This is a genomic window from Aeromonas sp. SCS5, from assembly GCF_001887375.1.
GTDB classification, from domain to species: domain Bacteria; phylum Pseudomonadota; class Gammaproteobacteria; order Enterobacterales; family Aeromonadaceae; genus Aeromonas; species Aeromonas jandaei.
Genome location: NZ_LFCS01000009.1, coordinates 112648 through 212918, shown reverse-complemented (window position 1 = coordinate 212918; position 100271 = coordinate 112648). Strand labels below are relative to the sequence as shown.

General features: G+C 58.4%; 98 protein-coding genes, 1 other RNA gene and 1 riboswitch (1 of these 100 running past the window's edge). Of the genes, 23 read left to right on the top strand and 76 right to left on the bottom strand.

The annotated features are described in order from the left end of the window. Positions 1 to 76: 76 nt before the first annotated feature. On the bottom strand, positions 77 to 739 hold the full coding sequence (gene plsY / locus BS300_RS13855; RefSeq protein ID WP_042053596.1) for a glycerol-3-phosphate 1-O-acyltransferase PlsY: 663 nt from the start codon (positions 737 to 739) through the stop codon (positions 77 to 79). A gap of 157 nt (positions 740 to 896) precedes the next feature. On the opposite strand from plsY, the gene folB reads away from it, so the two are divergent. After that, positions 897 to 1268: a dihydroneopterin aldolase gene (gene folB / locus BS300_RS13850; protein WP_005356584.1), complete on the top strand. Its 372-nt coding sequence runs from the start codon at positions 897 to 899 to the stop codon at positions 1266 to 1268. Further along, positions 1268 to 1777: a 2-amino-4-hydroxy-6-hydroxymethyldihydropteridine diphosphokinase gene (gene folK, locus BS300_RS13845; RefSeq protein ID WP_071913434.1), complete on the top strand. Its 510-nt coding sequence runs from the start codon at positions 1268 to 1270 to the stop codon at positions 1775 to 1777. Before folB ends, folK begins: the two co-directional genes overlap by 1 nt. 59 nt (positions 1778 to 1836) lie before the next feature. Here the strand turns inward: folK and mdtD are convergent, their stop codons facing one another. The 6 genes from mdtD to BS300_RS13815 all read right to left on the bottom strand — a co-directional run bounded on the left by mdtD (position 1837) and on the right by BS300_RS13815 (position 12927). Next, positions 1837 to 3249, bottom strand: a complete 1413-nt coding sequence (gene mdtD / locus BS300_RS13840) for a multidrug transporter subunit MdtD (RefSeq protein WP_071913432.1) — start codon at positions 3247 to 3249, stop codon at positions 1837 to 1839. A gap of 68 nt (positions 3250 to 3317) precedes the next feature. After that, complete coding sequence (locus BS300_RS13835) at positions 3318 to 4445, bottom strand: GTP-binding protein (protein ID WP_071913431.1); 1128 nt, start codon at positions 4443 to 4445, stop codon at positions 3318 to 3320. A 9-nt stretch (positions 4446 to 4454) separates the two neighbouring features. Further along, on the bottom strand, positions 4455 to 5849 hold the full coding sequence (locus tag BS300_RS13830) for a D-arabinono-1,4-lactone oxidase (protein ID WP_071913428.1): 1395 nt from the start codon (positions 5847 to 5849) through the stop codon (positions 4455 to 4457). A 159-nt stretch (positions 5850 to 6008) separates the two neighbouring features. Further along, entirely contained in the window at positions 6009 to 7595 is a 1587-nt protein-coding gene (locus tag BS300_RS13825) for an EAL domain-containing protein (protein WP_071913426.1), read from the bottom strand. Positions 7596 to 7847: 252 nt separating this feature from the next. Continuing rightward, positions 7848 to 10445 carry a bifunctional aconitate hydratase 2/2-methylisocitrate dehydratase gene (gene acnB, locus BS300_RS13820; protein WP_071913424.1) on the bottom strand — a complete coding sequence of 866 codons (2598 nt, stop codon included), beginning with the start codon at positions 10443 to 10445 and terminating at the stop codon, positions 7848 to 7850. A 229-nt stretch (positions 10446 to 10674) separates the two neighbouring features. Then, the gene (locus tag BS300_RS13815) at positions 10675 to 12927 is read right to left on the bottom strand and encodes a patatin-like phospholipase family protein (RefSeq protein ID WP_071913449.1); all 2253 of its coding nucleotides are present in this window, start codon (positions 12925 to 12927) and stop codon (positions 10675 to 10677) included. A 233-nt stretch (positions 12928 to 13160) separates the two neighbouring features. On the opposite strand from BS300_RS13815, the gene BS300_RS13810 reads away from it, so the two are divergent. Next, positions 13161 to 15071, top strand: coding sequence for a methyl-accepting chemotaxis protein (locus tag BS300_RS13810; RefSeq protein ID WP_071913423.1), 1911 nt, complete (start codon positions 13161 to 13163; stop codon positions 15069 to 15071). Positions 15072 to 15380: 309 nt separating this feature from the next. On the opposite strand, the gene lpdA is transcribed toward BS300_RS13810, so the two are convergent. The 5 genes from lpdA to ampD form a co-directional block, all read right to left on the bottom strand. After that, positions 15381 to 16808: a dihydrolipoyl dehydrogenase gene (gene lpdA / locus BS300_RS13805; RefSeq protein ID WP_033115370.1), complete on the bottom strand. Its 1428-nt coding sequence runs from the start codon at positions 16806 to 16808 to the stop codon at positions 15381 to 15383. A 164-nt stretch (positions 16809 to 16972) separates the two neighbouring features. Continuing rightward, a complete protein-coding gene (gene aceF, locus BS300_RS13800; RefSeq protein WP_071913421.1) occupies positions 16973 to 18856 on the bottom strand; it encodes a pyruvate dehydrogenase complex dihydrolipoyllysine-residue acetyltransferase in 1884 nt (627 codons plus the stop codon). 119 nt (positions 18857 to 18975) lie between these two features. Then, on the bottom strand, positions 18976 to 21636 hold the full coding sequence (aceE, locus tag BS300_RS13795; protein ID WP_071913419.1) for a pyruvate dehydrogenase (acetyl-transferring), homodimeric type: 2661 nt from the start codon (positions 21634 to 21636) through the stop codon (positions 18976 to 18978). A 79-nt stretch (positions 21637 to 21715) separates the two neighbouring features. After that, positions 21716 to 22480 (bottom strand): pyruvate dehydrogenase complex transcriptional repressor PdhR, encoded by a 765-nt coding sequence (pdhR, locus tag BS300_RS13790; protein ID WP_033115373.1) that lies wholly within the window; start codon positions 22478 to 22480, stop codon positions 21716 to 21718. Between the two features lie 278 nt (positions 22481 to 22758). Next, positions 22759 to 23328 carry a 1,6-anhydro-N-acetylmuramyl-L-alanine amidase AmpD gene (gene ampD / locus BS300_RS13785; protein ID WP_071913417.1) on the bottom strand — a complete coding sequence of 190 codons (570 nt, stop codon included), beginning with the start codon at positions 23326 to 23328 and terminating at the stop codon, positions 22759 to 22761. Positions 23329 to 23451: 123 nt separating this feature from the next. Between ampD and BS300_RS13780 the strand changes: the two genes are divergently transcribed. The 9 genes from BS300_RS13780 to yacG all read left to right on the top strand — a co-directional run bounded on the left by BS300_RS13780 (position 23452) and on the right by yacG (position 31099). Next, positions 23452 to 23922 carry a retropepsin-like aspartic protease gene (locus BS300_RS13780; protein WP_071913415.1) on the top strand — a complete coding sequence of 157 codons (471 nt, stop codon included), beginning with the start codon at positions 23452 to 23454 and terminating at the stop codon, positions 23920 to 23922. A 3-nt stretch (positions 23923 to 23925) separates the two neighbouring features. Further along, positions 23926 to 24783: a carboxylating nicotinate-nucleotide diphosphorylase gene (gene nadC, locus BS300_RS13775; protein WP_071913413.1), complete on the top strand. Its 858-nt coding sequence runs from the start codon at positions 23926 to 23928 to the stop codon at positions 24781 to 24783. Positions 24784 to 25105: 322 nt separating this feature from the next. Beyond that, on the top strand, positions 25106 to 25507 hold the full coding sequence (locus tag BS300_RS21590) for a prepilin-type N-terminal cleavage/methylation domain-containing protein (RefSeq protein ID WP_071913411.1): 402 nt from the start codon (positions 25106 to 25108) through the stop codon (positions 25505 to 25507). A 3-nt stretch (positions 25508 to 25510) separates the two neighbouring features. Further along, positions 25511 to 27217 carry a PilB family type IVa pilus assembly ATPase TapB gene (gene tapB, locus BS300_RS13760; protein WP_041210692.1) on the top strand — a complete coding sequence of 569 codons (1707 nt, stop codon included), beginning with the start codon at positions 25511 to 25513 and terminating at the stop codon, positions 27215 to 27217. Between the two features lie 148 nt (positions 27218 to 27365). Further along, positions 27366 to 28607, top strand: coding sequence for a type II secretion system F family protein (locus BS300_RS13755; protein ID WP_071913409.1), 1242 nt, complete (start codon positions 27366 to 27368; stop codon positions 28605 to 28607). A gap of 22 nt (positions 28608 to 28629) precedes the next feature. After that, complete coding sequence (locus tag BS300_RS13750; RefSeq protein ID WP_071913406.1) at positions 28630 to 29502, top strand: A24 family peptidase; 873 nt, start codon at positions 28630 to 28632, stop codon at positions 29500 to 29502. Positions 29503 to 29519: 17 nt separating this feature from the next. Then, positions 29520 to 30128 (top strand): dephospho-CoA kinase, encoded by a 609-nt coding sequence (coaE, locus tag BS300_RS13745; protein WP_071913404.1) that lies wholly within the window; start codon positions 29520 to 29522, stop codon positions 30126 to 30128. Between the two features lie 44 nt (positions 30129 to 30172). Continuing rightward, entirely contained in the window at positions 30173 to 30895 is a 723-nt protein-coding gene (zapD, locus tag BS300_RS13740; protein ID WP_071913402.1) for a cell division protein ZapD, read from the top strand. Between the two features lie 9 nt (positions 30896 to 30904). Next, positions 30905 to 31099 (top strand): DNA gyrase inhibitor YacG, encoded by a 195-nt coding sequence (yacG, locus tag BS300_RS13735; RefSeq protein ID WP_071913400.1) that lies wholly within the window; start codon positions 30905 to 30907, stop codon positions 31097 to 31099. Positions 31100 to 31171: 72 nt separating this feature from the next. On the opposite strand, the gene mutT is transcribed toward yacG, so the two are convergent. The 19 genes from mutT to BS300_RS13640 form a co-directional block, all read right to left on the bottom strand. Further along, on the bottom strand, positions 31172 to 31576 hold the full coding sequence (mutT, locus tag BS300_RS13730; protein ID WP_041210679.1) for an 8-oxo-dGTP diphosphatase MutT: 405 nt from the start codon (positions 31574 to 31576) through the stop codon (positions 31172 to 31174). A gap of 74 nt (positions 31577 to 31650) precedes the next feature. Further along, positions 31651 to 34371, bottom strand: coding sequence for a preprotein translocase subunit SecA (secA, locus tag BS300_RS13725; RefSeq protein ID WP_071913397.1), 2721 nt, complete (start codon positions 34369 to 34371; stop codon positions 31651 to 31653). Between the two features lie 59 nt (positions 34372 to 34430). Next, positions 34431 to 35336: a M23 family metallopeptidase gene (locus BS300_RS13720; protein WP_033115384.1), complete on the bottom strand. Its 906-nt coding sequence runs from the start codon at positions 35334 to 35336 to the stop codon at positions 34431 to 34433. Positions 35337 to 35476: 140 nt separating this feature from the next. Then, a complete protein-coding gene (gene lpxC / locus BS300_RS13715; RefSeq protein ID WP_005336146.1) occupies positions 35477 to 36400 on the bottom strand; it encodes a UDP-3-O-acyl-N-acetylglucosamine deacetylase in 924 nt (307 codons plus the stop codon). A 99-nt stretch (positions 36401 to 36499) separates the two neighbouring features. Continuing rightward, a complete protein-coding gene (gene ftsZ / locus BS300_RS13710) occupies positions 36500 to 37651 on the bottom strand; it encodes a cell division protein FtsZ (protein WP_005336147.1) in 1152 nt (383 codons plus the stop codon). A gap of 39 nt (positions 37652 to 37690) precedes the next feature. Further along, positions 37691 to 38950 carry a cell division protein FtsA gene (ftsA, locus tag BS300_RS13705; protein ID WP_005336148.1) on the bottom strand — a complete coding sequence of 420 codons (1260 nt, stop codon included), beginning with the start codon at positions 38948 to 38950 and terminating at the stop codon, positions 37691 to 37693. Then, positions 38931 to 39683 carry a cell division protein FtsQ/DivIB gene (locus BS300_RS13700; protein WP_033115385.1) on the bottom strand — a complete coding sequence of 251 codons (753 nt, stop codon included), beginning with the start codon at positions 39681 to 39683 and terminating at the stop codon, positions 38931 to 38933. The genes ftsA and BS300_RS13700 overlap by 20 nt, the downstream gene beginning before the upstream one ends. A 98-nt stretch (positions 39684 to 39781) precedes the next feature. Beyond that, positions 39782 to 41236: a UDP-N-acetylmuramate--L-alanine ligase gene (gene murC / locus BS300_RS13695; protein WP_071913394.1), complete on the bottom strand. Its 1455-nt coding sequence runs from the start codon at positions 41234 to 41236 to the stop codon at positions 39782 to 39784. Between the two features lie 109 nt (positions 41237 to 41345). Beyond that, a complete protein-coding gene (gene murG / locus BS300_RS13690; RefSeq protein WP_043851605.1) occupies positions 41346 to 42428 on the bottom strand; it encodes an undecaprenyldiphospho-muramoylpentapeptide beta-N-acetylglucosaminyltransferase in 1083 nt (360 codons plus the stop codon). Beyond that, on the bottom strand, positions 42428 to 43609 hold the full coding sequence (gene ftsW, locus BS300_RS13685) for a cell division protein FtsW (RefSeq protein WP_041210684.1): 1182 nt from the start codon (positions 43607 to 43609) through the stop codon (positions 42428 to 42430). Before ftsW ends, murG begins: the two co-directional genes overlap by 1 nt. Beyond that, entirely contained in the window at positions 43606 to 44889 is a 1284-nt protein-coding gene (gene murD, locus BS300_RS13680; protein ID WP_071913392.1) for a UDP-N-acetylmuramoyl-L-alanine--D-glutamate ligase, read from the bottom strand. Before murD ends, ftsW begins: the two co-directional genes overlap by 4 nt. A gap of 4 nt (positions 44890 to 44893) precedes the next feature. Beyond that, the gene (gene mraY / locus BS300_RS13675; protein WP_071913390.1) at positions 44894 to 45976 is read right to left on the bottom strand and encodes a phospho-N-acetylmuramoyl-pentapeptide-transferase; all 1083 of its coding nucleotides are present in this window, start codon (positions 45974 to 45976) and stop codon (positions 44894 to 44896) included. Continuing rightward, the gene (murF, locus tag BS300_RS13670) at positions 45970 to 47325 is read right to left on the bottom strand and encodes a UDP-N-acetylmuramoyl-tripeptide--D-alanyl-D-alanine ligase (RefSeq protein WP_071913388.1); all 1356 of its coding nucleotides are present in this window, start codon (positions 47323 to 47325) and stop codon (positions 45970 to 45972) included. Before murF ends, mraY begins: the two co-directional genes overlap by 7 nt. Next, positions 47322 to 48806: a UDP-N-acetylmuramoyl-L-alanyl-D-glutamate--2,6-diaminopimelate ligase gene (murE, locus tag BS300_RS13665; protein ID WP_071913447.1), complete on the bottom strand. Its 1485-nt coding sequence runs from the start codon at positions 48804 to 48806 to the stop codon at positions 47322 to 47324. The genes murF and murE overlap by 4 nt, the downstream gene beginning before the upstream one ends. Beyond that, positions 48787 to 50541 carry a penicillin-binding transpeptidase domain-containing protein gene (locus BS300_RS13660; protein ID WP_033115391.1) on the bottom strand — a complete coding sequence of 585 codons (1755 nt, stop codon included), beginning with the start codon at positions 50539 to 50541 and terminating at the stop codon, positions 48787 to 48789. Before BS300_RS13660 ends, murE begins: the two co-directional genes overlap by 20 nt. Further along, positions 50538 to 50852, bottom strand: coding sequence for a cell division protein FtsL (gene ftsL, locus BS300_RS13655; RefSeq protein ID WP_005341708.1), 315 nt, complete (start codon positions 50850 to 50852; stop codon positions 50538 to 50540). Before ftsL ends, BS300_RS13660 begins: the two co-directional genes overlap by 4 nt. 3 nt (positions 50853 to 50855) lie before the next feature. Next, positions 50856 to 51794 carry a 16S rRNA (cytosine(1402)-N(4))-methyltransferase RsmH gene (rsmH, locus tag BS300_RS13650; protein WP_071913386.1) on the bottom strand — a complete coding sequence of 313 codons (939 nt, stop codon included), beginning with the start codon at positions 51792 to 51794 and terminating at the stop codon, positions 50856 to 50858. Beyond that, complete coding sequence (mraZ, locus tag BS300_RS13645) at positions 51795 to 52253, bottom strand: division/cell wall cluster transcriptional repressor MraZ (RefSeq protein WP_033115394.1); 459 nt, start codon at positions 52251 to 52253, stop codon at positions 51795 to 51797. 237 nt (positions 52254 to 52490) lie between these two features. Beyond that, the gene (locus BS300_RS13640) at positions 52491 to 52703 is read right to left on the bottom strand and encodes a hypothetical protein (protein ID WP_225628314.1); all 213 of its coding nucleotides are present in this window, start codon (positions 52701 to 52703) and stop codon (positions 52491 to 52493) included. A 194-nt stretch (positions 52704 to 52897) separates the two neighbouring features. On the opposite strand from BS300_RS13640, the gene BS300_RS13635 reads away from it, so the two are divergent. Then, the gene (locus BS300_RS13635) at positions 52898 to 53908 is read left to right on the top strand and encodes a lytic transglycosylase domain-containing protein (RefSeq protein ID WP_239693833.1); all 1011 of its coding nucleotides are present in this window, start codon (positions 52898 to 52900) and stop codon (positions 53906 to 53908) included. 380 nt (positions 53909 to 54288) lie between these two features. Here BS300_RS13635 and lafU read toward each other — a convergent pair whose 3' ends face one another. From lafU to lafA, 9 genes are all read right to left on the bottom strand, one after another. Next, complete coding sequence (gene lafU, locus BS300_RS13625; protein WP_071913382.1) at positions 54289 to 55236, bottom strand: lateral flagellar motor protein LafU; 948 nt, start codon at positions 55234 to 55236, stop codon at positions 54289 to 54291. After that, positions 55236 to 56093 (bottom strand): lateral flagellar motor stator protein LafT, encoded by an 858-nt coding sequence (gene lafT / locus BS300_RS13620; protein ID WP_033115397.1) that lies wholly within the window; start codon positions 56091 to 56093, stop codon positions 55236 to 55238. The genes lafU and lafT overlap by 1 nt, the downstream gene beginning before the upstream one ends. 47 nt (positions 56094 to 56140) lie before the next feature. Further along, entirely contained in the window at positions 56141 to 56851 is a 711-nt protein-coding gene (lafS, locus tag BS300_RS13615) for a lateral flagellar system RNA polymerase sigma factor LafS (protein WP_071913380.1), read from the bottom strand. Between the two features lie 7 nt (positions 56852 to 56858). Continuing rightward, entirely contained in the window at positions 56859 to 57317 is a 459-nt protein-coding gene (gene lafF / locus BS300_RS13610; protein ID WP_071913443.1) for a lateral flagellar basal body-associated protein LafF, read from the bottom strand. Between the two features lie 35 nt (positions 57318 to 57352). Continuing rightward, a complete protein-coding gene (locus tag BS300_RS13605; RefSeq protein ID WP_275654999.1) occupies positions 57353 to 58441 on the bottom strand; it encodes a flagellar hook-length control protein FliK in 1089 nt (362 codons plus the stop codon). Continuing rightward, on the bottom strand, positions 58438 to 58776 hold the full coding sequence (locus tag BS300_RS13600; protein WP_033115400.1) for a hypothetical protein: 339 nt from the start codon (positions 58774 to 58776) through the stop codon (positions 58438 to 58440). The genes BS300_RS13605 and BS300_RS13600 overlap by 4 nt, the downstream gene beginning before the upstream one ends. A gap of 122 nt (positions 58777 to 58898) precedes the next feature. Further along, positions 58899 to 59291: a lateral flagellar export chaperone LafC gene (gene lafC, locus BS300_RS13595; RefSeq protein WP_033115401.1), complete on the bottom strand. Its 393-nt coding sequence runs from the start codon at positions 59289 to 59291 to the stop codon at positions 58899 to 58901. 46 nt (positions 59292 to 59337) lie between these two features. Continuing rightward, positions 59338 to 60621, bottom strand: a complete 1284-nt coding sequence (gene lafB / locus BS300_RS13590) for a lateral flagellar capping protein LafB (RefSeq protein ID WP_071913441.1) — start codon at positions 60619 to 60621, stop codon at positions 59338 to 59340. 113 nt (positions 60622 to 60734) lie between these two features. Further along, positions 60735 to 61601 (bottom strand): lateral flagellin LafA, encoded by an 867-nt coding sequence (gene lafA, locus BS300_RS13585; RefSeq protein ID WP_071913369.1) that lies wholly within the window; start codon positions 61599 to 61601, stop codon positions 60735 to 60737. 156 nt (positions 61602 to 61757) lie between these two features. Here lafA and fliB point away from each other — a divergent pair, with 156 nt between their 5' ends. After that, positions 61758 to 62966, top strand: coding sequence for a flagellin lysine-N-methylase (fliB, locus tag BS300_RS13580; protein WP_338430059.1), 1209 nt, complete (start codon positions 61758 to 61760; stop codon positions 62964 to 62966). 70 nt (positions 62967 to 63036) lie between these two features. Here the strand turns inward: fliB and BS300_RS13575 are convergent, their stop codons facing one another. The 12 genes from BS300_RS13575 to lfgB form a co-directional block, all read right to left on the bottom strand. Continuing rightward, the gene (locus tag BS300_RS13575) at positions 63037 to 64038 is read right to left on the bottom strand and encodes a hypothetical protein (RefSeq protein ID WP_071913366.1); all 1002 of its coding nucleotides are present in this window, start codon (positions 64036 to 64038) and stop codon (positions 63037 to 63039) included. Positions 64039 to 64059: 21 nt separating this feature from the next. Beyond that, positions 64060 to 64959: a lateral flagellar hook-associated protein LfgL gene (lfgL, locus tag BS300_RS13570; protein WP_071913364.1), complete on the bottom strand. Its 900-nt coding sequence runs from the start codon at positions 64957 to 64959 to the stop codon at positions 64060 to 64062. A gap of 10 nt (positions 64960 to 64969) precedes the next feature. After that, a complete protein-coding gene (gene lfgK / locus BS300_RS13565) occupies positions 64970 to 66289 on the bottom strand; it encodes a lateral flagellar hook-associated protein LfgK (RefSeq protein WP_071913362.1) in 1320 nt (439 codons plus the stop codon). After that, positions 66289 to 66687, bottom strand: coding sequence for a rod-binding protein (locus tag BS300_RS13560; RefSeq protein WP_042030092.1), 399 nt, complete (start codon positions 66685 to 66687; stop codon positions 66289 to 66291). Before BS300_RS13560 ends, lfgK begins: the two co-directional genes overlap by 1 nt. Positions 66688 to 66695: 8 nt before the next feature. Then, the gene (fgIL, locus tag BS300_RS13555; RefSeq protein ID WP_071913361.1) at positions 66696 to 67802 is read right to left on the bottom strand and encodes a lateral flagellar basal body P-ring FlgIL; all 1107 of its coding nucleotides are present in this window, start codon (positions 67800 to 67802) and stop codon (positions 66696 to 66698) included. A gap of 8 nt (positions 67803 to 67810) precedes the next feature. Continuing rightward, the gene (flgH, locus tag BS300_RS13550; RefSeq protein WP_033115411.1) at positions 67811 to 68482 is read right to left on the bottom strand and encodes a flagellar basal body L-ring protein FlgH; all 672 of its coding nucleotides are present in this window, start codon (positions 68480 to 68482) and stop codon (positions 67811 to 67813) included. Then, positions 68482 to 69267 (bottom strand): lateral flagellar basal-body rod protein LfgG, encoded by a 786-nt coding sequence (gene lfgG, locus BS300_RS13545; protein ID WP_033115412.1) that lies wholly within the window; start codon positions 69265 to 69267, stop codon positions 68482 to 68484. The genes flgH and lfgG overlap by 1 nt, the downstream gene beginning before the upstream one ends. A gap of 82 nt (positions 69268 to 69349) precedes the next feature. Beyond that, entirely contained in the window at positions 69350 to 70084 is a 735-nt protein-coding gene (gene lfgF, locus BS300_RS13540) for a lateral flagellar basal-body rod protein LfgF (RefSeq protein WP_033115413.1), read from the bottom strand. A 10-nt stretch (positions 70085 to 70094) separates the two neighbouring features. After that, positions 70095 to 71303: a lateral flagellar hook protein FlgEL gene (gene flgEL, locus BS300_RS13535; protein WP_041210154.1), complete on the bottom strand. Its 1209-nt coding sequence runs from the start codon at positions 71301 to 71303 to the stop codon at positions 70095 to 70097. Positions 71304 to 71321: 18 nt separating this feature from the next. Continuing rightward, positions 71322 to 72029 (bottom strand): flagellar hook capping FlgD N-terminal domain-containing protein, encoded by a 708-nt coding sequence (locus BS300_RS13530; RefSeq protein WP_041210153.1) that lies wholly within the window; start codon positions 72027 to 72029, stop codon positions 71322 to 71324. Positions 72030 to 72032: 3 nt separating this feature from the next. Next, positions 72033 to 72458: a lateral flagellar basal body rod protein FlgCL gene (flgCL, locus tag BS300_RS13525; protein ID WP_033115416.1), complete on the bottom strand. Its 426-nt coding sequence runs from the start codon at positions 72456 to 72458 to the stop codon at positions 72033 to 72035. Positions 72459 to 72460: 2 nt separating this feature from the next. Then, positions 72461 to 72850 (bottom strand): lateral flagellar basal body rod protein LfgB, encoded by a 390-nt coding sequence (lfgB, locus tag BS300_RS13520; protein ID WP_041210152.1) that lies wholly within the window; start codon positions 72848 to 72850, stop codon positions 72461 to 72463. A 60-nt stretch (positions 72851 to 72910) separates the two neighbouring features. On the opposite strand from lfgB, the gene lfgA reads away from it, so the two are divergent. The 3 genes from lfgA to lfgN all read left to right on the top strand — a co-directional run bounded on the left by lfgA (position 72911) and on the right by lfgN (position 74495). Next, positions 72911 to 73702, top strand: coding sequence for a lateral flagellar basal body P-ring formation protein LfgA (gene lfgA / locus BS300_RS13515; protein WP_071913359.1), 792 nt, complete (start codon positions 72911 to 72913; stop codon positions 73700 to 73702). Positions 73703 to 73779: 77 nt separating this feature from the next. Next, positions 73780 to 74055, top strand: a complete 276-nt coding sequence (gene flgM, locus BS300_RS13510; RefSeq protein WP_033115419.1) for a flagellar biosynthesis anti-sigma factor FlgM — start codon at positions 73780 to 73782, stop codon at positions 74053 to 74055. Beyond that, a complete protein-coding gene (gene lfgN, locus BS300_RS13505; RefSeq protein WP_071913357.1) occupies positions 74052 to 74495 on the top strand; it encodes a lateral flagellar protein LfgN in 444 nt (147 codons plus the stop codon). The genes flgM and lfgN overlap by 4 nt, the downstream gene beginning before the upstream one ends. Here lfgN and lfiJ read toward each other — a convergent pair. From lfiJ to rsmI, 16 genes are all read right to left on the bottom strand, one after another. Next, a complete protein-coding gene (lfiJ, locus tag BS300_RS13500) occupies positions 74492 to 74911 on the bottom strand; it encodes a lateral flagellar protein LfiJ (protein WP_041210149.1) in 420 nt (139 codons plus the stop codon). The two genes, lfgN and lfiJ, sit on opposite strands and share 4 nt — an antisense overlap. Positions 74912 to 74923: 12 nt before the next feature. Continuing rightward, complete coding sequence (lfiI, locus tag BS300_RS13495; RefSeq protein WP_041210148.1) at positions 74924 to 76252, bottom strand: lateral flagellar FliI-like assembly ATPase LfiI; 1329 nt, start codon at positions 76250 to 76252, stop codon at positions 74924 to 74926. After that, positions 76245 to 76937, bottom strand: coding sequence for a lateral flagellar assembly protein FliH (lfiH, locus tag BS300_RS13490; RefSeq protein ID WP_071913355.1), 693 nt, complete (start codon positions 76935 to 76937; stop codon positions 76245 to 76247). Before lfiH ends, lfiI begins: the two co-directional genes overlap by 8 nt. A gap of 12 nt (positions 76938 to 76949) precedes the next feature. Next, a complete protein-coding gene (gene fliGL, locus BS300_RS13485; protein ID WP_033115424.1) occupies positions 76950 to 77978 on the bottom strand; it encodes a lateral flagellar motor switch protein FliGL in 1029 nt (342 codons plus the stop codon). Continuing rightward, entirely contained in the window at positions 77965 to 79713 is a 1749-nt protein-coding gene (gene fliFL / locus BS300_RS13480) for a lateral flagellar M-ring protein FliFL (protein WP_071913440.1), read from the bottom strand. The genes fliGL and fliFL overlap by 14 nt, the downstream gene beginning before the upstream one ends. A 17-nt stretch (positions 79714 to 79730) precedes the next feature. Beyond that, positions 79731 to 80057 carry a lateral flagellar hook-basal body complex protein LfiE gene (lfiE, locus tag BS300_RS13475; protein ID WP_082035417.1) on the bottom strand — a complete coding sequence of 109 codons (327 nt, stop codon included), beginning with the start codon at positions 80055 to 80057 and terminating at the stop codon, positions 79731 to 79733. Between the two features lie 11 nt (positions 80058 to 80068). Next, positions 80069 to 81331, bottom strand: a complete 1263-nt coding sequence (gene lafK, locus BS300_RS13470; protein WP_269747690.1) for a lateral flagellar response regulator transcription factor LafK — start codon at positions 81329 to 81331, stop codon at positions 80069 to 80071. A gap of 249 nt (positions 81332 to 81580) precedes the next feature. Next, positions 81581 to 81668: riboswitch (cyclic di-GMP riboswitch) on the bottom strand. A gap of 197 nt (positions 81669 to 81865) precedes the next feature. Further along, positions 81866 to 83941: a lateral flagellar biosynthesis protein LfhA gene (gene lfhA / locus BS300_RS13465; RefSeq protein WP_071913353.1), complete on the bottom strand. Its 2076-nt coding sequence runs from the start codon at positions 83939 to 83941 to the stop codon at positions 81866 to 81868. Positions 83942 to 83944: 3 nt separating this feature from the next. Then, the gene (flhB, locus tag BS300_RS13460; RefSeq protein WP_071913351.1) at positions 83945 to 85081 is read right to left on the bottom strand and encodes a flagellar biosynthesis protein FlhB; all 1137 of its coding nucleotides are present in this window, start codon (positions 85079 to 85081) and stop codon (positions 83945 to 83947) included. Then, the gene (lfiR, locus tag BS300_RS13455) at positions 85078 to 85860 is read right to left on the bottom strand and encodes a lateral flagellar biosynthetic protein LfiR (RefSeq protein WP_071913349.1); all 783 of its coding nucleotides are present in this window, start codon (positions 85858 to 85860) and stop codon (positions 85078 to 85080) included. Before lfiR ends, flhB begins: the two co-directional genes overlap by 4 nt. After that, positions 85857 to 86126: a lateral flagellar biosynthetic protein LfiQ gene (lfiQ, locus tag BS300_RS13450; protein ID WP_041210142.1), complete on the bottom strand. Its 270-nt coding sequence runs from the start codon at positions 86124 to 86126 to the stop codon at positions 85857 to 85859. Before lfiQ ends, lfiR begins: the two co-directional genes overlap by 4 nt. Position 86127: 1 nt before the next feature. Continuing rightward, positions 86128 to 86862, bottom strand: coding sequence for a flagellar type III secretion system pore protein FliP (gene fliP / locus BS300_RS13445; protein ID WP_033115431.1), 735 nt, complete (start codon positions 86860 to 86862; stop codon positions 86128 to 86130). Next, the gene (lfiN, locus tag BS300_RS13440; protein WP_033115432.1) at positions 86862 to 87239 is read right to left on the bottom strand and encodes a lateral flagellar motor switch protein LfiN; all 378 of its coding nucleotides are present in this window, start codon (positions 87237 to 87239) and stop codon (positions 86862 to 86864) included. Before lfiN ends, fliP begins: the two co-directional genes overlap by 1 nt. An 8-nt stretch (positions 87240 to 87247) precedes the next feature. Next, positions 87248 to 88120: a lateral flagellar motor switch protein LfiM gene (gene lfiM / locus BS300_RS13435; protein WP_192849747.1), complete on the bottom strand. Its 873-nt coding sequence runs from the start codon at positions 88118 to 88120 to the stop codon at positions 87248 to 87250. 225 nt (positions 88121 to 88345) lie between these two features. Then, an RNA gene (gene rnpB, locus BS300_RS13430) (RNase P RNA component class A) lies at positions 88346 to 88732 on the bottom strand. A gap of 62 nt (positions 88733 to 88794) precedes the next feature. Then, positions 88795 to 89628, bottom strand: a complete 834-nt coding sequence (rsmI, locus tag BS300_RS13425; RefSeq protein WP_071913347.1) for a 16S rRNA (cytidine(1402)-2'-O)-methyltransferase — start codon at positions 89626 to 89628, stop codon at positions 88795 to 88797. A 199-nt stretch (positions 89629 to 89827) separates the two neighbouring features. Between rsmI and BS300_RS13420 the strand changes: the two genes are divergently transcribed. The 4 genes from BS300_RS13420 to dolP are packed head-to-tail and all read left to right on the top strand — an operon-like array spanning position 89828 to position 93114. After that, complete coding sequence (locus BS300_RS13420; protein ID WP_071913345.1) at positions 89828 to 91618, top strand: penicillin-binding protein activator; 1791 nt, start codon at positions 89828 to 89830, stop codon at positions 91616 to 91618. Continuing rightward, positions 91560 to 91931, top strand: a complete 372-nt coding sequence (locus tag BS300_RS13415; protein ID WP_071913343.1) for a YraN family protein — start codon at positions 91560 to 91562, stop codon at positions 91929 to 91931. Before BS300_RS13420 ends, BS300_RS13415 begins: the two co-directional genes overlap by 59 nt. 9 nt (positions 91932 to 91940) lie before the next feature. Then, a complete protein-coding gene (locus BS300_RS13410) occupies positions 91941 to 92531 on the top strand; it encodes an SIS domain-containing protein (RefSeq protein ID WP_005336275.1) in 591 nt (196 codons plus the stop codon). Between the two features lie 4 nt (positions 92532 to 92535). Continuing rightward, a complete protein-coding gene (gene dolP / locus BS300_RS13405) occupies positions 92536 to 93114 on the top strand; it encodes a division/outer membrane stress-associated lipid-binding lipoprotein (protein ID WP_033115436.1) in 579 nt (192 codons plus the stop codon). A 46-nt stretch (positions 93115 to 93160) separates the two neighbouring features. On the opposite strand, the gene BS300_RS13400 is transcribed toward dolP, so the two are convergent. From BS300_RS13400 to zapE, 8 genes are all read right to left on the bottom strand, one after another. Further along, positions 93161 to 93586 (bottom strand): ClpXP protease specificity-enhancing factor, encoded by a 426-nt coding sequence (locus BS300_RS13400; RefSeq protein ID WP_033115437.1) that lies wholly within the window; start codon positions 93584 to 93586, stop codon positions 93161 to 93163. Beyond that, positions 93583 to 94212, bottom strand: a complete 630-nt coding sequence (sspA, locus tag BS300_RS13395; RefSeq protein WP_033115438.1) for a stringent starvation protein SspA — start codon at positions 94210 to 94212, stop codon at positions 93583 to 93585. Before sspA ends, BS300_RS13400 begins: the two co-directional genes overlap by 4 nt. 88 nt (positions 94213 to 94300) lie before the next feature. After that, positions 94301 to 95035: a cytochrome c1 gene (locus BS300_RS13390; protein ID WP_033115439.1), complete on the bottom strand. Its 735-nt coding sequence runs from the start codon at positions 95033 to 95035 to the stop codon at positions 94301 to 94303. Continuing rightward, entirely contained in the window at positions 95032 to 96249 is a 1218-nt protein-coding gene (locus BS300_RS13385; protein ID WP_041210137.1) for a cytochrome bc complex cytochrome b subunit, read from the bottom strand. Before BS300_RS13385 ends, BS300_RS13390 begins: the two co-directional genes overlap by 4 nt. A gap of 2 nt (positions 96250 to 96251) precedes the next feature. Beyond that, positions 96252 to 96842 carry a ubiquinol-cytochrome c reductase iron-sulfur subunit gene (petA, locus tag BS300_RS13380; protein ID WP_041210136.1) on the bottom strand — a complete coding sequence of 197 codons (591 nt, stop codon included), beginning with the start codon at positions 96840 to 96842 and terminating at the stop codon, positions 96252 to 96254. Positions 96843 to 97136: 294 nt separating this feature from the next. After that, positions 97137 to 97529, bottom strand: coding sequence for a 30S ribosomal protein S9 (gene rpsI / locus BS300_RS13375; protein ID WP_005336286.1), 393 nt, complete (start codon positions 97527 to 97529; stop codon positions 97137 to 97139). A gap of 15 nt (positions 97530 to 97544) precedes the next feature. Next, positions 97545 to 97973, bottom strand: coding sequence for a 50S ribosomal protein L13 (rplM, locus tag BS300_RS13370; protein WP_005341737.1), 429 nt, complete (start codon positions 97971 to 97973; stop codon positions 97545 to 97547). Between the two features lie 266 nt (positions 97974 to 98239). Beyond that, positions 98240 to 99334: a cell division protein ZapE gene (gene zapE / locus BS300_RS13365; protein WP_071913341.1), complete on the bottom strand. Its 1095-nt coding sequence runs from the start codon at positions 99332 to 99334 to the stop codon at positions 98240 to 98242. A 140-nt stretch (positions 99335 to 99474) separates the two neighbouring features. Here zapE and BS300_RS13360 point away from each other — a divergent pair, with 140 nt between their 5' ends. After that, positions 99475 to 99843 (top strand): YhcB family protein, encoded by a 369-nt coding sequence (locus BS300_RS13360; protein WP_071913339.1) that lies wholly within the window; start codon positions 99475 to 99477, stop codon positions 99841 to 99843. Positions 99844 to 99933: 90 nt separating this feature from the next. Next, positions 99934 to 100271 carry the 5' portion of a Do family serine endopeptidase gene (locus BS300_RS13355; RefSeq protein ID WP_041210133.1) on the top strand. The gene runs 1024 nt beyond the window's last position, so the window shows 338 of its 1362 coding nt (coding positions 1–338); its start codon is at positions 99934 to 99936; the stop codon falls past the right edge of the window.

The window sequence follows — 100271 nt, the reverse complement described above, 5'->3', positions numbered from 1 at the left end:
CCCTGCTCTACCGACTGAGCTATCTGGGCGTGGGCGCTATTAAACGGATTTTAAGGCGGATGGTCAACGGGAAATTTCACTTTTTGTCTCGTTCGTCTCTTTTTTGCGCAACATCGTCCATTTCTGCCACTTCTTCGGCACAGGCCGCGCCTTTTCGCCCCCAGACTCTGGGTTCCTCCCCCTTGAGCAGGCGGGAGATGTTCTCGTGATGGCGGATCAGGATAAGGCAGGAGAGCAACGAGACTGGCAGGGTGTATTCGGGTTTGAGCAGGTAGGTAAAGAGCGGCGTCAGCAGCACGGTAATGATGGAGGCCAGCGAGGAGTAGCCGCTCACCAGCAGCACCAGCAGCCAGGTGCCAATCACGGCGCCCCCCATGGTAAAGCCGATGGGCATCATGGTCCCCAGTGCCGTGGCGACTCCTTTGCCACCACGAAAATGAAAGAAGATGGGGTACATATGGCCGAGGCAGGCGGCGACCCCGATAAAGCCGAGGTAGACGGGTTTGATCTGCAGATACCAGGCGAGATAGACGGGCACAGTGCCCTTGAGTACATCGAGCAGCAGCACCACCAGCGCCGCCATCCGGCCACCGAGGCGCAGCACATTGGTTGCCCCCGGATTGTGGGAGCCATGATCCCGCGGGTCGGGCAGACCGGTGCAGCGAGAGACCAGCACAGCACTGGATAGTGAACCACCCAGGTAAGCCAGAATAATCATCAAAATCGTCAGGGCCGTCATCTTGGTCGTTTTTACCACGATATGAATGGGGTATGATGCGGGCCACATACGCTGGCATGGGCCCATGCCCACCCAGAGCGCCTCGGCAAGCCTGTTGCCCGGCCAGCATCCCTGCGCTGTCATCACAGCCCATCAAGAGTAAAGAAGAAGTACAGTCATGGACAAGGTGTTTATTCGCGGACTCGAAGTTTTGACCACCATCGGTGTATATGAGTGGGAGAAGGGCATTCGCCAAAAGCTCCGTTTTGACCTCGAGATGGGGTTCGACAACCGCCCCGCCGCCGCAACCGACGACATCAATCTGGCACTGGATTATGCCGACCTCTCCAACAAGATCTGCGAGCATGTCACCGGCAAGGTAGTCGAGCTGGTCGAGACCATGGCCGAGCAGGTCGCCATGCTGGTACTCGCCGACGAGCGGGTTCAGTGGGTCAAGGTCACCCTCACCAAGCCGGGCGCCGTACCCAATGCCGCCGGTGTCGGCGTCGAGATCCTGCGCCACCGCACCCCGGCGGCGAGCAGCAACTGATGACTACTATCTATATCAGCCTTGGTTCCAACATCGAGCGGGAGCGCCATATCCGCGCCGGGCTCGATGCATTGCACGCTGCCTTCGGCGAGCTGCGGGTCTCCCGGGTGTTCGAGAGTGAGGCGGTAGGCTTCAATGGCCGTCCTTTCTACAACCTTGTTGCCGCTGCCGAGACCGATCTGCCGCTGGTTACCGTCTGCCAGCTACTGCGCGAGATGGAGTTCGCCCACGGTCGCGAGCCGGATGCCAAGAAGTTCGCCCCGCGCACGCTGGATCTCGACCTGCTGCTCTATGGCGATCTGGTCTGCGAGACGCCGCTGGTGCTGCCGCGCGGCGAGATCCTCACCAACGCCTTCGTGCTCTGGCCGCTGGCCGAGCTGGCCCCCGGACTGCGCCACCCCATCGATGGCAGCACCATGGGCGAGCTGTGGGAGTGCTACGACAAGGCCTCCCAGCAACTCAACCCCATTCCCTTTCACTGGGAAGCGCGGGAGCTGCAGCACTACTGATCGACAAGGGCACCTCGCGGTGCCCTTCTCGTTGATGTGACTTCTTATCCTGTTCTTTCTTATCCTCTGGCCTGAGCCGAAGTCGTGCCCCCGTCTCGCGCCAGTTGGGCGAAGATCAGTGCCGCCAGCATGGAGAGCAGTCCGACACAGAGGTAGGTAAGGTGGAATCCTGCCAGCCACTGGCCGTTGGCGGCTGAGGTGCCCGCCGAGAAGAGCCCCAGCAGGCTGGCGGCAATCGCCACCCCCAAACTCATGGAGAGCTGCATCACCACCGAGAGCAGGCCGTTGCCGCTACTGGCCAGGGTCGGGCTGAGATCTTGCAGCGTGAGAGTGTTCATGGCGGAGAACTGCAGCGAGTTGATAGCGCCGAAGATCGCCAGCCAGCCCAGCAGCACGCCATAGGGAAGCTGGTTGTCGATAAAGTAGAAGCTGGCGATCATGGCGCCGAGCAAGAGGGTGTTGCCGATCAGGATGCGGCGATAGCCCACCCTGGGGATGAGTTTGTTCACCAGCGTCTTGGTCAGCATGGCGCCAAGCACCGTCGGGATCATGGTCATCCCCGCCTTGCTCGGGGAGAAGCCGAGCCCCAGTTGCAGAAAGAGCGGGGTGAGGAACGGCATGGCACCGCTGCCGAGGCGGGCAAACAGGTTGCCCCAGACACCGATGGCGAAGGTGGCGGTCTTGAACAGGTTCAGGCTGAAGAGCGGCTGCTCCGCACTGGCGGCATAAAGCCAGTAGCTCGCCATCGCCGCCAGCCCGAAGATCAACGCAAACAGCGCCCAGCCGGTGGAGATACTGTGCTCCCCCAACCCCTGCAAACCGACCGATACCAGCACCATGCCGAGGCTGAACAGCACGAAGCCCTGCCAGTCAAAACGGGCGGTCGCCTGACGCAGATCGGGCATGAAGTACCAGCTCGCCATAAAGCCGATCACCCCCACCGGCAGGTTAATCAGAAAGACCCAGTGCCAGCTCGCCACCTCGACCAGCCAGCCACCCAGCGCCGGTCCCATCAGCGGGCCAAGCAGCCCCGGAATGGTGACGAACGACATCACCCGCAGCAGCTCCCGCTTGTCATAGACCCGCAGTACCGCCAGTCGTCCCACCGGCATCAGCAGCGCGCCGCCAATCCCCTGCAGCACCCGGGCAGCCACCAGCATCGAGAGCGAACCGGAGGCGGCACAAGCCAGCGAACCGAGGGTGAACAGCGAGATCGCCGCCAGATAGATGCGACGGGTACCGAACCTGTCCGCCAGCCAGCCGGAGGCCGGGATAAGCAGGGCCACCGTCAGCATGTAGGCGATCACCACCGACTGCATCTGCAGCGGGCTCTCCCCCAGCGTCTCGGCCATGCTGGGCAGAGCGGTATTGAGAATGGTGCCATCCAGCGACTGCATGAAAAAACCGACAGCCGCCAGCATGGGCAGCCACTTGCGCTGGGCCGAGGTCACCCCGAGTGAAACTTCCGCCATAACAGACCACCTCCACTTCAGGAATAAAAAGACCCGCTCTCGTTGTTACGGGCGGGTCATGTCAGACATCAGGCATCCGGCTGGCCAAGCATGGCCTTGAGCTGCTCTTCGAGACTGGGCTCGGGAGCCTTGAGCGTATCAAGGAACAGCCGCTCTATCCCCGCCTTGTCCTGAGTTTTCACGATAAACACCAGTCGGGACTGGGCCTTGCCCTCCGGCCACTCACCCAGTGCCTGCAGCGGATAGAGCTGACCGTGGACGCCGTGGATCACCACCGGTTGGCTCTCCCCTTCCAGCTGCAAGATCCCCTTGAGCCGCAGCAGAGCATCGCCGTATTGGGCCTGCACCGCGTCGATGGCAGCCAGCAGGCGAGAGGGCTTGAGCGGCTCGCCGATGCGCAAAGAGAAACTCTCGATGTTGCCGTGCTCGAAGTGGGTGGGCGCAGCGGTGCCCACCTTGGCGGCGAACGGCTGCATCTTGGGTTGCATCGGTGACGCCAGCCCCTGCTTGGGGGATTCGGTGCGCAGCCAGGCCAGCAGCTGGCGCACATCGCGCCCGGCCGCTTCGTTGTAGGCACCCAGCTTATCCAGCACCTTGGGCGAGAGTTCGCCATTGGTCACCAGCTGGATCGGCGCCGCCGGATTGAGGGCCGCCAGCTGGGTTTCGACCCGCGCCAGCTGCTCGCCATCCACCAGATCGCCTTTGCTCACCACCAGCAGATCCGCCAGCGCCACCTGCTTCACCGCCTCATACTGGGCTGCCAACTGCTGCTCGATATGGCCGGCATCCACCACGGTGACGGTGCCGTCGAAGCGGTAACGCTGGGCGATAAAGCCCTCCTCCCTCAACGTGAACAGCACCGGGGCCGGATCGGCAAGGCCTGTGGTCTCGATGATGAGTCGCTTGAACGGTTTGATCTTGCGCTGAATGGCCTTCATAAAGAGCCCCTGCAGCGCCTCCACCAGAGAGCCCTGCACCGAGCAGCAGATGCAGCCGGAGTCGAGCAGCATTACCTGCTCATCCACCTGCTGCACCAGATGGTGATCCAGCCCCACCGAGCCGAACTCGTTGATCAGCACCGCGCACTCGCCGAGTTCCGGCTGCTTGACCCAGTGGTTGAGCAAGGTGGTCTTGCCGCTGCCGAGAAAGCCGGTCAGCAGGGTCACTGGGATGCGGGTATCTTGCATATCGGTCATGTCAGATCCTTACCGGTTGGCAAACAGGTCGCTGAGCCAGCGGTTTTCAAAGCGGCCGTGGGGGTCGAGTTCACGCTGCAAGGCCACGAAGTCGTTCCAGCGCGGCAGCAGAGCCGGGAAGTCGTAGAGATCCATCGCCAGATGCTTGCCGAAATGGGGAATGCCGCCGAGCGGCGCCAGCAGTTGCTGCAGCTCGCGCATCTGCTCCATGGAGCCGTTGACGAAGGTGCCGTCCGCAGCCAGATAGACCAGAAAACCGATCCAGCAGACCGGCTGGCCGTAAGCGGCACTGAGCCACGCCTCGGAAGAGCCGGTGCAGCGCAGGATAAAGGGGTAGTGCAACACGCCCGGATTGGCCTGCTGCCACACTTGCAGAGTCTCCAGCGCCTCGTTCATACGATGGAGCGGCACCGCCACTTCACAGTTGATCTGGGGGGCCGGAATCCCCTTGCAGAGGATCTGATAGACGTTGCCCACCAGATCGGAGGCATCCTTGAAGCGGCGCACCGTCTCGAAGTGCTCACCGGCCAGCGCCTCATCCTTGGTGTCTTTCGCCATCTTCTGCAGGGTGGCATCTATGGTGGCATTCATGCGGGCGTCGATATCGCCATCCAGCAGCAGCGGCTCGCTGCCACCGGCGCGGTAGCGGACCACCTCGTCATCGGAGGCGGGATCCACCAGCCAGATGTGGCTCTCGCCGGTCCAGGCAAACCACCAGCTCTTCACAAAGCCGTGCTCGCGGTTGAGCCGCTCGTTGTGCTCCAACAGGAAGGGATAGTCGGTGGTGAACTTGGTGCAGCGCATGATGCGGTTCGGCACGGTACGCAGGGTAACGTCGAGCAGGATGCCAAGCATCCCCATCCCCATCACGAAGGCGCCGAAACGCGGGTCGGATCGATCAACCCGGATGATGTCGCCATTGGCCAGCATCACAGTCATCGCCTCTACCGCATCGCACAGGGCTGACTGATGCAGCCCCTGACCGTGGGTGCCGGTGCTGAGGGCGCCGCCCAGAGTCTGGATGCCGATAACCCCGGGGGAAGCCGGCAGCATCCGCTCCATAGCGATCAGCTCGGCATAAACGATATCGAGGGGCGTCCCCGCCTGATAGGTCACGGTATCGGCAGTTTTCGCCAGCTGGCCGCGCAGGTGGTGCAAGTCCACCAGCAGCGCCTGAGTGCCCTCGGCATAGACGCTGTGAATGGGCTCAAAAGAGAGGCCGGAGCCGATAAGGCGCAGCTTGCGCCCGGGGTGTTCCCGCAGTAGTTGCTGCAGCTCGTCGCGGGTTTTCGGGCGCCACACCTGATCCAGCACCCCGAGGGGATTGGTTCTCGACCAGTTGAACAGCACCTCCCGATTACCAATCGCCTTGATGCTGTGAAATGCCTGGAACTGAACCGTCATACCGCGCCTCATCTCTTGCTGACGTCAAAATGAGCGACGATTCTACCGAAAAGCGGGCGCCAAGGCATGGAAAACAAGACCCTGCCAATCTGGTGGAATTGGCCTCATTCCCGCTATCGCCACATTGTCGGAATCATTTGGTACTGGTCGGCGAGTCTCTCAGACAGTACCCGGGATATCGCCCGCCAGCGCGGTGGCCGACTCTTCCTGTTCCTTTGGCAACAGCTCGTCGCAGAACTGGCGCAGCGGCATGGGACGGGCAAACAGGAAACCCTGCAGATAATCGACCCCCTTGCTTCTGAGGTAGTCAGCCTGCCTGCCGGTTTCTACCCCCTCAGCAACCAGCGCCAACCCGAGGCGAGTTGCCAGATCGATCACGTTGTCCACGATATGCTCCGAGAGCGACTCGGTGCCGATACGGGCGATAAAGGACTGGTCGATCTTGAGGTAGTCGACATGGAACTGCTGCAGATAGATCAGGCTGGAGTGGCCAGTCCCGAAATCGTCGATTGCCAGCTTGACCCCCATCTCGTCCAGCTGACGGAACAGGGAGAGGGTCTTGGGATCCGCCACCAGCAGCTCACGCTCGGTCAGCTCCAGCACCAGTACCACCTTGCCGGGGGCAAAGTGATCGAGGAACAGCCGGCACTCCTGTAGCAGGGCAAAGTCGTGACAGTGAGCGGCGCTGATATTGAAACTGATATGAAAACCATCGGGCAAAGAGCGTTGCACCCAGCTCAGCTGAGCCGCCACATTGCGCATCATCTGGCTGGTCATGGGGACGATCAGCCCCGACTCCTCCGCCTGTGGAATAAAGAGATCGGGGCGGATCACCCCTTCGGTGGCATGATTCCAGCGCATCAGCACCTCGGCTCCCATCATCCGCCGGGTATCGCTGGCCACCAGCGGCTGCAGATAGGGGACAAACTCCTTCGCCCGCAGTGCCCGGCGCAGCTCATCTGTCGGAGAGCCAGGTCGCCCCAGCACCCACCACACCAGCAGGGAGAGCAACAGGGATGCGCCAACCAGCGACAACAGCGCCGTCTGGCGAGCTTCCCACAGCGAACGCCAGTAGAGTGGCATGGTATAGCCGGCATAGATGGTGAAGGGGTAACGCTGGGAAGAGAGTTCAAGACTGGTGCTGTGGTGCAGTCTGGGCAGGCGTTCAAGATAGCGACCCGATTCGCTGAGCCAGGCCGAACCGACCTGCAGGAACAGCTCGCTCGGCTTGCCACTCAGGGAGAGCATGAAGCTGAGCTGGGTACTGTCGATGGCACTCAGGGCCGCATCAGAACCCTGTTCGAGACGCACCACCAGCAGCGGGTGATTCTTGCGTACCCGGTTGCCGCTCATCAAAAGCAGCTTGCGCCCGGTGTAGATAGTGCTGTCATCTGCATCATTGGCCTCGCCAAACAGGGAGGTACAGTTGATCACCCCGTCGCGCACCAGATTGACCGAACGCAGAAACGGTTCGAGCGCAACCGTCTTTCTCAGGATCAACAGGTTCTTGGCACAGGGAGCATTGACCAACGGCAACACCTCCCGGTTGGCCTCCTCGGCCCTGTCCAGCATCTCCTCCAGCAGCAGCTTCGCCTTGTGCGCCGAATCGCGAGAGTCAGACCTCAGATCCTGAACATAGATACTGTGAATGATCCAGCTACCCACCAGCAGCGGCAGGGAAAATACCAACAGAGCACTGCCAACACGCAGCCTGGTTCGGGAGAGATCGATCCGGAATAGAAACATAGAGAGCCACGCCACAGTTGGTCAGAGCCGCCCGCAGGCAGACATCCATATCATACCGACCAACGCAGGGATCTCCCGACTGGTCATAACCAAACAACATAACGCAAAGCACTTATAAAACGAACAGCGAAAACTGTGGTTGGATCACAGCCCGCAGCAACAAGCCTCGAAAGAGGCTCAAGAATAGAAAGCCGCAAAATAGAAATGCCGCGTATTACGCGGCATTTCTCGTTACAGCTGTGCAGTGAGGCGTTAGACCGCCTGCTGCAGGATCACCGCATCGGCCTTCTTGGTGTAGGAGGCGATCTCGTTGAAGTTGAGGTAGCGGTAGGTGTCAGCCGCCGTGGCATCGAGCGCCTTGGCGTATTGCAGGTACTCCGCCACGGTCGGGATCTTGCCGAGGATGGCGGCAACGGCTGCCAGCTCCGCAGAGGCCAGATAGACGTTGGCACCCTTGCCCAGACGGTTCGGGAAGTTACGGGTGGAGGTGGAGACCACCGAGGCACCCTCCGCTACCCGCGCCTGGTTGCCCATGCACAGGGAGCAGCCCGGGATCTCGATGCGGGCACCGACGCGACCAAAGATGCCGTAGTAGCCCTCTTCAGTCAGCTGATCCTTGTCCATCTTGGTGGGCGGCGCGATCCACATGCGGGTAGGCAGCTCGCCCTGATACTTCTCGAGCAGTTTGCCGGCGGCGCGGAAGTGGCCGATGTTGGTCATGCAGGAACCGATGAACACCTCGTCGATCTTGTCGCCAGCCACGTCGCTCAGCAGACGGGCATCGTCCGGATCGTTCGGCGCACACAGGATTGGCTCCTTGATGGTGGCCAGATCGATCTCGATGATTTCGGCGTACTCGGCATCCTTGTCCGCTTCCATCAGGGTCGGGTTGGCCAGCCACTCTTCCATCCCCTTGATGCGGCGGGTGATGGTGCGCGGGTCACCGTAGCCTTCGGAGAGCATCCATTTCAGCATCACGATGTTGGACTTCAGATACTCGATGATCGGCTCTTTATCCAGCTTGATGGTGCAACCGGCAGCGGAGCGCTCGGCACTGGCGTCAGCCAGCTCGAACGCCTGCTCTACCTTCAGGGTCGGCAGACCTTCGATCTCGAGAATCCGGCCGGAGAAGATGTTCTTCTTGCCCGCTTTCTCGACGGTCAGCAGCCCTTTCTGGATGGCGGCGTAGGGAATGGCATGGACCAGATCACGCAGGGTGATGCCCGGTTGCAGCTCGCCCTTGAAACGCACCAGCACAGATTCCGGCATGTCCAGCGGCATCACGCCGGTGGCGGCGGCGAAGGCCACCAGACCGGAGCCCGCCGGGAAGGAGATGCCGATGGGGAAACGGGTGTGGGAGTCACCACCGGTACCCACGGTATCCGGCAGCAGCATGCGGTTCAGCCAGGAGTGGATGACGCCGTCACCCGGACGCAGAGAGACACCGCCGCGGTTCATGATGAAGTCCGGCAGGGTGTGGTGGGTCTGTACGTCGATGGGCTTGGGATAGGCTGCAGTGTGGCAGAAGGACTGCATGGTCAGATCGGCAGAGAAGCCGAGGCAGGCCAGATCTTTGAGCTCGTCGCGGGTCATCGGGCCCGTGGTATCCTGGGAGCCGACCGTGGTCATCTTGGGCTCGCAGTAGGTGCCGGGGCGAATGCCCTTTACGCCGCACGCCTTGCCCACCATCTTCTGGGCCAGAGTGAAACCTTTGCCGGTATCGGCCACCGGCTGCGGGCGACGGAATACGGTGGAGAACGGCAGACCCAGCGCTTCGCGAGCCTTGTCGGTCAGGCCGCGGCCGATGATCAGCGGAATACGGCCACCGGCGCGCACTTCGTCGATCAGCACGTCGGTTTTCAGTTCAAACTGCGCCAGCACCTGTTCGGTGCCGTGCTTGCAGATCTTGCCGGCAAACGGGTAGATGTCGATGACGTCCCCCATTTCCAGCTTGGAAACGTCCACCTCGATGGGCAGGGCGCCGGCATCTTCCATAGTGTTGAAGAAGATCGGGGCAATCTTGCCACCCAGCACTACGCCACCGGCGCGCTTGTTCGGCACGAACGGAATATCGTCGCCCATAAACCAGAGCACTGAGTTGGTGGCGGATTTACGGGAAGAGCCGGTACCGACCACGTCGCCGACATAGGCCAGCGGGAAACCCTTCTCTTTAAGGGCATCGATGGTCTTGATGGGGCCAATCGCGCCATCCTTGTCGGGGGTGATGCCTGGACGAGCGTTTTTCAGCATCGCCAGGGCGTGCAGCGGAATATCGGGGCGGGACCAGGCGTCCGGCGCAGGAGAGAGGTCGTCAGTGTTGGTTTCGCCGGTCACCTTGAACACGGTGACGGTGATCTTCTCGGCCAGCTCCGGGCGTGAGAGGAACCACTCGGCATCGGCCCATGACTGCATCACCTGCTTGGCGTGGGCATTGCCCGCCTTGGCCTTCTCCTCCACGTCGTGGAAGGAGTCGAACATCAGCAGGGTGTGGGAGAGACCCTTGGCAGCAAGAGGAGCCAGGGTCGCATCATCCAGCAGGTCGATCAGCGGCTGAATGTTGTAACCACCCTGCATGGTGCCTAGCAGTTCAACGGCTTCGGCGGCAGTCAGGATGGGAGAGTGGGCTTCGCCCTTGGCGACGGCGGTGAGGAAACCGGCTTTGACATAGGCCGCTTCATCAACACCGGGGGGAATTCGGGAGGACAACAGCTCTTTCAGAAAGTCTTGTTCGCCGGCGGGCGGGTTCTTGAGCAGCTCGACCAGGGCGGCGACCTGCTCTGCGTCCAGAGGTTTGGCAACCACGCCCTCGGCAGCACGTTCTGCGACGTGTTTACGGTATGTTTCAAGCACGACTAATTCCTCTTTGGTCTTTTTTTGGGGTTCGCCCACGCTCGCGGCGATCGTCCTTGCGGGACACCCCGTAGGGTGCTCCCCACTATATAAGTTTTAACGACCAATTAAAATCCAAACCCTGTTAACCAATTCAACACAAAACCGTAACCAATTAAACAGGCTGGCATTTTTTGAAAATTAAATGCCAGCCCGGATGCAGAGTTAACAAATACGCATCATTTATCCATTATTGGAACGTAGTGCCCAATTGCAGATAGAAGACGCCATTCCCCTCCTCCGCCATGCCGTAGCCGAGGAACACCGGGCCAAGGAAGCTCTCGACCCCCACATAGACGGAGCCGGCGGTGAAGGAGCTGTCAAAGCTGATATCTTCACCCTTGTCCCACACCCCGCCCTGCTCGAGGGAGCCGCCCAGATAGAGCGGCATCTTGAGGGCACCGAAGTCGTTGTCTGCTACCCGGTAGATGTAGCGCAACCCGCCAAACAGGCTGTAGCGACCGCTCAGCTGATAACGCTGGAAGCCGGAAAGACGGAACAGCCCCCCCAAATCCTGGATATAGAGCGGCAGCGCCTCCTGACTGCTGGAACCACCGCCCTCAAACATCAGGTTGAGGCTGTGACGCCCCCATGACCAGGGCTTGATCATGGAAAAGTTGTAGTTCCACCCCTCGTCGCGGCTGCTCTGATCCTGCTCTCCGCCGGAGAGATTGACGTGGGAATAACCCAGCTTCATATCCCACTTCTCGCCCGAGTAGGGGAAATAGAGGCTATCCAGGGTATCGTGCTCAAAACGGATGAAGGGCCCCCATGCGGTGGCATCCACACTGGTATTCTTGAAGTTTTTCAGATCGATATTGCCCACCCTTCCCTCCAGCCCCGTGTAGATGCGGCTCCATGGCTGGCTGTTCCAGCCAACGGCCAGATCGGAACTGAAGAAGGAGTAGTCGCTGTCGAGGTAGTTGAATGTATCCGGCTCGGAGCTGAAGATACGGCGCTGGGTCTTGTCATAGGCCAGACTTGCCTCGCCAAAGAAGGTCTGGGAGGGCTCCAGCGGGGTATAGAAGTCGGTCTTGATATGTTTGGCCGTACCAAGCGACGCTTCGGTCAGCCACTCCCCGCCCCAGTTGTTAACGTTGGTGAGGGTGTAGGACATGCCGACGTTGTAGTTAGAGGTGTTCTCGAAATCGTCGGAAAAGCCGAACTGGAAGTTGAGGTAACCCGGCCCCCAGTTCTTCTCGCTGGCATCGACCACCAGTACGTTCTCACCATCGCGCTCATCCACCTCGTAGGTGATGCGGTCAAAGGACTCCAGCGCATAGAGGCGGCGAATGCCCGCCTCCAGACTCTCGTTGGTCTGGATCTTGTCCGGTCGCACATCCAGCATGGCGCGCACCGTCTCGTCGGAGAGGCGCGACTTGTTGATGATCTCCACCTTGTCGATGTAGTAGGCGGGCAGGCCGCTGCGTTCGGCACGGCGACTCAGCTTGCGGTTGCGGTACTCGTTGTAGCGCTCCTTGCTCAGGGAGAGCTTGTCGAGTTCCAGCGACACCTTCTCGGCCGCCGCCTCGCCTATCTTGATCCCCTCCGGCATCCGGGCGAAATCAGCGATCCCCATGTCGCCAAACTCGGGAGTGAGCAGGATATCCTTGGGCCCCAGCAGCGCCTTCTGCTTGTCGGTGCCGACCTGGGTCATGTAGGTAGTGAGCTGGTCGATCATGGCAAGGCCGGACTTGAGGGACTCGCGGGTGCGCAACTTGGCACTGATATCCACCGCGATCACCACATCGGCTCCCATCGCCTTGGCCACGTCCACTGGCATGTTGTTGACCGCACCGCCATCGGCCAGAATCCGGCCATCCCACTCCACCGGCTTGAGCGCCCCCGGAATAGACATGGAAGCCTGCATCGCCTTGGCCAGACTGCCGTGATCGAGCACGTAAGGGGTGACCGTCTCCATATCGGTTGCCATGGCACGATAAGGAATCGGCAGATCATCGAAGCTCTTCAGCGCCGGCAGGTTGGAGGTGGCAGTCCGCAGCAAGCTGGCCATGGATTGGCCCTGAAAGAAACCATCCGGCAGCTGAATGGTGTCGCCATTGACGCCGATATCGGTGCGCAGCTGATACTTCTCGGTCTGCTGCTTCTTGCGCAGGGAGAGCTCATCACGGCCCACCTTGTCCTGATAACCCTTGTTCCAGTCGATGGCCAGCGTCGTGCGCTCCACCTCCTCGGCGCTGAGCCCCATGGCGTACATGCCCGCCACATAGGAGCCCATGCTGGTGCCCACTATGATGTCGACCGGGATGCGCTTCTGCTCCAGTACCTTGAGGATACCGATATGGGCCGAGCCCTTGGCGCCACCACCACTGAGCACCAGTGCCACCTTGGGGCGGCCACCATCAGCGGCCTGCACCAGCAGCGGCATGGCCGCCAGCATAATCAAAAGCAGTCGGGTCCATCCCGCACGAACGCTGCGCATCATATTTTCCATCTTGTTCAGGAAGCCGGTCACCAGAGATGGCCTCTACTATAAGGGGCCGGAGCACAAGCGCAACCGGCATTCCGGCCAATTCAGCCTCTCCCGGATCTATTCGTCCGCCAGCCCCTTGTGAGCGCAAACGCAATCCATAAATAAAGGGCCGAAAGGCTCATGGGTGCCCCCTCTCTGCCGCTAATATGAGAGTCGTCAATCTCTACCTTTCGGGCACTTATATGCTGGCAACCCTGACCCTCAAACAGAAAATTCTGGCCACCGTCACCCTGGCCGTCGTTATCTCCTGCCTGCTGGTGGGCTACTTCAGCCAACGCGCGGCGCAACAGCTGATCGAAAAACGGATGTTCGAACAGGAGCTGCCCAACCTGACCCAACGTATCAGCAAGGAGATCGAACAGGATCTCAACGGTATCGCCCGTGCGGCACAGCAGCTGGCCACCGACCGCTTTATTCTCGACTGGGTGGATCGGGGCATGCCCAAGGAGCAGGAACCACTGCTCATCAACCAGCTCAAGGATGTGGCCAACCAGTACGGGCTGGTCACCGCCTCCTTTGCCGATCGCCAGACCGCGGCCTACTACAACCAGGATGGCTTTCTGCGCAACCTCACTCCGGCTCAGGATGCCTGGTTCTATGACTACACCAAGAGCCAGAAGGAGATGACTCTCAGCATCTTCCGCGAGAGCACCGGCGAGATGAAGCTGTTCGTCAACTTCCAGCAGCTCAATGGTCGCGGACTGGCCGGCTTTGCCAAATCTCTCGACTCCATGGTTGCCATGGTGTCCAACTTCCGGCTGGAAGATAGCGGCATCGTCTTTATGGTCGATGGCAGCGGCAAGGTGAAATTGCACCCCGATGCCAGCCGGATAGAGCGTGACAACCTGAGCCAGCTGGCAGGCAGCGACAGTGGCAACCTGCTGGCCAAGCGCCCCTTTGCCGTGATCAGCGCCGAAGTGAATGGCGAGCCCATGGTGCTGGCCAGCAGCTATATCCCGCTGCTCGACTGGTATCTGGTCGTCCAGGTACCAGAAGCAGAGATCTACGCCGAGCTGGATCAGAACCGCAACCAGATCCTGATGATCTCGCTGGTCATCGCACTCGCCATGGGGGCCATGGGTATGCTGCTGGCGGGCTCTGTCAGCCGCCCGCTCAACGAACTGGCACGTCTGTTCAAGGAGCTGGGCAGCGGTGATGGCGATCTGACCCAGCGCCTCAAAGTGGAGGGCCGTGACGAGCTGAGCCAGGTTGCGACTGGCTTCAACAACTTCGTCGCCAAGATCCACGGCTCCATCGAGCAGGTGGCAAGCAACTCCCGCCAGCTGGCCACAACGGCCAACGAGGTGGCTAGCAAGGCCCAGCTGACCCAGCACAACTGTACCGCCCAGCGTGACCGTACCGTACAGGTGGCTACCGCCATCCACGAGATGGGGGCCACCGTGGGCGAGATTGCCGGCAACGCCTCACTGGCGGCGGATGTCGCCAAGCAGGCCAATGATCAGGCGGATGCCGGTGCCCACGTCGTGGCACAGGCCCGCCACGGCATCGTCGGCCTCTCCGGGGAGATCGAGCAGGTCGCCGGTGTGATTGAGTCGCTGGCCAGCCAGACCGACTCCATCGGCAGCATCCTCGAGACCATCCGCAGTATCTCGGAGCAGACCAACCTGCTGGCGCTCAACGCCGCCATCGAAGCGGCTCGCGCTGGCGAACAGGGCCGCGGCTTCGCCGTGGTGGCCGACGAGGTGCGCAACCTCGCCAACCGCTCCGCCGCCTCTACCGCCGAGATCCAGGAGATGATCAACCGGCTGCAGGATCAGAGCGCCCGCGCCGTCAGTGCCATGGCCCAGGGCCGCAACCAGAGTCTGGAAGTGGTGGCACAGGCCGATGAAGCCAACGCCGCGCTCGGCCATATCACCGCCCACATCACCCAGATCAACGACATGAACATCCAGGTCGCCACCGCGACCGAGGAGCAGTCGAGCGTGGTCGGCGAGATCAACCGCAACGTGGAAGATATCAACCAGCTCACCATGGAGACGGCCGATATCGCCCACCAGCTCACCGAATCGAGCCGCAGCCTGCAGCAGCTCTCTGCCCAGCTGGACAAACTGGTTGGCAACTTCCGGCTATAAACAGGGCCATCAGGCACGATAAAAAGGGCGCTGCGGCGCCCTTTCTCATCTGCGCGCCATGTCGTGACGCACAGCCTTCGCCGCCTCTGCGCAGCCATAGAGCAATGAGCCAACAGCGGGAGGCATGATGGGCAAACAGGTAGTCGTGGGGTTGCTGATGAGCCTGCTCTGCGCCTGCAGCAGTGGTGGCAGTGGTACCTTCTGCCCACCGGGACAGGCCAAGAAGGGACGCTGCTAATTCCCTTTGCCCGGCGATCTAAAACAAAAAGCCGCTCGATTGAGCGGCTTTTTCATGAAGCGGACAGAAGATTACTTTTTCTTCTTGGCCTTGGCGTTCGGCAGGTCGGTGATGGAGCCTTCGAACACTTCGGCTGCCAGACCCACTGACTCGTGCAGAGTCGGGTGAGCGTGGATGGTCAGCGCGATGTCTTCGGCGTCGGCACCCATCTCGATGGCCAGACCGATTTCACCCAGCAGTTCACCACCGTTGGTACCGACGATGGCACCACCGATGACGCGGCCGCTCTCCTTGTCGAAGATCAGCTTGGTCATGCCGTCGGAGCAGTCGGACGCAATGGCGCGACCGGAAGCAGCCCACGGGAAGGTGGCGACTTCGAAGTTCAGGCCCTGTTGCTTGGCTTCCTTCTCGGTCAGACCAACCCATGCCATCTCTGGCTCGGTGTAGGCGATGGACGGGATCACTTTCGGGTCGAAGTAGTGCTTCTTGCCGGCGATCACTTCGGCGGCAACGTGACCTTCGTGCACACCTTTGTGGGCCAGCATCGGCTGACCAACGATGTCACCGATGGCGTGGATGTGGGCCACGTTGGTACGTAGCTGCTTGTCCACCTCGATGAAACCGCGCTCGTTGACGGCAACGCCAGCCTTCTCGGCATCCAGCATCTTGCCGTTAGGCACACGGCCTACGGCAACCAGCACGTTGTCGTAGCGAACCGGCTCGGCCGGAGCGTGCTTGCCTTCGTAGGAGACGTACAGGCCGTCTTCACGGGCTTCAACTGCGGTGACCTTGGTCTCCAGCATGATGTTGAACTTCTTGGCAACGCGCTTGGTGTAGATCTTGACGATATCTTTGTCGGCAGCCGGAACCAGCTGGTCGGCAAATTCCACCACGTCGATCTCGGAACCCAGAGAGGAGTATACGGTACCCATCTCCAGACCGATGATGCCGCCACCGATAACCAGCAGTTTGCCAGGAACGGTTTTCAGCTCCAGCGCATCGGTAGAGTCCCATACGCGGGGATCGTCGTGCGGAATGAACGGCAGCTTCACCGGACGGGAACCGGCCGCGATGATGGCGTTGTCGAAGGTCACAGTGGTCTTGCCATCAGCGCCTTCAACTTCGATGGTGTTCGGGCCGGTGAACTTGCCGAAGCCGTTCACAACCTGAACTTTACGCATCTTGGCCATGCCAGCCAGACCGCCGGTCAGCTGGTTGATAACCTTCTCTTTCCACAGACGGATCTTGTCGATGTCGGTCTGCGGTGCACCGAAGACGATGCCGTGCTCGGCCAGCGCCTTGGCTTCTTCAATCACTTTGGCTACGTGCAGCAGGGCCTTGGAGGGAATGCAACCCACGTTCAGGCAGACGCCACCCAGGGTGGAGTAACGCTCGACGATAATGGTATCCAGACCCAAATCGGCCGCACGGAAAGCAGCGGAATAACCGGCAGGGCCAGCACCCAGTACTACGACCTGGGTTTTGATTTCTTTACTCATCATGACCTCTTTGTCGTTCTTGTATCCCCGGACAGCGCAGTCTTATGCCTTCTTTTCCTTGCAAAACAAGAGGCCGCTGCAGCCGTGAAAAAAACGGGGCAAGTTTACGATCATGTTAATGAAATGAGAAGTAAAAAGGGCAGGCTCTGGGCCCGCCCTCTCACTTACAGGACCAGTCGACGAATGTCGGACAGCACGCCATTCATGGTGGTGATGAAGCGAGCTCCATCGGCACCATCGATCACGCGGTGGTCGTAGCTCAGAGCCAGCGGCAGCATCAGGCGCGGAGCGAACTCTTTGCCGTTCCACTTCGGCTTCATCTCGGACTTGGAGACTCCGAGGATGGCCACTTCCGGCGCGTTGACGATCGGGGTAAAGCTGGTACCGCCGATGCCACCCAGGCTGGAGATGGTGAAGCAACCGCCCTGCATGTCGGCAGCGGTCAGCTTGCCGGCACGGGCCTTCTTGGAGATCTCGGCCAGATCGCGAGACAGCTCCATGATGCCCTTCTTGTTAACATCGCGTACCACGGGGACAACCAGACCGTTGGGGGTATCAACCGCCACACCGATGTGGATGTACTTCTTCATGATCAGCTTGCTGCCATCTTCGGACAGGGAGCTGCAGAAGCGCGGGTGAGCTTCCAGCGCCTTGGCGGCGGCTTTCAGGATGAACACCAGCGGGGTGATCTTCACGTCGGCCTTCTGCTTCTCGAGCATCGCGTTCTGCTCTTTGCGGAACGCTTCCAGCTCGGTGGTATCGGCTTCGTCGAACTGGGTGACATGAGGGATCATGACCCAGTTGCGGTGCAGGTTCGGACCGGAGATCTTCTGGATGCGGGTCAGCTCGACCTCTTCCACATCACCGAACTTGCTGAAGTCTACTTTCGGCCACGGCAGTACGCCCAGACCGTTGCCACCGGCTACGCCGGCAGAGGCAGGAGCGGACTCGGCACGCTTGATGGCATCCTTCACGTAGGCTTGCACGTCTTCTTTGACGATACGGCCCTTGCGACCGGAGGCTTTCACCTTGGCCAGGTTGACACCGAACTCACGCGCCAAACGGCGTACCGCCGGAGAGGCGTGTACGTAAGCGTCGTTGGCAACGAAATCGGAAGAGGCAGCAGCCTGAGCAACCGGAGCCGGAGCCGCAGCAACAGGGGCAGCAGCGACCGGAGCGGCAGCTTGAGCAACCGGAGCGGCGACAGGCGCAGCGCCAGCCACTTCGAATACCATGATCAGGGAACCGGTGGAGACCTTGTCACCCGCCTTCACCTTGATCTCTTTGACCACACCGGCGAACGGCGCAGGCACTTCCATGGAGGCCTTGTCACCTTCCACAGCGATCAGGGACTGGTCGGCTTCAACCTTGTCACCCACGGCAACCATGATCTCGGTGACTTCGACTTCATCGCCACCGATATCCGGTACGTTGACATCTTTCGCGCCAGCAGCAACCGGGGCGGCGGCAGGAGCGGCAGACTGAGCCGGTGCAGCAGCAACGGCAGGAGCCGCGCCAGCCACTTCAAATACCATTACCAGAGAGCCGGTAGAAACCTTGGCGCCAGCGGCAACCTTGATCTCGACCACGCGACCGGCGAACGGCGCCGGCACTTCCATGGAGGCCTTGTCACCTTCCACGGCGATGATGGACTGGTCGGCTTCAACCATGTCGCCCACAGCAACCATGATCTCGGTGACTTCAACTTCGTCACCACCGATGTCCGGTACGTTGACATCTTTGCGAGCGGCAGTGACCGGTGCGGCGGCCGGAGCTACAGCAACAGGAGCGGCCACTTCTGCAGGAGCAGCAGCTCCTTCTGCTTCGAAGATCATGATCTGGGAACCGGTGGCGACCTTGTCGCCCACCTTGATCAGGATCTCTTTGACGATACCGGCAGACGGAGCCGGTACTTCCATGGAGGCCTTGTCGCCTTCTACCGCGATGATGGACTGGTCCAGCTCGACCTTGTCACCCACGGCCACCATGATCTCGGTGACTTCAACTTCATCGGCGCCGATATCCGGCACCATAATCTGTTTGGACATTGTGCTTTATCCTCTTGCGTCGATCCGCGTGACTGGCTGATGCCGCCACGCACATCTCGCGTTAACCGTTTTAAACCCTGGCAGGGTCGCACCGCATGACGGCGCGACCCTTGATCCACTTACGCGTACAGCGGGTTGACCTTGTCGGCATCGATGCCGTACTTGGCGATGGCATCGGCCACAACCTGCTTGTCGATCTCGCCGCGCTTGGCCAGTTCGGTCAGGGCAGCAACCACCACGTAGAACTCGTTCACTTCGAAGTGACGACGCAGGTTGGCACGGCTGTCGGAACGGCCGTAACCGTCGGTACCCAGCACGCGGTAGTTCTCGGTTGGAACGAAGGCGCGAACCTGGTCGGCGAAGGACTTCATGTAGTCGGTCGCAGCGATGGTGACTTCGGAACCCAGTACCTGAGCGATGTACGGTACGCGAGCTTCGGCTGTCGGATGCAGCATGTTCCAGCGATCCGCGTCCTGACCATCACGAGCCAGCTCGTTGAAGGAGGTGACGCTGAACACATCGGAGCCCACGCCATATTCGCTTGCCAGGATCTGGGCGGCAGTGCGCACGTGACCCAGGATGGAACCACAACCCAGCAGCTGCACTTTCGCCTTGGCACCGGCTACGGATTCCAGCTTGTAGATACCCTTACGGATGCCTTCCTCGGCGCCTTCCGGCATGGCCGGCATGGCGTAGTTCTCGTTCAGGGTGGTGATGTAGTAGAACACGTTCTCCGGGTTCTCACCGTACATGCGGCGCAGGCCGTCCTGTACGATCACCGCCACTTCATAGGCGTAGGACGGGTCGTAGGAGATGCAGTTCGGGATGGTGCCGGCCAGGATATGGCTGTGACCATCTTCGTGCTGCAGACCTTCGCCGTTCAGGGTAGTACGACCGGAGGTTGCACCCAGCAGGAAGCCACGGGCTTGCTGGTCACCGGCTGCCCACGCCATGTCGCCGATCCGCTGGAAGCCGAACATGGAGTAGTAGATGTAGAACGGGATCATCGGGCAGTCGTTGGTGCTGTAAGAGGTCGCAGCAGCCAGCCAGGAGGACATGGCGCCCAGCTCGTTGATGCCGTCTTGCAGAACCTGACCCTGCTTGTCTTCCTTGTAGTAGGAGACGATGTCGCGGTCTTGCGGGGTGTACTGCTGACCGTGCGGGCTGTAGATACCGATCTGGCGGAACAGACCTTCCATACCGAAGGTACGGGCTTCGTCAGCCAGGATCGGAACGATGCGCTTGCCGATGGACTTGTCTTTCAGCATCACATTCAGGGAACGCACGAACGCCATGGTGGTGGAGATTTCGCGCGCCTGTTCACCCAGCAGCGGAGCGAAGGCATCCAGCGCCGGGATTTCCAGCTTGTCGGTGCTCTCGCGCAGACGGGTCGGCAGGTAGCCTTTCAGGGCCGCACGACGAGCGTGCAGGTATTTGTGCTCTTCGCTGCCGGCTTCGATCTTCAGGTAAGGCAGGTCGGCCAGCTGCTCGTCGGCCACCGGCAGGTTGAAGCGGTCACGCAGGTGACGCACGGAGTCCAGCTCCATCTTCTTGACCTGGTGAGCGATGTTCTTGCCTTCGGCCGCTTCGCCCATGCCGTACCCCTTGATGGTCTTGGCCAGGATAACAGTCGGCTTGCCCTTGGTCTGGGTCGCTTTGTTGAAGGCAGCGAACAGTTTGCGAGGATCGTGACCACCACGGTTCAGGGCGAAGATCTCCTCGTCGGTCATGTCTTTGACCAGCGCGGCAGTTTCCGGGTAACGGTTGAAGAAGTTCTCGCGGATGTAGGCACCGTCGCGGGACTTCATGGTCTGGTAGTCACCGTCCACGGTCTCGTTCATCAGCTGGATCAGCTTGCCAGAGGTATCCTTGCGCAGCAGCTCATCCCACTTGCGACCCCAGATAACCTTGGTAACGTCCCAGCCGGCGCCGGCGAACAGGCCTTCCAGCTCGTTGATAACCTTGCCGTTACCAACAACCGGGCCATCCAGACGCTGCAGGTTGCAGTTGACCACGAACACCAGGTTGTCGAGCTTTTCACGCACGGCAACAGTCAGGGCACCTTTGGCTTCCGGCTCGTCCATCTCGCCGTCACCCAGGAAGGCGTAAACGGTCTGCTCGGAGCAATCCTTGATGCCACGGTCGGTCAGGTACTTCAGGAAGCGAGCCTGATAGATGGCAGCGATGGGGCCCAGCCCCATGGATACGGTCGGGAACTGCCAGAAGTCCGGCATCAGTTTCGGGTGCGGGTAGGAAGGGATACCCTTGCCATCCACTTCCTGACGGAAGTTGTCCAGCTGCTCTTCGGTCAGACGACCTTCGGCGAAGGCACGGGCATAGATACCCGGGGAGATGTGACCCTGGAAGTAAACCAGGTCACCACCATCCTTCTCGTTGCGAGCACGGAAGAAGTGGTTGAAGCAGACATCATAGATGGTCGCAGAAGAAGCGAAGGAAGACATGTGACCGCCCAGGTCCAGGTCTTTCTTGGAGGCGCGCAGCACGATCATCATGGCATTCCAGCGGATGATGGCGCGAATGCGACGCTCCATCTCCAGATCGCCCGGGTAGTCCGGCTCTTCGCTGGACGGAATGGTGTTGATGTAATCGCGGTTTGCCTTGGCAGCCACGTCCACACCGCTTGCGCGGGCTTTCTCGGCCAACTGTTCAAGGATGAACTGAGCGCGTTGGGGACCCTCTTCACGCAGCAGGGATTCCAGAGAGGCAAGCCACTCCAGCGTTTCTATCGGGTCCACATCGTTCTTCAGGATATCAGACATGGCTGGTTCCTATTTTGTTGTGATTGCACGGCATTGCACGGCGAAGGGCGCAAGCATTCGACAATAAAGCCTTGTGGGATTAGTTTTCCTGCTGACGGATCCGACGCATGGATCGCTGGATCCGGCTGTCTTCCCTCTGCATATCCAACAAGGTGTCCTCGATAAAGGCCAGATGCTCATGACAAGCTGTTCTGGCCCGCTCCGGAGCCCCCGACAGGATGGCTTCGATCAGATTCGCACGATGGCGTCTGATCTTGGCTACCACTCCCGGGCGGCGATTCAAAATCTCGTTATTTCTCAGAATGTTCTGCTCAAGCATCGGGCTCATGGCCCGCAGCAGATGCAGCAGCACCACGTTGTGGGACGCCTCGGCCACCGCCAGATAGAACTGGGTAACGGCTGCCGATTCAGCCACCAGCGAACCTAACTGGCCCGCCTCTTCGATGGTGGTCTGCACCTGACGAATGCGTTCGAAATCAGCACCGGTACCCCGCAACGCAGCATAGTAGGCGCAGATGCCTTCCAGTGCGTGACGAAACTCCAGCAGGTCATACTGGGCTTCCGGGTGAGTGCTGAGCAGTTCGAACAGAGGATCGGCGATCCCCTTGCTCAGGGCATTCTGCACATAAGTGCCACCGCCCTGACGGCGATAGAGCAACCCGCGAGCTTCAAGTCGCTGGATGGCTTCGCGCAGGGATGGGCGCGATACCTGAAACTGGATGGCGAGTTCGCGTTCGGGAGGCAATTTCTGCCCCGGCTGCAAACTTCCTTCCAGAATCATCTGTTCCAGCTCGGCGACAATGGAGTCGGCCAACTTGGGTTGCGTAATCTTGCGATAGGGCATGAGGCTACTTTGTTAAATTGGTATTACCAATTTCATGAATGGGGCGAAAATTAGCAGAGGCCTTGTCAAAAGTCCACTCAAAAGATGATCTGAATCAAGAATCACCACCACCCAATAAGAGGTAAAGCGGGGTAAACATGATTTGGCTCATAGAAATTGGTCTTACCAATATTCTTGAGCAAGCTCACAAATAACATTTGTGCAACCACAAACAAAAATGGCCTGCCATAGAGGCAAGCCATTGATTTTAAAACCCAAACTAAATTTGATTATTTACTTTAACTATTGAGCATCTCACGGAAGCGTGACCACTGAAAACTCTCCCCCGGATCCGTTTTACGCCCTGGTGCGATATCGCAATGGCCGACAATTTTTTCCATGGTGACCGCCGGGTAACGGGCGGAGATGGCTCGGGTGAGCCCCGCCAGTGCGAAATATTGCGCATCTGTATAGGGGATTTCGTCCGTCCCCTCCAGCTCGATGCCGATGGAGAAGTCATTGCAGGCCTCCCTCCCCTGCCAGCTCGATACTCCGGCGTGCCAGGCGCGCGCGCCAAATGGCACATATTGCACCAGCTCGCCATCGCGGCGGATCAGGCAGTGAGCCGAGACCCGCAGCTGATGGATACCGGCAAAATAGGGATGGGCTGCGGGCTCGAGGCGTCCCATAAAAAGGTCGTCGATAAAGGGGCCGCCAAACTCCCCTGGCGGCAGGCTGATGCCATGCACCACCAGCAGGGAGATATCTTCCGGCGCTGCCCGCTCATTGTGGTGGGGAGAAGGAACCCGGCGAGCCTGCTGGCACCAGCCGGCATCATCGATGGAGAAAATGGGGTCAGAATGGGTCATCGGCTACTCGATACGGGTTGAACAGAAAAGCGCGATCCGGGCTGGCATCTTGTCACCAAGCCGCTGAATCAGTGGAAAATTGTGTGTTAGGCTGAGTCATCTTCCGCTCGCAATGGATGGGATATGCAGCACACGGCACGCTGGATGTGGTTACTGGCCTGGCTCTCTCTGATGGGTCTGCTGACCCTCTATTTTCACTCCCGCAGCCAACCCAGCGTCACCGCCAGCGGCGAACTGTTGCTGCAAGCCGACCAGAGCGGCCACTATCGTCTGGAGGGTGCCATCAACGGCTACCCGGTGCAACTGCTGCTCGATACCGGTGCCACTCGTGTCACCATCCCGCAGCAGGTTGCCAAGCGGCTGGGTCTGACAGCCCGCGGCAGCAGTCAGGTCAATACGGCTGCGGGTCAGATCCGGGTCGGCAACGGCACCATCGAAACGCTGGCGATGGGGCCATTGACCTTGTACGATTTGGCCATCTTTATCAATCCGGCGGCTGAGGGCGACGAGGTGCTGGTTGGCATGAACGTCCTGGGTCGGCTGGAGCTGGTTCAAAAAGAGCGGCAACTGCTGCTCAGACCCTTGCAGGAATAAGGCATGTTTCAACAGGATGTCAGCCGCGCCGTACGCGCCGCACTACTCGAAGATCTGGGCGATGCCCTCACTACGCTCGACCAACCGGACGCCAGCGCCGATATCACGGCCCAGCTGATCCCGGCCGACCGGATGGCCAGTGCCCGGGTCATCACCCGTGAGGCCGGTGTATTCTGCGGCCAGCCATGGGTCGACGAGGTGTTCGTACAACTCGGCGGCGAGGTGAAGGTGGAGTGGAAGGTGCAAGATGGCGAGATAATATCCCCCAATCAGGAGCTGTTCCGCCTCCATGGTCCAGCCCGCTTGCTGCTGACTGGCGAGCGCAATGCGCTGAACTTCGTCCAGACCCTCTCCGGCGTTGCCACTCTCACCGCTCGCTATGTCGACGAGCTGGAGGAGACCGACTGTCGGCTGCTCGACACCCGCAAGACTATCCCGGGCCTGCGCACGGCCCAGAAGTACGCCGTCACCTGTGGCGGCGGCAAGAACCACCGCATCGGTCTCTACGACGCCTATCTCATCAAAGAGAACCATATCCTTGCCTGCGGCGGCATTGCCGAAGCGATTAATGAGGCTCGTCATCTCAATCCGGGCAAACCGGTAGAAGTGGAGGTCGAATCGCTGGCCGAGCTGGAACAGGCGCTGGCGGCCAACGCCGATATCGTGATGCTGGACAACTTCGATGTTGCCATGATGCGTGAGGCAGTCGCCATCAATCAGGGACGGGCCAAGCTGGAAGTATCCGGTAATGTCACCCTCGATACCCTGGCCGAATTTGCCGCCACCGGCGTCGATTTTATCTCGGTCGGGGCGCTGACCAAGCATGTGCGGGCGCTCGACCTCTCGATGCGTTTTATCTGACAGGAAGATGCACGCCATCCCGTCGTAAACGGGAAGATAGATAACAGATCATGGACTTGCAAAAGGCGCCTCCGGCGCCTTTTCTTTATGGCAGGAACCCTCTGCATAAGGAGTGTGATAGCGGGCCCTTTACAACCGGTAAAAAGAGTCGATAGAAACTGCTTGCTATATGATTTTCATCATGTTTTTAGCAAATGACAGAAAAGTGGTTAACAAAGGCAGCGATCTCTGTTGCCACCCTTGATAGCTCGGATAAGATACTGACGTGTGGATGATTTTCCATCGGCACTTCCCAGGAACCAAGGACAAAAGGATATTTGAAATGAAGAAACAATCAGGTTTTACCCTTATCGAACTGATGATCGTGGTCGCGATCGTGGCGATTCTGGCGGCGGTAGCCCTGCCGGCGTATCAAAGCTATACAAATAAAGCAAAATTTTCAGAGGTCATTTCTGCAACAGGCCCAGCAAAGACAGCAATAGAAGTGTGTTATCAAACAACTGACGGAAGTAATTGTGCTGCAGCTGCTGCTGCTGCTGTATCTGGCGCATTTAACACAGCAAAAGTCGCAAGTGTCACAGCCTCCGTTTCAGGCGGAGCACCAACTATTACAGCCGTTGGCACCTCCGCAGCAGCCGGAACTTACACAATGACAGGCACAGTCAATGCGACCACCAAGCAAGTAACATGGGCAGGGACCTGCACTCCTGCAGACCTCTGCTAACGCATGACATCTAGCCCCAATAGCGGCCTGGCATTAAGCCTGGCCGCCTCTTCACTGATAAGTGAGGAGGACTCCCAGCGCTATCTGAGCCAGGCCAAGGCCCAGCGTAAACCCTTTGTAACCTTCCTGATCGAAAACGAGATCCTTGAGAGCAAAGCTCTCGCCGATTTTTGCGAGCTGGAGTATGGGGTACCTCTGCTGGATCTTGCTGCCTTCGATTTGGCCGAGATCCCGCAGAAGTACCTCAATCAGAAGCTGATTGAGAAGCATCATGTGCTTCCCATATACACCCAAGGGCACACTCTCTATATCGCCATGTCGGATCCGACCAATGTGTCGGCACTGGAAGATTTCGGCTTCAGCTTTGGCCTGCATACCGAAGCGCTGCTGGTCGAAGAGAACAAGCTCACAGCGGCAATAGGAAAATTGCTGGAGAGCGAAAGCGATGCCCTCGGAATGGAGGATATCGATGAATCTGAAATCTCCGACCTCGAAGTATCCGATGAGAGCAGTCGACTGGATGAAAGCGTCAACACCGCTGATGATGATGCCCCAATAGTCAAATACATCAACAAGATCATGATGGATGCCATCAAGCGTGGCGCCTCCGACCTGCACTTTGAACCCTACGAGCAGAAATACCGCATTCGCTTTCGTATCGACGGCATCCTGCATGAAGTGGCAACCCCGCCAGTCAATCTGGCCAACCGCTTCTCGGCACGCCTAAAGGTCATGGCGCGACTCGATATCGCAGAGCGGCGGCTGCCTCAGGATGGCCGTATCAAGCTGAAGCTGTCTCGCAACAAGTCGATGGATATGCGGGTCAACACCCTGCCCACCATGTGGGGTGAGAAAATTGTTATTCGTCTGCTCGACTCTTCGGCAGCCCGCCTCAACATTGAACAGCTTGGTTTTGACGATCGCCAAAAGGCGCAATATCTGCGTGCACTCTCCAAGCCGCAGGGAATGATTCTGGTGACTGGGCCTACTGGCTCCGGTAAAACTGTGTCGCTCTATACCGGCCTAAATATTCTCAACACCACCGAGGTAAACATCTCCACCGCCGAAGATCCGGTGGAGATCAACTTGCCCGGCGTCAATCAGGTGCAGGTCAACCCCAAGGCTGGTCTCACCTTTGCCAGCGCCCTGCGCTCCTTCTTGCGGCAAGACCCGGATGTGGTGATGGTGGGGGAGATCCGCGATCTCGAAACCGCAGAAATCGCTATCAAGGCAGCGCAGACTGGCCATCTAGTACTCTCCACCCTGCACACAAACTCAGCCGCCGAAACCCTCACCCGGATGATGAACATGGGGGTACCGGCCTTTAATATCGCCTCCTCGGTGACCCTGATCATGGCCCAGCGGCTGGCACGCAAACTGTGTGACCACTGCAAGGCTCCCGAAGTAGTGCCGGAAGCTGAACTACTGGAGCTGGGTTTTACTCAGCAACAACTGGCGGCGGGGCTGCGACTGTTCAAACCGGTCGGCTGCAAGGAGTGCTCGGGCGGATACAAGGGGCGAGTCGGTATCTACGAGATCATGCTGATGTCGGAAAACATCGCAAAACTGATCATGCAAGGGGCCAACTCGCTACAAATAGCGGCTATAGCCCAGAAAGAGGGGATGCGTACCTTGCGTATGTCCGGATTGGAAAAAGCTCGCCTTGGCGTCACCAGTCTGGCAGAGGTCAACCGTGTGACAACGAATTGATTGCTCATCCCGATAGCAGGCATCAGAGTGCATAAACACGGGTAAAAGATATTGACCGGGTAACTGTCAGCCGCTTATTAGGCAAGACATCAAATCCGACGGTTCAGGGGTTATCCTCTTCCCTCCAGTCCATTTGCAGGATGCATCGATGGCAACGCTGACCAAGAAAACCAATGCCCCGAAAAAAGTCTTCGCCTTTCGCTGGCAAGGGGTAAACCGCAAAGGACAAAAAGTCTCTGGCGAGCTTCAGGCCGAGAACATAGCCACAGTGAAGGCAGAGCTGCGCAAGCAGGGCGTCAATGTCACCAAGGTTGCCAAGAAGAGTCAGGGGCTCTTCTCCAAGGGCGGCGCCAAGATCAAACCGATGGATATTGCCATCGTATCGCGCCAGATCACTACCATGCTCTCCGCTGGCGTTCCTCTGGTACAAAGCCTGCAAATCATCGCCCGCAGTCATGAAAAGGCATCTATGCGCGAACTGATGGGGGAAATTGCTGCCGATGTCGAAACCGGCACTCCCATGTCGGAAGCACTGCGCCGTCATCCTCTCTATTTCGATGACCTCTATTGCGATTTGGTTGAAGCTGGCGAGCAGTCCGGCGCACTGGAAACCATCTATGACCGCATCGCCACCTACCGCGAGAAATCAGAAGCTCTCAAGTCGAAGATCAAAAAGGCGATGTTCTACCCAACCATGGTTATCCTGGTTGCGATTGTCGTTACCTCCATCCTGTTGCTCTTCGTCATCCCGCAATTCGAAGATATCTTCAAAAGCTTCGGTGCAGAGCTGCCTGCATTTACGCAGTTTGTTATCGGCATCTCCCGCTTTATGCAGAACTGGTGGTATGTTTTCTTCGGCGGAATCGCGCTGGCCATCTTTCTCTATGTCCGTGCCTGGCGAGCCTCCCAGAAGGTAAAAGACAATACCGACAAGTTTGTGCTCACTATTCCGGTAGTCGGGATGATCCTGCACAAAGCTGCCATGGCCCGCTTTGCCCGAACCCTCTCCACCACCTTCTCGGCCGGTATCCCGCTGGTCGATGCCTTGGTTTCAGCTGCTGGTGCCTCCGGTAACTACGTCTATCGCTCCGCCGTGATCGCCATTCGCAACGAGGTGGTCGCCGGCATGCAGATCAACGTTGCTATGCGTACCGTGGATCTTTTCCCCGACATGGTGATCCAGATGGTGATGATCGGCGAGGAGTCCGGCGCCATCGATGATATGCTCTCCAAGGTCGCTACCATCTTTGAACAGGAGGTAGACGACCTGGTCGATGGCCTCACCAGCCTGCTGGAACCTCTTATCATGGTGGTACTGGGGGTGCTGGTTGGCGGTATGGTGGTTGCCATGTATCTGCCCATCTTTAAACTGGGGTCAGTTATCCACTGACCTCCAACCAATCCGAGACACCATGTTGTTGATCACTGATGTTTTCCATAGCCTCCCCTGGCTCTACTTCTCGCTGGTTTTTATCTTCTCCCTGATGATCGGCAGCTTTCTCAACGTGGTGATCCATCGGTTGCCCATTATGTTGGAACGAGAATGGCAGGCTGAATATCGAGGCTACTTCACCCCCGAGGAAGAGCAAGCAACCGAACCGCGCTACAACCTGATGGTGCCGCGCTCGGCCTGCCCCCATTGCGGCCATGCCATCACAGCACTGGAAAATATCCCGCTGTTGAGCTGGCTCTGGCTCAAGGGGCGCTGTGGTGAGTGCCAAGCCCCTATTTCGGCCCGCTATCCGCTGGTTGAACTATTTACAGCCCTCCTCTCGGTGGCCGTAGCCATGGTGATTTCACCGGGTTGGGGTACCCTTGCCGCCCTGCTACTGACCTGGGTACTGGTGGCCCTCACCTTTATCGATCTCGACAAGATGTTGCTGCCAGATCAGCTGACCCTGCCGCTGCTATGGGGCGGTTTGCTGTTCAACCTGAGCGGTGGTTTTGCACCGCTTGCTGATGCTGTGATCGGTGCCATGGCTGGATATCTGGTGCTCTGGAGCCTCTACTGGGCTTTCAAACTGCTGACCGGCAAGGAAGGGATGGGGTATGGCGACTTCAAGTTGCTGGCGGCACTGGGGGCCTGGCTCGGCTGGCAGGCACTGCCGATCATACTGCTGCTCTCATCTTTGGTTGGTGCCATCATCGGCATCTCGCTCATTGCCCTGCGCAAACACCATCAGGGTAACCCCATCCCCTTTGGCCCCTACCTCGCCATCGCGGGCTGGATTGCGCTGCTATGGGGCGATACCATCACCCGCTGGTATCTCACAACCATCCTCTGAAACAGGCGCTCTGACTCATGTATGTAGTTGCAATAACCGGCGGCATCGGCAGCGGCAAAACCACCATTGCCAACCAGTTTGCCGAGCTGGGCATCGACGTCGTGGATGCCGATGTGATTGCCCGCGAGGTCGTTGAGCCCGGCACCCCAGCTCTTGCAGCCATCGCCGACCACTTTGGCCCTGATGTCATTACCCCCGACGGTCAGCTGGATCGCCGCCGCCTGCGCGAACGGGTTTTCAGTGATCCGTCGGCCAAAGCATGGCTCAATGCCCTGCTCCACCCCCTCATTCGCAGCGAGATGCAGCGCCAGTGTGCCGCAGCCCGCTCCCCCTACTGTCTGCTGGTCGTGCCGCTACTGGTGGAAAACAAGCTCACCGGCCTTGCCAATCGGGTACTGGTGGTCGATGTGGACGAGGCGACCCAAATCGAGCGCACCTGCCGCCGGGATGGTGTTACCTCCGAGCAGGCCAAGGCCATCATCGCGGCACAGGCGAGCCGGTCGGAGCGCCTGGCAGCGGCGGATGATGTCATCGAGAACGCCAATGGCAGCGAAATGGCGATAAAAGCGCGGATTTTAGCGCTGCACGAAACATATCTGGCATTTGCCTCTCAACAAGCTGGTTAACAGTGAGTACACTAGGCCGGATTTATGGCTGGCCAGGATTAGGCATGATTTACGATTTCCCCCTCAATGAAAAAAGCCGGACCTATCTTCGTCTGGAATCCCTGTTTTCCCAGATCCGCGACAATCTGGAGAACGACCAGCCCTGGGCTCATATCGCCTTCTTCAAAGGGTTGTTCGATCTGCAGGAGCTGCTGGAGCGTGGTGACCTGCGTGCCGACCTGATCAAGGATCTCGAGCGTCTCGGCCAGCGCCTGAGCCACTGGGCCAGCCTGCCCGACGTCGATCTGGAGCAGATCAAGCAAATGCAGCACGAGAGCAGCCAGCTCTCCCGCAGCCTGCTCAACTCCCCGCGTCCCGGCGCGCGCCTGAAAGAGGATCGCCTGCTCGGCTCCATCCGTCAGCGCTTCTCCATCCCGGGTGGCCTGTGTGCCTTCGACGTACCGCAGTTGCACCACTGGCTCGGTACGCCAGCCATTACCCGCCATCAGCAGATGCAGCTGTGGCTGAGCGACATCACCCTGCTGATGAATGCCATCACCCTGTTGCTGCGCCTGTGGCGCGAATCAGGCAGTTTCAGCGAGCAGGTAGCGACCAATGGTTTCTTTCAGGACACCGCCGAGAGCGCCGAGCTGATCCGCATCAAGCTGCCGGGTAACCTCTGCTGCTACCCCACCCTGAGCGGCCACAAGAACCGCTTCGCGCTGCGCTTCCTGCCAACCGGCGAGCAGCAAATTGGCGATGTGCCATTCCAGCTAGCCTGCTGCTAGGGAGTGCTTATGATCACCAAGGTAAAGTGCCCGACCTGCCAGAGCGAAGTGGAATGGGGCCCGCAGAGCCCGTTTCGCCCCTTCTGCAGCAAGCGCTGCCAGCTGATCGATCTCGGCGAGTGGGCCGATGAGGAGAAGCGGATCCCCGGGGAGATCAACCCTGACCTGCTACCAGAGCCGGAAGAGGGTGACCAGTGGCTATAAGCCAGAGGTCGCTCGATTCTGCAAAGTAAAAAGGGCCATACGGCCCTTTTTTCATAGCTAGATAACGGCAGGTTACGCTTGAGCCGCCTGCAGGCGCGCCACTATCGGACCGTTGGCATCGGGGAAGTGGTAGTTGTGCAGTTCGGCGACCGGCACCCATAAACACTCCTGACCCTCTTTACCAAAGGGTTCACCGCTGAAACGGGTCACCTTCCAGATATCAAGCAGTACCTGCTTCTCCGGGTAGTCGTGATGCAGCTCCATGAAGGGAGCACAATCCTGCACCCGGATCCCGATCTCTTCCCACAGCTCCCGATCCAGCGCGGTCAGCAGATCCTCACCGGACTCCACCTTGCCACCGGGAAACTCCCAGCGATCGCCCTGATGGCGGTCGGAGGAACGCTTGGCAATGAAGATATCGCCTTGCTCGTTCTCGATGACGCCAACGGCCACCCAGATCCGTTTTTTCTGTTCCATCAATTACCTCTGTTCGCTTGTTGCCACCAATAACAAGGCGGGCACTGGGCCCGCCTTTTATGGCATCGGGTCGATCAGGTCAACTGACCGTGGCAATGCTTGTACTTCTTGCCGGAGCCGCACGGGCAGGGATCGTTGCGGCCGATCTTCTGCTCGTCACGCACGAAGGTGGTGTGACCCTCGGCAGCACTTTCCTCTTCGTCCGCCAGCTGGTTCTCGGCAGCCGCGTGGGTGTAGGTACGGGGGGCAGACTCGGCCTGCTGGCGCTGCTGCTCTTCCATCGCCTCCACATCGCGCTCCTGCACCTGAACACGGCTCAGGATGCTGACCACGTCGCGCTTGAGGGTTTCCAGCATCTGGGTGAACAGATCGAAGGATTCGCGCTTGTACTCCTGCTTGGGGTTCTTCTGGGCGTAGCCGCGCAGATGGATGCCCTGACGCAGGTGATCCATGGCTGCCAGGTGCTCTTTCCAGAGGCCATCCAGAGTCTGCAGCATCACCGCTTTCTCGAAGTTGCGCAGCACCTCTTTGCCGACCAGCTCCTCCTTGTGGGCGTAGAGCTTGGTGGCTTCGTCCAGAATGCGCTCGCGCAGCTTCTCTTCGTACAGCTTGTCATCTTCCGCCAGCCACTGTTGCAGCGGCAGGTCGAGGGCGAAGTCGGACTTCAGGCGAGCTTCCAGACCCGGTACATCCCACATCTCCTCCAGAGACTGGGGCGGAATGTACTCATCGATGATGGCGCCATAAACGTCATCGCGGATAACGTGAATGGTCTCGGAGATGTCGTTGGTATCCAGCAACTCGTTGCGCTGCTCGTAAACCACCTTGCGCTGGTCGTTGGCAACGTCATCAAACTCCAGCAGGCTCTTGCGGATATCGAAGTTGCGACCTTCCACCTTGCGCTGGGCGTTTTCGATCGCCTTGGTGACCCACGGGTGCTCGATGGCCTCACCCTCTTCCATGCCCAGCTTCTTCATCATGCCGGTCACGCGATCGGAGGCGAAGATCCGCATCAGGGTATCTTCCATGGAGAGATAGAAACGGGAGGAGCCCGGGTCCCCCTGACGACCGGAACGGCCGCGCAGCTGGTTGTCGATACGACGGGATTCGTGACGTTCGGTACCGATAATGTGCAGACCGCCGGCAGCCAGCACCGCATCGTGACGCACCTGCCATGCCGCTTTCAGCTCGGCAACCTGTGCCTCGGTCGGATTCTCCAGCTTGGCGATCTCCGCCTGCCAGTTACCGCCCAGCACTATATCGGTACCACGACCCGCCATGTTGGTCGCGATGGTGACCGCGCCAGTCTGGCCAGCCTGGGCAACGATCTCCGCTTCCATGGCGTGGAACTTGGCGTTCAGCACCTGGTGCGGGATCTTCTCCTTGTTGAGAATGCCAGAGAGCAGCTCGGAGTTTTCGATGGAAACGGTACCTACCAGTACTGGCTGGCCACGCTCCACGCACTCGCGAATGTCCTTGACGATGGCGGCATACTTCTCGTTGGCGGTCAGGTAGACCAGATCGCCCATGTCTTTGCGCACCATCGGCTTGTTGGTCGGGATAACCACGGTATCCAGGCCATAAATTTGCTGGAATTCAAAGGCTTCGGTATCAGCTGTACCGGTCATGCCCGCCAGCTTGTTGTACAGACGGAAGTAGTTCTGGAAGGTGATGGAAGCCAGAGTCTGGTTCTCGTTCTGGATCTTGACCCCTTCTTTCGCCTCGACCGCCTGATGCAGACCATCAGACCAGCGACGGCCCGGCATGGTACGGCCGGTATGCTCGTCGACGATGACGATCTCGTCCTTCTGCACGATGTAGTCGACGTTGCGCTCAAACAGGGTATGGGCGCGCAGACCGGCGTTGACGTGGTGCAGCAGGCTGATGTTGGTGGCGGAGAACAGAGAGTCGTTCTCATCGAGTAGCCCCTCTTTCTTGAGCAGCTCTTCCACGAAGATCTGGCCGTTTTCGGTCAGCAGCGCCTGACGGTTCTTCTCGTCTACCGTGTAGTGACCGTCGCCGGTGTACTCCTCGGTATCTTCCTTGTCCTGCTTGACCAGCAGCGGGATCAGCTTGTTGACGCGAATATAGAGCTCGGAGCTGTCTTCCGCCGGGCCGGAGATGATGAGCGGGGTACGGGCTTCGTCGATGAGCACCGAGTCCACCTCATCCACCAGCGCGTAGTTGAGCGGACGCTGGACGCGCTGCTCGGGCGAGAACGCCATGTTGTCGCGCAGGTAGTCGAAACCAAATTCGTTGTTGGTACCGTAGGTGATATCGGCCGCATAGGCATCACGCTTCTGGGACGCATCCATGCCCGGCACGTTGCACGCCACGGTCATGCCGAGGAAGGAGAACAGCGGGCGGTTTGCCTCGGCGTCACGCTTGGCCAGATAGTCGTTCACGGTCACGACGTGGACGCCGCGGCCGCTCAGGGCATTCAGATAAGCCGGCAGGGTCGCGGTCAGGGTCTTACCCTCACCGGTCTTCATTTCCGCGATGCGGTTGGAGTTCAACACCATGCCGCCGATCAGCTGCACGTCGAAGTGACGCATGCCAAATACCCGCTTGGAAGCTTCGCGCACAGTGGCGAACGCTTCCGGCAGCAGCTGCTCCAGGGTCTCGCCCTGCTCCAGACGCTGGCGGTACTCGGCCGTCTTGGCCTGCAGCTCGGCATCCGAGAGTGCCTCGAACTGCGGCTCCATGGCATTGATCTGTTTTACAATTTTGCGCAAAGCCTTGAGCGTTCTGTCGTTCCGGCTGCCGATAATCTTGGTAAGCAGTGTGCTAATCATGGGTACCAACTATTTCTGGTTATATAAAGCGTTCCGTCACTGGAACCTGAAGAAAAAACCTAACCCCGGCTGGCACTGAGAAAGCGTGCGGGGTTTACCTGACGACCATCTTTCAACACTTCGTAATGCAAATGGACCCCGGTCGCGCGACCGGTGCGTCCCATCAAGGCAATCTTCTGCCCCTGATCAACCAGGGTACCCACCTCGACCAGCAACTTGGAGTTGTGGGCATAGCGGGTGACCAGACCATTGCCGTGATTAATCTCCACCATGTTGCCAAATTCCGGATGACGGCCGGCCCAGCTGACAATGCCGGGTCCTGTGGCCAGAATGGGGGTCCCGGGTTTGCCACGGTAATCCACCCCTTTGTGCATCTTGGCACGCCCGTTGAACGGATCGACCCGTCCGCCAAAGCCGGACGAGACCCAGACTCGCTCCTGCTTGACCGGCGTGCCGGAAATAAAACCGGCATCGGTGATATGGTGATTCATGATGAAAGATTCAAGTACCGACAGCTGCTCTTCACGACTGCTGAGCTGTTGGCTGAGATGTTTCATGGAGGCTTGCAGCTCGTTGAGGCTCACTTCCAGATCTTCATCGTAAGAGGGGCCACCCATCGGGGGCAGCTCTTTGAAATTGAACTCTTCGGGATCGAGGTCGGCCTGCTCGGTCAGTCGTTCACCAAGGGCATTCAGGCGGCCAAGCTGGCCCTGCATGGTGCCCACCTGGGCTGCCAGCATCGCCAGCTGCTCGCGGGCCTCATCGCCACTCTGGTCTACGGAACGCTGTTCGGCCATTGCCAGCGCCACTTCCAGCGCATCCATCTTCTGCTGCCAGCTCTGCCAGAGCCAGCCGCCACCAAGGGCCAACAGGGAGAAAACAATACCGCCGACCCATGCCAGACGTTGTTTTGGTAAGTGCAACCTGCGTCGCTGCTTGCCGTGGAGGATCAGGGTAATGCTCATAGAAATCAGTCTGCTCGGTCAGGTGCGGCCATGGGCCTGCACGGGAAATAAAACCGGGAGATAGTCGGTATTAAAGGATGGAGTAAACAAATGACGGAACGTCGGTGCGGAGAGGGGACCGACGTTCCGTTGCACAGCTATCAGGCCAGAACCAGACCGTTATCGTAGTAAGCGATAGGCGCTTTGTCGCCCTCACCCTCGAAGGTCACCAGTTCCCAAGCCTCCTGCTCGGCCAGCAGGGCACGCAGCAGTTTGTTGTTCAGGGCATGCCCTGTCTTGTAAGCGCGGAACTCACCGATAATGCTGCGGTTGCACATATAGAGGTCACCGATTGCGTCCAGCATCTTGTGCTTGACGAACTCGTCCTCGTAACGCAGACCATCTTCGTTCAGCACCCGGTAGTCATCCAGTACCACGGCGTTTTCCAGGCTTCCGCCCAGCGCCAGATTCTGGGAACGCAGGTACTCGATATCACGCATGAACCCGAAAGTACGGGCGCGGCTGATCTCTTTCACGAAGGAGGCACCGGAGAAATCCAGTACACAACGCTGGTTGCGCCCTTCAAAGACCGGATGCTGGAAATCGATCTCGAGATCCATCTTGAAGCCGTTGCGATAAGGGTGGAATTCCGCCCACTTGTCGCCATCTTCAACCCGGATGCTCTTCTTGATCCGCACAAACTGCTTGGCAGCATTTTGCTCACGGATCCCGACTTCCTGCAGCAGGTAGATAAAGGGATGCGCACTGCCATCCATTACCGGGATCTCGGGCGCGTCAACCTCGACGTAGAGGTTGTCGATCCCCATCCCGGCCAACGCGGCGGAGAGGTGCTCAATGGTAGAGACACGCACGCCGGCTTCGTTGACCAGAGCGGTACAGAGCACGGTATCACGCACCTGATCGGCATTGGCTGGCAGCTCCACCACAGGATTCAGGTCGGTACGCAAGTAAACGATCCCTGTATTCACAGGAGCCGGACGGAATGTCATGGTGACTTTCCGGCCCGAATGCAGGCCGACGCCAGTCGCCTGAACACTCGTTTTCAAGGTTCTTTGTCTAATCATGGGTGTACCCTAAACAGCTTAAAATCCGGACCAGATGGTCGTTGGCAGGCCATCTTAGCACATTCCTTAAGCAACAGACAAACACGCCTCATAAGAGACTTAGTCTGCCTGCTTGCGCAGGAACGCCGGAATATCCAGATAATCCGGTTCACGACGGGCTTGCGGCTCGGCGTTAACCACCTTGGCCGGGGCTTCGTCCATCACGCGGCCCTGCATCATGTCGCTGACCAGCGGCTGACGTACCGGGCGCTCTTGCACCTGGCTGCTCTTGACCAGAGTGATGTCCGGCTTGCGCTCGGCACCGATACCGGTAGCAACCACTGTCACGCGCAGTTCGTCGTGCATTTCCGGATCGATTACGGTACCCACTACTACAGTGGCGTTCTCGGAAGCGAAGGCCTTGACCGCGTTACCGACGGTTTCGAACTCTTCGATGGTCATGTCCATACCGGCAGTGATGTTGACCAGGATGCCGCGGGCACCGGCCAGATCCACGTCTTCCAGCAGCGGGCTGGAGATGGCCTTCTCGGCCGCTTCTTCGGCACGGTCATCACCGGAAGCGGAACCGGTCCCCATCATGGCGGTACCCATTTCGCGCATAACGGTACGCACGTCCGCAAAGTCGACGTTGATCAGGCCCGGACGGGTGATCAGCTCGGCAATGCCCTGTACCGCGCCAAGCAGCACATCGTTGGCAGCCTTGAAGGCGTCCAGCAGGGAGATACCACGACCCAGCACCTTCAACAACTTGTCGTTGGGGATGGTGATCAGGGAGTCGACGTTCTTGGAGAGCTCTTCGATACCGTGCGCAGCGAAGCCCATCCGCTTCTTCCCTTCGAAGGAGAACGGCTTGGTCACCACAGCAACGGTCAGGATGCCCATTTCGCGGGCCACTTCGGCCACGATCGGCGCAGCACCGGTACCGGTACCACCACCCATACCGGCAGCGATGAACACCATGTCGGAGCCGGTCAGCAGCTCACGCAGCGCTTCGCGATCTTCCATGGCCGCATCACGACCCACTTCCGGGTTGGCGCCAGCACCCAGACCCTTGGTGATACCACCGCCGATCTGCAGAGTGGTGTTGGCACTGGAGTTGCGCAGTGCCTGAGCGTCGGTGTTGACGGTAATGAACTCGACACCTTCGATGTTTTGACGAACCATGTGTTCGACAGCGTTGCCGCCGCCGCCACCTACACCGATCACTTTAATGACGGCTTCGTCAGTGTGGCTATCCATAAATTCAAACATGTTGTCTCTCCGCTTTATTTGCCTGACTCAGCAAAATTCTTAAAACTCGCCACGCAGCCAGTTGCTGACCCGTTTGACCAGACCACCGACGCTTGCCTTGGCGGCATATTCTTTGTTGCTACCTGTTGCCTGATGTGTACGGCCGTACTGCAGCAACCCGACCGCAGTCGAGTACACCGGCGCCTGCACATAATCACTCAAGCCACGAATATTCATGGGCTCCCCTACCCGAACCTGGCTCTGGAAGATCTGCTCTGCACACTCCACAATGCCTTCGATCTGGGCAGCGCCGCCGGTCAAGACCACACCGGCTGCCAGCTGATGCTTGACCCCCTGCGCTTTCAATTCGCTTTGTACCCGCACCAGCTCATCATTCACCATGGAGAGCAACTCGGTGTAGCGGGGCTCGATTACTTCAGCCAGTGTCTGCCGCTGCAGGCTACGCGCCGGACGACCGCCGACACTGGGCACTTCAATATTGTCTTCCTTGCTGACCAGACGACCGAGGGCGCAGCCGTAGCGCACCTTGATCGCTTCTGCGTCGAGCGGCGGCGTGCCGAAGGCGTAGGCGATGTCGCTGGTCACAGTGCTGCCAGCGTACGGGATCACCTTGGTGTGGCGCAGGGCGCCGCCGGTAAACAGCGACATGTCCATGGTGCCACCACCGATGTCTACCACGCAGACACCCAGCTCTTTCTCGTCTTCAGTCAGCACCGCGTAGCTGGAGGCCAGCGCGGAGAAGATCAGCTGATCGACTCGCAGACCCACTTTTTCGACACACTTCTCGATGTTGCGAGCCATGTCGTTATGGCAGGTGATGAGATGCACCTTGGCCGCCATCCGTACACCGGAGAGACCAACCGGATTCTTGATCCCTTCCTGATAGTCGATGGCAAACTCCTGCGGCAGCACGTGCAGCACCCGCAGTTCATCCGAGAGGCGAACCGACTTGGCGGTGTGGATCACGTTGTCCACGTCTTCCTGAGTCACCTCTTCGTCAGAGATGGGTACCATGCCGGTCTCGTTGCGGCAGTCGATATGCTTGCCGGACAAGCCGAGGTAAACCGAGCTGATCTGGCAATCCGCCATCATCTCGGCCTCTTCCACCGCACGGCGCAGTGACTTGACCACGGAGTCGAGGTCGTTGACCCCGCCCTTCTCCATCCCGCGGGAAGCGTGACTGCCCATACCGATGACGTTCAGTTCACCGTCCGGCAATACTTCACCGACCAGAACCGCCACTTTGGTTGTGCCGATATCCAGTCCGACAATCAAATTCCTATCTGCGGTGTTGGTCATGCACTTTCTCTTCGCTCTTCTTCCAGCCAACTGCCACTCCGGTATCGTATCGAAGATCCACGTACGCAACCTGCGCACGGGGTTCGATAGCCGGGAAGGCATCGATAAACCGCTGCAACCGGAGTGCTATGTCGTTGCGCCCCAGAAACAGCTTGATATTGCCATCCAGGGTCAGTTCCCAGGCATGGCGGGGGGTCAGATTCACCCCCAGCAACTTGTATCCTTTGGCAGCCAGTTGCGCTTCGTACTGCCGACTCTCTTTCAACACCATGGCGGCCTGGTCATCCGGCCCCGACAGCTGCAACAGCGGTGTCTTGACCCGATCCGGTGCACTGAACACCTTGCCTTTGGTGTTGACGAAGCGGTTGCCGTTCCAACGCGCCGCCACGTCCTGTTCTGTCAGGTAGACCTTGATCTTGTTCGGCCACTTCTTGCGTACCGATACCGAGGCTACCCATGGCAAGGCATTAAGCCGTGCCTGCAATTCGTTAACATCCAACTCGAAGAAGTTGCGTGACTCTGCGCCATCCAGCACGGCCAGTCGCAGCTCTTCGGTTTCCAGATACTGGTGTTGCCCCTGCAGCAACAGCTCGCTCATGGGCAACCGGTTGGCATCCGTCAGCCAACCTTTAACATCCAGCGCAGTCCGGTAGCAGCCCCATATCACCAGCAGGAAAAACATCACGCCTGCGATGAAGCCGCCCTTGGTGCGCCCCTGTGCCCTTGCCTCCACCCGCTCGATCCCCGTGTAACGCGCTAAACCGGCCTTTTGACAGACCGGTTCGCCATTATATAGGCCCCGGCTTGGCGGTCAAAATACTCATTGGGCCCTCAGGCACCAGATTTCATGCTATCTATGCTCAATTTCATCTCGCCGAGACGACGGGCCAGTGCTCCGACGTTCCCCGCCCCCTGAGTCAGCACCAGATCCCCTTCGCCAACCAGGTCGGCCAGCACGGCCGGCACGTCATCGGGCGTGGCCACAAAGATGGGTTCCAGATTGCCGCGCGAACGGATGGAGCGGCACAGCGCACGACCGTCTGCCCCAGGGATCGGATCCTCGCCGGCAGCATAAACCTCCAGCATTACCAGCACGTCTACCTTGGAGAGCACGTCAGCGAAGTCTTCGTAAAGGTCGCGAGTGCGGGTGTAGCGATGCGGCTGGAACACCATGACCAGACGCTTCTCCGGCCAGCCGGCACGAGCGGCATTGATGGTCACCTTCACTTCGCTCGGATGGTGGCCATAATCGTCCACCAGCATCGCCTTGCCGCGACCGGTTTCGAACTCACCATACTGCTGGAAGCGGCGGCCTACCCCTTCAAACTTGGCCAGCGCACGGATGATGGCATCGTCGCTGACTCCGTCTTCCGTCGCGACAGCAATCGCCGCGGCAGCGTTCAAGGCGTTGTGGATCCCCGGCAAGTTGAGGGTTACCTGCAGCTCACCCGCATCTTTGCGGCGCACCCGGAAGCAGCTGTGGTTGGTGGTCTGGACAAAATCCAGTACCTGCACATCCGCATCGTCAGAGAGACCGTAGGTCAGGGTCGGGCGCGCAATCTCGGGCAACATGCCACGGATCACCGGATCATCGATGCAGACCACCGCCAGACCGTAGAAAGGCAGGTTGTGCAGAAACTCGATGAAGGTGGCCTTCAGCTTGGAGAAATCACCGCCGTAGGTGTCCATGTGATCCGCTTCGATGTTGGTCACGATAGAGACCATTGGCTGCAGATGCAGGAAGGAGGCGTCGCTCTCGTCCGCTTCGGCGATCAGATAACGGCTGCTGCCCAGGCGGGCATTGGTACCAGCGCTGTTGAGCAGGCCGCCGATAACGAAAGTCGGATCGCGGTCGGCTTCGGCATAGATGCTCGCCACCAGACTGGTAGTGGTGGTCTTGCCGTGAGTACCGGCGATGGCGATACCGTGCCGGAAACGCATCAGCTCGGCCAGCATCTCGGCACGGCGTACTACCGGGATCCGCAGTTCGCGGGCAGCCAGCAGCTCCGGGTTGTCCTGCTTGATAGCAGTGGAGACCACGACCACGCTGGCGCCGTTGACGTGCTCGGCGCTGTGGCCGGTAAAGATATGGGCGCCCAGAGCCTCAAGCCGCTCGGTAACCGCATTGCGAGCCAGATCAGAACCCGTTACCTGATACCCTTCGTTGGCAAGCACTTCGGCGATCCCGCCCATACCGGCACCACCGATGCCGATAAAATGGATGCGACGCACGCGGCGCATTTCGGGGATCACAGTACGCAGTTTTGCCAGTTCAACCTTGGTCATAATCGTCTCTTTAGTCTGCCGCAAGCCGTTTGCTCTCAAACGGCCTCATCTCACAGCATCAATCTACAAAGGGGTGAGGCTGCACGGCGTGGCCAGTGCAATCCCATCCTTACTCTTTATTTGTCTGCCCTGCTGCGAGTCGTTTGCACTCGTCAGCAACCCGCTCTGCCGCATCGGTAATGGCGACGCGACGGGCAGCCTTGGCCATGTTAAACAGCGTCTCCCTGCGCCCGGCGAGCCAGGAGAGACGCGCAGCCAGCGAGGCTGTGGTCAACTCGGACTGGGGCAGGAACTCGGCCGCCCCGCCATCGACCAGGGTCAAGGCGTTGCGGGTCTGGTGATCATCCACTGCATGGGGCAGCGGCACGAAGATGGCAGCCACACCAGCAGCAGCCACTTCGGAGACGGTCAGGGCTCCCGCCCGGCAGACCACCAGGTCGGCCCAGGCATAGGCTCCCGCCATATCCTTGATAAATTCGCTTACCTCGGCATTGATACCGTGCTGGGCATAGGCCGCGCTGACGGTGTCGCCATTGCCCTTGCCACACTGGTGACGCACCTCGATAGGCACACCGGCTGCAGCGACCGCTGCGGGCACCTGCTCGTTGAGCACGCGAGCCCCCAGACTTCCGCCCACGATCAGCAGATGCAACGGCTCACTGCTGCTTCGCAGTTGGGGATCCGGCAGTGCGACCACTTCGGGGCGAACCGGGTTACCCACCACGGCGGTGCGGCGGCTCGGCGCAAACGCCCCCGGGAATGCCATCAACACCCGCTTGGCGATACGCGCCAGCAGCTTGTTGGTCATACCGGCAGCTGCATTCTGTTCGTGCAGCAGCAACGGGATGCCGGAGAACCAGGCCGCCACGCCACCCGGGCCGGAGGCAAAGCCGCCCATGCCGAGCACTACATCCGGGCGAATGGTTTTGAGCACCTGACGCGCCTGCAGCACGGATTTCACGATGCGATAAGGGGCCGCCAGCAGCCGCTTGATGCCGTTGCCACGCACCCCCTGAATATCGATAAAGGAGATGGGATAGCCATGGGCAGGCACCAGCTCGGCTTCCATCCGGTCGGCGGTGCCCAGCCAGTGGACAGTCCAGCCCTGCTCCTTCAATCGATCGGCTACGGCCAGACCCGGGAAGACATGTCCCCCGGTACCACCTGCCATCACCAACAGCGTCTTGCTCACTAAACCTCCCGCACCCGCGCCTGGGCTGTCGCCTGACGCAACTCAAAATCGATTCGAATCAACATGCTCACTGCCACCGTCATGATGATGAGACTGGAGCCACCGTAACTCACGAGCGGCAAGGTCAACCCTTTGGTCGGCATCATGCCGCTGGCCGCGCCAACGTTAACGAAGGTCTGGAAACTGAACCAGATCCCGATACCGATGGCCAGATAACCGTCATAGAGGCGATCGGCAGCAAGAGCCTTGTGGCCCAGCTTCAACGCCTTGACCGCCAGTGCGAAGATCAGGAACAGGGCACCCAGCACACCGGCATAGCCGAGCTCTTCACCGAGGATCGCAAAGACGAAGTCGGTATGCGCTTCCGGCAGGTACTCCATCTTCTGGATGGAGTTGCCCAGCCCTTCGCCAAACCAGCTGCCGCGGCCAAACGCCATCAACGACTGGGTCAACTGGTAGCCGCTGCCAAACGGATCGGCCCAGGGATCCATAAAGGAGGTAACCCGCCGCATCCGGTAAGGCTCGACGATGATCAGCATCACCACGGCACCTACGCCAGCACCGATCAGGGTCAGGAACTGGCCGAGTCTGGCCCCCGCCAGAAAGAGCATGCCGAACGAGGTCACGAACATCACCACGGTAGAACCCAGGTCAGGCTGCAGCAGCAACAGGACGGCCAGCACCCCGAATACCGCCAGCGGCTTGAGGAAGCCAATCCAGGCTTCACGCACCTCGTTCTGGCGCCGCACCAGATAACCGGCCAGATAGACAAAGAGCGCCAGCTTGCCGAATTCGGCAGGCTGCAGGTTGAACGGGCCAAGCGGCAACCAGCGCACCGCACCGTTGACGTTGCGCCCCACCAGCAGCACCAGCACCAGCATCAGAATAGCCAGCAGCAGCATGGGGCCGTTGTGTTCCTGCCAGCGCGCCATCGGCACCTGCAGTACGAACCAGGAGATGCCGAGCGCCATCACCAGAAACATGGCGTGACGTTTCACGAACATGAAGGGATCGTCACCCAGAGAGATCCCCTCGGGGATCGAGGCGGATGCCACGATCACCACACCGAGCGCCATCAGCGCAAGCGCCAGCACGACCAGCTGCCGATCATAGAGACCGGCGGGACGCGCCGGTAACAACCAGCGCTGGAAAAGACCTGCTGCTGCGCGAAGGGCGTTCATAGCGCCATCACCATCTCGGTGAAGCGATCGCCGCGCACCTCGAACGACTTGAACTGATCCAGGCTGGCACAGGCGGGCGCCAGCAGCACCCAGTCACCGGGCCTGGCATCGGCAGCCGCCTTGGCAACGGCGGCAGCAAGGTCGGCAACCTGTTCGGTCTGCTCACCCAGCGCCAGCAGCACCTCGGCATCCTGGCCGAAGCAGTACATATGATCGATCTGGTTGCCCAGCAGCGCTTGAATGGGGCCAAAATCCTGCCCTTTGCCCTGACCACCGGCCAGCAGCAACAGACGACCCCTGACCGACTCGCGCACACCGGCCACGGCAGCCAGAGTCGCCCCCACGTTGGTCGCCTTGGAGTCATTGATCCAGCGCACCCCGTTCACCTCTCGTACGAAGCGGGCACGATGCGGCAGACCTTCAAAACGGCGTAGCACGGTAAGTTGCGCCGCGCGGGGAATGCCAACCGCATCGCACAGTGCCATGGCGGCAAGGGCGTTGGCCTGATTGTGGGCGCCGACAATCTTCATCTCGTCCACCGCGATCAGGGGCTCGCCATGCAGGGTCAGCCAGTAGCGGCCATCCAGCAAACAACGGCCATAACCATTGCAGTCGAGACCGAAGCTCTGCCACACCTGACCCACATCGGGCAGGGTCTGGGCATCGTCACGATTGACCAGAATATGTTTGGAGTTCTGATGGATCTCCATCTTGGCGGCGCGGTAATCGGCCATGCCCTGATAGCGATCCATATGATCTTCACTAAGGTTCAATACCACGGAGGCGGCAGCACGCAGGCTGTAGGTGGTCTCGAGCTGGAAGCTGGAGAGCTCCAGCACGCAGAGATCCATCGGCTGCTTGAGCAGATCGAGCGCCGGCGTACCGATATTGCCGCCTACTCCGACATTGAGTCCGGCTTCGGCAATCATCTCGCCCACCAGCGTGGTCACTGTGCTCTTGCCGTTGGAGCCGGTGATGGCGATGACCGGTGTCTGGGTCTCGCGCACAAACAGCTCGATATCCCCGATTATCTGCACACCACGCTCGGCAGCCGCTTTCAATTCGGGGGTCGCCAAGGCAATGCCCGGGCTCGCTACGATCATGTGTGCCTGCTTGAGCAGCTCTTCATCCAGCCCGTGGATAAGCTCCACTTCTGGCGGCAGCTGATCCTTGCCGGGCGGGTTGGCACGGGTATCCATCACCAGCGGCGTGACGCCACGGCCGAGGAAGTAGTCGACGCAGGAGAGTCCGGTTTTACCCAATCCGATGATGATGACCATGGCCTTACCTCACCTTCAGGGTGGCAAGACCCAGCAGCACCAGCACGAGGGTGATGATCCAGAAGCGCACGATAACGCGCGGCTCCGGCCAGCCCTTCTTCTCGTAGTGGTGATGGATCGGCGCCATGCGGAAAATCCGCACACCGCGCAGCTTGTATGAACCCACCTGCAGGATCACCGAGACGGTCTCCATCACGAAGACCCCGCCCATGATCACCAGCAGAAACTCCTGGCGCACCAGCACAGCGATGGTTCCGAGTGCACCGCCCAGCGCGAGTGAACCAACGTCGCCCATGAATACCTGTGCCGGATAGGTGTTGAACCAGAGGAAGCCCAGACCCGCACCGACGATGGCGGTACAGACGATCACCAGCTCGGAGGTATAGGGAACATAGGGAATATGCAGGTAACTGGCGAAGTTGACGTTGCCGGTCGCCCAGGCGATAAACGCAAAACCGCCCGCCACCATCACGGTCGGCATGATGGCCAAGCCATCCAGACCATCGGTCAGGTTGACCGCGTTGGAGGTACCGACGATGACAAAGTAGGTCAGCAGGATAAACATCAGGCCAAGCTGCGGCATCACATCCTTGAGGAAGGGCACCACCAGCTGGGTCTGACCATCGTGAGTGGCGGTAGCATAGAGGAATACAGCCACTCCCAGCGCGACGGCGGATTGCCAGAAGTACTTCCAGCGGGCGATCAGACCATCAGTGTTCTTGCGCACCACTTTGAGGTAATCATCGGCAAAACCGATGGCACCGTAGGCCCCCAGCACAAACAGCACCAGCCAGACATAGGGGTTGTCGAGGCGACACCAGAGCAACACAGAAGTGAAGATGGAGGCAATGATCATCAGGCCACCCATGGTCGGGGTACCCCGCTTGCTGAGGTGAGACTCGGGACCATCATTGCGGATCACCTGACCGAACTTCAGGATCTGCAGGCGACGAATGAGGCGAGGCCCCATCCAGAGCGCAACCCCCAGACCGGTAATGATCGACAGGATGGCGCGAAACGTCAGGTAGGAGAAGACGTTGAAGAAGGTGAAGTGCGGGGTGAGCAGTTCAGCCAGCCAGACTAGCATGCGGCTGACTCCTGATGGTCGACGACCATCTTGACGATATCTTCCATGCGGGAACCACGAGCCCCTTTGACCAGAATCGAAATTTCCTGATGTGTATTAATCATTTGCGCAAGCACTTCAAACAACGACGCCTTGTTATCGAAATGTCGGCCAGCCGCGGCATCTGCGGTATGGCGACTCTCTTCCCCCACTGTCAGCACGGCATCCAGACCGCACTCGCGGGCATGATGGCCAACCCGAGCATGTTGCTCGGCAGACTCCTCACCCAGTTCCCGCATGTCACCGAACACCAGCACCTTGAAGCCGCTCATGGCGGTCAGGGCATCGATGCCAGCCAGCACGGACTCCACGCTGGCATTGTAGGTATCGTCCACCAGGGTCAGACCGCCCCAGTGCTGAACACAGAAGCGTCCCTTGACCGGAGCCATCTGCTCCAGACCGGCTTTGACCGAGGCCAGAGAAGCACCGAGTGCCAGGGTACCGGCAGCAGCAGCCAGCGCATTGGCCGCGTTATGGCGGCCGGGGATCGCCAGAGTCAGGCTCACCTCGCCCTGCGGGGTTACCATGACGAACTCGGCACAACCCTGAGCGTTGAGAACTACATCGCGAGTATGGAACGGCTGGCTCTGATCTTCGATGGAAAAGGCGCAGCGAATGCCACGCTCGCGCCATTTCGGCCAGAATTCGTTGTCGGCGTTGACGATGGCGGTGCCGCCTTCGCTCAAGCCCTCAAAAATTTCGCTCTTGGCGTGGTAGATCCCCTCAAGAGAGCCGAAGCCCTCAAGATGGGCAGCTGCGACGTTGTTGATGATGGCGGCATCGGGCTTGGCCAGCGAGGTAGTCCAAGCGATTTCGCCCTTGTGGTTTGCTCCCAGCTCCATCACCGCAAACTTGTGTTGCGGCTCGAGGCGCAGCAGGGTGAGCGGCACCCCCACCTCATTGTTGAAGTTGCCGGCGGTGGCCAGCACCTCTCCTTCATGACGCAGGATGGCGGTCGCCATCTCCTTCACCGTGGTCTTGCCACAGCTGCCGGTGATAGCCAGCACTTTCGGGTTGATGCGCTCACGCACCAGTTTGCCGAGACGGCCCAGCCCCTTGAGGGTATCGGCAACCACCAGTTGGGGAATGGCCAGCGGCAGTTCGCGCTCGACCAGCAGGGCAGAGGCCCCTGCAGCCAGCGCCTGATCGCAAAAATCGTGGGCATCGAAGCGCTCGCCGCGCAGTGCAACGAACAGAGCGCCAGCACCCAAAGTACGGGTATCGGTGCTGACTGCAGTAATCTCGCCATCTTCACCAATCAGACGGGCATCGAGCACCTGCGCCAGGTCGGCAAGCCTGAGGGTCATCATTTGAATGACTCCATTAATGTGTGCAAAGCAGCAACGACGGTTTCCCGGTCGCTATAGTGCCGCTTGTCGGTTCCAATGATTTGATAATCCTCGTGGCCTTTGCCGGCCACCAGAATGATGTCCTGTTTGCTCGCCTGACGGATAGCCAGGCTGATCGCCTTGACCCGATCGTGCTCGACCTGCACCGCAGCAGGATCGCGAAGACCCGCCACCATGTCGGCCATGATCCGGGCCGGCTCCTCGGTACGGGGATTGTCGTCGGTCAGGATCACGCGATCCGCATACTGTTCAGCCATGGCTGCCATCATGGGGCGCTTGCCGCGATCCCGATCACCACCACAACCGACCAGACACCAGAGCTGGCCTTTGCAATGCACGCGCAGTGCCTGCAGCGCCTTGTCCAGCGCGTCCGGGGTGTGGGCATAATCGACCACGGCAAGGGGCGCATCACCGCCGCCAAAGCACTCCATGCGACCGGTCACCGGCTGCAATTTCGGGGCAGTTGCCAGCAGCTCGTCGAAGTCATAGCCGAGTACCAGCATGACCCCCATCGCCGCCAGCACATTGCTGACGTTGAAGCGCCCGAGCAAGGGGGCGGATAATACACCATTCCCCCAGCTGGAGTTAATCTGCGCACGAAAACCTTGCTGGTGAAAATCGAGTTGCTGCGCCGTTAACTGACGGCCGGCATGGTTTTCAATCGGACCATTAACGCTGAACGCCACCGCTGAGGAATATTTTTCGAGCCACTTGGCACCCAACTCGTCATCGCGGTTGATCACCGCATTCGGCTCATCGACCAGCTGCAGCAGCTGCTCCTTGGCGGCACCATAGGCCTCCATGGTGCCGTGGTAGTCGAGGTGATCCCGACTCAGGTTGGTGAAGACCGCGGCAGCAAACGGCAAGGCTGCAACCCTATGTTGCACCAGACCGTGGCTGGAGACCTCCATCGCCACCAGATCCGCCCCCTGCTCTTGCAGGGCAGCCAGATTGGCTTGCACCTGAACGGCGCTGCCAGTGGTGTTTTCGGCTTCGATCAGGTTGCCAAACAGACCGTTGCCGATGGTGCCCATCACGCCAGCCTTGCCACCCAGCAGGGTGCGCCAGTTGGCGACCAGCAGCGCAGTGGTACTCTTGCCATTGGTCCCCGTGATCCCCACCAACTCCAGTTTTTTGGCTGGCTGATCGTAGAAATAACCTGCGAGGGCAGAGAGATGAGCAGGCAAATCGCGCATTCCGATGCAGGGAACGGAAACCGCTGGCGCGATAAATTCACCGTCCTCCTCAAACACAACAGCGGTCGCCCCCTGAGCCACCGCCTGTTCGATAAACCGTCTGCCGTCCACCTGATGGCCGCGAATGGCCACGAAGAGAGAGCCGGGGCCGACCCGCCGGCTATCCAGCTGGATATCGGTCAGGGCAAGCGCCGGCGCCGTAATGCCGAAGGGGCGCAGTAATGAATCAAGTGCGCGGTGCAACAGGAGCCTCCGTACTGGCGAGTTTGGTGGGTACCGAAGGGGGTACCGCATCCGGACGAATATTGAAGAGTTGCAGCACCCCGCCCATGGCCTCTGCAAACGGCGGGGTCGCCACCGCGCCACCATAGTAGGCGCTGCCTTTTGGCTCGTTGATTACCACCACCATGACGAAACGGGGATCACTGGCCGGGGCGAAGCCGGCAAACCAGGCCATGTAATCCTTGCCATAGCCACCCGCGACGGCGACCTTGGCGGTACCACTCTTGCCACCCACCCGATAACCCGGGATCTTGGCCTTGGGAATGGCGTTGTCGACTACGTACTCCAGCGCCTGCAGCATGGCGGAGGCGTTGTTGTGGTCTATCACCTGCTCACCCTTGGGCGGCGTGGTGACCTTGACGATGGAGATGGGCACCCGCTTGCCCTTGTTGGCCAGGGTGGCGTAGGCGGAAGCCAGTTGCAGCGGGGTAACGCGCAGACCATAACCAAACGAAAGGGTCGCACGCTCGATATCGGACCAGCGGCGACGCTGGGGCAGCATGCCGCTGCTCTCGCCCATCAGGCCGCTACCGGTATCCATGCCGAAGCCAAACATGCTGAGGGTATTGATCATCTCCTGCGCCGGCATCCGCAGTGCGATGCGCGACATACCGATGTTGGAGGAGTAGCGCAGAATGTCGTAGAGGTTGGTCGCCCGGTGGATACTGACGTCCTTGATCTGCTTGGCGCCGATAAAGAGCGGCCCGCCCTGAATGAAGTCTTTCCAGCTGGTAACTCCTGCTTGCAAGGCACTGAGCAAAATCAATGGTTTGACAGTGGAGCCCGGCTCGTAGGTATCGGTGACCACCCGGTTGCGCACCCGGAAGCTCTGATACTGACCGCGGTTGTTCGGGTTGTAGGAGGGGGTGTTGACCATGGCGAGCACTTCGCCGGTCTTGATATCCAGCATCACCATGGAGCCGGATGTCGCCTTGTTCTCGTCGGTGGCCCGCTTGAGCGCACGATAAGCCAGCGCCTGTACCCGTTGATCGATACTGAGCTGCAGATCGTTGGCGTTCTTGCCCTCCTTGACGATGCCAAGGCGTTCGATGACCCGCCCCTGACGATCCTTGCGCACCCGCATCTCGCCCGGTGTTGCGGTCAGCCACTCGTCATAGCTGCGCTCGATACCTTCGATACCGTGGCCATCGATGTTGGTCACCCCAACCAGATGGGCACTGATCTCGCCAGTCGGATAGAAACGGCGAGACTCGGGACGCAGATAGACACCGCCCAGCTTGAGCCCCTTGATATATTCTGAAACGGCAGGGGTTACCTGACGCTGCAGATAGACAAAACGCTTGCTGGGATTGGCGATCCGTTGTTTGAGGGTATTTATGTCGATCTTGAGCACGGCAGAGAGCGCCATCCAGGCTCGCTCGTTGTGAATTGCGCCAGACTCGTGCACCGTCTTGGGGTCTGCCCAGACCGCTTCGACCGGTACAGATACCGCCAGCTGTTCACCGTTGCGATCGGTGATCATACCGCGTACCGCCTGGGTAGAGGTGGTACGAAGGGAGCGCATGTCCCCCTCCTGGCGCAGGCGGTCAGGGTTGATCACCTGGATCCAGGCCAGGCGCAGGATCAGCCCAACAAATGCGATGCCGATGAATACGACCAGCGTGCGAAAGCGCCACGGATAGATCGAGGGCGCTTTGACGTTCGCTTTGGCAGCTTTGGCTGTAGCCTTGCGTTTCATGGCAGGGTAATTACCTTCTCGGTGGTCACCAGAGGGCGACCCATTTGTAACTTGTCCATCGCCAGAGTGGCCACCCGGGAGTGTTCCGCCAGGGTGCCCTGCTCCAGCAGGAGGTGACGCCATTCGATATTGAGGCGATCCTCTTCGGCCATCAGGTCGTTCTGTTTGGCAGTCAGGCCGCGCGTCATGTTGGTCACCAGGATCACGGCAAATGCAGTCACCAGTACGGCGACCGACAACAGGATCTGCAGCTTGTGCCGCCAGAGATCCGCAACGATCTCCTTGGCAAGGTGGACACGCACTTCGCTCATCGCTTACTCCGCCAGACGCTCGGCGACCCGCAGCACAGAGCTGCGCGACCGGGTGTTTTCCGACACTTCATGATCAGAAGGCTTGAGCGCCTTGCCGACCGACTTCAATTTGCGACCGCCAGCCAGCTGGGCCTCGGTCAACGGAATGCCGTAGGGTACTTCCGGCCCCTTCTCGTGCTTGCGAATAAAATGCTTCACCAAGCGGTCTTCCAGCGAATGGAAGCTGATCACCGACAGACGACCGTGAGGAGCCAGCACCTCTAGCGCACCGTTGAGCGCGGTCTCGATCTCGTCCAGCTCACTGTTGATGTAGATGCGGATAGCCTGGAAGCTACGGGTCGCCGCGTGCTTGCCCTTCTCCTTGCTCGGATTGACCCGGGCAATCATCTCGGCCAACTGGCGGGTGCGCACGTAAGGCTCGGTAACCCGGTCGTGCACGATGGCGCGGGCAATCTTCTTGGCAAAACGCTCCTCACCGAAGGTCTTCAATACCCAGGCGATATCGTCCACATCGGCCTTGGCCAGCCACTCGGCGGCGCTCTGACCGGAAGTGGGGTCCATCCGCATATCAAGCGGACCGTCTTTCATAAAGCTGAAGCCACGCTCGGCGTCATCCAGCTGGGGAGATGAAACCCCCAGATCGAGCAGAAAACCATCCACCTTGCCCAGCAAACCACGCTCGCTCAGATAGCTGGTGATACCGGAGAAGGGGCCATGCACAATCTCGAAACGCGGATCCTGGATCTTGGCGGCCTCGGCGATCGCCTGCGGATCGCGATCGATGGCGATCAAACGGCCGTTAGGGCCAAGGTGTTGCAGGATCAGACGAGAATGACCACCACGGCCAAAAGTGCCATCGACATAGATACCGTCCGGCTTGATGGCCAGACCTTCGACGGCTTCGTGCAGCAGCACTGTGATGTGTTCAGCGGCTTGGGTCATTTATAAAGAGAAATCCTGTAGTCGTGGTGAGCTTGCCCAATCGTCCCCGGGCAGACCCAAGATGTCGTCATTGACCTGTTGCTGCCAGCGGGCTTCATCCCACAGCTCAAATTTGTTGAGCTGGCCCACCAGCATGATCTTCTTGTCCAGCCCCGCATGGTTGCGCAGTGGCTGGCTGAGCAGCAGACGGCCATTGCCATCCAGCTCGCATTCGGTTGCATGCCCGAGCAACAGCCGCTGCAAACGGCGTTCGGCGGGATTCATGCTGGAAAGGGTCTTGAGCTTGCGTTCGACCTCTTCCCACTCGTTCAGGGGGTAAAGCAGCAGACAGGGGTGGGCAATATCGATGGTGCAGACCAGCTGGCCGTCGCTTTCATCGCGCAGCCAGTCACGAAACTTGGTCGGAATCGCCAGTCGCCCTTTGCTGTCCAGGCTGATGGCGTGAGCGCCACGCAACAAATTTCTGTCCCTGAAGGTGAGTAAACGGGCGAATCGCCCCTTTTAAAACCACTTTGATCCACTTTTCCCCACCTTGAAGTTTAAGGACGTGGAGGGGGCTTTTCAAGCAAGGAGATCGGCCAGAGGGTACATATTGACGCAGCATTTGCGGGTTACGGATTGAGTGGGTTGATTTTCCACGAGTTATTTGTGGCGACAGAAAATACGATTAATAAAAAAGCTGTAGGTGAGCAGTTACTATCTGGGAGAGATGATGAAACGGAACAGCACAACGGCGCAGAGCAAAATACTGACGCAGATCACCGGATAGATGATATAGCCATCTTTGGAACGGCGGGCACGCAAAGAGACCAGATGACAAAGCAGCAGGTTGTAAATTATCAGCAGCGTAGTCAGCAGGATATTGACGGCAAAGGTCAGCTCGTGGGCAAACGCGATGTAAAGCCCCATGAGAATAAAATTGGCGAGGATCAGATATAGCAAAAACTTCTGGATTGCTTTACCTGCATTTGGGCTCTTTTTTACTCGTGTTATCATGCTTGCCACGTCCTGGATTACACATGATCAGACGACCCTAAATTCAGAAAACTGTTGAGATACATGATGTTTTTATTATTGTGCGATCCTTGTTCAACAAATTCACAATGACCAGGTTCATTTTCTTTTTACTAAGCGCGATGTTAATAACATCTACATCTTGTCACGCTTATAACAATTATCAATGGCAAACCGGCTTCCCTCCCCCGATACGTGGAGAGGGGGCCGAGCTGGTTAGTCAACAGCAAGCCTTTCTGCTTGCCCAGCGCCCCTATCTGCAACAACGTCTTGCCGAAACCCAACCCATCATCCGCTGGATCTCGGAACAGGTGCAGGAACGCAAACTTCCGCCCCTGCTGGCTTTTGTCCCTTTGCTGGAAAGCAGCTACCGCCTCGATGTTGTCTCTGCCGCTGGCGCAGCAGGCCCCTGGCAACTCATGCCCGATACGGCCAGGCGCTTTGCCGTGCCTATCAATAGTTCATTCGATGGCCGTTATTCACTGCCATTGGCAACCGACGCAGCTCTGACTTACCTTGGCTGGCTCTCTCGTTTCTTTGGCGGGGACTGGTTGCTGGCGCTGGCTGCTTATAACGCTGGAGAAGGGCGAGTGCTGAATGCGGTATTGAAAGCTGGCACCCGAAATATCTGGGCTCTGGATCTGCCGGCGGAAACCCGGGTTTACGTTGCCCGCTTTATTGCCCTTGCCAGAGTGCTCGACATGGCAAGCACCCACCATTTCCAGTTGCCGCCATGGAAAAGTGGCAACGACCTGAAGGTTTTTCGCAATCCGGAAGGCTGTTCGCTGCCTGCCTGGGCTCAGGCCAAAGGTGTATCCATGAATGACGCCAGCCGCTGGAATCCGGCATGGCAGCTCCCGGTACCGGCAGGAATAACCAATTGCCCGGTTGTTTACAGCAAAGCAAAAGCCCCGGTCACGACACCACAGCGGAGCAGCGGCAAGCTCATCTTCAAAGCTGTTTCACTCGAGAGCCTGCATGACCCGCTGCTGCTGAAGACAGCCAGAGGTCTTGATATGAGCCGTGGTGAGCTCAGGCTGGAACGTCAGCCAGATCCTCTTGGGATGACTCTGAAGCGGCCGTTGATTGCGGTACCCTGAAGCTGTGCCGCCAATGGCTCAATACCGGCGCAAGGTCAATTTGCTCCGGATGTGACCAGCGCGCCCCATAAAAACAGAGATGCTGGCCAATGGGACGGCGATGGGTGATGCGGCATGTCAGTGTAATGCGTGGCAACAGAGAAAGGGTTACTGTCTCGGGCAAAATGAATCGGGCAGGAGCAAGAAAGCCCACCCCACCCGGCCCGATATCCTTGATGACGGCCCGGCCAATGCTCTTGTCAAACAGCAAACCGGATATCAACAGGCGAGCTGCAATACCACAACTCTGCGATTCGAAGGGTGTAGCGCCATCATGGAGATACCAGCGAGGCACCTTTCTTCTCGGGTCATTGTGTGCGGTATGGAACAGAAACTCTGTTTCAGGGGCGTCCATTAACTGTCTTTTCCTTGGCTTGAGTGGCTGCTGCTTTGGTCTCGGCACTGAACAGCTGCTCCAGATTCTGTTCCGCTCTGGTCGTCATAATCAGCAACTCGATACGACGGTTCCGGCTACCCTGGGGATTTTCGCTATCTTCCAACATGGTGTCAGACATGGCCACTACCTGAGCAATACGCTCTGGCGGCATGCCCCCCGCCAGCAACACCCGTCTCGCCATCATGGCGCGATCCGATGAAAGCTCCCAGTTGCTGTAGTTTTCACCCGCGAAAGGGGTGCTGTCGGTATGACCCGAGATCATGACCCGGTTTTCCACCCGCTGAAAAATCGGGGCAAGCGCCATCAGCATATGACGAAAGAAGGGGCTAATACGGGCACTGCCGCGGCTATACATTTCGCGATCGGCGTCATCACGGATCAGGATGCGCAAACCTTGCGGCACAATCTGAATCTCCAGATTGTTCTTGGCCTGCATTTGCTCCGCAAGATTACCGATAAACCCGGCAAGCTGCTTCATCTGATGCTCACCTTCCAGCTTGCCGACCAGTAGCTGCTCGTACCCACCACCGGGCCCCTCAGAAAAGATGCTCTGATTGCGATCCATATGTCTGGGGGTCAGCTGTCCCTTCTGATTAAACTTGGGATTGAGCTCATCGATGACCGAAGGATTGCCGCCCAGATCGACCGGATAGGGGCTATTGCGGATATCAAACGGGTTGGCCTCATTATCCATGATGCTGTAATCGCGCAAGCGGCTGGCTACCATCTCCCGCTCCTCCTGGTTGGAGACTGCCAGGATCCAGAGCACCATGAAAAACGCCATCATGGCCAGAGTAAAGTCGGCAAATGCCACTTTCCACGCCCCTCCGCTTTTGGGGGAGCTGTTACGCCTCTGCTGGCGCTTGACGATGATCTGTTCGTGGTTGCGCATTACATCGCCCTGTTGGTCACCCAGTCTTCCAATTCCAGGAAGCTGGGTTTGACATCAGGTTCGAGAATTTTCCGGCCGGAATCGACCGCCAGCAGAGGCGTCTTGCCACGTAGCTGGGCAATCAGAATGGATTTGATGCACATCAGCAGACCGACCCGGCGTTTGACCATCTCTTCCATTGCGTTGCTGATGGGTTCGAGCAGACAGTAGCAGAGGAAAATACCGATAAAGGTACCCACTAGCGCCGCAGCTACATGCACGCCGATATTGCTCAGAGGACCATCGAGTTGCTGCATGGTGATAATGATCCCCATAACAGCCGCCAAAATACCGAAGCCGGGGCAGGCCTCGCCGGTTTTGTGAAGTGCATGGGCAGGCTTGAGCATATCCTCCTCAATCGCCATGATCTCCTGCTCCAGGATGGTATCGAGCTCATGAGGAGTGATCTTGCCCATCCCCAGCAGACGAAGGTTGTCGATGATAAAACCGAGCAACTGGGGATCTTCCGAAATTTGCGGGTACATCAGGAACACCGAGCTTTGCTGGGGGTTTTCAATGTGCTCGTCCAGCGCTTTCATCCCCTTGTTACGCGTCTCCTCCAGCAACTGGTGCATCAGCGTCAGCAACTCACGGTAGACCTCGCGCTCTTCCTTGTTGGGCTTGAAGCACATCTTCAACTGCGCCCACATCTCGTGCATCACCTCTTTCGAGTTGCCAAGAAACATGGAACCAGCAGCAGCACCCACAATAATGATCAGCTCGGCTGGCTGCCATAAAGCCGCAAGGTTGCCACCTGCCATCATGAAGCCACCCAGCACGCATATTAATATGACGCCGATGCCAATCTGTTTTTGCATGAATGCTCCCGAATTCTACAACCACCCCCACGAATCATGGGGCACTACTATATGGAGTCGACCAATCGCTGCTTGAGCTGAAGTACACATTGCTTGTGCAATTGGCAAACCCGGGACTCGGTCAGCCCCAGCACCAGCGCAATCTCTTTCATATTCAGCTCCTGCTGATAGTAGAGAGAGAGCAGCAGCTGTTCCCGCTTGTCGAGGAGAGTCAGCGCCTTGCTGATGGTCATGGCCATATCGACATCATCTGATTCGGTTGCTGGCGCCCTTCCACCATTTTCCAGCCACTCTTCAAGGCTCTGCAAAGCCTCAGCCTGACTGGCATATGCCAGCTGGCGTACCTCTTCGATGGTGCAGTTCAACGCAGCAGCAAGTTCTTGCTCGGTCGGCACCCGGCCCAACTGGTTATGCAGGTCTCGCTGGACTTGATTGTGGCTATGTACCTGCTGACGCAGTTGACGAGGCCGCCAGTCGAGCCGACGCAATTCATCGAGCATGGCGCCCCGGATCCGCTTGAAGGCATAGCTCTCAAACTGGACATCCGGTTCGCTACCGTAACGACGCCAGGCCTCCAGCAAGCCCATCATGCCGACCTGCTCCATATCCTCCTGATCAAAGCAGGCGGAAACCTGGCTGCGCAGGTGGCTGGCGGCTCGCTTAACCAGCGGCAGATAACGGGTCAGAATGGCCTGCTCGCCGGTACGGGGCGGAGAGGAAGTGAACTCATGAGGGGCATCCCAGTCGACATCGATCATATCTGTCTTATTGCACCAGAACCTTGGTGATCAGCACTTCGTCGAGGTAGGTCTTGTAACCGTAACCTTGCAAGGTGGCAACCAGTTTGGTGAGCAGGGAACTCTGCAAAGAGGTGATATTCTGCAGCTCTTTTTTCACATCATCGTGGGTACGGTGACTGAAATACTGCACCATGGCGTTCCGGATGAGTGGTGTCAGCTCGTTCAGCGTGTTCAGATGCGCCTTGTTGTGAGTCACCAGAGCCAGCTCAAGTACCAGATAGTGAGACTCAACCCCGCCATCCAGGCTGATGACGAAGCGCTCCATCGGCTTGAACAACGGAGTGGCACTCAACTCTGGCTTGGGTTCTTCAAGGCCGAGCCAGACCGCAATGGTATCGCGCTTGAGATAGGCACCATAGGCAAGCACAAGCAATAGGCAAAGAGCCATGACAACCAACATCAACCACTTCATGATACGGCGCATCATTTTGATTTCACTCTCGATTTAGCCGGTTTAGATCACACCAGGGTGTTGAGCCATGCACGCTCATCCTGCCCGGCAGCTTCAAATTCATCTTGCCATTGGCGACGGCCCGCCAGGATTTTCTCCTGTTGCCACTTTCCTTGCGCATCGCCTTGTCCACCGCCCTGCCCGACGTTGACTTCAACTCCACCGGCATGGTGAGGAGCCAAACTCATGCGCAACCGCTCCATCGACTGGATCAGCGCGTCCCGAACAGCGGGGTTGGTCACATTGAGTTGAACATTGAGCCGATCACCCTCGACCCGAACGGTCAGTTCGAGTCGACCCAGCTCAGGAGGGTCCAGGCGAATATGAGCCTGCTTGATCTGCTGGTTCACCTGCAGCTCGACCTTGTCCTTGAGCACATCGACCAGCTGCTGCCCCCACTGCACCTGGGTTTCAGGCAGTTTGACCGGAGCCCACTGATATTCGGCAACTTTCGGTGCAGGCGCTGATATCTGATTGCTCACAATACCTTTGAGGTCAAAAACACCGGACTCCCGTTCCCCTGCTCGCTCAACACCCAGCAGGCTCTGCAAGCTGGCTATCGTCTTCTCGCGTATGGCTGCGTCATCAGTGCGCGCCGAGGGACGAGCCAGCATAAAACTGGAAAAATCAGTAGCTGCGCGATCGACTCGCTCCTTGTTGCCAGAGACAGGCGTCTCCATGACAGGCTGACTCTTGTCCGTTTCCGGCTGCTTGTACGCAGATAGCGCCCGCAGGGCGGCTGAGACAGAGGGTGTGCTGCCCTGCACATCCTCGCCAGCCTCTACATTGCCAGCAGTGGCAGCAGCCACGCTGGAAGAGACGCTCGCAGCTCTCGTGCCGGCTTCATGCAAAAGGAATGGGGGAGGCATATTACTGAATGCGTCCAGCCGAGCCGCAACATTATCAGCGACCTCGTTCGGTTCATCCTGTTCAACCTCTTCATTTACTTCTTCGGTCGCAGGAGCAAGAGTGCCCTCTTCCAGCAACAGGTCAAGTGGTGGAAATAATCCCCCCTGATCCTCCGGCTGACGAGCAAGACGGGTAAAACCGCTCTGTTCTGGCATCGCCAATGCCTCGGGACAGGAAAACTGAATCATGCCCACTCCTGCACCTCTCCGTATGCTTGCAAACCTTCTCTCTTCCGGGACAGCTCATGCCATTCGCGCTCACGCAAGGTCACCTCTTGCCGGCACAGCTGTTGTGCCTCTTGATGCCAACTGCGAACCTGCGCTCGCGCAGCAGACAATGAGGCCCACAGCTCAGGCTCTTTGGCCATGAGCTCGGCAAATCTGGCCAGCTTGCTATCGGATAAACGAACGGCATCCCACTGACCGGCATGAGCCTGCTGCAAAATCAGGCGGCCCAAGCCAAGCAGTTGACGCTGGCGTTTATCCAACTCGGCTGGAAGGTGGGTGGACCCAATCAGTGGCATGCTATTGCTCCCAAAGAAAACAGCTCAGCCAACTAGCAAGGAGCAGGCCATATATGGAACTCGGGCATTTCGGAGCGCACAGGCGGTTTTCGCCTGTATAAGAGGAAGAGGGGCTTCCGCCTTTAGCGCGGATGACGCGCCATCGCTTCCCAGCCCTCTTTCAGCTCCAGCAGGATGCGGCGCACTTCGGCAAAACCGGCAATATCGTTGGAGACGCTGATCTCGAACAGACGCTGACCGCAGTAGTCATAGAGACGATGCAGATTGCTAGCGAGTTCACCGCCCTTCTCCATGTCCAGTGCGCTGTCGAGCCCCCCCAGGATCTGCAAACACTTGCTGATTGCCTGTCCTTTGCGTTCAAACTGACGGGCTTGAATATGCCCCTCTGCTCTGGCCATTTCGTCGAGCAGGCCATCCATCAGCATCAACACCAACTGATGTGGATCCGCACTCGCAGCCTTGGCCTGAGTTGCCGCAAACTGGTAGGCATCATAGCCATCTTGATGTTCAAACATGTAAAACTCGCTTGCTCCGGATGAGGCAGCCAAATAGCAAGACCCCTTACAGGTTGCCCATGGTCTGCATCATCTGATTCATGGTGGTAAATTGGTTGAGGTAGCGCTTATACGCGGAATTCATACGGCGATCCAGCGCTTCCATTCGCTCATTCACCCGCTTTTCACCGGCCTCCAAGCTGCTTTTGCGTCCTTTGAGAGCACCATCACGTTTGGTATAGGGATCCAGAGAATCACTCATCCGTTTGAGCAGACCGTTATCCCCCATCAATGCCTTGCCCAGCAGCTCGGGATCCTTCTCCAGCGCCTTGTTGAAGTCAGTCTCGCTGAAAGAGAGCTTGCCTGTTTTGTCAGTCTTTATGCCTAGGCTACCCAGACTAAGTCCGTTGGGCAGATCGCGCACACTGTTGGCAAGCGCGCTTTTGAGGCTGCGGACACCACTATCGGAAGATAGCGCCCCGGGAGCCTTGGGATCGCTGGACGTCATCTTGGCCAGTTCGTCGACCAGCTCGTTATAGCTGTCTACAAACTTCTTGAGAGAGCCGGTCACCGCCTCTTTATCCTGTTCGACAGTCACCTGCAGAGGAGCATCACCGCTTTTCTGGGCCTTGGTAAGTTGGAGGGTCAGGCCATCGACCACATTTTCAATCTTGTTACTGGCCGAGGTGATAGTTAAGGGATTGTCTCCCCCCATCTGCAACTCGGCATCCTGAGCTTTGGTTATCTCGCTCTTGTTGGTAACAGCGATACCCAAAGACGAGTTCAAATCACCGCTGTAATTCACAGTGATAGCATTCTCTTTACCACTATCCTTGCTGGTCAACACCATATTGACCTTGCCGTCGGTCCTAACCAGTGTGGCTTTAACACCAGGGTTATCCTTGGCATTATTGATATGGGAAACCAGATCCTTCACTGTCGACCCAGCAGGTAGGGTGGCCAGATCGATATCCACACTCTTGCCTTTGACCGTCAAAGAGAATACGCCATCTGCAGGCAGAGGAGTGGTTTCGCTATCCAAGCTCAGGCCAACCTGATGAGACTGAGCGAGTTGCTTAACGAAGAAGTTGTATTGACCGGAGCTGGCCTTGCCATTGCTCGTCACCGTCATGATCCCTTCCTGAGACATAACCGCCTTCTGGGCTTGCAGGTTGGATGCTTTGTTCAGATCCTTGAGCATGGTCTGAAAACTCGACAGCTTGGTCGTGAGCGTGCTGATTGCACTCTGTTGTCCCTTGATACTGTCCATCTGCTTTTTCAGCAGCTTGTCCATATTCTGGCGCTCGATAGCTACCAGTTGCATTGCCATGCTGGCCGGATCTACTTGCATCATTACACCCTTATTCTGTGGCATGCCTGTTGGAAAATACTTTATAAGCCCTTTCCAACCAACACGTATCGACTAAACAAAAGGCCGCCCGACAAGGGCGGCCAAACAACCTGTTAACGCAGCAGGGAAGTGACCATGCCGGTCATCTGGTTGGAGTTGGACAGCACAGACATGCCAGCCTGCATCAACATCTGGTTTTTGGTCATGTTGGTGCTCTCCTGAGCGAAGTCGGCATCCATGATTCGGCCGTTCGCCATGTCAGTGTTCTCTTTCATATTGGAGAGGTTGTTGACGGTGTGCTCCAGACGGTTGATGTTGGCACCGAAAGAAGAACGAGCTTGTCCAATATCTGCCAACAAATCGTCCATCTTCTTGATCTGACCCTGCATACCCGCTTGGCCCAAATCAGTCTTTTCTGCATCTTTCAAATCTGTATCTGCAGCATCGGTGATCTTTTTATTAACACCGTCTTTCACGATCTTGGACACGTCTACATCCAGCTTCTCTGCTGCAGTGCCGCCAATCTGGAATGTAACCTTGCCAGCACCAAACTTCCCTGCATCGGCGATAATTGCTTCGCCAGCAAAAGTAGTATTGTCCCGAATGTTTTTCAGCTCGGCTGACAGCTCTTTCATCTCGGCACCAATCGCAAGACGGTCTTTATCGTTAGTTGTACCGTTAGCCCCCTGAGTCGCCAAATCCTTCATACGCTGAACAATGTTGGTCATCTCGTCCATCGCACCTTCAGCAGTCTGCATCATGGAAACAGCATCCTGAGCATTGCGCATGCCAACCTTCTGGCCATTTGACTGTGCCTGAAGACGGGTAGCCATCTGCAGACCAGCTGCGTCATCGGCTGCAGAGTTAATGCGCAAACCGGTGCCCAGACGCTGCATGGCAGTGCCCAGCATCTTGTTGGTGGAGTTCAGTTGGTTTTGAGTGGTCAGAGAAGCAAAATTGGTATGAATGGACAAGCCCATGATCTATTCCTCGAGTTAAATGCTGCACAGCAGCTTGTTAGGTTGACATCAGATATAGACGACCTCTTTGCCGCTAAAATTTAATTCTATTGAGCATATTTCTATCTTTTGGCCGCTCTCATTACTGAATATCCTCGCCACATCCATTCATACGGCATGCGAATTGCTTCAAGTCGTCACCCTTCACTATCGGAAAGCGACATGACTGCATTTCTATATACCCCTCGGTTTGTCACGCAATTTCAATGCATTGGAGATGGCTGCAAAGACAACTGCTGTCATAGCTGGACCATCAGTATTGATAAAGCGACGTTCCGCAGTTACGAAAAACACCCGGATCCCGTAATACGGTCGTTGAGCAAACAACACATCCGCAAAGTTAAGAACAGCAGTGAACAATGGGGGGTCATAAAGCTTGACGAGCAGGATGCCTGCCCTTTTCTTGACGAAAAGCGATTGTGTCAGATCCACGGCAAGGCAGGGCCTGATGCACTGAGCCAGACTTGCAAGACCTACCCCAGAACCCAAACCCGGCTCGCCAACCAGCTCAAGAAATCGCTGGTTCTCTCCTGCCCCGAGGTTTGTCGGCACCTGTTGCTAGACCCAATGGCAATGCAGACTGAGGAGACCCAGCTCAGGCAGCCTCTCCCCTTTACCACCCCGCCATCCACTGCCATGGCAACCTTGCATAGTCTTAGCCTCCACGTCCTGACAGCCACCGATCTCCCGGTCGAACTGCGCCTATGGCTCATCGGATTACTGCTTCATCGGGATGCAACCTCCTTGTCGCACGAAGCATTTCTCGAACAGGTTGCGGTAATGGCCAAGCAGGGTGAGCTCTACGCCATGTTCGAACAACTGCCCTCCATACCCACATTGCAGTGGTGGGGGCTGAGAACAATTACCCATCAGCTGGTTGCATATTCACAGGGAAGACGTGGCCGCCAGACCATGCAATGCTGCCTCGACAAAATAAATCTGGTACTAGAGGGCGTTTATGACGAAGGCAAGCTGGCATTGTTGCAACAAACCTGGAACAACAAGGTAGCTCCCTTTCTGGCAACCAGGCCTCACATTCTCAACAACTACCTGCTCTATTACGTCTACAACAACAACTTCCCACTGCAGCAGACCACCCCGTTCCAGGCCTATCAGCTCCTGGTGATCGATTACTTCCTGCTGCGCAACTACCTCTGTCTGCTGGCCATGGACAAGGAGTTGGAAGAACAGGATGTCATCGATCTTTTCTACAGCTATCACACCATACGCCAGCACAACCGGAACTTTCTCAAGACTATAGAAGAGGGACTCAGTGCCTCCGGTTTTTCCTCCGATCTCACTCTGTACGCCTTGCTGAAACCCTGAAAAAAGAGACCGCCAGCATGTTGCTGGCGGTCTCTTTTTTCATCTTGGCGTTGATGTAGCGCGTCGCCCTTTACGTCAGAAGTGCTACCACATTCTGGCGCGATACATTGGCCTGAGCCAGCAGACCAGACATGGTTCCCATGAAACCGCCATCCTTTAGCTGTTCACTGAGCTTGCCCTGAAGCTGCTCAAGCTCCTGCTGCTTCATGTTCTGGCTACGCGCCTTGACCCGATCGAGCTGCTTGACCATCCGCTGGCGGAACTGCTTCAGCTCCCGTACGGATTGTTCGATTTCCCCAAGCAATCTTCTCAGGCGCTGTTGCTCCTGTCGCAACTCCCCCTTGTCGATACCTTCGCCCAGCTGGGTCAACTGCCCTGGTTTTGCCTTGAATTGTACCGGAACAGGGTTTCCGGCCGGAATGCGAATGCCTTCCCCACTAAGCAGAACAGGCTCGTCCAGTTTGCGCCGATGCAACTCCGGAACGCTCAGTTCCAGCTTGCCCAACTCGTTGAGACGCGCCTGAATGTGCTCTTTGCGCAGCGCCCGATCGAGCCTGGATGCGACATCTGCCTCATTGGCTCCTGCGGGCAGGGTCACCTCGACGGCACTGGCGGTTTGCGGGAAAGAGAACACCAGACGCTCGGCACTTGCCTTGGGACTTAGCAGATCGAGCCGATCGGCACTGTAATGAACCCGGCTCTCGGCGGCCGAGGTCAACAGGCGCGGCTTCAACTCCGAGGTCAGGGGGGCCTGTGGTCGGGTGAGCTTGTCTTCCAGCTGCTTGAGACGGGTCACCAGATCACCGCCGGCCTCACGATGCTGACCCAGCTGTTGTTCCAGCCGTTTCAACTCACCCCAAACCTGGCTCAATGCCAGCTCACCACCTTGAGCGTGGGCAATCCGCTGCTGGGCTGTCCCGATCAGTGCCCAGCGGTCGAGCCGGACAATATTGGGCTGGCGCTCAACTTTTTTTGCCGGTCTGGATGTGTCCTGAGCAGTCAAGCGTCCGTGCAGCCGGGGCTGAGCGGGCGTCTCGGCCACACCGCCCGGACGGGTTTGCTGAATCTGCATCATGACTCCTTGCGCCTGACGTTATGGCATGTTGTTGAAGAGGCTCAATCCGTTGACCTTGGCAAATGCCTGTTGCTGCACTTGCAAGGCCATCAGCACATGGGCCTGCTGGGTAACGGCACTGGCATAGTCGAGGGACTCTATCTGATTGCTCACTTCCTTGCTATAGGTCCCCTTCTCGGTATGCCCCTCATCGACCTGATCAAGCAGGTTCATGCGAGCGCCGATGGTACTCACCATCTGGCTGATATCGTCCTGCAGCACCTTGCTGCGATCCAGCATGCTGCGCGCCTGATCGGCTGCATCGGGTGTTCCGCTCTCTATCGCGGCAACCATGGTATCGAGCTGCTTGAAGAAATCGCCGTTGTCGATGAACAGCTTGTCTGCCGTCTGGTTGAGACCGACCGTGACCCCCTTGGCGATGCTGACCTCACGCACCAGAGCATCACCCTGATAGACGTAATCACCGCTGGCATTTTTCACGAGTGTAGTCTGATTGACCTGGCTACCCGCAAACAGGCTGGAACCACTCTCGTTGCGCGCATTGGCCAGATCGAACAGCCCCTCCTTGATGACTCCGACTTCAGTCGCGATGGCGCGACGATCATCTTCCGACAAGGAGCCGGTTGCTGCGGTCTGGGTCAGTTCGCGCAGCCGCATCAGCATATTGGTCATGGACTCCAGCTGGATTTCACCCTGAGAGAGCTGGCTTTTGGCGTTGGCGATGTTCTTCTGATACTGCTCCATCGCCACCTGCTCTTTCTTGAGTCCAAGCAGTTGCACGCTACCCACCGGATCATCCGAAGGCTGCAGAATGCGTTTGTTTGAGGAGATCTGGCGATCGAGGCGAGCATACTCGCCGAAACCGTATTGCAGGTTATCGAGCATGCTGAGCTGGATCTGGTTGGTACTGATGCGCATGGTCACTCCGTCAGAACATATTCAGGATGGAATTGAAGAGCTGATCCGAGGTGCTAATCACCTTAGCATTGGCCTGATAGACCTTGGTGTATGCCATGATTTTGACCCCCTCTTCATCGGTGTTGACCCCGCTGACACTGCTCAACTTGGTCGCCAGCTGCTTCTCCATATTGGCATCAGCCTGCATGGTCGCCTTGGCCTGTCCGCTCTGCACCGCTATCCGGCCAAGCAGGGCGCTGTAGGCGTCATACTGGCCATCTTTGATGGTGATGATCTCCTGCAGATTGCGGTTGTCGCCCTGCCCCCCCCCGGCCTTGGCAAAAGCGAGATGATCGCCGGTAAAGCCATCGGCAATCTTCAGGGTCCCGGAAGGGTTAAGCGGGTCGTAACTGAACAGGGGTTTGCCCGGGTCACCATTAAGGTCAACACCACCGGCCTGCTTGGCATTGAAGTCGTCGGCCAGTTTCTTTGCCATCTGGTTGAGTTCGTCGCGCAGCGGGCGCAGCACATTGGCACGGTAATCCATTACTCCGGCCAGAGTACCGCCATGCAGAGCGGGTACTTCGAAGGTCTGCGGGCCAAAACTGAGGCTGAGCTTGTCACCGGCCAGCGAGAGCGTACTGCTGCTGCCAGCCAGTACCAGCGGTTGCCCTTGAGGCAGGCTTAGCGAGAAGGAACCATCGCTCTGCCGGTTGACCCTCACTTCCATATAGGTGGAAAGCTCGCGCACGATCTGCTCACGACTGTCTTCCAGGGCCGATGTATTGACCCCCTTGGAGGCCTGCTCGCTGATCTGCGTATTGAGTTCGGCGACCTGCTTGAGATAGCTGTTGACCTGAGAAACCGTGCTGTTCAGCTGATCGTCGATCTGCTTCTCCTGAGTCATCATGCTCTCGTTCAGCTGACCATAGCGGTTCGCCAACGCGCCGGCAGAGCTCACTATCTGGCTACGCTGGGCCGGTGTTTCCGGGCTGTCGAGGGCCGCACTCAGTGAGGCGAAGAAGCTGTCCAGACCCTTGGCGATGTTCATCGACTCGCTACCCAGAAGCTGCTCGGTGGTATTGATGTACTGATGAAACGAGTAGGAGGCCCCGGTCGCAGAGCGGCTGCGCCAATGCTGGGAAACCAGATACTCATCCGTGATCCTGCGAACACCGGTTACCTCTACCCCCTGGCCATTATCCAGCCGGCCGAAACCCGACAGGCTGCCCATCATGGCCTCCTGACGGCTATAGCCGATGGTATTGACGTTGGCGATATTCTGGGCGGTCACATTCAACGCGATCTGTGCCGCGTTGAGTCCGCTAAAACCGATATTGAGCAGAGACATCAGTCACCTTTCCTCATTTTTGCCGTGTTCAGAGGCTGACTGAAGGCAGCCAGGGTCTGTGATTCTGAAGCGACCGCCTGGTCGGCATTCTTTAATGTCGGTGCCAACTGACTGACCATCTGCTCTTTAAGGCCGATCCCGCCGCGCTTGACCAGGCTCATCGCCAGCTGGCTGTCATACATATCGCGATAGAGATCCTGCCCCTTGATGAGCTTGTCATCCTCATCCTGCAGGGCATCACTGGCCGAGCGCATATGCTTGAGCACGGTCTGCAGAAAGCTCACTTCGAACTGACCGGCTACGGCATCGAGCGCGGCACGCTGATCCGGGTTGCTCTTGATCTGCTGAAGTTCATTGAGATCCTGATAGAAACCAGGTTCCGAAGTTATTCGGGTCATAGAGATCCTTAGATGACCACCAGCTCTCCCTCGAGGGCACCAGCCTCATCGAGCGCCTGCAAAATGGCCATAACATCATCGGGCGTAGCCCCAAGCGAGTTGACGGCCTTGACGATCACCTCAAGAGAAGTGCCATCAGGCCAGACAAACATGTTGTTTCGTTCGCGATCCACCTGGATCTTCGAGTTGGGGGTCGTGGTGGTCTGTCCGTTGGAGAAGGCATTGGGCTGGCTGACGGTCTGGCTCTCGCCAATGGTCACCGTCAGGCTGCCGTGGCTGACCGCCGCCTTGTGCACCTTGACCCCCTGCCCCATTACCACGGTACCAGTACGGCTGTTGAACACAACCTTGGGTCGCTCCTGCCCCATGTCGACCTGCACGTCCTGCAGCAATGCCATGAACGAGATGCGCTGGCTTTCGTCACGGGGGGCTGCAATCTGAATGCGTCCGGCACTGACCGCTTTGGCAACCGGCCCCAGCTGGTGATTGATGGCCCGCTCCACATTGCGGGCCGTCTTGAAGTTGGGCTGATGCAGATTGAGCGTCACTTCAGGTTTGTCGGCAAAATTGCTGGCCACTTCCCGCTCAATGATGGCGCCATTGGGAATGATCCCCGCCGTCGGTACGTTGATGGTCACCGAAGAGCCGGACTGCCCCTCGGCCTTGATCCCAGCCACCACCAGATTGCCCTGGGCCACCGCATACACTTCACCATCGATACCACGCAAGGGAGTCAACAACAGCGAGCCGCCACGCAGACTCTTGGCATCGCCAATCGAGGTGACGGTTACATCCACCAGCTGCCCCTTGCCAGCCAGTGCCGGCAGGGTTGCCTGCACAGATACCGCAGCGACGTTCTTGAGCTTGGGATCGATATCATCCGGCAGTTGCACGCCAAACTGCTTGAGCATGTTGGCCATCGACTGACCGGTAAACTTCACCTGGCTCTTGTCGCCGGTGCCGGACAAACCCACCACCAGACCGTAACCAACCAGCTGGTTGGTTCGCATCCCCTGCACGTCGGCAATATCAAGCAGTGACCGCTTGGCGGCAGGAGCGGCATTCGCCCACCATGGCAGGCAGAGGCAAAGCAGGGCGATAACCCATCTGTTCATGTAAGACCTCAAAACGGTGCAAATGCGGAGCTGAAGAAGCGCCCCAGCCAACCCATCTGGTTGCTGTCGGCAAGCGCACCACGGCCGGCATAAGTGATGCGGGCATCGGCGATGCGCTGGGACGAGATGCGGTTGCTCTGGTCGATATCCTCAACCCGCACCATGCCGCCCAGACGGATATACTCATCACCCTGATTGAGACGGATCCACTTCTCGCCACGGATACCGAGCACGCCGTTGGGCATCACTTCGGCCACCGTCACCGTGATGGAACCGGCCAGGGTATTCTGCTGGCTGGATGTCGCTCCACCATCAAAATCCCGGTCGGCACTGAGGGTTGCCCCCCAGTCAGGACGCAGTTTGCCACCGATGGAAGGGGCTGGCACATTCATGCTGCTGTTCTTGCTCATGCTGGTGTTGGCTTTCTTGCTCGACTGGGTACGCTCTTCCAGCACCACGGTCAGAATGTCACCGATACGATAGGCGCGACGATCCTGAAACAGGGTCATCATGTAGTCGCCACGATAGAGACTGCCATCTTCCCCCCGGGCCGAGGCAGACTGCATGGGCCGTGAAGGCGCCCACTTCTCCTCGCCCGGCTCCGGAGCCTTGAGCTCATAGGTCGCGCATCCACCCAGCAACAGCACGACCCACAGGTAACGCCACATCATCTTCATCATCACAGCGCTTGAGTGACAAACTTGAGCATCTGGTCGGCGGAAGAGACCACCTTGGCATTCATCTCGTAGGCTCGCTGGGTGGTGATCATGTCCACCATCTCCTCCACCACGTTGACGTTGGAGCTCTCCAGCGTGAACTGCTTGATGGCCCCCATCGCCTCTTCGCCGGGCACCCCTTCGATGGCTTCACCGGATGCACCGGTCGCGCGATAGAGGTTGCCACCGAGCGCCTCGAGACCGGCCGGGTTGGAGAAGTTGGTCAGGGTGATGCGTCCCAGCTCCACATTTTCCTGCTGACCCGGCAAGGTGGCACTCACGGTACCATCGGTACCGATAGAGATCTTGGTAGCGTTGTCCGGGATCTGGATCTGCGGCTGCATCGGCAGACCATCGGCATTGACCAGCATCCCTTCCGCATTGCGATGCCACTGACCATTGCGGGTGTAGGCGGTCTCGCCATCGGGGCGCTCGACACTGAAGAAGCCGGCGCCGACCACGGCCATATCCAGCTCCTGGTTGGTGTTCTGGAACTGACCCGGGGTAAAGACCTTCTGGGTACCGACCACACGCACACCGTTACCCATCTGGATGCCGATGGGCGAGAGGTTCTGCTGATCCTGTTGTGCCCCCGGCTGACGCTGCACCTGATAGAACAGATCTTCAAAGGCAACCCGATCACGCTTGAAACCAACCGTGTTGACGTTGGCCAGGTTGTTGGAAATGCTGGCCATCTTGGCATCTTGGGCCGACAGACCCGTTTTGCTTACCCAAAGTGCTGCATGCATCTTTGTCTCTCCACCTGATTCATTCGGATGCCGAAGCACCTCTCAGCGGGACGATGCACCAAACTGCTCGTCCCGTTCATGATTAACCCTGACCGGAAATCAGCCGGGCTCCTTGTCTGGCCTGCTCGTCCGCTGTCTTCATCAGCTTGACCTGCAGCTCGAAGTTGCGGGTCAGCGACATGCTGCTGATCAGCTCGTCAACCGCATTCACGTTCGCCCCCTCCAGAAAACCGGAAGCCAGTACGACCTGCTCGCTGGTCTCGGCATCCCCCCCCTGTCGCAGGCGGAAGAGGCCATCCTGCCCCTTGACCAGCTCGGCGGGATCCGGGTTGACCAGCTTGAGGCGTCCCACGTCGAGACGGGCACCGCCGCCGGGCGGCGTGATGCTGAGCGAACCATCCTTGCCAAAACTGAGATCCCGATAGGCAGGAAGTACCATTTCCCCACCATCGCCCAGCACGGGGCGACCGTTGAGGGTCAACAGCCCGTCTGCATCGCTCTCCAGATTGCCGGCCCGGGTGTAGGCCTCTTTGCCATCTGCGGTCTGCACCGTGATAAAGCCTTCACCGCGAATGGCCACGTCCAGCTTGCGCCCGGTCTGCATCAGCGCGCCCGGCTTGAAGTCGGTGCCGGCCATCTCTTCGCGAGCCATGACCCGGCTGGGGTAACCATCACCGCTCAGGGCATAGGCCGACACCCGCTCGAAGTCAGCACGAAAGCCGGCGGTGTTGACGTTGGCCAGGTTATTGGCCCGGATTTGCTGGGCCATCAGGGTATGTTGCGCCCCTGACATGGCGGTATAGATAAGCTTTTCCACGGGTCAGCCCTTAGAAGGAGTTGAAGAGAACCTGGGTCATCTTGTCAGCTGAGCTGATGGTCTTGGCGTTGGCCTGATAGTTGCGCTGGGAGGTCATCAGGCTGACCAGCTCACCGGTCAGGTCGACGTTGGAGCTCTCGTAGGCCCCAGCAGTCAGCTGACCCATGGTGCCGGTTCCCGGCGCCCCCAGCACCGGTTGACCCGAGCTGAAGGACTGCTGCCAGGTGGTGTTGTTGGTCTGCAGCAGACCGTTGGGATTGGCGAAGTTCGCCATCACCACCTGACCCTGCTTCAGGCTCTGGCCGTTGGTAAAGGTGGCGAAGACGCCGCCATCGGCATCAACCCGTACACCGGTCAAATCGCCCGCGGTATAGCCGTTGGACTGGTTGCGAGTGGCATTGAAATCGGAGGCGTACTGACTGACTCGGCTCATATCCAGTTGCAGAGCAATTGGAGAGGCGCCCGCGGGTGCCAGCGCCAAATTGGCTGGAATGGTCGAAGCCCCCGTATCCAGCTTGCCATCAGCGGTGAATTTCATCGTGGCCCCGCCAGCAGGGGTGATATCAGTGCCATTGAATGTGTAATGCACGGCCCACTCATTGGGTGCCGTTTTGACAAAATACTGGGTGACGGTGTGCTCAACCCCGAGCGAGTCATAGACCTTGCTGGACTGTGAATAACTAAAAGTTTCCGATTTCTTAGGATCAAAATTGTAAGGAGGTTTGGTATCAATCACACTGGCATCAGCCTTCAGATTGGCGACGAACTCCAGCTTGTCGGATGCCTTGGCAGGCAGGCTGCCGGCTTTGACCTGAATGTCACCGATCACGCCGGATTGCAGCTCACCGGCATCATTGGTGGTATAGCCCTGCAAACGGGTACCGTTGGCGGTCGTAAGGTAGTTGTTCGGGTCACGCTGGAACATGCCGGCTCTGGTGTAGGAGGTCTGGCCGTTGCTGTCCTTGAGCACGAAGAAACCGCTGCCGGAGATGGCCAGATCCAGACCACGGCCGGTACGCATCACGTCGCCATTGCGGTCAAAGTTCTGGGATACGTTGTTCATCTCCACCCCGCCCGCCTGACCGCCACCATAAATGGCAGCAAACTCGGCACGGCTGGACTTGAAGCCTGCGGTACTGGCGTTGGCCACGTTGTTGCTGATAACGCTCAATTCCTGGTTTACGGCGCGCAGGCCGCTCAATCCGATACTGAAAGACACAATTTCGCTCCTGTTTGATTACGCCGATTTGCCGAACTGAATGGCACTGAAGAGGGGGACGTCACCCACGCCAGCGACCTGCAACATGATCTCGCCGGTGCCGGGCAGGGTGACGCGATCCACCTTGCTGGCGACATAGTTTTTGGACGTGGTGGCAACTCCGTTTAGGGATGCCTTGACCTCGAAGCTGTACTCGCCGGCCGGCAGCTCCGGCAGCTCATAATCCAGCCCGCCAGCCTTGCTTTCCCCCCAGCTCTTGGTCGCCACCAGGGTGCCATGCTCGTCATACACCTTGAGCTCGACCTGATCGGCTGCGCCCGCCAGCTCGACCTGACCGCGAATGGCTTTGTCATCGCTCTTGGTCAGGGTCTTGCTCGGTACCATCACCTCTTTATCGATAAGGTCGGTACTCTGCAGGACCTGCTGGGTATCCATCATGTTGATGGACTTCTGCTGCAGCAGTTTCAGGCTCTCGACCCCTTCCACCATGCTGAACTGGGCCAGCTGGGTGACATATTGGGCGCCATCCAGCGGGTTGGTGGGATCCTGGTTCTGGATCTGGGCCACCATCATCTGCAGAAATTCGTTGCGCAGTTGCATGCCGCTCTGGGCACTCTGGCCAGTGGCAGAGCCCGCCGCCGCATTGTTGGGGGCGATATCCGGAGTGGCAGAGCGCTGGCTGGCACCGCGGGCCGTATCAAGGGTGCTTACCTGAGGCAGACTCACGGCTTAGACCCCCTGACCAAGACGCAGCAGACCTTGCTGCATGCTGTTGATGCGATTGATCACCTCGACCGAGGTTTCGAAGCCGCGGGAGGCACTCATCATGTCGGCCATCTCCTCCACCGCATTGACGTTGGAGTAGTAAACAAAACCGTCTTTATCGGCGATCGGGTTGGTCGGTTCGAGACGCTTCTCGACCTGACGATCGGACTGCACTATGCCGGCGATCTGAACCTGTGCAGACCCAAGCGCCTCTGCATCCTGCACGCGCTGGTAGAGAGTGGAGAAAACCGGCTTGATGGCGCGAAACGCGGCATCTTCACTGCCGGCGGCACTGTCCACGTTCGCCAGGTTGGAGGCGACGGTATCGAGTCGCACGGTTTGCGCCCGCATGGCACTGCCGGCGATGTCATAGATTCGGTTGAACGACATGATTAACGCCCCTCGATCGCTTTGGCGATCCCGGTGATTTTCATATTCAGGAAGGTCAGGCTGGTCTGGAAATCCGTGGCATTGTTGGCAAACTTGCTCTGCTCGACGCTGAGCTCAGCGGTATTGCCATCCATGGATGCCTGATAGGGGATGCGATAGAGCGGATGCTGCATATCGTCAGCCATGGTGCCCTGACTGATGGCAGCGCTCTCATCGCCTGCCGCAACTTGCTGTGCGACACGGCCAAGAATCGTCTTATAATCGACGTCCCGGGCCAGATAGCCAGGGGTATCCACATTGGCCAGATTCCCGGCCAGAATACGCGCCCGGTCAGCCCGGATATCAAGGGCATAAGGGTGTACGCCAAGAGCGCTGTCAAATGAGATACTCATGCTTCATCCTTTTATGAATCAGTCAGACCGGTGCACTCGTTATCAAGACTCATGCCAATCATGAAGATCCCTTATTTGCGCCGGATGCAGCGCTGCCCCTGGCTGACCACATTGATAAAAGGGGAAGTACCGTTTCCCGTATGGAAGCGATCAGGCCTCTTCTGGCTGCTGATGCTGGCAAGCCCGCTGCACGCTGAACCCGGCGAACTGTCGCAACAGGTCGGTGCCCGCCTCAGGGAGGATGCAAGTCAGACCCTGCATGCCTACCTGCAACAACAGGGCTGGGCAATCCCGGAGGTGGACTATCAGGTGTGGATCTCTCCGGCGGTGGAACACCTTCCTCCCTGCCAGCAAGAGATCCGCTTGCAGGCGGGGGGCCAATATCGCCAGCCGTGGGGTCGTCGCCCCTACCTGGTCGAGTGTGCCAACCCCTCCTGGCAACTGAGAGCCCGGGTCGAGGTCACGCTCATGCTGCCAGTCTGGATGACGGCCCGGGAGATCCGGAAAGGCCAGACCATTCAGGCAGCGGACCTCGTCGAGGAATCGCTGGATGTCAGCAGACTGCAGCGAGGCTTCATTCCCGTCTCCGAGTCGCTGACAGGCAGCAAGGCCAATCGCAATCTCAGGATGGGGCAGTTGATTGGCGAACTGGACCTGCAGAAGGCCTGGGCGGTGAAGGAGGGTGAAGGGGTGTTGATCCGGGCCGGTCAGGGCGGATTCTCGGCCACAACCCGCGGCACGGCATTGGCAAGCGGCGCCATCGGCGATGGCATCAAGGTACGCAACAGCAGCTCAGGCAAAGAGATCCAGGCCTGGGTCATCGCAAAAGGGGAAGTCGAAACCCGTTTTTGAACCCGTATAAGGGTTTTTATTCAAGTTAGGCCGACCTTGGGTCGCTTTGCAGAGATAGACCACCAGGAATTGACGTTATGAAAATCACACGCACCGACCCGCTCTACGTTCAGACCCAGTTGCAACGCAAGCAGGATGGCGCGCCAGCCCAAGTCGAGGCGCGCGCTACCAAGGCTGACGCCCAGATCAGCAGCACGGCACAGGTTGTCAATCAGGCGAGAGCCCAGCTTGCTACCACATCCGACGTGGATATGGAAAAAGTGAACCGGATCCGTCAGGCCATCAGCGAAGGAAAACTGGAGCTCGATATGGATGCACTGGGTCAGGCCATTCTGGACATGCATCGCCGATGAGCATGGAGCCGAAACAGCGGATCAAGGAGCTGATCCTGGGCATCCAGCAAGATTGCAGCCGCTACGCCGAGCTGCAGAGCCTGTTGCTGCGCCAGCACAGCTTGCTGGCAGCGCACGATGTCGATGGGCTGGCAACCCACAACCAGCAGCAGACAAGGCTGATGGCCGATGTGCAAAAACAGGCGCAGCAACGTTGCCACCATCTGCTCGCTCTGGGACTGAAACCGGATGAAAAGGGGATGGCGACCCTGATTGCCAAACTGCCTGCCACCATGCAGCCAAAAGTCTCTAGCCAGTGGCAACAACTCGAACTGCTGTTGCAGCAGTGTCTGCGCCAGAACGATCTCAACGGTCGTCTGCTGGCTGGGCAGATAGAGACCATCAACACGCTGCTGGGTCAGGATCATGCTTACGGCCAGCTGGAGCGTTTTCCCGACTAGTTCCCCTCTTTGAGTTGACGGTGGCGCAAGCCGGAAAGCTCGTCGAGCTGGCGCTGATCCCGCAGCTCCCGCTGCTGGCTGATGGCTCGCTCACGCTTGTCCAGCAGGTGCTCCAGCCCCTTGACCCGGCCAAACTGCCTGACCACCTCCCCTTCATGGCGCTCCAGATCGAGCTTGGCAAGTGCCGATTGCTGAACCTGATGGGCCAGCAGATGACGCAACTGGCGATCCATCTGCTGCTTGTTCTGCCACAGCAAGGGATGGAAAGTGGCCGAACCGGGACTCAACGAGCCGATCACCTCCTGCAACCGCAAGGCTCTCTGCTCTTCCCTTATCGCCTCTTCCCGCAAACGCTGACGCTCCTTGCCGAGCGCCTCCAGCGCCTCCTGCTGCAAGCCGAGATAGGATTTCAACATGGCGACCTCTGATTACCTGCCCAGAACCTGCTTGAGCCCAGCCACGACCTGAGCCAGCGGGGTCTCTTCATGGATCCCCTGCTGCAGGAAGGCGGCAATGGCCGGGTAACGTTGTACCGCTTCGTCCATCTGGGGATCTGCCCCCGGTTGATAGCCACCGAGCGGCAGCAATTCACGCACCTGCTGATAGCGCCCCCACAACTGACGCAAGGTGACCGCCAGCTGCTGCCAGTCAGTCGGCACCACTTGCGGCATCACCCGGCTCACCGAAGCGCCGATGTCGATGGCCGGGTAGTGTCCCTCTTCCGCCAGACGACGGGTCAGCACTATGTGACCATCCAGAATGGCACGGGCCGAGTCGACCACCGGGTCCTGCTGATCATCCCCTTCCGCCAACACGGTGTAAAAGGCACTCAGGCTGCCATCAGGGTGGGTACCGTTGCCGGCCCGTTCCACCAGCTGGGTCAGCATGCTGAACACCGATGGCGGGTAGCCGCGCGTCGCCGGCGGCTCACCGATAGCCAGTGCGATTTCGCGCTGGGCCTGGGCGTAGCGGGTGAGGGAGTCCATCAATAGCAGTACATCCTGGCCCCGCTCACGAAAATATTCGGCAAGACGATGGCAGAGCTGGGCGGCACGCAACCGCATCAGAGGAGATTGATCCGCAGGAGCGGCCACCACCACCGAGCGGGCCAGACCTTCCGCACCGAGACTGTGTTCGATGAACTCGCGGACTTCACGACCCCGTTCACCAATCAGCCCCACGATGACGATCTGTGCCGTGGTGTTGCGGGTCATCATGCCGAGCAACATGCTCTTGCCCACGCCGGAACCGGCAAACAGGCCCAGTCGCTGCCCCTTGCCAACCGTCAGCAAGCCATTGATGGCACGGATACCCACATCAAGAGGTTCACGGATCGGCGTGCGCAATAGCGGATTGGGCGGAGAAGAGAAGAGCGCAACGCGCTCCCCCTCGTCACGAAGAGGACGGCCATCCAGCGGCTGCAACAGACCATCGACAACCCGCCCCAGCAGATGCTCGCCGACCCTGATTGTCTCTTCGCCATCGATTGGCAGCACCCGGGCTCCGGCATAAAGCCCTCCCATGGGCTGCAGTGGCATCAGATAGGAGATCTCCCGGTTGAAACCCACCACCTCTGCCAACAGAGACTCGCCGGATGCCGTATCGACCCGGCAGCGCTGCCCCATCACCAGCTGGCAGCCGATTACCTCAAGGGTCAGCCCCGTTACGCGAACCAGTCGGCCATAGCGGCGAAAACCGGGCACCTCGTCAAAGCAGTCGAGCGCCGAGGTGAGCGCCTGTTGCAGAGCTTCATGCATGCTGCGGCAGTTCCAGCGTGCTGTTCAGCTGCTCGATGCAGGAGGCAAGGCGCTCGCCGGTATTGACCTCGATCACCGCAGCCCGAGTCTCGATGCGGGCATCGCCAATGGCCAGATTGGGGTCTACCTGCAACGGCCACCCTTCGCAACGGGTGACTCCCTGTTCGGCCAGACGCTGGCGATCCCCCTCATTGAGATAGATGACCAGCTCTTCCGAAGCGGTAGGCAGAGTCGCCAGCGCCTGTTCCACCTGATTGAGTACCTGCTGGGGATTGAGAGTAAATTCGGCCTGGATAACCCGCTTGGCCACCTGGGCCACCAGCTGGGCAATCAGCGCTTTCTGCTCCTGCATCTTTACCCGGGTCAGGGATTCCCACTGCTCCTGCAGCTTGGCAAAGGGCACCATGGCCTGATCGAAAGAGGCGCGCCCCTCCGCCAACCCCTGAGCGAAGCCGCGGGTTTGTCCCTGCTGCAGCCCCTTGGCCTCCCCTTCCACCAGACCGCTGGTCAGTCCCTGCTGATATCCGGATTGATACCCTTCGTCGTGACCTTGCTCCAGCCCCTGCTGATAACCAAACTCGAACTGCTCCTGCTGACTCTGGGCCTCTTCCCCGCTCTGCCCCAAGGCCGGAAAGCGGTAGAGCCGGGTCGGGCCGGGCATCAACTTGCGCACATAGTGACTCATCAATGCCCCCTGTTAGCTGACCGTCGGTTCTTCGAACAGCTGGAACTCGATCTCGCCCTGCTCCACCAATTCGCGGACCAGTTGCATGATCTCCTCTCGGGCCTGCTCGACCTTGCGCAGGGAGACGCTGCCCTGATGCTGGATCTGATCTTCCAGTGCCTGAGCCATCCGCTTCGGCATGGCGCCGAGCACCACCTTGCGGAAACTGGTCTCGGTATTCTTGAGGGCCAGCGCCAGCAGCTCGCTCGGGATCTCCTGCACCAGACGCTGCAGTGTTTCGTCGCTCTGGCGACGCAACGTCATGAAGTCGAACATGTTCTTTTCGATTTCCAGCGCCATGTCACCATCGTGTTCACGCAGCAGCGAGAGCATCTGCTCCTTGTCGCCCTGATAGCGGTTGAGGATATCGGCAACCTGCCGCACGCCATTCACCTTGGCTCCGGACTGGTCAGCAACATAGGCCAGACAGCGATCCAGCGTCAGCCTGAGTTCACCCAGAACATGCTCGCTGACGCTGCTGAGGCTGGCGACCCGCACCAGCAGATCGTCGTGCACCGAGCCGGGCAGCTCATCCAGTACCGCGGAAGCGGTCTGGGGTGGCAGGAACGCCAGCAGCACCGCCTGCATCTGCGGGTGCTCATTGCGGAAGAAACGGGCCAGCACATCGGCAGGTACCCACTGCAACCGCTGGATATCCTGACTCATCACATCACCGTAGAGGCTGTCGAGCAGGCTGCGGGAGAGACGCTGACCAAGGGCCAGGTCGAGAGTCTGTTCCAGATATTCGCGGGAGGCGCTGCCGATCCCGCTCTGTTCACGATACTGGTTGAAGAACTGCTGCAAGGTCCATCGGGCTTCCATCGAACTGACGCCGGAGAGACCCGCCATCTTGGAGATAAGGCGCTGCACTTCATCGCGGGAGAGCTTTTGCATCACCTTGGCAGCAGCCTCAGTCCCCATGCTCAACAGCAGGATGGCCGCTTTCTCAAGGTTGTCGATATCGATATCGACGGCTTTCTGGTTCAGGTTAACGTTGTTCATTGCCACTTACCCATGCTCTCACCACTTCCGCTACCCGAGCGGTATCTTTGTCAACCAGCAACTGCAGATGCTTGAGTTGTACTTCCAGCTCGGAACCCGGCTCCGGCAATGCCTCCAGATCCAGAGAAGAGAAGTGCGGCTCCCGCTCGTTGTCGGAACGGATCAGACCATTGCTCATCGGCGGCGCCGTCAGGGCAACATCATCATCCCGCCGCATGGAGAGACCCACGGTCGGCTCCAGCTCATCATCCAGCTCGTCAGAGAGCGTCTCTTCATCCGGCGCCTGCTGGGTGCGAACCAGATGCTTCACCAACGGGCGGATACCGAAGAAGACCAGCGTCAGGCCAAGCAGACCGCCCACCAGATAACGGAGCGAATCCTGCCAGTAAGGGGTTTCCCACCAGCTCGATTCGGGCGGAGCAATCGGCGCAGCGCCGGTGAAGTCGAACACTTGCAGGCTGATCTGGTCTCCACGAGACTCATCAAAGCCCACCGAACGCTCGACCATCTGCCGGATCTGCGCCAGCTGCTCATCATTCCAGCCACCTTTCGGGGCGCTCTGATGATTGAGCAGTACGGAGACGTTCATCTTCTCGAGCCGCCCCTGCTGATAGCGGGTGTGTACTATGGTGCGGCTGTTTTCGTACTGCTTGCTGACCTCCTGCCGCTCGGTGCGGGAGTCATTTTTCTGATTTTCCGTGGTGGCTGCCGTGGTCTGATTCTGGGTCGCAGGATCACTTTTGGGCGCCGTTTCGGGAGGACGATTGGACAGAGCGCCGGGGATACCCAGTGCCAGCGCATCGATGGTTTTGTCCGATTTGCTCGACTCCTTGGTCACCACCCCTTGTGGATCCAGCTGCTGCTGGGTCTCCTCCACCGCATTGAAGTTGACGTCTGCGGCGATCTGCACCCGGAAGTTGCCGGTGCCCAGCATGGGATAGAGCATGTCGCTGGCACGCTGACGAATGTACTGCTCCAGCTTGCGCACATACTCCATCTGCTGCACGCTCTGCTTGCCAAACCCGGCCTTGTCGCCGAGTTCGGCACTCAACAGCTGGCCAGCCTGATCGACAATGGTGACCGCTCCCGGTTTCATGCCGGAGATACTGCCTGCCACCAGGTTGGCAATGGCCTCGACCTGGCCGGGCTCCATGGCCTGACCGGGCTGCAGATCGAGCATGACGGATGCACTTGGCTTCTCCTCGTCACGACCGACAAAGAGAGTGCGTTTGGGAATGGCGAGATGGACGCGGGCACTGCGCACCGCATCCAGCGAAATGATGGTGCGCGCCAGTTCGCCTTCCAGCGCATGGCGATAGCGGGCTCCTTCCATAAACTCACTGGTGCCAAGGCCGGTGACATTGTCCAGCCCCTCCAGACCCGCCGGCATGGCCGCTCTCACCCCTCTGGCCGCCAAGGCCATACGAACATGAGCCAGCTGACTCTCCGGCACCAGGATCTGGCCAGAGCTCTTCTCCAGCCGGAACGGCACCTGCTCCTTCTCCAACATCTCCATGATGTTGGCGGTATCGTAGAGCTCCTGCTTGCCGTACAGGGGGACGTAGTTTTTGCTGGACGTCCACAGAATGACGACGATTGTGCCGGCAACGATGGCAGCCAGCAGAGCAATAGTGAGGATCGATTTATTGTCACGGGAGAGGCTGCGCCAGTTGCGAAGGCCCTCCTGCACGCGTGTTCTGAAGGAATCCGAAGCCCCTTGCGGGGACGTTACCAGTTCAGTCATCACTTACCTCAGAGCGGCATGCGCATAATGTCGTCAAAACCGGTCATCAGCTTGTTGCGCACCTGCATCAGGGCTGAAAAGCTGAGACCCGCTTTCTGACTGGCCACCATGGCCCCGACCAGATCATCGCTCTGGCCGGCATCAACAGCCGTCATCATGGCTGAAGCCATGTTCTGCTGCTCGTTGACTCTGCCGACAACGTCGCGCATGGCGTCGCTGAATGACACATTCGAGAGATCATTGGATTCGATGGAAGGAGCCTGAGTGGCAACTCGTTGCATCTCCTGCATCTGCTGCAGAAGCGTTGCCTGTGATGACATCATTTCAATCTTCACGCCGTTATCCCTTAGTTTTGAAGCTGCTGCTCGATATCAATGCCCTGCTCACGCATCGCCGCCAGCTTGTATCTCAGAGCCCGGGTGGTCATCCCGAGCGCTTCTGCCGTGCGGGTACGATGGCCACGGAAGCGGCGCAAGGTCTCTAGTACAAATTGAAATTCTGCGTGCCGACGCGTCTCGCTCAACCCTTCCGGGGCGGAAAGGACTTCCGCCAATCCATGTTCGGGTTCCGCGACATAGCTGGGCAGCATCAAATCGACCGCTTGAATATGCAATCCGCGAGCCATGATTAATGAACGTTGAATGACGTTATCGAGCTCCCTGACGTTGCCCGGCCACTGATAAGCCAGCAGTTGCTTGCGGGCACTCTCGCTCAGGCGATACCCCTGCTGGGGCGCATAGCGTTCGATGAAATATTCAGCCAGCGGCAATATGTCGTCGGGACGCTCGCGCAGTGCTGGCCAGTTCATCGGCAACACATCGAGGCGATAGAAGAGGTCTTCCCTGAACTGGCCGGCAGCCACCAGGGTGCGCAGATCCTTGTTGCTGGCGGCGATGATCCGCACATCCAGCGCGATGGTCTGATGGCTACCGAGGCGCTCCACCTCACGCTCCTGCAAAACCCGCAACAACTTTGCCTGCAGTGACAGGGGCAACTCGGAGATTTCGTCGAGCATCAGGGTTCCGCCCTGCGCCTGCTCGAACTTGCCGGGCTGCGAACCCGTTGCGCCGGTGAAGGCCCCCTTGTTGTGGCCAAACAGAATGGATTCGAGCATGGACTCGGGAATGGCGGCGCAGTTGATGGCGACAAACGGCTTGTGAGCACGGCTGGACATCTCGTGGATGTAACGCGCCAGACGCTCCTTGCCCGTTCCCGACTCACCTCCGATAAGAATGGTGGCTGCCGTTTTGGCTGCCCGGCGAGCAAGCTGCAACACTTGCAGGCTCATGGTCGAGACGGCGATCAGGTCTGGAATGGCCTGCCGCAGACGCAGTGCCCCCTTCACCACATCCAGCATCTGCTGCCCCCCGAAGGGCTTGATGATGTAGTCAATGGCACCGGCTCGCATCGCTTCTGCCGCAAGATAGGCCTGACGCTCATTAACCAGGATCACGCAATCAATGCCGCTAAAATCATGCACCAATTGAGGACCTACTTCGGTCATGAGATCCATGTCGAGCAGGATTAAATCAACGGAACGACTGCCGAGAATTAATTTCGACTTGCGAATAGAGTCACAGCGGGAAACAGCATATCCCTGTGCTGCCAATATTCCTTCAATATCGTTCCCATCGGCCATAGATGAGCTGATTAACAATAAATGGGGATCTTTCCCAAGACTGGCCGGTCTTGAGCTTTTTTTGATAGATACATCCGAAAGCATATGAACCCGAACCCGTGATTGTGGATAAAACAATCAACAGAACTGAAATGCCGAAATAAAAGACGCACAGGTACGCTGGCGCTTCTAACGAGCACCTAGATCAAACCAGTGTTATATCAAGGCGGTAACAATGGCCTTGGCAACCCCGCTATCATGAGCATTCCTGCTTTTAGACCGGAGGCTTTGCGTCCTGACTTTTCAGTTCAGTTTGCCTTTTTCATGCGACTGCCCGTATTTGGACAAGACAGCACCAAATTAGTGGTGACTGCTGAGTGACACATGTGAATTGTTATATTTGTTATTTATCTTTGACGACCGAATGCGTCAAAAACAGTCACATCATAACGGCTTACAATTACAATTCAAGTAGATAGGCGGAATATATTCTTCCCATTTGCCTATTAACATGGCAGCCCTGTTTCAGCCTAGCGTGCCAATAACCTCCACTCTCAACTCTTCCGGTATTTCATTATATGAGAGCACTTTGAGCCCTTTTGCAAAAGATCGGGCATAACGCGCGATCAAGGGTCTAAGTTGCGGCATCACGACCAGTACCGGGGCATATCCTTGCTGCTGCAGCTGCTCTTTAACCAGCGGCATATTTTGCTGCAACTGTGCCAGCAGTTGCGGATCAACCGGAAAACTGTCCAGCTGGATTTTCCCCTGCTGCTGCGACTGGTTCATGGCCGCCAGCAAGGTCTGCTCAAGGCGGTCATCGAGCGTGAAGGTGGCAAGCACATCACGGCTGCCAATCGCCTGTCTCACAATCTGGCGCTTCAAGGCGCAACGAACATCGGAAGCAAGCAGCACGGGATCCTTGGTCAGCTCGCTGGCATCAAGCAGGGTCGTCGCCACCGTGCGTATATCGGTCAGGCTGACCTGTTCCTTTAGCAATTGCCGAAAAACTCGCAACTGCTGCATTTGGGTCAGGGCCAGATTGAGCTCCTCCGCCAGACGGGGCGACTGGGCCGCAAGATGTTGCCCCAGCTTGCCCACCTCGTCATGACCGAAGAGGGCATCGAGTTGCTCACGCAGCAGCTTGCTGGCATGGGTCGCGATCACCGTTGCCGAATCCACCACCGAATAACCCAGATTGAGGGCTTTGGCCTTGTTTTCCGGTGAAATCCAGACTGCGCTCATGCCATATGCAGGATCCTGGGTCAGCTCCCCATCCAGCGAACCATAGGTCTCGCCGCTGCTGATGGCCATCAGACGCTGGCAATCAACATTGCCGGACGCCAGTGCCACACCGGAGAGCTTGATCCGGTACTGATCGGGTTGCAGCTGCAAATTGTCGCGAACCCGGATCTCGGGCAGCAGAAAACCGTACTGCTCCGATAGGGTTTTGCGAATACCGCGCACCCGTGCCAGCAGCTCGGCGCCTTTGTCAGCTTCCGCCAGCGGCACCAACCGATAGCCCAGTTCGATAGCAACGGTATCGACCGGCGGCAGATCCTGCCACTCCAGCCCTTGTGGTTCCGGCTGGGCAATCTGGCGAGCCAGCTCCTGCGCGGCATCCAGATCCGGGGTATTGACCACCCGCTTGCTCACGCTCCAGCCAGTCCAGGCCAGCACGGCGGCAAAGCTGAGGAAGGCCAGCATCGGCATGCCCGGCACCAGCCCCAGCACCAGCATGATGGCAGCGGCAGTGTAGATGACGCGAGGAGAAGCCAGGATCTGGTCACCCACCTGATCCGCCATCTCACCTTCATCGCTGACCCGGGTCACAATGATGGCGGCAGCAGTAGACATCAGCAGCGAGGGGATCTGGGCCACCAGACCATCACCGATGGTCAGCAGGGCATAGCGCTGGAAGGCTTCGGCAACCGGCAGGGCATGCTGGAAAATACCGATAGCAAGGCCGCCCACCAGGTTGATGATAAGCACCAGCATGCCGGCAATCGCATCACCGCGCACAAACTTGGAGGCACCATCCATCGCCCCGTAGAAGTCGGCTTCACGAGCGATTTCGTCCCGTCGTGCCCGCGCCTGATGCTGATCCATGGTACCGGCATTGAGGTCGGCATCGATGGCCATCTGCTTGCCCGGCATCGCATCCAGGGTAAAGCGGGCAGACACCTCGGAGATCCGCTCCCCACCCTTGGTGATCACCACAAAGTTGATGATCATCAGGATCACGAAGACCACCAGACCCACGACATAGTTGCCGCCGATCACCACCTCGCCAAACGCCTGAATCACCTTGCCCGCCGCTTCATGGCCCTCATGGCCATGCAGCAGCACCACGCGGGTCGAGGCCACGTTGAGCGACAGCCGCATCAGGGTTGCCACCAGCAACACCGTGGGGAAGACGGAGAAGTCGAGAGGGCGACGCGCCGATACGGAGACCAGCAGCACCAGTACCGCCAACACAATGTTGAAGGTAAAGAGGGCATCCAGCAGCCAGCCCGGCAGCGGCAATATCATCATGGCCAGAATGGCCAGCAGCATCATCGGGATCGCGGTATAGGATTGGGTCAATACACGCCAGTTCACAACTTACCTCTCAGGTTGACGTAATTCGGGCGGCACATGCAAAGGAGCAAGCGGGTTTGGCTTTCGCCCCTTGCCGGCCTGATACGCCCTCAACTGCAATACATGATTCAAGACATAAGCCACCGCGGTATAGAGACCCGCCGGCACTTCCTGATCTATCCGGGTGGAGTAGTAGATGGCACGAGTCAGCTCCGGCAGACTCATCACCATCTTGTCGTGCTGTTTGGCCACCTGACGGATCCGCTCAGCCATGCCATCCACCCCCTTGGCAATCACGAACGGGGCATTGGCACGCAGGGGATCATATTTGATGGCCACCGCGTAGTGAGTCGGGTTGACGATGATCACATCAGCCTGTGGTACGCGCTGCTCGATACGGGCGCGAGCCAGCATGGCCTGCACCTGACGGATCCGAGCCTTGATTTCCGGGCGACCTTCGCTGTTCTTGTGCTCATCCTTGACCTCCTGCTTGGTCATCCGCAACTGCTTGTTCAGCGACCAGCGCTGATAGGGCACATCCAGCACGGCGATCAGCATCTGCACGCCACCAAGCAAGATGAATGCCTGAGATAGGATCCGCAGCGCCTGCTCCATGGCGGCCTGGGGTGGCATCCGATTCATCATCAGCAACGTGGGCCACTGATGCTGGAGCAGCAGCGCCAGCGTAGAGCCAATCAGCAGAATTTTCAGTACCGACTTCAGCAGCTCCATCAGGCTGTGGCTCGAGAACATCCGCTTGAGCCCCTTGAGTGGGTTCAGCTTCTCGGCACTGGGGAAGATCTTCTTCCAGGTCAGTACCATGCCCCCCGGCAACGAGCTGAGCAGGACCAGCATCAGAGCCAGAAAAGCAAACAGCGGCAGCAGCACCCACAACATGTTGAGCAAGGCTTCCGCCGTCCAGTGCACCATCATTTGCGGATCCCTGGCTCCTTGCCAGTCGAACCGTTGTGGCCGTTTCATCAACTCGGCGAAGAAGCGACCAAAGCTGGGCACCATCCACTGCATGGCAAAGCCGCCGAGCAGCAATAGGCCCGCCGAACTGAGCTCCTTGGAGCGCGCGATCTGACCCTCTTCCCGTGCCTTGCGCAGTTTTTGGGAAGAGGCCTCTTCGGTTTTATCCTGGGCGCTGTTCTGGCTCATGATGGGGTCAGGGCTCTCAGTTGTTCCAGCACGTGAGTCACCAGCTCAAGGTAACGGGAAGGGACTCCGCTGATTGAGATAGCCATGGTGAGCAGCCCGAGCAGCAGCGTCATGGGGAAACCAAGCGAGAAGATGTTCAGCGAAGGGGCCGTCCGATTCATGACGCCAAAGGTCAGGTTGACCATCAACATGGCAACCACGGCAGGCAGGGTGAGGATCAGTGCCGCGCCGATACACCAGCCGAACAGACCGACCACCCCTTTCATGTCGAGCAGGTCGAGGGAAGAGCCGGGTGGCCAGCTGCGCAGGCTCTGCACCAGCACATCCAGCGTCACCAGATGGCCATTCAGACCAAGAAACAGCAGTGAGCAGAAGACCAGCATCAACTGGCTGACGATGGGCGCGGTGTCACCATTGCTGGGGTCATTCATCACCGCCATCGCCAACCCCATCTGCATGGAGAGGATCTGGCCAGCCATGGTCATGATCATGAACAGCATCTGGACGCAGAGCCCGAACAGCAGCCCGAACAGCAGCTGCTCAACAGCCAATACCAGAGCACCGGTGCTGAAGGGGTCAACGACAGGCATTCCCTTGAGCATGGGGGCAATCAGCAGGCTGACGATCAGCGCCAGCAGCAGACGAACTTGTGGCGGCACCCGACCGTCACCGAATACCGGCATGACCCAGAAGGCGGAACCAATCCGCAGAAATGGCCACCACCACTGCCCCAGCCAGGCCGTCAGATCGGCAGCACTGAGGGACAAGAGGGAGTTCATCCGATGAGTCCGGGTATCTTCAAAAACAAGTCGTGGAACAGGGTTGTGATCTGCGATAGCAGCCAGTTTCCGGTGAAGATGAGTGTCATCAGGGTCACCAGAAAACGGGGTAAAAAGCTGAGGGTCTGCTCCTGGATCTGGGTCGCCGCCTGAAACACACTGACGACCAAACCCACAATCAGCCCCGGCACAATCAGCACGGAGACCATCACCACGACGAGATTGACGGCGCCGCCAACCAGCGCCACGCTCTGCTCCGGCGTCATGTCAGCCTCCTCCACCAAAACTGGCGGCAAGGGTTCCGACCGTCATCGACCAGCCATCGACCAGTACAAAAACCATCAGCTTGAATGGCAAGGAGATGATCAGCGGCGAGAGCATCATCATCCCCATCGCCATCAGCACGCTGGCCACCACCAGATCGATCACCAGAAACGGAATAAACAGCATAAAGCCGATCTGAAATGCGGTATTCAACTCACTCAATACAAACGCAGGCAACAGCACCCCGAAAGGCACATCCTTCTTGGCCACCGTTGTTGGTTCACCGGAGATGCGCAGCATCTGTTCCAGATCCGGCTCGCGGGTCTGCGCCAGCATAAAGGTACGCAGCGGTTTCTCTGCGCGAGCAACCCCTTCCGACAAGGTGATCTCATCCCTGTCAAACGGGACAAAAGCATTCTGGTATATGTCGGTCCAGACCGGACGCATGATAACCAGAGTCAGGATGAGGCTGATCCCGATCAGCACCCGGTTGGGAGGACTCTGCTGCAAACCGAGCGCCTGCCGCAAGATGGCCAGCACTATGATGATCCGGGTAAAACTGGTCATCATCAGCAACAGGGTTGGCAACAACCCCAGCACAGTCATGAAGAAGAGGATCTGCAACTTGATGTTGTAATCCTCGCCACCTGCAGCCCCCGGAGCGACCGAGAACAGGGTCATGTCAGCCCCCCAGCCAGGCAGGGAGAAGAGCAGCAGGGTCAGCAGCAGGTAACGCATCAGTCGTCCATGCCACCCAGCAGTTTGGCATCGATTACATCAACCAGACGCAAGCCATACTTGCCGTTGACGACGACCACTTCCCCCTTGGCAAGCAGGCGGCCATTGACCCGAACATCCAGCGGCTCGCCCGCCAGTTTGTCCAGCTCAATCACGGCGCCCTCTTCTACCCGCATCAGGTCACCCAGAGGCACTTCGGTACTGGCAACCTCGAGGGTCACCTTGACCGGGATCTGGCGGAAGAAAGAGAGATCCCGCTGCTTGCTGCTACTGGTCGGCGCCATGTAGTCGGCGGCACTGGGCATGCTGATATCGTCACCAAACAGTTGATCCAGTCCATCCAGATCCAGCGGGTCATTCATATTGTGCTCGCTCATGATTCGATTTACTCCTCTACCACAGTCGCAACCTGGTAGACCAGACTGCCTTTATGTTCTGCTATGCGCCCGTTGAAGCAGGGGCGGTTACCAATCAGGGCGGGCACCATCTCCGGCAGATCCAGCGACAGCACATCTCCCACCTTGAGGCACTCCAGATCGGCCAGCGTCATCGACAGCTGCCCCATGACCACCCGCAGCCGGACCGGAACATGGCTCAATACCTGTTCCAGCTCTCCCTCGGGCAAGGCAATCCCTTCCTGAGAGTCGGATTCTTCGGACGGAAGCAACCACATCTGCCACTGGTGGGTGCAATTGCCGGCTTGCAGGGTGGCACGGGTAGTCCACAGCTGACGGGTCGGCATGGCATCCTGCGGGATGATATTGATCTGCCACTCCAGATCTCCCAGCCCGAGGCAGGAGCACCAGATATCGACCTGATAGTGACAGAGTCTTTGCAGTAGGCGCTGTTCCGTATCAGTCACCCCTTTACCGGCAGGAAGTGCCTCCTCTTTCTGATGGAGCGTGCCACCAAAAAAGAGGACGGCCAGACGGTAGATCACCAGAGGAGAGATGGAAAAATAGACTGCGCGCTGGGGATCAACCCGGGAGGTGGCCTCGACCCAGAGTTGTGGCTCGGCAACATCGGCGACGCTGGAGGCGGTGAACTCGCCATAGGCCAGCTCGCAATCAGCACTGTTGAAAAGTTGGGCCATGCAGCCGGCGACCTGCAGAGAAAAGGTGCTCAACTGGGCGTTAACCTGCTTGAGACGAGTGCGGTTTACCCGATCGATACCCAGCAGATCATAACGAGGAAGGGCTTTGCCTTGCTCGGCTCCGAGCAGGCGGGAAGGTGTGTGCACTGCACCGCTTGATGACATTAAAAATCCACCCTGACCATTTCATCTTCCCTTGCCGTCAGCCCCTTCGGTGGGGGATGCAGCATGATAGATACAACTCATCCAACCGGGTCATAGCGACCAAAAAGAGGCCGAACTTTATTACAAATTCAAAAATGCTGCCACGCGCCACATCATGTTGTGACATGTAAAAAATCCCGGTGCCGCTAAGCACCGGGATTTATCGTGACGGGTCACGCAGAATTGGGTCGGAGTCGGCCTGTAAGCCGGGTTCTGTACCGGGTTGCCCCGGGTAGCAATCATTCCTCTAGGCCAGCAATCGCTCGCTGGCTCAAGCAACCTACCCGCCCCCAACGCGGGCCGCGCCAATAGGGGCCTATTTGGTCTTGCTTCGGGTGGAGTTTACCGTGCCACGAACTGTTGCCAGTCGCGCGGTGCGCTCTTACCGCACCCTTTCACCCTTACCTGATCCCTTGCGGGCCATCGGCGGTCTGCTCTCTGTTGCACTGGTCGTAGGCTCGCGCCCCCCAGGCGTTACCTGGCACCCTGCCCTGTGAAGCCCGGACTTTCCTCCCCTCCGCCCGTCTGTCCCGAGGGACACAACGACGAAGCAGCGATTGCCCAGCCAACTCCGAGGCGCGGATTATAGCCTCGTGATGCGGGCGGGGTAAACCGGCAATTCCCGTTTACGGCAATTAATAGTGCTCGAGACCGTACTTGTAGAGGGCATTCTTCTTCACGCCGTGGATCTCGGCGGTCAGTGCGGCTGCTTTTTTGAGCGGCAACTCGGCAACCAGCAGACCCAGAGTACGGATCGCCTCGGCCGGCAGTTCCTCTTCCTCTTTGTTGGCGCCGGCAACCACCAGCACGATTTCGCCGCGGCAGCGGTTTTCATCTTCGCCAAGCCAGGTCAACATCTCGGAAGCGGGCAAGCCGTGGATGGATTCGAACGTTTTGGTCAGCTCACGGCACACAACCACCTGACGCTCGCCAAGGATGCGAGCGATCGCTTCCACCGTATCCTGCACCCGGCGCGGGGATTCGTAGAACACCAGCGAACGTGTATCTTCGATAACGGCTTGCAGGCGATCATCACGCCCTTTGCTCTTGGCCGGCAGGAAACCTTCGAAAGCAAACCGGTCGGTGGGCAGGCCAGCAGCGCTGAGCGCCGTGATGGCGGCACAGGGGCCTGGCAGTGGCACCACCTTGACCCCGGCTTCGCGACAGCGGGTGACCAGATGATAACCGGGGTCGCTGATGAGCGGGGTACCCGCATCGGAGACCAGAGCGACACTCTTGCCCTCTTTGATCCGGCCGATCAGCACATCGGCTTTCTGCTGCTCGTTGTGATCGTGCAGCGCGAAGGTCGGCACCGAGATTTGGTAGTGGCTGAGCAGAATGCCGGTGTGGCGGGTATCTTCGGCGGCGACCAGGTCGACGCTGCGCAGAATATCCAGCGCACGCTGGGTGATGTCAGCCAGATTGCCGATCGGAGTGGGAACTATATACAGGGTTGGGATGTCACTCATGGGATCTCCGAGTGCCCCGACAATTGTGTCGCCATATTGCCCCGTTTACACTATGGGGAATTTCAACACTGGTCGGGGAATGAACTTGAACCGGGTTACAAAGCAGCTAAGTGTATCACGACTCTTCGGCATCCTACTCGCGGCAATCCTGCTGGCCGCCTGTGCGTCGGAGCCCAATCAACCTTCGGGGCAGTCTGGCATGCCGTCAGCCTTCTCGGATTTGACCAAGAATGCCCAGTGGTATCTGGAGCAAGTCGATCCCGCCAAACCGGCAGAAGCCTTTACCTGGCAGATGCTGGCAGCACGCAGCTATCTGGCGCTCGGTCAGGCCAAACCGGCCTCGGCACTGTTCCAGCAATTGCAAAAGCAGGCCAAGGAGCCAGCCCAGAAGGCGCAGTTGCAGCTGCTGCAAGCCCACCTGCTGCTGGCACAAGGCCATGCCAATCAGGCGCTGATCCTGCTGGAGGGCAAGCCTGAGGTTGCGCTGGATGCCGATACCCAGAAGGATTGGTATCGTCAGCGCGTGGTACTGCAGCTCGACATCAACAACAAATTTGGTGCCGCCAAGTCCCTGATTGCGCTGGAGCCCTACCTCAACCAGAGCGAGCAGGCTACCAACCATCAGCAGATCTGGTCGCTGCTCAAGAGCATGACCCCTTCCACCCTGCAGGCGCTGGAAGAGGCACCGGCCCCTGACGTAACCACCGGCTGGCTGCGTCTGGCGGCACTGGTCAACGAGTTCGGTGCCCAGCCCAATCTGCTGGCGCGCCAGCTGGCAGGCTGGAAGCGCGACTTCCCCAACCATCCGGCCCAGAAAGACATGCCGGCGGGCCTTGGCGATCTGACTGCCACTGCTGCCAGCACCTCGGTGCAGCAGATTGCGGTGCTGCTCCCCCTATCCGGTAATCTGGAGCCGCAGGGCGCCGCCATCCGCAACGGTATGCTGATGTCCTACAAGGAGAATCAGGGTCAATTTACCCTGAACTTCTACGACACCCAGAGCAAACCGACCATCGACCTCTACAAGCAGGCGATTCAGGAAGGGGCGGACATGATCATCGGCCCGCTGCTCAAAGACCGGGTCGAGGAGCTGCTCAAGGCCAACCCGACTGTGCCGGTTCTGGCGCTCAACGAGCTGGACAAGCCGATCGTCAACGACAGCACCTACTACTTCTCCCTCTCTGCCGCAGCAGATGCCGCGCAGGCTGCTCAGTACCTCTATACCCAGGGCTATCGCAAGCCGCTGCTGATCGCCGCCCAGGGGCGTATCGGCTACAGCAGCATCAAGGCCTTTGAACAGGCCTGGGCAACCGTGAGCCAGGATAAGCCGGTAGTCGCCACCTTTGGCGGTCGCAACGAAGTTCAAGGCATGGTTAAAAACGCTCTGAGCGGCCGTTCTACTGCCCGTGCCGGCCAGGTTGTCCAGCTTTCCGACGCCGCACCGCGCAGCATTGATGTGGTCTACATCGTGGCCAACCCGCTGGAAACCCGGATGATCAAGCCCTACGTGGATGTCTCCGTCAATCCGATGGGCAGCCTGCCAATCTTCACCGGCCCGCGCGGCTATGACAGCGCTGCGACCGAAGTGACCTCCGAACTCAACGGCATGCGTATCGCCGATATGCCGCTGCTGCTCGGTGGTTACGAGAAGCAGCGCGAGCAAATTGCCCTGCTCTGGCCGCAGACCCAGGGCGACCTGCTGCGCCTGTTTGCCATGGGCTACGACGCCGTTGCACTGGCGGAAAATCTGCAACAGATGCGCAAAGTAGGCGGCATGCAGCAGTCCGGCATGAGTGGCCAGCTGAGCGTCGATGCCCAGGGCAATATCGTGCGGATGCTGAGCTGGGCCACCTACCAGAACGGCAAGCTGGTCGACGAGAATGCAGTCCAGCAGCTGGAGGAGCCAGCCAATGAAGGAGCTGTTAGCACGGATGCGCCAGCAATTGCAGAACCTGTTCCCGCTCCCGTCGAACAAGGGACAGCACTTTGAGCTAGTGGCTGAACGCTGGCTGCAGGCCCAGGGTCTGCAGCCGGTGACCCGCAACTACCGCTGCCGGGGTGGCGAAATCGATCTCATCATGCACCAGGGCCAGACCCTGGTGTTTGTTGAGGTGAGGTACCGGGCCTCTGCCAGCCATGGTGGAGCAGCCAGTTCGGTCACCCGGGCAAAACAGCGCAAGATCATGCTGGCAGCGCGCCACTATTTGAAGCAACATGCCATCAACGAGGCCAGCCAGGCCTGCCGATTCGATGTGATCGCGTTCGAGGGGGACCAGCCAGACTGGATCCGGAACGCATTTTAAGAGGACCCTATGACAGACCGCATCAAAGAGAACTACACCGAAAGCATCCAGACCAAGATTGCAGCCGCCGAGGCGCTGCCGGATGCCATCCATACTGCAGCCCAGATGATCACCATCTGCCTGCTCAATGGCCACAAGGTGCTGGCATGCGGTAACGGTCCTTCTGCCGCACTGGCGCAGCTGTTTATCTCCGAGCTGGTCAACTGCTACGAAACCCAGCGCCCCTCCCTGCCCGGCATGGCGCTGACCCCCGACATGGCGACCATCAGCGCCATTGCCACCGATCACGGCTTTGAAGAAGTCTACGCCAAGCAGATCCGCGCACTGGGTCAGCCGGGTGACATTCTGGTGGTGATCACCACCTCGGGTCACAGCCGCAGCCTGATCAAGGCGGCGGAAGCTGCGCTCTCCCGCGACATGACCATAGTGGTACTCAGTGGTGGTGACGGTGGCGAGATGGCCGGCCTGCTGGGCCCGAACGATGTGGAGATCCGCGTACCATCCGCCCGTCGGCCTCGCATTCTGGAAGTGAACCTGTTGACCCTGCACTGCCTGTGTGATCTCATCGACCAGACTCTTTTCCCGCAACAGGAAGATTGAAACCATGAACAAGCAGATCCTCATTCTTGGCCTGCTGGCCGGTTCCCTGCTGCTGCAAGGCTGTGCGGCTGTAGTAGTTGGCGGCGCAGCCGGTACTGCCAAGGCCTCCGGCGATCGCCGTACCCTGGGCGCTCAGTGGGATGATCAGGCCATCGAGCTCAAAGCAGCCAACCTGCTGGCCGACAACAAACCGCTCAGCGCGGCCAGCAAAATTAGCGTCTACAGCAACAATGGCCGCGTGTTGCTGGTCGGCCAGACACCTTCTGACGTGTACAAACTGGAGGCAGGCAAAATCGTCGGCCGCATCGAAGGGGTTCGCCACGTCTATAACGAGTTGCGCCTAGGTCAACCAGCCAGCTTCACCACCCGCAGCAATGACTCCTGGATCACCTCCAAGGTGAAAGCCGATATGTTCGGCACCAAGAACTTTGACAGCACCAAGGTGAAGGTAGTAACCGAAGATAGCGAGGTATTCCTGATCGGTCTGGTTACGCGCCAGGAGGGGGAACAAGCCGTCGAGATCGCGCGCCACGTCAACGGCGTGAAGCGCGTAATCAAAGCCTTCGAGTACGCTCAAAACTGATGATGCGAAGCGGATATAAAAAAACGCAGCCAACCGGCTGCGTTTTTTATTTGATCACTTTCAAGGTCGGACGACCGCTTGGACGCGGCGGTTCCGGCTCTGGCTCCACCGGCGCCTCGGCCTGCTCCAGCCAGATGTCATAGCCAGGTTCGGGCGGGAACATGGTGCCCACGCCGTTCTCCCGGGCATGAATGGCCAGCACGGCCGCCATCGGGATGTAAACCTGCTGGGAGACACCGCCAAAGCGGGCGCTGAAGCTGATCGCTTCGTTATCCATGTGATACTGCACCACGGCGCGTGGCGCTATGTTCAACACAATCTGCCCATCCTGAGCGAACTGCATCGGCACCATCACATGGGGAATGTTGACGTTGACCACCAGATGGGGGGTCAGGTCATTGTCCAGCAACCAGTCATAAAACGCCCGTAACAAGTACGGGCGGCTCGGGGTCATTGTCGGTTCCATGCTCATACGCCGGCACGGATCTCGCGCTCGGCCTCGGTCAGGGAAGCCTGGAAGGACTCACGCTCGAACAGGCGAACCATGTAGGCCTTCAGCTCTTTGGCACCACGACCGGTCAGGTCGATGCCAAGGCTCGGCAGACGCCACAACAGCGGAGCCATGTAGCAATCCACCAGACCAAACTCTTCGCTCATGAAGTAGGGCATCTCACCGAAGATCGGGGCGATGGCCAGCAGGTTGTCCCGCAGCTCGTTGCGCGCAGCATCGGCATCGGTGCCAGCCATGATCTTGTCGGCCAGCGAATACCAGTCCAGCTCGATGCGGTGCATCATCAGACGGCTGTTACCACGGGCTACCGGGTAGACAGGCATCAGGGGCGGATGCGGGAAACGCTCGTCCAGATACTCCATGATGATGCGCGAGGTGTAGAGTGCCAGCTCGCGATCAACCAGGGTCGGTACAGAGTTGTAGGGGTTCAGCTCAGCCAGTTCATCCGGCAAGTTGGCAGGGTCAACCTGGCAAATATCCACGCTAACACCCTTCTCCGCCAGGACAATACGCACCTGATGGCTGAACATATCGTTGGCACCGGAAAACAGCGTCATTACCGAACGCTTATTGGCAGCTACAGCCATTGAACCCTCCCGTCATTTAAAAGCAGAAACGGCAATGAAGCCTCTATGGTCTTCATTGCCGTGCATTATATTACCCGGATCTGGTCGCTTAGTGAACGTCGCGCCAGAATTCCTTCTTCAACAGCACAGTGAAGATGAAGAAGATCACGATGAAACCAAGTACCCAGAAGCCCATGCGTTCGCGCTCCTGTTTGACCGGTTCAGCCGAGTAGACCAAGAAGTTTACCAGATCCAGCACCGTCTGATCATACTCTTCGTTATTCATTTCACCATTGCCGTCAGATTTGATGCTGACAACCTGCTGGGTCTCGACTCCATCGACCGTGTGGGTGGCGAACTCGGCGCGCGGAGTGCCCTGCAGCGGCTCCAGCACGTGCGGCATGCCCACGGACGGGAACACCACGTTGTTCACGCCAAACGGACGGGTCGGATCCACGTAGAACGAGCGCAGATAGGTGTAGATCCAGTCCGCACCACGCACACGGGCAACCAGCGTCAGATCGGGTGGCGCCGCACCAAACCACTTGGCCGCATCCTTGTCGTGCACCGAGTTTTCCATCAGGTCACCGATCTTGGCGCCGTTGACGATGAGATTGGACGCCATCAGATCGGCCGGGATCCCCAGATCCTCGGCCACCCGGTTGTAACGCTGATACTGGGTGCTGTGGCACCCGAAGCAGTAGTTCATGAACGTGGCCGCACCACGCTGCAGTGACGCCTTGTCACTCAGGTCGTAGTTGGCCTTATCCAGATGCACGGCTCCGGTATTGGCAAACACCAGAGATGGCAGCAGGGTCAGCACTGCAAATATTATTTTTTTCATTTAAATGTCACCCTTTCTGGCAGCGGCTTGGTGCTTTCGTTCTTGCTATAGAAGAACAGCAGGACAAAGAAACCGAAGTAACCCAAGGTACACACCTGAGCGATCAGGGTCAGGGTCGGGGTCGACGGCAGCACCCCCAGAACACCCAGGATGATGAAGCAGACCACGAACTGGGCGATGTTCAGCTTGTGCAGCTTGCTGCGATAGCGCACCGAACGCACCTTGCAGCGATCCAGCCAGGGCAGCAGGAACAGCACCACGATGGAGAGACCCATCATGATAACGCCCAGCAGCTTGTCGGGTACGGCACGCAAAATCGCGTAGAAGGGAGTGAAGTACCACACAGGCGCAATGTGGGCCGGGGTCTTCAGGCCGTTGGCCACTTCAAAGTTCGGCTTCTCGAGGAAGTAACCCCACATGTCCGGTTTGAAGAAGATGATGGCGCAGAAGAAGAACAGGAAGCCGGCGACGCCGATCATGTCCTTGACGGTGAAGTAAGGGTGGAATGCCACCGCATCCAGCGGCCAGCCGTTCTCGTCCTTGTGCTTCTTGATGTCGATGCCGTCCGGGTTGTTGGAGCCCACTTCATGCAGCGCCAGGATGTGCATTGCAACCAGCATCACCAGCACCAGCGGCAACGCAATGACGTGCAGCGCGAAGAAGCGGTTCAGGGTGGCGCCGGAGATGACGTAGTCACCGCGGATCCACAGAGTCAGATCGTCGCCGATAACCGGAATGGCACCGAACAGCGAGATGATGACCTGAGCCCCCCAGAAGGACATCTGACCCCACGGCAGCAGATAGCCCATGAAGGCTTCCGCCATCAGGCAGAGGAAGATCAGCATGCCGAAGATCCAGAGCAGCTCGCGCGGCTTCTGGTAGGAGCCGTAGATCATGCCGCGGAACATGTGCAGATAGACCACGATGAAGAACGCAGATGCGCCGGTTGAGTGCATGTAGCGCAGCAGCCAGCCGTAATCCACATCCCGCATGATGTACTCGACGGAGGCAAAGGCGCCTTCCGCAGAGGGGTTGTAGTTCATGGTCAGCCAGATACCGGTGATGATCTGGTTGACCAGCACCAGCATGGCGAGGGAGCCGAAAAAGTACCAGAAGTTCAGGTTTTTCGGTGCCGGATACTTGGCCATGTGGTCGTTGTACATGGCAGTGAGCGGGAACCGGTAGTCGATCCAGCCCATCAGTTTGCTCAACATGATCAGGCCTCCTTGCCGTCGGCACCGACCAGGATGGTGGTGTCGTTGATGAATTTGTATGGCGGAATGACCAGATTCAGTGGTGCAGGCACCCCCTGGAATACCCGGCCAGCCATATCGAACTTGGAGCCATGGCACGGGCAGAAGAAGCCGGATGTGACCCCTTGCACCTGCTCGCCAAAGCTGTCCGGCAAATAGGAAGGCGAACACCCGAGGTGGGTGCAGATGCCAACCGCCACGAAGATTTCCGGCTTGATGGATCTATACCCGTTGTGGGCATAGTCAGGCTGTTGCGGCTCTTCGGATGAGGGATCCCGCAGCTTGTCGTCATGCGCAGAGAGCGCATCCAGCGTCTGCTTGGTGCGGTTCACCACCCAGACCGGCTTGCCTCGCCACTCGACACGGATGAGCTGACCCGGTTCCAACTTGCTGATATCGACTTCAACCGGGGCACCAGCGGCTTTGGCCTTGGCACTCGGGTTCCATGATTTTATAAACGGCACTGCGGTAAACGCAGCTCCTACCCCGCCAACGGCAACCGTTGACCAGGTAAGAAATCTGCGGCGACCGGTATCAACTGGCGCATTGCTCATCCAAAAACTCTCCCATGTGGACTCCGCACATTCTTATTGTGTCCCTGTTCCCCTTTTCCCGTGACAACAGCGGCGGAAGCTGGAGTTACAATTGCCACAGAAAAACCGAGGAAATTTTAAAGAAAAGATAACAACTTGACAAGAAAGAGAGGTAGTCCCAGAAAACAATAAATATACAATTTTTTGTCTTTTGTGACGTATGGTTAGCATTGCGGCAGGAAAGATCACCAATAAAAAAAGCCTGGCAGTTGCCAGGCTTTTTTGACACTCGAAAGAGTGAGTACCAGAAGCGAATTAACGCTTGGAGTACTGCGGACGCTTACGAGCTTTGTGCAGACCGACTTTCTTACGCTCAACCTTACGGGCATCACGAGTAACAAAGCCAGCTTTACGCAGTTCGGAACGCAGGGTTTCGTCGTACTGCATCAGAGCACGAGTGATACCGTGGCGGATCGCACCAGCTTGACCGGAGATGCCACCACCGTTAACGGTGATGTACAGATCCAGTTTCTCGGTCATCTCAACCAGTTCCAGCGGCTGACGAACTACCATGCGGGCAGTCGGACGGCCGAAGTACTGCTCCAGGGAGCGCTGGTTGATTACGATCTTACCGCTACCCGCTTTGATAAATACGCGAGCAGTGGAGCTTTTGCGACGGCCGGTACCGTAGTATTGATTTTCTGCCATGTTGCCAGTTCCCGATTAGATATCCAGTACTTGAGGTTGCTGAGCAGCGTGAGCGTGCTCGGCGCCTGCGTAAACTTTCAGTTTACGGAACATGGCACGGCCCAGAGGACCTTTCGGCAGCATGCCTTTAACAGCAGCTTCGATTACCATTTCCGGTTTACGCTGAATCAGCTTGTCGAAGCTGATGGACTTGATACCACCCGGGAAACCGGAGTGAGCGTGGTACATTTTGTCGGTAGTTTTCTTACCGGTAACACGTACCTTCTCAGCGTTTACAACGATGATGTAATCACCGGTGTCAACGTGCGGAGTGTATTCAGCTTTGTGCTTACCACGCAGACGAGCAGCGATCTCGGTTGCGATACGACCCAGAGTTTTACCTTCTGCGTCCACAATGTACCAGTCACGTTTTACGGTTTCTGGCTTGGCAACGAAAGTTTTCATTAAGTTAAACCCAATTACCTGTTACAGACCCAATTGTTTATGGGGGCTCTCCCACAAACAACAAACGATGGCCTACCTGTACCCCTTCGAATACAAGTAAAGCTTAAAGTGTTGCTGTCTTATCGACAGCTGTAACGTGGGCCGGGCGATTATAAGTGAAGTTGCCTTAAATATCACCTGCTAATTTCACTGCCATGAAGCTAGCAAATGTCGCCCGGCCCTACCTGCCGCAGATGCCCATCCGACTGGCAGGCGCGGTATTGTGACTAAGGAAGGTGCACTCTGGCAAGGTATTCGTGCGATTGCATTTCCTGAAGCCGTGAAAGACAGCGCTGGAATTCGAAATTCAGCAGCCCTTCACCATAGAGTTCCGTCATGGGCACGGCGGCCGACATGATGAGTTTGACATGCCGTTCATAGAACTCGTCGACCATGGCAATGAAGCGGCGAGCCGCGTCATCCGTGCCTCTGCCCATTGGTTGAACATTGGCCAGCAACACGGTGTGGAACAGCCGGGCCAACTCGATATAGTCGTTCTGGGAGCGGGGAGTACAGCAAAGTTGCTCGAAATCCATATAGAGCACCCCTTCTCCCATCCCCAGCGACGTCAGTTGACGATGATTGACCTCGAAACGCCCCCCGGAGGCCTCGTGCCCCCCGGTTAATTGCTGAAAATAGCGATCGAGATTCGTTTTTGCCTGCAGATCCAGCGGGCAGTGATAAATCTCGGCCTGCTCCAGTGTACGCAGGCGATAGTCGATGCCACCGTCCACGTTAAGTATTTCGCAATGGCGCTCGATAAGCTCGATAGCTGGCAGAAAACGGGCTCGCTGCAAGCCGTTGCGGTAAAGATCCTTTGGCGGAATGTTTGAGGTTGCCACCAATACGACTCCGTGACCGAACAACTCCTGAAACAGCGTGCCCAACAACATGGCATCTGTAATGTCCGAGACGAAAAATTCGTCGAAGCAGATGATGTCCGTCTCGCCGGCCAGCTTGGCAGCGACCAGCTTGAGCGGGTCAGCCTGACCGCTCAACGCCTTGAGTTCATCGTGGATCCGTTGCATGAAGCGATGGAAGTGACAGCGCATTTTGCGCGTCCCCGGCAGGCTGTCGAAAAAAGTATCCATCAGCCAGGTCTTGCCTCTGCCCACTCCACCCCACATATAGATCCCCAGGATGGGCTCCTGCACCCTGGGCTTTTGCAACCAGCCAAACAGCCCGCGGGATCTGGTCGGAGTCGGGCGATGCAGCAAATCCTGATAGAGTCGCTCCAGCCTGCTGATGGCCATCCCCTGAGCGGGGTCGGCATGTACGCCGGGTCGTAGCAGGTCCTGCTGGTATTTTTGCTGCGGTGTCATCCTTGAGGGCCTCTCCAACTCCCTGAATAGAGGACAAAATGGTATCACGCCCTCAGGACGCACGGTATAGTGCCATCAAGGCATGGCGGCTCATCCAGCCGCATGAACACACACTGTTTTAGCTGTAACAAGGAGCATCTATGAGTCTGTCAATTGGGATCCTGCTGGCTGTCGCAGCCTTGATCGTCGGTATCATCATCGGCCGTTTTTCGGTTCGCAGCCGTGACGCCGGTCGTCTGGAACAGGAGCTGAAAAAGGCCCATAAAGAGCTCGAAAACTATCAGGGCCAGATCAATACCCACTTTGCCGACAGTGCGGCACTGATGGAGCAGCTGGCCGAGCAGTATCAAACCCTCTATCGCCACATGGCAGAGCAAAGCAAGTTCCTGGCCAAGGCTCAGGAGCCGCTGTTCCGCGAAGTCCTGGTGGAAGAAGAGACCAAGACCGAAGCCGAGCCGGGCGTGCCGCCTCGCGACTATGCCGGCGCCTCTTCCGGTCTGCTCAAGTAAGCGGGTCAGTCCCTTGCGGAACTAATCGGGAACGTCTGTGGTCTGACCTTGACGATTGCAATGCAACTTTTTCTGGGAGCTGTTTTTCATATGCGTAAACCTCTTTCCATGCTCAGTGTGCTAGCCCTCAGTGTCGGTATCGCCATGTCTGCGGCCCCTGCTCAGGCTGCACTGCCTTCCCTGTTAGGCTCCAACCAGGAGATGCCGAGTCTGGCACCTGTTCTGGAGCAGGTCACTCCGGCCGTGGTCAACATTTCTGTCTCTGGCAAGAAAGTGACCCGCCAGCGCCTGCCCGAGCAGTTCCGCTTCTTCTTTGGCCCCAACATGCCTGACGAACAGGTGAGCGAGCAGCCCTTCCAGGCGCTCGGATCCGGCGTCATCATCGATGCCAAGAAGGGCTACGTGATCACCAACGCCCACGTGGTTCA

Excerpts from the sequence above, each read along its gene's own strand:
- plsY (WP_042053596.1), bottom strand. The coding sequence starts at position 739 with ATGACGGCCCTGACGATTTTGATGATTATTCTGGCTTACCTGGGTGGT.
- folB (WP_005356584.1), top strand. The coding sequence starts at position 897 with ATGGACAAGGTGTTTATTCGCGGACTCGAAGTTTTGACCACCATCGGT.
- folK (WP_071913434.1), top strand. The coding sequence starts at position 1,268 with ATGACTACTATCTATATCAGCCTTGGTTCCAACATCGAGCGGGAGCGC.
- mdtD (WP_071913432.1), bottom strand. The coding sequence starts at position 3,249 with ATGGCGGAAGTTTCACTCGGGGTGACCTCGGCCCAGCGCAAGTGGCTG.
- BS300_RS13835 (WP_071913431.1), bottom strand. The coding sequence starts at position 4,445 with ATGACCGATATGCAAGATACCCGCATCCCAGTGACCCTGCTGACCGGC.
- BS300_RS13830 (WP_071913428.1), bottom strand. The coding sequence starts at position 5,849 with ATGACGGTTCAGTTCCAGGCATTTCACAGCATCAAGGCGATTGGTAAT.
- BS300_RS13825 (WP_071913426.1), bottom strand. The coding sequence starts at position 7,595 with ATGTTTCTATTCCGGATCGATCTCTCCCGAACCAGGCTGCGTGTTGGC.
- BS300_RS13815 (WP_071913449.1), bottom strand. The coding sequence starts at position 12,927 with ATGCGCAGCGTTCGTGCGGGATGGACCCGACTGCTTTTGATTATGCTG.
- BS300_RS13810 (WP_071913423.1), top strand. The coding sequence starts at position 13,161 with ATGCTGGCAACCCTGACCCTCAAACAGAAAATTCTGGCCACCGTCACC.
- lpdA (WP_033115370.1), bottom strand. The coding sequence starts at position 16,808 with ATGAGTAAAGAAATCAAAACCCAGGTCGTAGTACTGGGTGCTGGCCCT.
- aceF (WP_071913421.1), bottom strand. The coding sequence starts at position 18,856 with ATGTCCAAACAGATTATGGTGCCGGATATCGGCGCCGATGAAGTTGAA.
- aceE (WP_071913419.1), bottom strand. The coding sequence starts at position 21,636 with ATGTCTGATATCCTGAAGAACGATGTGGACCCGATAGAAACGCTGGAG.
- pdhR (WP_033115373.1), bottom strand. The coding sequence starts at position 22,480 with ATGCCCTATCGCAAGATTACGCAACCCAAGTTGGCCGACTCCATTGTC.
- ampD (WP_071913417.1), bottom strand. The coding sequence starts at position 23,328 with ATGACCCATTCTGACCCCATTTTCTCCATCGATGATGCCGGCTGGTGC.
- BS300_RS13780 (WP_071913415.1), top strand. The coding sequence starts at position 23,452 with ATGCAGCACACGGCACGCTGGATGTGGTTACTGGCCTGGCTCTCTCTG.
- nadC (WP_071913413.1), top strand. The coding sequence starts at position 23,926 with ATGTTTCAACAGGATGTCAGCCGCGCCGTACGCGCCGCACTACTCGAA.
- BS300_RS21590 (WP_071913411.1), top strand. The coding sequence starts at position 25,106 with ATGAAGAAACAATCAGGTTTTACCCTTATCGAACTGATGATCGTGGTC.
- tapB (WP_041210692.1), top strand. The coding sequence starts at position 25,511 with ATGACATCTAGCCCCAATAGCGGCCTGGCATTAAGCCTGGCCGCCTCT.
- BS300_RS13755 (WP_071913409.1), top strand. The coding sequence starts at position 27,366 with ATGGCAACGCTGACCAAGAAAACCAATGCCCCGAAAAAAGTCTTCGCC.
- BS300_RS13750 (WP_071913406.1), top strand. The coding sequence starts at position 28,630 with ATGTTGTTGATCACTGATGTTTTCCATAGCCTCCCCTGGCTCTACTTC.
- coaE (WP_071913404.1), top strand. The coding sequence starts at position 29,520 with ATGTATGTAGTTGCAATAACCGGCGGCATCGGCAGCGGCAAAACCACC.
- zapD (WP_071913402.1), top strand. The coding sequence starts at position 30,173 with ATGATTTACGATTTCCCCCTCAATGAAAAAAGCCGGACCTATCTTCGT.
- yacG (WP_071913400.1), top strand. The coding sequence starts at position 30,905 with ATGATCACCAAGGTAAAGTGCCCGACCTGCCAGAGCGAAGTGGAATGG.
- mutT (WP_041210679.1), bottom strand. The coding sequence starts at position 31,576 with ATGGAACAGAAAAAACGGATCTGGGTGGCCGTTGGCGTCATCGAGAAC.
- secA (WP_071913397.1), bottom strand. The coding sequence starts at position 34,371 with ATGATTAGCACACTGCTTACCAAGATTATCGGCAGCCGGAACGACAGA.
- BS300_RS13720 (WP_033115384.1), bottom strand. The coding sequence starts at position 35,336 with ATGAGCATTACCCTGATCCTCCACGGCAAGCAGCGACGCAGGTTGCAC.
- lpxC (WP_005336146.1), bottom strand. The coding sequence starts at position 36,400 with ATGATTAGACAAAGAACCTTGAAAACGAGTGTTCAGGCGACTGGCGTC.
- ftsZ (WP_005336147.1), bottom strand. The coding sequence starts at position 37,651 with ATGTTTGAATTTATGGATAGCCACACTGACGAAGCCGTCATTAAAGTG.
- ftsA (WP_005336148.1), bottom strand. The coding sequence starts at position 38,950 with ATGACCAACACCGCAGATAGGAATTTGATTGTCGGACTGGATATCGGC.
- murC (WP_071913394.1), bottom strand. The coding sequence starts at position 41,236 with ATGACCAAGGTTGAACTGGCAAAACTGCGTACTGTGATCCCCGAAATG.
- ftsW (WP_041210684.1), bottom strand. The coding sequence starts at position 43,609 with ATGAACGCCCTTCGCGCAGCAGCAGGTCTTTTCCAGCGCTGGTTGTTA.
- murD (WP_071913392.1), bottom strand. The coding sequence starts at position 44,889 with ATGGTCATCATCATCGGATTGGGTAAAACCGGACTCTCCTGCGTCGAC.
- mraY (WP_071913390.1), bottom strand. The coding sequence starts at position 45,976 with ATGCTAGTCTGGCTGGCTGAACTGCTCACCCCGCACTTCACCTTCTTC.
- murF (WP_071913388.1), bottom strand. The coding sequence starts at position 47,325 with ATGATGACCCTCAGGCTTGCCGACCTGGCGCAGGTGCTCGATGCCCGT.
- BS300_RS13660 (WP_033115391.1), bottom strand. The coding sequence starts at position 50,541 with ATGAAACGCAAGGCTACAGCCAAAGCTGCCAAAGCGAACGTCAAAGCG.
- ftsL (WP_005341708.1), bottom strand. The coding sequence starts at position 50,852 with ATGAGCGAAGTGCGTGTCCACCTTGCCAAGGAGATCGTTGCGGATCTC.
- rsmH (WP_071913386.1), bottom strand. The coding sequence starts at position 51,794 with ATGACCCAAGCCGCTGAACACATCACAGTGCTGCTGCACGAAGCCGTC.
- BS300_RS13640 (WP_225628314.1), bottom strand. The coding sequence starts at position 52,703 with ATGGGGCTTTACATCGCGTTTGCCCACGAGCTGACCTTTGCCGTCAAT.
- BS300_RS13635 (WP_239693833.1), top strand. The coding sequence starts at position 52,898 with ATGACCAGGTTCATTTTCTTTTTACTAAGCGCGATGTTAATAACATCT.
- lafU (WP_071913382.1), bottom strand. The coding sequence starts at position 55,236 with ATGCGCAACCACGAACAGATCATCGTCAAGCGCCAGCAGAGGCGTAAC.
- lafT (WP_033115397.1), bottom strand. The coding sequence starts at position 56,093 with ATGCAAAAACAGATTGGCATCGGCGTCATATTAATATGCGTGCTGGGT.
- lafS (WP_071913380.1), bottom strand. The coding sequence starts at position 56,851 with ATGATCGATGTCGACTGGGATGCCCCTCATGAGTTCACTTCCTCTCCG.
- lafF (WP_071913443.1), bottom strand. The coding sequence starts at position 57,317 with ATGCGCCGTATCATGAAGTGGTTGATGTTGGTTGTCATGGCTCTTTGC.
- BS300_RS13605 (WP_275654999.1), bottom strand. The coding sequence starts at position 58,441 with ATGATTCAGTTTTCCTGTCCCGAGGCATTGGCGATGCCAGAACAGAGC.
- BS300_RS13600 (WP_033115400.1), bottom strand. The coding sequence starts at position 58,776 with ATGCCACTGATTGGGTCCACCCACCTTCCAGCCGAGTTGGATAAACGC.
- lafC (WP_033115401.1), bottom strand. The coding sequence starts at position 59,291 with ATGTTTGAACATCAAGATGGCTATGATGCCTACCAGTTTGCGGCAACT.
- lafB (WP_071913441.1), bottom strand. The coding sequence starts at position 60,621 with ATGCAAGTAGATCCGGCCAGCATGGCAATGCAACTGGTAGCTATCGAG.
- lafA (WP_071913369.1), bottom strand. The coding sequence starts at position 61,601 with ATGGGCTTGTCCATTCATACCAATTTTGCTTCTCTGACCACTCAAAAC.
- fliB (WP_338430059.1), top strand. The coding sequence starts at position 61,758 with ATGCGAATTGCTTCAAGTCGTCACCCTTCACTATCGGAAAGCGACATG.
- BS300_RS13575 (WP_071913366.1), bottom strand. The coding sequence starts at position 64,038 with ATGCAGATTCAGCAAACCCGTCCGGGCGGTGTGGCCGAGACGCCCGCT.
- lfgL (WP_071913364.1), bottom strand. The coding sequence starts at position 64,959 with ATGCGCATCAGTACCAACCAGATCCAGCTCAGCATGCTCGATAACCTG.
- lfgK (WP_071913362.1), bottom strand. The coding sequence starts at position 66,289 with ATGTCTCTGCTCAATATCGGTTTTAGCGGACTCAACGCGGCACAGATC.
- BS300_RS13560 (WP_042030092.1), bottom strand. The coding sequence starts at position 66,687 with ATGACCCGAATAACTTCGGAACCTGGTTTCTATCAGGATCTCAATGAA.
- fgIL (WP_071913361.1), bottom strand. The coding sequence starts at position 67,802 with ATGAACAGATGGGTTATCGCCCTGCTTTGCCTCTGCCTGCCATGGTGG.
- flgH (WP_033115411.1), bottom strand. The coding sequence starts at position 68,482 with ATGATGAAGATGATGTGGCGTTACCTGTGGGTCGTGCTGTTGCTGGGT.
- lfgG (WP_033115412.1), bottom strand. The coding sequence starts at position 69,267 with ATGCATGCAGCACTTTGGGTAAGCAAAACGGGTCTGTCGGCCCAAGAT.
- flgCL (WP_033115416.1), bottom strand. The coding sequence starts at position 72,458 with ATGTCGTTCAACCGAATCTATGACATCGCCGGCAGTGCCATGCGGGCG.
- lfgB (WP_041210152.1), bottom strand. The coding sequence starts at position 72,850 with ATGAGTATCTCATTTGACAGCGCTCTTGGCGTACACCCTTATGCCCTT.
- lfgA (WP_071913359.1), top strand. The coding sequence starts at position 72,911 with ATGAAGATCCCTTATTTGCGCCGGATGCAGCGCTGCCCCTGGCTGACC.
- flgM (WP_033115419.1), top strand. The coding sequence starts at position 73,780 with ATGAAAATCACACGCACCGACCCGCTCTACGTTCAGACCCAGTTGCAA.
- lfgN (WP_071913357.1), top strand. The coding sequence starts at position 74,052 with ATGAGCATGGAGCCGAAACAGCGGATCAAGGAGCTGATCCTGGGCATC.
- lfiJ (WP_041210149.1), bottom strand. The coding sequence starts at position 74,911 with ATGTTGAAATCCTATCTCGGCTTGCAGCAGGAGGCGCTGGAGGCGCTC.
- lfiI (WP_041210148.1), bottom strand. The coding sequence starts at position 76,252 with ATGCATGAAGCTCTGCAACAGGCGCTCACCTCGGCGCTCGACTGCTTT.
- lfiH (WP_071913355.1), bottom strand. The coding sequence starts at position 76,937 with ATGAGTCACTATGTGCGCAAGTTGATGCCCGGCCCGACCCGGCTCTAC.
- fliGL (WP_033115424.1), bottom strand. The coding sequence starts at position 77,978 with ATGAACAACGTTAACCTGAACCAGAAAGCCGTCGATATCGATATCGAC.
- flhB (WP_071913351.1), bottom strand. The coding sequence starts at position 85,081 with ATGAGCCAGAACAGCGCCCAGGATAAAACCGAAGAGGCCTCTTCCCAA.
- lfiR (WP_071913349.1), bottom strand. The coding sequence starts at position 85,860 with ATGAACTCCCTCTTGTCCCTCAGTGCTGCCGATCTGACGGCCTGGCTG.
- lfiQ (WP_041210142.1), bottom strand. The coding sequence starts at position 86,126 with ATGACGCCGGAGCAGAGCGTGGCGCTGGTTGGCGGCGCCGTCAATCTC.
- fliP (WP_033115431.1), bottom strand. The coding sequence starts at position 86,862 with ATGCGTTACCTGCTGCTGACCCTGCTGCTCTTCTCCCTGCCTGGCTGG.
- lfiN (WP_033115432.1), bottom strand. The coding sequence starts at position 87,239 with ATGAGCGAGCACAATATGAATGACCCGCTGGATCTGGATGGACTGGAT.
- lfiM (WP_192849747.1), bottom strand. The coding sequence starts at position 88,120 with ATGTCATCAAGCGGTGCAGTGCACACACCTTCCCGCCTGCTCGGAGCC.
- rsmI (WP_071913347.1), bottom strand. The coding sequence starts at position 89,628 with ATGAGTGACATCCCAACCCTGTATATAGTTCCCACTCCGATCGGCAAT.
- BS300_RS13420 (WP_071913345.1), top strand. The coding sequence starts at position 89,828 with ATGCCGTCAGCCTTCTCGGATTTGACCAAGAATGCCCAGTGGTATCTG.
- BS300_RS13415 (WP_071913343.1), top strand. The coding sequence starts at position 91,560 with ATGCGCCAGCAATTGCAGAACCTGTTCCCGCTCCCGTCGAACAAGGGA.
- BS300_RS13410 (WP_005336275.1), top strand. The coding sequence starts at position 91,941 with ATGACAGACCGCATCAAAGAGAACTACACCGAAAGCATCCAGACCAAG.
- dolP (WP_033115436.1), top strand. The coding sequence starts at position 92,536 with ATGAACAAGCAGATCCTCATTCTTGGCCTGCTGGCCGGTTCCCTGCTG.
- BS300_RS13400 (WP_033115437.1), bottom strand. The coding sequence starts at position 93,586 with ATGAGCATGGAACCGACAATGACCCCGAGCCGCCCGTACTTGTTACGG.
- sspA (WP_033115438.1), bottom strand. The coding sequence starts at position 94,212 with ATGGCTGTAGCTGCCAATAAGCGTTCGGTAATGACGCTGTTTTCCGGT.
- BS300_RS13390 (WP_033115439.1), bottom strand. The coding sequence starts at position 95,035 with ATGAAAAAAATAATATTTGCAGTGCTGACCCTGCTGCCATCTCTGGTG.
- BS300_RS13385 (WP_041210137.1), bottom strand. The coding sequence starts at position 96,249 with ATGTTGAGCAAACTGATGGGCTGGATCGACTACCGGTTCCCGCTCACT.
- petA (WP_041210136.1), bottom strand. The coding sequence starts at position 96,842 with ATGAGCAATGCGCCAGTTGATACCGGTCGCCGCAGATTTCTTACCTGG.
- rpsI (WP_005336286.1), bottom strand. The coding sequence starts at position 97,529 with ATGGCAGAAAATCAATACTACGGTACCGGCCGTCGCAAAAGCTCCACT.
- rplM (WP_005341737.1), bottom strand. The coding sequence starts at position 97,973 with ATGAAAACTTTCGTTGCCAAGCCAGAAACCGTAAAACGTGACTGGTAC.
- zapE (WP_071913341.1), bottom strand. The coding sequence starts at position 99,334 with ATGACACCGCAGCAAAAATACCAGCAGGACCTGCTACGACCCGGCGTA.
- BS300_RS13360 (WP_071913339.1), top strand. The coding sequence starts at position 99,475 with ATGAGTCTGTCAATTGGGATCCTGCTGGCTGTCGCAGCCTTGATCGTC.